Origin of the sequence: Photorhabdus hainanensis (assembly GCF_018448965.1) — a bacterium.
In the GTDB taxonomy this organism is placed as follows: Bacteria; Pseudomonadota; Gammaproteobacteria; order Enterobacterales; family Enterobacteriaceae; genus Photorhabdus; species Photorhabdus akhurstii.
This window is the reverse complement of sequence record NZ_RCWD01000006.1, coordinates 57,672-173,014: the sequence shown is the minus strand read 5'-3', so window position 1 is coordinate 173,014 and position 115,343 is coordinate 57,672. Positions and strand designations below refer to the sequence as shown.

General features: G+C 42.4%; 80 protein-coding genes (2 of these 80 cut by a window edge). 31 read left to right on the top strand and 49 right to left on the bottom strand.

Annotated elements, in window-relative coordinates; translation table 11 throughout:
- The 16 genes from EAE92_RS05790 to EAE92_RS05715 all read right to left on the bottom strand — a co-directional run.
- Positions 1-406, bottom strand: partial view of a YopT-type cysteine protease domain-containing protein gene (locus EAE92_RS05790; protein ID WP_214067378.1) — the 5' portion only. Its footprint begins 566 nt before the window's first position; 406 of the gene's 972 nt are visible here — the first part of the coding sequence; its start codon is at positions 404-406; its stop codon lies off the left edge, out of view.
- A gap of 185 nt (positions 407-591) precedes the next feature.
- Positions 592-2,226, bottom strand: coding sequence for a membrane-targeted effector domain-containing toxin (locus EAE92_RS05785; RefSeq protein WP_214067377.1), 1,635 nt, complete (start codon positions 2,224-2,226; stop codon positions 592-594).
- A gap of 172 nt (positions 2,227-2,398) precedes the next feature.
- Entirely contained in the window at positions 2,399-3,310 is a 912-nt protein-coding gene (locus EAE92_RS05780; protein ID WP_214067376.1) for a Pvc16 family protein, read from the bottom strand.
- A 23-nt stretch (positions 3,311-3,333) separates the two neighbouring features.
- Positions 3,334-5,415, bottom strand: coding sequence for an ATP-binding protein (locus EAE92_RS05775; RefSeq protein ID WP_214067375.1), 2,082 nt, complete (start codon positions 5,413-5,415; stop codon positions 3,334-3,336).
- 9 nt (positions 5,416-5,424) lie between these two features.
- Positions 5,425-6,855: a contractile injection system tape measure protein gene (locus EAE92_RS05770; protein WP_214067374.1), complete on the bottom strand. Its 1,431-nt coding sequence runs from the start codon at positions 6,853-6,855 to the stop codon at positions 5,425-5,427.
- Between the two features lie 162 nt (positions 6,856-7,017).
- Complete coding sequence (locus EAE92_RS05765) at positions 7,018-10,053, bottom strand: hypothetical protein (RefSeq protein WP_214067373.1); 3,036 nt, start codon at positions 10,051-10,053, stop codon at positions 7,018-7,020.
- A 29-nt stretch (positions 10,054-10,082) separates the two neighbouring features.
- Positions 10,083-14,102 (bottom strand): hypothetical protein, encoded by a 4,020-nt coding sequence (locus tag EAE92_RS05760; RefSeq protein WP_214067372.1) that lies wholly within the window; start codon positions 14,100-14,102, stop codon positions 10,083-10,085.
- Positions 14,103-14,187: 85 nt separating this feature from the next.
- Positions 14,188-14,604 carry a hypothetical protein gene (locus tag EAE92_RS05755; protein ID WP_214067371.1) on the bottom strand — a complete coding sequence of 139 codons (417 nt, stop codon included), beginning with the start codon at positions 14,602-14,604 and terminating at the stop codon, positions 14,188-14,190.
- Positions 14,601-15,023, bottom strand: a complete 423-nt coding sequence (locus tag EAE92_RS05750; RefSeq protein ID WP_214067370.1) for a GPW/gp25 family protein — start codon at positions 15,021-15,023, stop codon at positions 14,601-14,603. The genes EAE92_RS05755 and EAE92_RS05750 overlap by 4 nt, the downstream gene beginning before the upstream one ends.
- Before the next feature lie 12 nt (positions 15,024-15,035).
- On the bottom strand, positions 15,036-16,637 hold the full coding sequence (locus tag EAE92_RS05745) for a phage baseplate assembly protein V (protein WP_214067369.1): 1,602 nt from the start codon (positions 16,635-16,637) through the stop codon (positions 15,036-15,038).
- Positions 16,634-17,317, bottom strand: coding sequence for a CIS tube protein (locus tag EAE92_RS05740; protein ID WP_105397324.1), 684 nt, complete (start codon positions 17,315-17,317; stop codon positions 16,634-16,636). The genes EAE92_RS05745 and EAE92_RS05740 overlap by 4 nt, the downstream gene beginning before the upstream one ends.
- Positions 17,304-17,483 carry a DUF5908 family protein gene (locus tag EAE92_RS05735; RefSeq protein WP_214067368.1) on the bottom strand — a complete coding sequence of 60 codons (180 nt, stop codon included), beginning with the start codon at positions 17,481-17,483 and terminating at the stop codon, positions 17,304-17,306. Before EAE92_RS05735 ends, EAE92_RS05740 begins: the two co-directional genes overlap by 14 nt.
- On the bottom strand, positions 17,480-17,938 hold the full coding sequence (locus EAE92_RS05730; protein ID WP_214067367.1) for a phage tail protein: 459 nt from the start codon (positions 17,936-17,938) through the stop codon (positions 17,480-17,482). Before EAE92_RS05730 ends, EAE92_RS05735 begins: the two co-directional genes overlap by 4 nt.
- Positions 17,939-17,956: 18 nt before the next feature.
- Entirely contained in the window at positions 17,957-19,129 is a 1,173-nt protein-coding gene (locus EAE92_RS05725) for a phage tail sheath family protein (protein ID WP_214067366.1), read from the bottom strand.
- 54 nt (positions 19,130-19,183) lie between these two features.
- Positions 19,184-20,473: a phage tail sheath family protein gene (locus tag EAE92_RS05720; RefSeq protein ID WP_214067365.1), complete on the bottom strand. Its 1,290-nt coding sequence runs from the start codon at positions 20,471-20,473 to the stop codon at positions 19,184-19,186.
- A gap of 254 nt (positions 20,474-20,727) precedes the next feature.
- The gene (locus EAE92_RS05715) at positions 20,728-21,177 is read right to left on the bottom strand and encodes a phage tail protein (RefSeq protein ID WP_036776181.1); all 450 of its coding nucleotides are present in this window, start codon (positions 21,175-21,177) and stop codon (positions 20,728-20,730) included.
- Between the two features lie 638 nt (positions 21,178-21,815).
- On the opposite strand from EAE92_RS05715, the gene EAE92_RS05710 reads away from it, so the two are divergent.
- Positions 21,816-23,801: an alkyl/aryl-sulfatase gene (locus EAE92_RS05710; RefSeq protein ID WP_214067364.1), complete on the top strand. Its 1,986-nt coding sequence runs from the start codon at positions 21,816-21,818 to the stop codon at positions 23,799-23,801.
- 95 nt (positions 23,802-23,896) lie between these two features.
- Here EAE92_RS05710 and EAE92_RS05705 read toward each other — a convergent pair whose 3' ends face one another.
- The 9 genes from EAE92_RS05705 to EAE92_RS05665 form a co-directional block, all read right to left on the bottom strand.
- Entirely contained in the window at positions 23,897-25,840 is a 1,944-nt protein-coding gene (locus EAE92_RS05705; protein WP_214067363.1) for an exoribonuclease II, read from the bottom strand.
- A gap of 139 nt (positions 25,841-25,979) precedes the next feature.
- Positions 25,980-26,618, bottom strand: coding sequence for an endonuclease III (gene nth / locus EAE92_RS05700; protein ID WP_036776177.1), 639 nt, complete (start codon positions 26,616-26,618; stop codon positions 25,980-25,982).
- Between the two features lies 1 nt (position 26,619).
- The gene (locus tag EAE92_RS05695) at positions 26,620-27,318 is read right to left on the bottom strand and encodes an electron transport complex subunit E (protein ID WP_214067362.1); all 699 of its coding nucleotides are present in this window, start codon (positions 27,316-27,318) and stop codon (positions 26,620-26,622) included.
- A complete protein-coding gene (rsxG, locus tag EAE92_RS05690; RefSeq protein WP_214067361.1) occupies positions 27,315-27,944 on the bottom strand; it encodes an electron transport complex subunit RsxG in 630 nt (209 codons plus the stop codon). The genes EAE92_RS05695 and rsxG overlap by 4 nt, the downstream gene beginning before the upstream one ends.
- 9 nt (positions 27,945-27,953) lie before the next feature.
- Positions 27,954-29,033 (bottom strand): electron transport complex subunit RsxD, encoded by a 1,080-nt coding sequence (gene rsxD, locus EAE92_RS05685; RefSeq protein WP_214067360.1) that lies wholly within the window; start codon positions 29,031-29,033, stop codon positions 27,954-27,956.
- Positions 29,034-29,045: 12 nt separating this feature from the next.
- On the bottom strand, positions 29,046-31,493 hold the full coding sequence (rsxC, locus tag EAE92_RS05680) for an electron transport complex subunit RsxC (protein WP_214067359.1): 2,448 nt from the start codon (positions 31,491-31,493) through the stop codon (positions 29,046-29,048).
- Complete coding sequence (gene rsxB / locus EAE92_RS05675) at positions 31,486-32,118, bottom strand: electron transport complex subunit RsxB (protein ID WP_214067358.1); 633 nt, start codon at positions 32,116-32,118, stop codon at positions 31,486-31,488. Before rsxB ends, rsxC begins: the two co-directional genes overlap by 8 nt.
- Positions 32,118-32,699, bottom strand: coding sequence for an electron transport complex subunit RsxA (gene rsxA / locus EAE92_RS05670; protein ID WP_011146612.1), 582 nt, complete (start codon positions 32,697-32,699; stop codon positions 32,118-32,120). The genes rsxB and rsxA overlap by 1 nt, the downstream gene beginning before the upstream one ends.
- 122 nt (positions 32,700-32,821) lie before the next feature.
- Positions 32,822-33,262 (bottom strand): DUF2569 domain-containing protein, encoded by a 441-nt coding sequence (locus tag EAE92_RS05665; protein ID WP_214039125.1) that lies wholly within the window; start codon positions 33,260-33,262, stop codon positions 32,822-32,824.
- A 197-nt stretch (positions 33,263-33,459) separates the two neighbouring features.
- On the opposite strand from EAE92_RS05665, the gene EAE92_RS05660 reads away from it, so the two are divergent.
- A complete protein-coding gene (locus EAE92_RS05660; RefSeq protein WP_214067357.1) occupies positions 33,460-34,497 on the top strand; it encodes an oxidoreductase in 1,038 nt (345 codons plus the stop codon).
- A gap of 84 nt (positions 34,498-34,581) precedes the next feature.
- Entirely contained in the window at positions 34,582-35,553 is a 972-nt protein-coding gene (locus EAE92_RS05655) for a bile acid:sodium symporter family protein (RefSeq protein WP_214067356.1), read from the top strand.
- Between the two features lie 204 nt (positions 35,554-35,757).
- Here EAE92_RS05655 and mazF read toward each other — a convergent pair whose 3' ends face one another.
- Positions 35,758-36,090 carry an endoribonuclease MazF gene (gene mazF / locus EAE92_RS05650; protein ID WP_040148713.1) on the bottom strand — a complete coding sequence of 111 codons (333 nt, stop codon included), beginning with the start codon at positions 36,088-36,090 and terminating at the stop codon, positions 35,758-35,760.
- A complete protein-coding gene (locus tag EAE92_RS05645; protein ID WP_214067355.1) occupies positions 36,090-36,335 on the bottom strand; it encodes an AbrB/MazE/SpoVT family DNA-binding domain-containing protein in 246 nt (81 codons plus the stop codon). Before EAE92_RS05645 ends, mazF begins: the two co-directional genes overlap by 1 nt.
- Before the next feature lie 482 nt (positions 36,336-36,817).
- Here EAE92_RS05645 and EAE92_RS05640 point away from each other — a divergent pair, with 482 nt between their 5' ends.
- Together EAE92_RS05640 and EAE92_RS24445 are read left to right on the top strand one after the other, a co-directional pair.
- Positions 36,818-37,675 carry a glycosyltransferase family 2 protein gene (locus tag EAE92_RS05640; protein ID WP_214067354.1) on the top strand — a complete coding sequence of 286 codons (858 nt, stop codon included), beginning with the start codon at positions 36,818-36,820 and terminating at the stop codon, positions 37,673-37,675.
- 1 nt (position 37,676) lies between these two features.
- Positions 37,677-38,198 (top strand): type II toxin-antitoxin system Phd/YefM family antitoxin, encoded by a 522-nt coding sequence (locus tag EAE92_RS24445; RefSeq protein WP_246545027.1) that lies wholly within the window; start codon positions 37,677-37,679, stop codon positions 38,196-38,198.
- Positions 38,199-38,439: 241 nt separating this feature from the next.
- On the opposite strand, the gene EAE92_RS05625 is transcribed toward EAE92_RS24445, so the two are convergent.
- The 4 genes from EAE92_RS05625 to manA all read right to left on the bottom strand — a co-directional run bounded on the left by EAE92_RS05625 (position 38,440) and on the right by manA (position 42,832).
- Positions 38,440-38,676, bottom strand: coding sequence for a hypothetical protein (locus EAE92_RS05625; protein WP_040148716.1), 237 nt, complete (start codon positions 38,674-38,676; stop codon positions 38,440-38,442).
- Positions 38,677-38,893: 217 nt separating this feature from the next.
- Positions 38,894-39,895, bottom strand: coding sequence for an adenosine deaminase (add, locus tag EAE92_RS05620; protein WP_214067353.1), 1,002 nt, complete (start codon positions 39,893-39,895; stop codon positions 38,894-38,896).
- A gap of 77 nt (positions 39,896-39,972) precedes the next feature.
- On the bottom strand, positions 39,973-41,520 hold the full coding sequence (locus tag EAE92_RS05615; protein ID WP_214067352.1) for a YdgA family protein: 1,548 nt from the start codon (positions 41,518-41,520) through the stop codon (positions 39,973-39,975).
- 139 nt (positions 41,521-41,659) lie between these two features.
- A complete protein-coding gene (manA, locus tag EAE92_RS05610) occupies positions 41,660-42,832 on the bottom strand; it encodes a mannose-6-phosphate isomerase (protein ID WP_214067351.1) in 1,173 nt (390 codons plus the stop codon).
- A gap of 179 nt (positions 42,833-43,011) precedes the next feature.
- On the opposite strand from manA, the gene fumC reads away from it, so the two are divergent.
- The 3 genes from fumC (at position 43,012) to pemK-mt (ending at position 45,220) form a co-directional block, all read left to right on the top strand.
- Entirely contained in the window at positions 43,012-44,406 is a 1,395-nt protein-coding gene (fumC, locus tag EAE92_RS05605; RefSeq protein ID WP_036805900.1) for a class II fumarate hydratase, read from the top strand.
- 222 nt (positions 44,407-44,628) lie between these two features.
- Positions 44,629-44,886, top strand: a complete 258-nt coding sequence (pemI, locus tag EAE92_RS05600; protein ID WP_036805903.1) for a type II toxin-antitoxin system antitoxin PemI — start codon at positions 44,629-44,631, stop codon at positions 44,884-44,886.
- 1 nt (position 44,887) lies between these two features.
- Entirely contained in the window at positions 44,888-45,220 is a 333-nt protein-coding gene (pemK-mt, locus tag EAE92_RS05595; RefSeq protein ID WP_246545025.1) for a type II toxin-antitoxin system toxin endoribonuclease PemK-mt, read from the top strand.
- Positions 45,221-45,332: 112 nt separating this feature from the next.
- Here the strand turns inward: pemK-mt and tus are convergent, their stop codons facing one another.
- A complete protein-coding gene (gene tus, locus EAE92_RS05590) occupies positions 45,333-46,259 on the bottom strand; it encodes a DNA replication terminus site-binding protein (protein WP_214067349.1) in 927 nt (308 codons plus the stop codon).
- Between the two features lie 659 nt (positions 46,260-46,918).
- Here tus and EAE92_RS05585 point away from each other — a divergent pair.
- Positions 46,919-47,371, top strand: a complete 453-nt coding sequence (locus tag EAE92_RS05585; RefSeq protein WP_228999136.1) for a hypothetical protein — start codon at positions 46,919-46,921, stop codon at positions 47,369-47,371.
- 229 nt (positions 47,372-47,600) lie between these two features.
- Here EAE92_RS05585 and EAE92_RS05580 read toward each other — a convergent pair whose 3' ends face one another.
- Positions 47,601-48,200: a lytic polysaccharide monooxygenase gene (locus EAE92_RS05580; RefSeq protein WP_040148722.1), complete on the bottom strand. Its 600-nt coding sequence runs from the start codon at positions 48,198-48,200 to the stop codon at positions 47,601-47,603.
- A 394-nt stretch (positions 48,201-48,594) separates the two neighbouring features.
- On the opposite strand from EAE92_RS05580, the gene EAE92_RS05575 reads away from it, so the two are divergent.
- Positions 48,595-49,707 (top strand): class II histone deacetylase, encoded by a 1,113-nt coding sequence (locus tag EAE92_RS05575; RefSeq protein WP_036805917.1) that lies wholly within the window; start codon positions 48,595-48,597, stop codon positions 49,705-49,707.
- A gap of 103 nt (positions 49,708-49,810) precedes the next feature.
- Here the strand turns inward: EAE92_RS05575 and EAE92_RS05570 are convergent, their stop codons facing one another.
- Positions 49,811-51,418, bottom strand: coding sequence for an ABC transporter substrate-binding protein (locus EAE92_RS05570; RefSeq protein ID WP_214067348.1), 1,608 nt, complete (start codon positions 51,416-51,418; stop codon positions 49,811-49,813).
- A gap of 445 nt (positions 51,419-51,863) precedes the next feature.
- On the opposite strand from EAE92_RS05570, the gene EAE92_RS05565 reads away from it, so the two are divergent.
- Entirely contained in the window at positions 51,864-54,266 is a 2,403-nt protein-coding gene (locus EAE92_RS05565) for a DMSO/selenate family reductase complex A subunit (protein ID WP_214067347.1), read from the top strand.
- 126 nt (positions 54,267-54,392) lie between these two features.
- Here the strand turns inward: EAE92_RS05565 and EAE92_RS05560 are convergent, their stop codons facing one another.
- Positions 54,393-54,575: a hypothetical protein gene (locus EAE92_RS05560; protein WP_214067346.1), complete on the bottom strand. Its 183-nt coding sequence runs from the start codon at positions 54,573-54,575 to the stop codon at positions 54,393-54,395.
- Positions 54,576-54,939: 364 nt separating this feature from the next.
- On the opposite strand from EAE92_RS05560, the gene EAE92_RS05555 reads away from it, so the two are divergent.
- The 7 genes from EAE92_RS05555 (at position 54,940) to EAE92_RS05525 (ending at position 63,397) form a co-directional block, all read left to right on the top strand.
- Positions 54,940-56,370, top strand: coding sequence for a gamma-aminobutyraldehyde dehydrogenase (locus tag EAE92_RS05555; RefSeq protein WP_214067345.1), 1,431 nt, complete (start codon positions 54,940-54,942; stop codon positions 56,368-56,370).
- Between the two features lie 15 nt (positions 56,371-56,385).
- On the top strand, positions 56,386-57,159 hold the full coding sequence (locus tag EAE92_RS05550) for a nuclear transport factor 2 family protein (protein ID WP_214067344.1): 774 nt from the start codon (positions 56,386-56,388) through the stop codon (positions 57,157-57,159).
- Between the two features lie 274 nt (positions 57,160-57,433).
- The gene (locus EAE92_RS05545; RefSeq protein ID WP_214067343.1) at positions 57,434-58,711 is read left to right on the top strand and encodes a 4-aminobutyrate--2-oxoglutarate transaminase; all 1,278 of its coding nucleotides are present in this window, start codon (positions 57,434-57,436) and stop codon (positions 58,709-58,711) included.
- A 33-nt stretch (positions 58,712-58,744) separates the two neighbouring features.
- Complete coding sequence (locus EAE92_RS05540; RefSeq protein ID WP_214067342.1) at positions 58,745-59,113, top strand: DUF805 domain-containing protein; 369 nt, start codon at positions 58,745-58,747, stop codon at positions 59,111-59,113.
- Positions 59,114-59,170: 57 nt separating this feature from the next.
- A complete protein-coding gene (locus tag EAE92_RS05535) occupies positions 59,171-60,709 on the top strand; it encodes an NAD(P)/FAD-dependent oxidoreductase (RefSeq protein ID WP_214067341.1) in 1,539 nt (512 codons plus the stop codon).
- A 600-nt stretch (positions 60,710-61,309) separates the two neighbouring features.
- Positions 61,310-62,806, top strand: coding sequence for a PhoPQ-activated pathogenicity-related family protein (locus tag EAE92_RS05530; protein ID WP_214067340.1), 1,497 nt, complete (start codon positions 61,310-61,312; stop codon positions 62,804-62,806).
- Between the two features lie 270 nt (positions 62,807-63,076).
- Positions 63,077-63,397, top strand: a complete 321-nt coding sequence (locus EAE92_RS05525) for an SDR family NAD(P)-dependent oxidoreductase (protein WP_246545024.1) — start codon at positions 63,077-63,079, stop codon at positions 63,395-63,397.
- Positions 63,398-63,525: 128 nt separating this feature from the next.
- Here EAE92_RS05525 and EAE92_RS05520 read toward each other — a convergent pair whose 3' ends face one another.
- Positions 63,526-64,209, bottom strand: a complete 684-nt coding sequence (locus tag EAE92_RS05520) for a hypothetical protein (protein WP_214067339.1) — start codon at positions 64,207-64,209, stop codon at positions 63,526-63,528.
- A 394-nt stretch (positions 64,210-64,603) separates the two neighbouring features.
- Between EAE92_RS05520 and EAE92_RS05515 the strand changes: the two genes are divergently transcribed.
- From EAE92_RS05515 to EAE92_RS05495, 5 genes are all read left to right on the top strand, one after another.
- Complete coding sequence (locus EAE92_RS05515) at positions 64,604-65,620, top strand: NAD(P)H-quinone oxidoreductase (RefSeq protein ID WP_214067338.1); 1,017 nt, start codon at positions 64,604-64,606, stop codon at positions 65,618-65,620.
- Positions 65,621-66,073: 453 nt separating this feature from the next.
- Entirely contained in the window at positions 66,074-67,993 is a 1,920-nt protein-coding gene (locus tag EAE92_RS05510) for a pyridoxal phosphate-dependent decarboxylase family protein (protein ID WP_214067337.1), read from the top strand.
- 45 nt (positions 67,994-68,038) lie between these two features.
- Positions 68,039-69,247 carry a tyrosine transporter TyrP gene (gene tyrP, locus EAE92_RS05505; protein ID WP_214067336.1) on the top strand — a complete coding sequence of 403 codons (1,209 nt, stop codon included), beginning with the start codon at positions 68,039-68,041 and terminating at the stop codon, positions 69,245-69,247.
- A 91-nt stretch (positions 69,248-69,338) separates the two neighbouring features.
- The gene (locus EAE92_RS05500; protein ID WP_110087183.1) at positions 69,339-69,773 is read left to right on the top strand and encodes a DUF29 domain-containing protein; all 435 of its coding nucleotides are present in this window, start codon (positions 69,339-69,341) and stop codon (positions 69,771-69,773) included.
- 54 nt (positions 69,774-69,827) lie between these two features.
- Positions 69,828-70,268 (top strand): OsmC family protein, encoded by a 441-nt coding sequence (locus EAE92_RS05495; RefSeq protein ID WP_214067335.1) that lies wholly within the window; start codon positions 69,828-69,830, stop codon positions 70,266-70,268.
- Between the two features lie 155 nt (positions 70,269-70,423).
- Here the strand turns inward: EAE92_RS05495 and EAE92_RS05490 are convergent, their stop codons facing one another.
- Positions 70,424-70,738, bottom strand: a complete 315-nt coding sequence (locus EAE92_RS05490) for a hypothetical protein (RefSeq protein ID WP_105399739.1) — start codon at positions 70,736-70,738, stop codon at positions 70,424-70,426.
- Positions 70,739-71,352: 614 nt separating this feature from the next.
- Here EAE92_RS05490 and EAE92_RS05485 point away from each other — a divergent pair.
- A complete protein-coding gene (locus EAE92_RS05485) occupies positions 71,353-73,116 on the top strand; it encodes an acyl-CoA dehydrogenase family protein (RefSeq protein ID WP_214067334.1) in 1,764 nt (587 codons plus the stop codon).
- A gap of 99 nt (positions 73,117-73,215) precedes the next feature.
- Here EAE92_RS05485 and EAE92_RS05480 read toward each other — a convergent pair whose 3' ends face one another.
- From EAE92_RS05480 to EAE92_RS05465, 4 genes are read right to left on the bottom strand one after another with little or no spacing between them, the layout of a single operon-like run.
- A complete protein-coding gene (locus EAE92_RS05480; protein ID WP_214067333.1) occupies positions 73,216-74,004 on the bottom strand; it encodes an SDR family NAD(P)-dependent oxidoreductase in 789 nt (262 codons plus the stop codon).
- 1 nt (position 74,005) lies between these two features.
- Positions 74,006-75,331 carry a cytochrome P450 gene (locus EAE92_RS05475; protein ID WP_214067332.1) on the bottom strand — a complete coding sequence of 442 codons (1,326 nt, stop codon included), beginning with the start codon at positions 75,329-75,331 and terminating at the stop codon, positions 74,006-74,008.
- Positions 75,332-75,356: 25 nt separating this feature from the next.
- Positions 75,357-77,276, bottom strand: a complete 1,920-nt coding sequence (locus EAE92_RS05470) for a carbamoyltransferase C-terminal domain-containing protein (RefSeq protein ID WP_214067331.1) — start codon at positions 77,274-77,276, stop codon at positions 75,357-75,359.
- A gap of 28 nt (positions 77,277-77,304) precedes the next feature.
- Entirely contained in the window at positions 77,305-80,568 is a 3,264-nt protein-coding gene (locus EAE92_RS05465; protein ID WP_214067330.1) for an aminotransferase class I/II-fold pyridoxal phosphate-dependent enzyme, read from the bottom strand.
- Positions 80,569-81,551: 983 nt separating this feature from the next.
- Here EAE92_RS05465 and EAE92_RS05460 point away from each other — a divergent pair.
- Positions 81,552-82,496, top strand: coding sequence for a phosphatidylinositol-specific phospholipase C (locus EAE92_RS05460; RefSeq protein ID WP_214067329.1), 945 nt, complete (start codon positions 81,552-81,554; stop codon positions 82,494-82,496).
- Between the two features lie 138 nt (positions 82,497-82,634).
- Here the strand turns inward: EAE92_RS05460 and EAE92_RS24440 are convergent, their stop codons facing one another.
- Positions 82,635-84,218 (bottom strand): hypothetical protein, encoded by a 1,584-nt coding sequence (locus tag EAE92_RS24440; protein ID WP_246545023.1) that lies wholly within the window; start codon positions 84,216-84,218, stop codon positions 82,635-82,637.
- A gap of 793 nt (positions 84,219-85,011) precedes the next feature.
- Between EAE92_RS24440 and EAE92_RS05445 the strand changes: the two genes are divergently transcribed.
- The 5 genes from EAE92_RS05445 (at position 85,012) to EAE92_RS05425 (ending at position 89,547) form a co-directional block, all read left to right on the top strand.
- Positions 85,012-85,965 (top strand): hypothetical protein, encoded by a 954-nt coding sequence (locus EAE92_RS05445; RefSeq protein WP_214067328.1) that lies wholly within the window; start codon positions 85,012-85,014, stop codon positions 85,963-85,965.
- 346 nt (positions 85,966-86,311) lie between these two features.
- A complete protein-coding gene (locus tag EAE92_RS05440; protein WP_214067327.1) occupies positions 86,312-87,217 on the top strand; it encodes an Rpn family recombination-promoting nuclease/putative transposase in 906 nt (301 codons plus the stop codon).
- Between the two features lie 364 nt (positions 87,218-87,581).
- Positions 87,582-87,830, top strand: coding sequence for a hypothetical protein (locus tag EAE92_RS05435; protein ID WP_040152488.1), 249 nt, complete (start codon positions 87,582-87,584; stop codon positions 87,828-87,830).
- Between the two features lie 6 nt (positions 87,831-87,836).
- Positions 87,837-88,493 carry an SGNH/GDSL hydrolase family protein gene (locus tag EAE92_RS05430; RefSeq protein WP_214067326.1) on the top strand — a complete coding sequence of 219 codons (657 nt, stop codon included), beginning with the start codon at positions 87,837-87,839 and terminating at the stop codon, positions 88,491-88,493.
- 10 nt (positions 88,494-88,503) lie between these two features.
- Positions 88,504-89,547, top strand: a complete 1,044-nt coding sequence (locus tag EAE92_RS05425) for an acyltransferase (RefSeq protein ID WP_214067325.1) — start codon at positions 88,504-88,506, stop codon at positions 89,545-89,547.
- Positions 89,548-89,724: 177 nt separating this feature from the next.
- On the opposite strand, the gene EAE92_RS05420 is transcribed toward EAE92_RS05425, so the two are convergent.
- The gene (locus EAE92_RS05420; RefSeq protein WP_214067324.1) at positions 89,725-90,732 is read right to left on the bottom strand and encodes a Txp40, insecticidal toxin (previously name A24tox); all 1,008 of its coding nucleotides are present in this window, start codon (positions 90,730-90,732) and stop codon (positions 89,725-89,727) included.
- A gap of 523 nt (positions 90,733-91,255) precedes the next feature.
- Positions 91,256-92,422: a cupin domain-containing protein gene (locus EAE92_RS05415; protein WP_214067323.1), complete on the bottom strand. Its 1,167-nt coding sequence runs from the start codon at positions 92,420-92,422 to the stop codon at positions 91,256-91,258.
- 360 nt (positions 92,423-92,782) lie between these two features.
- On the opposite strand from EAE92_RS05415, the gene EAE92_RS05410 reads away from it, so the two are divergent.
- Positions 92,783-93,346 (top strand): hypothetical protein, encoded by a 564-nt coding sequence (locus EAE92_RS05410; protein ID WP_214067322.1) that lies wholly within the window; start codon positions 92,783-92,785, stop codon positions 93,344-93,346.
- Between the two features lie 182 nt (positions 93,347-93,528).
- Here EAE92_RS05410 and EAE92_RS05405 read toward each other — a convergent pair whose 3' ends face one another.
- The 5 genes in view from EAE92_RS05405 to EAE92_RS05385 are tightly spaced (each overlapping or abutting the next) and all read right to left on the bottom strand, a layout consistent with a single transcriptional unit that may run on beyond the window.
- Positions 93,529-96,462 carry a salicylate synthase gene (locus EAE92_RS05405; protein WP_214067321.1) on the bottom strand — a complete coding sequence of 978 codons (2,934 nt, stop codon included), beginning with the start codon at positions 96,460-96,462 and terminating at the stop codon, positions 93,529-93,531.
- Complete coding sequence (locus tag EAE92_RS05400) at positions 96,462-97,259, bottom strand: thioesterase II family protein (RefSeq protein WP_246545022.1); 798 nt, start codon at positions 97,257-97,259, stop codon at positions 96,462-96,464. Before EAE92_RS05400 ends, EAE92_RS05405 begins: the two co-directional genes overlap by 1 nt.
- A complete protein-coding gene (locus EAE92_RS05395; RefSeq protein WP_214067320.1) occupies positions 97,259-98,356 on the bottom strand; it encodes a Gfo/Idh/MocA family oxidoreductase in 1,098 nt (365 codons plus the stop codon). Before EAE92_RS05395 ends, EAE92_RS05400 begins: the two co-directional genes overlap by 1 nt.
- On the bottom strand, positions 98,353-110,073 hold the full coding sequence (locus tag EAE92_RS05390; protein WP_214067319.1) for a non-ribosomal peptide synthetase/type I polyketide synthase: 11,721 nt from the start codon (positions 110,071-110,073) through the stop codon (positions 98,353-98,355). The genes EAE92_RS05395 and EAE92_RS05390 overlap by 4 nt, the downstream gene beginning before the upstream one ends.
- On the bottom strand, positions 110,073-115,343 hold the 3' portion of the coding sequence (locus EAE92_RS05385; protein ID WP_214067318.1) for a non-ribosomal peptide synthetase. The gene runs 861 nt beyond the window's last position; only the last 5,271 of its 6,132 coding nucleotides appear in the window; its start codon lies off the right edge, out of view — the gene reads right to left on this strand; it ends in the stop codon at positions 110,073-110,075. Before EAE92_RS05385 ends, EAE92_RS05390 begins: the two co-directional genes overlap by 1 nt.

Genomic DNA, 115,343 nt, shown 5'->3' with positions numbered 1-115,343 from the left:
TGTCTTTGTGTTTCATGATTTGGTCTAGGAAAGTACCTTTGGTTTGGGCAAATTTGAAGGTGACTTGACCACCGTGTTTACTCGCCGAATTTCGGACTTTGCCTAATCTGGTTCTGACCCCGAAATGCATGAGCCTGTCCATTATCATGCTAGGGGAGAATCGACTTTCTTGGTTTTTCTTGCCATCGGTGGTTAGTTCACGATCGAGCATAGAATGGCCTGGCAGATTGCGTTGTAAAGTGGCCGAGAAACGTTCCTGTAACCCAGATCTTTTTCTGTTAGTGTATTGAGAATTAAGTTCCAATGGAGTTGTGGTATTTATATCCTCCTTATCATGTCCGATAGAATCCCTTAGTTGAATTGGGCATTTTTGGAGTTTTTCTTTTTCACTGTATTCGTGTTCCATATATATTACCTCTAAGTTAATCTTCTGCTAATAATTTGAATCTATAATTATTAAAATCCTGTTTTATTATATTTGGAGTCATTGGAATAAATGTTTATGTCTTTAAATTATAATTGGAAAATTAATTTTAATTTCCCAATTGCTGAGTATTAGCTCTGATTTTTCAAAGATGTATCTTTTAAGGCTTAATAAGATGTTAATTGAATACGGGGTACTTCAACTACATCATCATAACGTTTGCGTTGGTTGATATTGTCGGCCTGAGCTGTAAAACGATTATTTTCATCTACCTTGAGAGCTGGCAAACCAAGACGATGAGTAATGCCTGGTAAAAAGTGATCAATACCTTCATGAGATTGCAGATGAGCATTACCATAAATGGCAACGAACTTCTCTCCCGCAGGCAATTGTCGTAAACGTTCAACCGCCACGTTATTAGCCGCACCGGCACGATACATCAGGCCATGTTGTGTTCCTTCCACGGTAGGGCGAGTTGTGCTGCTGTTATCTAGTGCAATGATTTTCATCTGCTTGCTTCTGGCTTGTTCAAACAAATTCGCAGATAAATGTTTGGTCTTAAGCATTGCGGCCAGTTCAGCAGACATCGGCTCATTCCCATTTGCCAGGAATTTATCTATCAACGGTTGAGCTAAATCTGAACGTAGGTGTTCCAGGCCAATAACCGTCACGCCATGCGCTTTTAATATATCCATTTGCTCTTCGACAAAACGTAATCCGTTCAGATCTGAGCCATGACTTTCACCGATCAGTAGCCCTTGACGATCTTTAAGTAAAAGAGACAACTGGCTGTTCAGATCCACATTGTTATTCAGTTGATGATTAAATTGCGTCAGCGCATCTGAGGCAAATTGCTTATCCCAAGCAGCCACATCAGTGTTATGAGAGCTGTGATATATTGCTTCTATTTGTGCCAATCTGCCTTGTTCCAGTTGTGCCAGATAGGCAGGATTAGCAAATCGGTGGAGCAAAATTTCCTCTTGCGATTTAGTAGAACCCGGTTCAGCTTGTTTGGCTGCTTCCTTAAGGAAATAGACCGCCATTTGCACGCTTTCAACTCCAGTCATATCTAGTAGCTCATTATAGCTGTAACCAAGATGGGCCTGTTTATTCTGTTCATCAAGCCGGGTATGAGTCAGCAATCCCTTGTTCTGGGCGGTGTCCAACCACTTTTTAAAGTCATCAAATTGAGCGCCTAGCTCCACGTGAAACTTAGGTTCAAAAGGTAGATCATTGGGAGTTTTTCCTTGATAGCCTGTTTTAGCAGCAAGATAGGGATCTTCTTTTACCCAGCGCACCATCAGATCGGTCAGTCCAGGTGTATTGCCTTTGGCCTCATCGCGGGCAATCTGGTAGATATGCGATGCCATTTCAGGGCGGGTTTCCGCCATTTCCAACAACGAGTGGCGTATTTTCTGCAAAGTACCGGTGAACATCAGATCCCCAAACTGCGTTTGTGTCCTTCTCAGGGCAGTATTACGTTTAGAATCAGGATGTTCCTCTAGGTAACGGATAATGCGTCGATACAATTCGAAACCTGTCGTCAATTGCTCATTCCCACTTAGATTATGAAGATGCTCAAGTCCATTCAGAATTCCTTGATAGGAGGGACCAATCCGTTTGGCAAAAACCGCAGCTTCTTTACGTAAATTATTGCTGGTGATGAGATTGTGGAGTAATGGATTATTCTGATTACTTTGAGACAATTCTAGTGCCTGTTCAGATGATTGCTCTTTATTATTGTCTAATGGTATCGACGGTTTTCTTTTTCTTTCAATGGCTTTATCGTATTCATATACCATATTATCACCTGTTAATTTTCGGGAAGAGGTATGTTGGAAATAAATACTATATAGATTGACTATTGTCATTTTATTTTTCAAAAATAAAGTTAAGTATATTTTAATATATAAGTAAGGTGATTTTATAAGAAATTTTAATTGGTGTTGCGGTGGATTTTTATGTAAATATAAATTAGAGATTTTTAATGGCTATTAGTTTATCAGATTTATCTTCTGAAGTAATAATACCAATATTATTTATCCTAACAACAGCACTATGACTATTTTTCCATGTCGAGAGAATACCTTTTATTCTAGGTAAATAATCCAAACGGGTAATACCAGAAATTTCAAGAATTACGTTTTGATTATTCTGATTTTCATTATTTTCCTTAGCAGGTTTGGTTGTCAGATTCACTTTCGAAAGGGCAAGGTGAACATCTTCTGTGCCGCCTAAATCGTCACACAATTTTCTAAATAAAGCTTGGTTTATTTGAGAATTATCCAGATTTGGTTTTTGTTCCATAGAAGCGGAAATCTGGCTAACGGGTTTTATGACGTCTTTAATATCTTGAAGCTTTACCGGTGCGGTAATTGAATATAATAAAGAAAGACGAGGACGATTGCCGAGCGCTTGCCAAAAATTACCCAGGCTATTTAGATTTTCTTGTGGTGGAATGACTCTGGTATATGCGCCAGGAATTTTAGGTAATTGGCGGTTATTAACCAGTGCATTTAAAATAGCTGTCATGACGCGTGCAGATTGATTATTGGGTTGACTATCGGGGTTAGAACCATCACTTGATGGTTGGCTTGAATGCCAGTAAGTAATTAAATAGTTGTAATTAATATTTACCCATCCAGCTAATAATGAGCTGGTGTTAGGGTTATAACTCCTTGGTTCCGCAGAACGTAATTGTAGGTCTTCATGTATATCATAAAGAAACACACTAACGGTAGGTTTAGCCGGAATTGAATTAATTTCCGGTAGATCAAAACGAATATCGATTATTTGGTTAGAGGTTTTTAAATGTTGGGATAGGATTTCATGCAATGCAGAATTAACTTCAACAATCGCATTGTCAGGATCAATTATATTTGTCATATCGACTCCAATCTTATTAAACGTTAAAAAAATAACCGGCCAGTTTTATTCAATTCGAGAATAACTGCCCGTTCTATATGTTTGTTATCAATCTTTTCACTATTATCATCTACTGCTAATATTGATGCTAATAAAGCAATATTCCGAATATTAGCACCCGTCAGATCTGCTTGTTTAGACAGATGGTCAAAATTAAGTTCGTCTGATAAATGTAGTTGTTCAGGCCAAATTGCTTGCCACATTTGTTTACGTAATATTTCATCGGGATAAGTAAAATGGGTAATAAAGGTAAAGCGGCGGTTAAAAGCGCTATCTAAATGGCTGCGATTATTGGTGGCTAAAATCACTAATCCCGGATAATTTTCCAGTCGTTGTAATAAATATGAAACTTCAATATTGGCATGTCTGTCTTGGGCATCTTTAGTCTCACTCCGTTTGCCAAATAGGGCATCGGCTTCGTCGAAAAACAGCACGCCAGAATCGGCTTCGGCCAAATCGAAAATTCGAGAGATATTTTTTTCCGTTTCACCGATATATTTATTCACCACGCTAGAGAGATCGACTTTAATCAGATCAACGCCAAGGTGCCCGGCAATCACTTCTGCGGCCATCGTTTTTCCGGTCCCTGATTCACCATAAAATAGGGCGCTAATACCGGTACCATAACCTATTTTCTCTTGAAAACCCGCGTTTAATATTTGGTTTCGGTAATTAATAGCGGTAATAATTTCTTTCAGTTGTTGAGTTAATCCCTCTGAAACCACCAAGTCATTAAAATTGCGTTTGGGGATTATTCGTTGGGCTAATTTACCGAAATTTTGTTGGGCGCGGAAATTTAATGCCTTACGCAAATCGATCTCCTTCAATTGGTCTTCTGGTTGCCGGATTATTTGATATTGAACGGCTTCTTTAATAATTAAAGGTAACGTTTCGGGAGTAAATGAAAAACGCTGACATAACTGAGTAAGATTAATTCCTTGATCGGCATTATCTGGCAGATTTTCTTTTAGCATTGATTTTTTCTCTGCCGGCGTTGCTATAGGCATCTCAATTTGTACCATTGGCAGATGTTGAATCCATACAAATGAATCTCCCGGTTCTACCAGACAAACTACTCGTAATTTGGCTTGCTTTAGCAGGGTGGACAATTCGCTTTGGTATATTTTCTTTTCCTCTGCAAATAAAGAAAAATTGCGGATTAATAAGCAGGCATTGTGTAGCCGGGCTTCCCGTATTGCGTCTGTTAACAGGCCGGGTTTAGTGTTGATATTCTCTTCGTCCGGTAGATGGGCTAAATCGAGAATTAAGGTACTGATGTCATGAAGCGCCATAATATTATTGACTGCTAATTCTCTGGCGCTCTCTTGTTTCCCTTTGAGAATCACCAGTGGGCGTATTTCATCTATTTCATTTAACAATATCTTTTTAAGTGAATGATAAAGGGTTTGCGGATACCAAGTCTGTGAGGTAGAAGAATGCCAATAAGCACAGGTTATCAGGGCAGGTAAAATAACCCGTTGGCCGGATAAAAAATGCCAGACGCTACTGTGTGTTAAAAATTGCGTTTGCAGCCAAATGGGTTCCTCATGGTTATTAAGCTGTAACAGGTGGTGATTGATTAATGGTGTCTGAGGCAGAAAGCTATTTTGCAGTAATTGCCAATCACTTTGGCGTTGACTAAATAATTCAATTGCTAAAGCAAAACTTGGCCACTGTTTTTTACTGTTACCGTGCAGAAAAGCAAATAGAGCATGATAACGACTGTCAAAATGGGGTAATAAACCTAATAGTAAGATATCGCGTTCAAATTCAGTCAATTCAAAACGCTCAATCAACAATGATAATGTACCGGTAATAGCTTTATTTTCTATTTCCTCATGACTAATAATATCACGCTGTTTTAACCAATGAGGCATGCCTAATGGTTTTACCAAACGTTGCTCTATTTCATCTTCGGTCAGTAAAAAACTTTCCGGTAATGAATCGTACCAATTTCCCTTTTGATAATAGTAGCGTTGTAATAGCAGATCAATACGCTCCAGATGAGGATAAATCCAATGCAATTCTGCTGCCATAAAGTGGTTATTTGTCAGAGGTAAGTTCATATAAACCTTTTAAATAGTTTGCCAGTTGATTAGTAAAGGATGATCCAGCCAGGGTAGTTTGGCGATATTTAATGGCCAGGACCAGTCAGATAATAGTGCATCAAACGGTTGATGTTGTACCGTGATATTGATTTTTTGTTCATCTATTCGTAATTCACCTGGTCGTTGTAAAAACAATTGGCGAACATCATTGTGACTTAATTTTTTCCAGGCAGGAAGTTGGCTGATAACTGTGTCCAACCATTGATCTATTATTAACTGCTTCTCTGGTTCAATGGATATTGATTCGATATTTTCGTCAGTCATTAGCCCACATAAAATAGAGTTTAACCCTTTACGTTCTATCGGTGCTTTTTCGGTTCCCCAAATGAGATAATCAAGGAGATCAACCGCGTTGAATTGGGCTTGACGATGGATAAACTTCTGCTTTTCAAGTAGACCAAGTTGATTGAATAGAGCAGGTAATATCGGCCATAAAACTAATATTCCAGCATTATTTATCTGACGCGGAGGAGAATGTTCAGGTGATAAAACTGGTTCAGAATCCACGGATGATTTTTTACCAGATTTATTTTTATCCCCGTGTTTGGGAATAAAATATTCTGACAGATATTGGTATTCTTCAACCGATAGATATTTTTTACAATATTGGGAAACAGGTGCTTTTTGCCAGAGTTGTTTCAACCAATTATTTAATGGAAAATTATAGGTTGCAGTCTGGCGAAATAACGCGATAATAGATGCTATATTAATCGCTCCATTATTAAATTCAGCCGTGATACGTGAGATAATTTTCGCGTCGGGTTCAGGTATTTCTTGTGTATTATGTTGTTGTATATATTTCAGAGCATTCAGTATTAATTGCCAGGAGGAAACTGGTTCCTCCTGATGTTGTGGTGTGATTGTGTTCTCCGATAATTTGCGATTAATGGCAGTTAATAAAGCGGGTTCTCTGATGGCCAGAATGTTTTTCAGACTATGCTCAGATAAACAGCTTTTTGCTAATAATAACGTCCAATTATTTTGTATCTGGGGTAATTGGTTGATTAATTGTTTAATGTTTACATCAGTAATTTCACTATTCTTCGCTCCTGCTATTGGGTTTGATATGGAATTTTGTTGCTGTAAGTAATGAATAAATTTATCAATATCAGTATGATTATTTACCTGATATTGGTTTAATACTTGATTAAATTTATCATTAAGTAGAATAAAAAACAGTGAATTAAAATCATCTAATCTTATTTCTCCAAGATTCAGAGTGAGTACCTCAAAATAGATATTTTGATTAATAATATATTGGTTAAAATAGGAATTTATTAATTTATTTATACTGGATTGATTAAGTAGGGAGCCATGTAAGACTTTTTTAGCTACCTGTGCATTATTAGCTTCAATAGTAATGATTATCCTATTTAACAGATTTATCTCTGAAACCATATTAATATTCTCTTTGCAAATAACAGATATAGAGAAAGCTAAGAGTAAAATATTTCATAGAATCGCAATAATAATTTCCACAGGATATTAATACACTAAAATAACTTGTGAATATTTGGATTCATAGATATTTTTGTAATATTAGATATCATAAAATAATCCTTATGAAATCATTATTTCTTCACTGTATTCTTCTACTGAAGCAGAAGGTTTCTTTCCTAGTGTTAATGTTTCTAGAATTCTATATGCGTGATCACCTAAAGGAGCGCCATTATTTTGCCAAAGTTTATAAGTGCTGGCAAATTTTTCGAATTCTTCCGATGATAGCCAATGAATAACGAGTGAGATATGAGCGGGCAGTTCAGCTAAAATTTCAGTTTTCACCCAAGATTCTAATTTGTAAAAATCAGTAGTACCGCTCTTAATGCGTTCTCGATTCAGTACTATGCTGACTACAAATGAAAATTGGTCAGATTGGATATATCTTTCTCCGGAGAAGTACCAATAAGAGTGCGATGCGTTGCTTTCCGATGGAAAATTATTTATTTGATCTATGTTTTTTTCAACTAATATTCGTTTTTCTATACGATCAAATTCTTTTACCTGTGTTTTAAGCTCATAATCCGGGTCAAATTTTAGTATTATTTCATCATCCGCTTGGAACATATCAAAAGGAAAACTATCGTAAGGAGAGTCATCGGATTGTTTTCTGATGGTAATCCAGCGTTCATTTTCATTTGAGGTTGTATCGATAGAAATCAATTTATATGTACGTTCCTCTCCGTATCCGTAATCATATTTTGTGTAGGACAAGCAGTGGTGTGATATATATTCTCTTGATGGAAATTCGTTTTTTGAATTTACATCTTTTCTAAGTAATATCCGGTTATTAGCACTATCAAGTTGCACAATTTGGGTTGTAAGTTCATAATCGGACTTGGTTCTTATTGTGATTTCATCATTCTTTTCGATCATGGCAGGGAAGGGGTTTTGGTCATTAAGGGTAATCCATCGTTTATTTTCGGTTTCTTCTTGATTCTCTTCACTGCCATAAACGAGTTGATAATCCATATCTTCTATCCACACGGAACTATTGCGCCAGTGCAGACTATTAAGCTGCTTAAATGCGTTTTGTAATTTGTCCAGATTGTTTTTTAGATCATTATTGTTATTGGTGTTAATGGTGAATGTATCTCCTGTCACTTCAGTGATCATTAGGTTCAGAAATTTGAATACATTGTAGTCTTCTCTAAATTCCAGATTAATAACTTGACCTTGTATTAAATGGCCTGCTGTATCAGTTTGTGTAATCATGACTTGATCATTTTTAATTTCTAGATTATCAGGTGTTTGGTCATTATTGAATTTCTCATTAGGTTTTATTGGTAAGAGTTGACGATGTTCAATTAAATAAAAAGGGAGTTTATCCAGTTCTGGTGTTTCTTTGAAGCATTCCCCTCCCAGACCTAGCCGTGCGGCAATGCGTTTTTGCAGCGCTGATACTTTATCAATGCGAATATTGTTGCGTTGATAGGCTAAGCCAGGTTGTTGAGAAAGATATTCGCGCTGAGTAGATAGAAAATCTTCCTGAGAGTTTGAGTCTTGTGATAGAAGAGGGGTTGCACATTGCGCTCCAAAATATTGCAATAGATAGTCTAACATCACCAATTCTTTAGTATAGTTTTTATCATTATTATTGATTTTGGCTTCATTATTCATTTGATTAATTAAATGAGATTTTATATTTTGATGAATATTTTGAGCCACAGTATTTTCTTTAAAAGGCCATTGAGTACCACGTACAGTATTCCCCCGTTGTTTAAAAGCCAATAGTTTTGGTAACAAGGCGAGATCCGCGCAGTGATTAGCCAAAGTTTGTTCAAAAGGCAACATGAACTGATGTAATTGTACTTGCTGTTGGGTATTAATTTGTAATCCATAGCAAGGAGGTAATTTATTGTTTACCGGATAGTAATCCAGAACCTTACGATATTTACCCCAATCCAGTAATTCAGGTTGTGTCTCAATCAGAGGCTCTGCAATGAGTTTTTCCTCTACATCTTGTTTGGAAACAACAATTTTAACGCCACCTTTGGCTGTAATGGTGAGTGGGCTATTTGATGAGGTAATTGACTGTAAGGGATCGTTGCCCCATAGTCTGGGATAGAATCCCTGATCGATTGTCCAAGACCAATTATCATTTGGTAGTTTAGAAATTCTTTCGTTATGCTTATCTAACGTGAATCGGGTAACTTTTTTGATTCCTTTGATTCTCAGTAGTTGGTTAACTAAGGGACTTAGATTTAGTTCTTTAGGTTTGGTGTAATCTTCGTTTGAAGGTAATTGGGGAATCCAGCCATGACGTAAATAGGGCCCATTAAAAATTTCTTCACTACTGTAACCCATTTCTCTCATAGCTTGGGTGGTATAACGTCGTGGTTTTTCAACTACCATTTGTTCTGCCGCCGTATAAACTTTAGTGAATATATCAGTGATATCTTTAACGTCATCATCAAGTTGAATATCAATCTTCAATGGTAGATCGATGGGTTCCAGCCAAATAATTTTACTGACTGACTCTCCCAAATTGCGATTGTCCCTCAGAAAATCTTCTAACTTTTTCTGAGCTTGAATTTTATTATCTTGAATTTTTTCGGTTTCCCGACTAGGGAGTAAATAAAGCCAATAGTTTCCCCTCAGTGTTAATTTTAACTGTGTTGAATTGCTATATCGGTCTTTAATAATGAAACTGTATTGCCGTCCTTTTCTGTCATACCAGTATGTATAGCGTTGATTTTCAGGTTCACGAATAAGTTGCACGTCATCAAAGAAAAAATAACCGTCACTTTTGTTGTTGCTATGCAAATCCAATAAAGCCCGACGATAATCTTCTTCGGTGATAGGGCCACAGGTCAATATTTGTTGAGGGCCAAACTCTTTAGGGAAAATACCATCGCCTGATGTCCGTTCTTCTTGTCTAGGAGTAAGAAGATCTTTCAATGGTAATGAGTGGCGGTAAGCTAAATCCGATGCACCGTAACAACAGGCTTCTAATAAGGTGATGCCCGGATCGTTTTCACCCATATCATTCCAGTATTGACCAGATTGTTGTTCAATAACGGTTTTTGCCTGAGTAAGTAAGGTATCAAAGGCAATATCGTCTTTAATAATGGGAAATAGTCTATCTCGATTATTCATTTGTTAACTCCTTCGTTTAGGGGGGATTATTACCAGACTAAAATCAATACTTCATCATCGTCGGCTTCTATACTTTTACCTACAGCATCTGTGGATAGACTGTCTTTTTGTAAAGTTAAGTTAGTGACCCGTTCAACATAGGGTGATTGTTGAATCGTGGCTAATAACTGGTAATAGTCAATGCGATTACCTGGTGTTACGCCAATAGCAATATTTTCTCCCCACGGCATATATTTCCGGCGCAATTCTTGTTGTAATTGATGACTGCCATAATCGGGATTAACTCCTGAAGCAAATACCAATTCATAGCTAATCGGGACATCAACGTATGTGGGATTATTAATTTCAATGGTTGTCCAGGGGCTACTTAATTGATCTAACCATTCGACCATTTCAGTTAATCGAGCTTGGTTCAATTCTGGACGAAGTGAATCATCATTATCTTTGTAACGATTATCAGGGATGACGATTAATTGGCGCTTTTCTGGTGCTGGTATTTTGGTTAATTCATTGGTAGAAGGGTATTTGACATCAAATATACTGACAAAACGCTCTTTTAGTAAGGTGACAATATCGCTCCAATTTAATGCTCGATTACGATGGGACAGCCGGGCGGGAACCCGTTTCAAAAAGGTTTGCTCGTCTTCTTTCGGACGACCATTCCAAGATGCCCAAGATTGAACTACTTCACTGATTGCAACGGATGAATTCACCGGCTGTTTAATATTGTTGGCGGTTAATCCGCTGATAAGGTGATCTTGCTCGATAGTTTCTGTGTTAATTAACGTGGCTGTTGTGGCGTTATACAACAATCCTTTAATTCTTGGATAATGATCAGGAAGAGCTATTTTTATCTGCTTTTTCTCCTGTTCTATCTGCGCTTTTAACCAGTATCTCCCCTGCGGCATTTGAGATGCTTGATTTGAAGCGTCCTGTGGTAATGGTACGCTTTGGCCTTCTGATTCAAATAGGTTGTGTGTTTGGCCGAATGATTTCCAGGTATTTCCTTGACTCAGATAAAACCAAGACAAAGATAGATCTTTCAGGCCCTTTAGCTGCCAATATAGAGAAAAAGTTTGTCCTGGTGATATATCGGTAAAACCTAAATAGAATGTATCGTGAGTTAATGGTGTTATATCTTTTCCGGCTTCGCCCTTGCCAAAAGGTGTGAGAGGATAAATGGAGAATTGTCGACGGAAAGCTGTCGCACTGAATTCCACCTGTAATTCACTGAGTTGTGGGGTGTAGGGTTGTTTTTTACCTGTAGGACTTTGCTGGTATTGAGCGTGCATAAAGTCTTGCTCAGCGAGTTTTATTTTTATACTAATTGTCTTATGGTTGTTTGAATAGAAATAATACTTGTCAGGTAAAGTAAAAGTCAGGCTTTTTCCTTGTGGTGCATTTTCGCCATCAAATAATGACAGAGTTTCATCAAGTTTTTTCTCTCCTCTGTAGGGAGTGACAAGATAGCCTTCCACTTTAAATACATTGTTATTGGTAGGTTTATTAGCATATCCTTTATACCACGATGAAAAGTTCTCTGTAGGTAAATTGACCCATTGAGGAGTAATAGTGAATGTTGTGTTTGATGCATATTCAGAGTTAATCCATTCGGGGAGAACTACCTTCGGACTAAAACTGGAGTCCAGTGATGGCGATTGGCCTAAAGGGAAACGAGAGATTTCTGCTTTTGAATTGCCGGAAGCAGAGAGCACGATGTTACTGTTAATACATATCTTATAAATCCAGGGTAAAGTGAAATCCTGAGTAGTTGTCAGCTTTAATAATGGCGTATCGAACGTCATATTATCCAGAGCATTAGGGGGGCTGATAGGATCATTGTTATCATCGTCTGGTAATTGCAACTTAATACTATTAATGTCACTGAGATATTCGACTGACAGTGTTAACCAGTGATTCCCTGAACTTATTTTAGCAGCTATATTCTCAGAATTACCTTCCCATTTACTTTCCAAAATTAATGTAATGTTGAGCCCTTTTTTTAGGAATGTGAATAAAGGCCAAGTAATTAGGTAGCCGGATAGAACCGGGATATCATGAGATGTTGGATTAAAAATTTGAATACCATTTGCTGGTAATTTCATGTTATTTGAAAGGCGAAGAGGTGTTGTAGACTTCCAGCCATCGTTATCTTTCCGATGCCAATATAGGTCGGTCAGTATTGCTTGATTCGTCTGTAAAATTTGTGCTTTCACCCAGTATCGTCCCTTTGGCATTTGAGAAGCTTGGTTTGAAGCATCATGTGGTAATAAGGTACTCCAGGTCCCTCGAACAAATAGGTTGCTGGTTTGGTCGTGTACCAAATTATCTAATGGACTCCAGGTATTTTCTTGATTCAGATAAAACCAGGATAAAGGTAGCTTTTTAATACCTTCTAGCTGCCAGAACAGAGATAAAGTTTGTCCTGGTAATACATCGGTAAAGCCTAAATAAAATGTGTCACTGATTAATGATGGCGTTTTTGCGTTTACTTTGCCCCAGCCAAAAGGGGTGAGAGGATAAACAGAATATTGTCCAGTTTTGACTTCTGCGCTGAATTCAATTTTCAATGAACTGATCTGGGGAGTATAGGGTTGATTTTTATCCGTAGGATTTTGCCAATACTGAGAATGCATAAAATCCTGTTCAGCTAATTCTACACGAATAAAAGCCGGCCAGTCGTTTGGAGATTGACTGTCTGCAATAGGATAATTCATTGCTGGTAAAGGAAGACTCAGGCTTTTTTCTTGTGGTTTATCTGTTCCATCAAATAATAGTTGAGTCTCAGTTTCTTTTAGTTTGTTTTTTCCCTGAGGCGTGACTAAATATCCCTGTACTTTAAATGCACTATTATCGGGTTGAGAGTTATATCCTTTATACCAGGTTTTAAAATTCTCTTCGGGCAATCCCACCCATTGAGGAGTAATCGTCACTGTTGCATTTTCAGTGTTATACCATTCAGGAGCAATCAAATTAAAACCGGAACCTAGTGACGGTGATTGTCCAAAGGGAAAACTAGTCGTACCTACGTTTTCAACACCTCTATCAGAGGAATAACGTACATTACTGTTGCCGTTAGTGCTAATTTCAATACCCATAATCTTGGGTAACATAGCTCCTTGAGTGGTGCCTAGTTTTAATACGGGGACATTAAACTCCATATTATCTAAGGAATCAGGGGGGCTGATGGGTTCATCGTTAGCTGATAAGCTTAAGATGAGTTTAAGATTGGTCTCTGCTTTTTTTACTAGCAGTGAAAGCCAATGTTTTCCAGAACTGATCTGAGCAGTAATGTTGTTAGGATTACCCATCCACTCATTTGCTAGAGTTACCTCAATATTACGCGCTCCTTTCGACATAGCAAATAAAGAAGAGGTAATCAGATAACCAGATAAGATTGGGGCATCGTTGGGGGTTGGGCTAAAAAGCTTAATACCGTTTTCAGGCAATTTAATATTATCTGAGTGGTTTAGTAGTATTGCCGATTTCCAGCCATCGTTATCTTTCCGATACCAACGCAGGTCGGTTAATTTTCCTTGGTTCGCCAGTAGATCAGTATCTGACGCATATTGTAATGGGTTTCCAGCGCTATCCTGCCCGGCATCAAACAGGGTTCCTTTAGGGATAAGATATTCTGCCTTATCTGTATTTAAGGTAATGCCTAAAGCAACGTTATCCGCTTGTGCATTTCTCGGTTTCAATCCTAATAATTCCCGATAATAAAGATCACGATGTCGTACCGGGAAGGTATTAAATAAAACTTTGGTTGTTTCTAAGAGTTTTAAAAAAGCCAACACAAAAGCTTGATGTGCCGGTAAATGTCCATCTGCTTTATTAACTTTTTGGTAAATATCTGCTAATTTCTCAGGATTATTTTTCTGAATAAAATAGAAGCTATCCCAGAATTTTTCTTTCTCTTGACCGAAAGGTATTTTCTTAGAATATTCTTGTAGCCAGTTTAAAATATCCAGCGTACTTCTTTCATCAAGTTTAAATTCTGTCTCTGGTACGATAGCGGCGAGTTTATTCTTTAATTCGGTGAGTCCCATATTATACCACCTGTTATTTGAATATATTTTTGATATATTTTTACAGAATAATATCGTTATTTAATAATGAATTTTGAAGCGTTATTTATCCGGCGTTAACGAAATATTGACCAGCAATAAAACGGCCTTTTCCCAGACTGGGGGTTGTTATATCCGGTACGCCTGACGGATTAATCGCCGGTTGTGTCGGGGTAAAACGGGCGGTAAATTGCTGCCCGACAATAATTATCGTGGCAGGGCTGCGGCAAAAGTTGACTTGCTGGCTGGTATCCAATTGGGCAATGGTGACTATACCCATGCCGAGTGTTGGGTGGCTGGGGGTAATATATTGCGCCTGGAGCTGTACCTTTTTTTCATCACCCACAATGGCAATCTTTTTACCTTGAATTTGGGCGTGCCCGCTGCCTCTGATAGTTGCCGGTCCCAAAATGGTGACTTGCCGGTTGCCGAATAAGGGTTCGAATAACAGACTATCTCCATCGATGATCAATTGCTTACTCATAGGCTTACCTTTGCCCGACCTTCGTTGACTTCAAGAATACCTTCAAGCTGTTGACTAATTTCACTGCCTCTTAGGGCATAGGTCACTTGAATATGTAAGGTATTCGATGAATCTGTTTTCTGAGTTACCTGAATATCGGTGATTTCAGCACGAGGTTCATAGCGTAAGACTCGCTCTTCAATGCGGGTTTGAATCTCCGATAACAATTCATCACTGATATTTTCAAACATATAATCATTCAGACCGCAGCCATAATCTTCACGCATAATCCGTTCACCGGGTTCAGTTAGAAAAAGGATTTTTATACTTTGGCGAACATTTTCGGCGCCTTCGGCCATTGCTACGCCAGTCTCAAGAGAAAACTGTGGTGGAAATTTCCAGCCGCGACCATAAATATCGGCTAATATTGAGTTTGTCATTTCAATACCTCATTATTGTGTTAAATTAATTTTCGAGCCTTTAATATCCACCCCGGATTTTCCTGTAGCTGACAGAGATTTTTCCGCTTGTATGTTAATTTCCTGCGCCTGAGTGATGAGATTTTTAGATGAATTGAGCGTAATATCTTTATCCTGTTGCAGAGAGACTTTATTTTCTCCGCTATTAAGTGCCACGGTGTTTTCTTTATTATCGAAGATTAATGCCTGTTGTTTATCTCCTCGTTTGATCACTAAGGTTTTCACCGGATTTTTTTCACTGGGTTCTACCGGCGATTTATTTTTAGGATTATGCATGGAGCCTAATATCACCGGGAAACGGGGATCACATTCAAAGAAGCCGATAATCACTTCGTCCCCCGGTTCTGGATAAAAGCAGAACCCACTTTCATGACTGGCATAAGGTTTACCTAAACGTGCAAAGAGTACACCTTGGGTTAGGTTTAATGCTGGTATTCTGACGGGAATACGGCCTAGCGATTGGCTGTCTTGCTGATATTTTTCCACGATACCGATGTGTAACTCTTTTACCTGTGGCACCGGAGGGTCTACATCCGGCAACATGCCTAAGGTTAATCGGGTGCGCCAGCCTTGCCGCTGGTTAATTATCTGATTTACTCCAGTGATAATTCCTTGACCATCCATTCCCTGACCAAAGCCGTTTAACGCCAAAACATTCCCCGGTTGGTAATGATGATTACCTTCGATTTCAAAGCTACCGGATATATTATGACTGCGTAGATTATCCATAATGCCTTGAGCAAGATGTTTGGCTTGTTCATTATCCAATGGATAGCTGTAAGCCCATTGCCACTCTTTATCAGCTAGCGCGGCGATACTGTCCACGGCCAGCTTGTTACTGCCAAGCTTGCTGTTTTGGGTATTGATTGCCTGAGAAAGCTTTTGTTGAGTCACATCCCAGGCACGTATACTCACGGTTTTGGGGTTGTGTTGGTTATTCCACTGGAGATCCGCTTCAAATAGCACAATGTTTTGATCGCTGGCATGCCGATGAAGGGTATGCACAGTTGATTTATTCAGCGCTTTAGGTGTTATCAAGGTAACTGATTCATTACCGGGCAATAACCAGGTGTTAGTCGCAGTCAATCGGCTTTTTAGGAATGCCCAGTCATTGCAACGGAATTGCACCATTTGTTCATGAACGGTTTTAAGTTGCGGCGCCTGTTTGATCGTCGTTTGGATACCATTCTGATTAAAGAGTTTTTTGATAATCGCCTCATCACTCTGTTTATTAAATAGCTGCGAGTGAAAGCTATGGGTTAATTTTTGCAGGTGATGTTTTGCTGTCAGGGTAATGATGCTGTCTTGACCTTTAAGCCCCAGTGTTTGCCGCACGATAACGCCCTTAAATAACACGGTTTTTTGCATCTGTACGATAACTTCATGATTCGGGCGACAGCTTGTCAATTCAGCCTGCGTCTTGGCGTCAAAAATATGGCTGGCATCACCGGCTATGCCTAGAGTGATGTTGGCCGAAGGGATGCCGTTGATGTGATGGTGGGTTGTCAGGCTGATTACGGTAAATTGGTTGAGTGTCTTACCACCTATCTTGATGATTACTGTGGGTATTTTCATGTATCCCTCCGTGCTTGTAAGGTTTGCCCGGGGGTAAAGTCATCAAGATTATCCAGATCGTTCTGCCAGGCCAGAGAGAGATAATCGATACCGCCTGCCAGAGAAGCGCCGGCGCCTAAAGCAATCAAGGGTAAGGAGAGCATGTCTGTGACGCTAACCGCAGTGACCGGCGGCGATTTTAATTGCTGCTCGGTGTCCTGAATCACTAAGCTTTCATCTGCCACTAAAGATAAGGTCGCACTGGCCCGTAAAGGGGTGGCGTCCCGGTCAAACAGGGTGTAGTTGATGGCAAGGCCACTGGCCCGGCAGGCAAAATAACCTTTATTTTCCCAGCGCATTTTTCCCCATTTGATTTTAAGGAAGTGGGGTACTTTGGTGCTGGCATCAACCGCACACAGTGATTTTAGGGTCGCAAGCTGAGTTTCTATTGGCGTGCTATTGCCGGGCATCGATGCATCAAATAGCAGGACTAAGGATAATCCGGCAGGTTGGGATAATACATAGCGGCTGCTTTGGCTGGCACGATTGACACTTTCATCCTGTTGGTAGCGGGTTTGGTAATCAAGTTGGATCGTATCGGGGTTGTACATGGCTTGTAAGCTACCCACGGAAATTTTGCCTTCCCGATCTTTGAAGGCTGTTAAGGTGAGTCTGGATAAACCGCGTTCAATTAAACTCATAATCGCCTCCTGTTTCACGTAATGCCTCTAATACTTCCCGTTTCACTATCTCAACCAAACGGGCGTTATCCAGCTTTTCTTGGGCTAATGTTCGTGAGCCAAGTTGATCGCTCGTCGGATCGGTGACTTTCGCCTGAATAATCAGTTCCTTAATTTCTACAGTCATGCTTTTACTCCTAACCAGCGCATATCCTGATAACGTAGTTCTAGTGAGCTCACCAGCACGGTGTTGCTATTAGCATCAAAGTCGCTGGTGGACCAACGAACCGGTAGCGCGTTACTGACCGTCCAGCTTGCTACAGGTAACGTGTTTTCGTTCAGCAGCATGACGACGACATCGGTATATACCGCTTTCTCACCGCGCAGCACGCGATCAAATATTAAGGTGAGTGGGGTGATGGTCATGACGCCACGCTCCAATACCAGTCTGCCATGTTGGATCTTTTCGGTTAGCCAGACATTTCTGGCGTTTTCCCCACCTTGGCTGTGTTGAGTGGTTTGTAGTTCTCGGCTCAGGCCCGATATGCGCTGAAAGGCGATATCAAGTGGACTGGGAATGTTGTTAAACAGAAAACTGGCGATAAAACGGTGTGATACTGACGGGGTGTATAAGTTGTACATGTTTTTCCCCTGTTGAGATTAGCTAGATACAGTATTGTTACGGATATCAAATGTCAGACTCAGCTCAATAAATTCCGCCGGAATTAACAGGGCCAGCCTGATTTTCATGATCATCTTTCCGGCCAGGATATCGGCTTCACTCATTGATTCATTAACACCCAGTAACACCTCAAATGCTTGATCTTCCTGAGTGCCGCGCAATCCACCTTTTAACCATAACTGACGTAACCAGTTGTGGGCCTGACCTTTAAATTTCATCCAAGTGATGGCGTTATTGGGTTCAAAGACGAAGGCTCGGCCAAGTTGGGTCATGTGGGTTTCGATATAGGAAACCAGTCGGCGAATTTGGATATAACGCCAAGGGGAACCCGGCGTGTTGTCCAGTGTGCGGCATCCCCAGATTTTAATGCCTTTGCCGGGGAAACTGCGAACCAGATTCAACGAAGTGCCTTCTTGATTAAGGTTAAGGAGGGCGCCTGCTTCAATGTAAGAGCGTACTGGGCTGATCACCTTGGTTAAAGCGACATTGGCAGGGGCTGTCCATACGCCTTTTCGGTTGTCATTGCGTTGTATAACAGCGGCGACCGCAGCGGTAGGTGAAAGTACGATATGTTTATCTTTCTCCTGGTAGGCGCTTATCAGCCTTGGCCAGTATACGGCGCCCCATTGTCGATCACTGGAAGAAAAATCAGCCAGACAATTAGCAGCTAATGTTGGATCGTCAGGAGCATCCAGTAATCCCATGATGCCGCGTCGGCTTTTGCAAAGTTCAAGTATTGATTGCCAATATTGTAGCCAAAGGTCTTTTGGGGTGTTGGTATCACTAAAACGAGCAATATCAGGTACAACAATGAGTGTGATTTTGCTTTCTGCCGAAATCGCTTGTTTCACCCAGTCCTGTTTTAGGATGGTGTGAAAATCGGTTAGCGATTTATCATGACCCAATGACAGTGCATAGGCTTGCTGTCCACCGTTTTCAAAGAAGTGGCGCACTGAATAATAGGTTAATCCTGATTTACCAAAATGTTGGGTAAAGTCAGTCAGGCTGTTTAGTTTAATGGTGGTTTTATTACTTGAGCTTGTTTCGGTATAACCAATAAAAACGGGGACACCGATAAATTCATTGTTTGGTGGCTGGGATATCCGGCTTTCCGTTATCGTGACGCCCGGTTGTTTTGTCTCTGTTGTCATTATCATCTCCTCAATGACTGAATGGACGCGGTGTTAAACCGCGCCTCAGTACGGTTACTGTGCTACATGTTGCGAGAATTGAAGGATAATAAATTCAGCCGGACGAACCGCCGCCATACCGACTTTGACGATCATTTTGCCTTGTTTGATATCGTCATCGGTCATGGTGATATCTTTACCAATCTGGACAAAGTAGGCTTCTTGCGGTTTATTTCCCGCGAGTGCTCCTTGTTGCCAAAGTTGATAGAGGTAGTTGTCAATGGCTGTTTGTACCCGCTTCCAAGTTGGCTGGCTGTTAGGTTCAAAAACGGCAAATCGCATTGCCCGCTTGATGTCTCGTTCCGCCGCATTAAATAAACGTCGTACCGGGATGTAACGCCAGTTGTTCGTTTGGTCTAATGTACGTGCTCCCCAAATCAACGTGCCTTTGCCGGTAAAGTGACGGATAGCGTTAATACCGGCTTCATTCATGGTACCTTGCTTATCATTTGTGATCGGCTCAGATGGTTTGGCATTATTCAATGCCACATTAGCGGGTGCTTTCCAGACACCACGACTGGCATCGGTTGCCGCATAGGCACCCGCAACGGCGGCACTAGGGGGTAAGGTAATTTTAGTGGCTTTCAATATGTCGTCGACGGCTTTTTTAGCTTTATCATACTCCGCTGTTGATTTTGATTTCAGTTCTGCCAGCTTAGTCAAGCTTTCATAACCACTCAGAGCAATATCAGCATCCGCCGGACTGCTATAAGTAAAAGAGGTCTCTAAATTAGGGTAATAGACAGCGGTTTTATCCTTTTGGGTATCTGGCTTATTTGTTCCATCTTCGCTATCAGCAATTAGGAAGTAACCTACTTTATCCTTTAATAGAGAATTTACGGCGTTATAAACGTTCTGTTTTAACGTTGTATTCGTTTCAGGACAGACCAGTAAGGTAATCTCCTGTTGTTTTTCAATCAGGTCTGGCAGCGTTGCTAATTCTTCTCCTTCTTCCACCGGCAACAGATAACAGACTCCACCACCATTATTAAAATAGTGTTGTACAGCAAAGGCACTGAGAGGAATGGTTGTGGCTGTGACAGTGGCGGCATAGGTATAGGTTTTTGGGGAATTCTCACTGTTACTTGTAGCCATCACTGATATGGTCGGTGAAAGTGAAAACTGAGAAGTAAAATCCAACCAACTGGTAATTCTAATACAGCTCCCTTTTGCTGGCTGACTGCCGTTTTTTTTAAAAAATTTACCAATAAAAACAGGAATAGCAGTTGGGCTGGTATTAACCGATAGAGATAGCGAGGCGTCTTCTTCAATATAAACGCCGGGATAAGTTGTTAATGTTGGCATATATTGCCTCCAATTATTGGGCGATATTTTATACCCGTCATCTTTCAAGTTGCTTCTTTGTTGGCTGCACTCACTCACCCCGGTCACATAGTTATCTATGCTCCCGGGGATTCGCTCCCTTGCCGCCGCGATGCATCTTGAAATCTATAGGGTATATGTGAACTGTAGGATGGTGAATTTAGTTGGACGGGTGGCCGTTATGCCAATTTTGAGCATCATTTTGTCCCGTCTGATATATCAGTCATCGTGATACTTTAAGCAGCCTGAATGGTTACTCGGTCTGCGGTAAGTTTTATTTCTTGAACGGCGATATCATTGCTGGTGGCATCAAAAGAGGGGGAAGTTAATGAAGTTGGGAATGCATTTGCTACGCTCCAGCTCATTAAAATTTCGGTACCGGCTTCATTGGTCAGGCTAATTGAAACGTCTTTTTTCTCAACTTGATTAAGCTGAATGGAATTAAGCCAGTCAAAAAGTTTGGTATCGCCAGGGAATACCCCTTTACGCAGCGTAATATTGATCAGTTGACGCTGGCCCGGCATTTTATAGTAATTACCGGTGCCATCTTTGTACTCGATGACATCATAAGTAATATCTAGTCCCGAAACGCTGTTGAAAGGGATTTGTTCATCACCAACGGAGACGACAAATCGATAAGTTGGTATTGGATAGTCAACAGCAATTTGTTCTGTCGTTATGGTCATAGTTATTTCCTTTATTTTTCATGTGTATTACATGTTAAGCGCGATTATCGCTTTGTTTTGATTAGCACTGAACTATAGACAATAGCTACCGCACTAACCTGGTTTTTCTTGGTTACTCTTTATATAGAAACGTTACTCGGTAAATTTGAGATCACATGGATGATCACGTTGGATTATAGTCAATCAATGTTAATTTCAAATATCAATTATTAATGTTTAAAATTATCAATCAATGGAATTATTTCCATATAAATTATTTTATAATCACATGGTTATATTTTTCTATAAAAGGATGAATAAATGGTGTGTTATAAAATTTGATATATAGAAGATGCTAAGTTTCGGCAAAGCGATTTATTAACAAAAGGTTACGTATAATTCTTTTTTCAGGTTTAATATGTCAGATTATTTGATTTTAATAATGAAGAAGGGAGATTGATGTTGTTATTTATAGTTTTCCTATAATAACAACTATTTTTTGTTGTGGTACTAATAGCGATGACCTGGATTTGTTTCCTTTACTTATTTTCATATTCCTATCTATTATTAACAGGCTATGATTCATATCGTTTGGATTTTATGGATAAAGTTATTTTTGGTTTTAAACCTGATTAATCTGTCTAAAGGAATATTATCTTATGAATTACAAATGTTTATTAACCATTTCAACCGCAGTATCGTTTGCCATTCTTAGTCCTTCATCATTTAGTCACGATAAACTTTCCCTTCCTGCTACGGAAATTACTAAACAAATTAATGCCGAAATGGCATCAACTTTGCCATTCAATGATAAATCTGATTTTGATGATGCGAAACGAGGTCTTATCGCCAGGCCGGATTCTCTGATTATTCGTGATGATAAAGGTAAAGTTATATTAGATCTCGATAGTTACCGTAAATTTATTACTGATAAAACACCTGTGCCAGATACCGTTAATCCCAGCTTGTGGCGTAATGCGCAACTGAATATGGAATATGGACTCTATAAAGTGAGCGATCATATTTATCAGGTACGCGGTTATGACCTGGCTAATATTACTTTTATTGCAGGAAATACCGGGTGGATTGTTTTAGATCCGGCGACATCCACGGAATCGGCAAAGGCAGCCTACGATCTGGTCAGTAAACACTTGGGTAAAAGGCCGGTAGTGAGTGTGATTTACAGCCATTCTCACGTTGATCATTACGGTGGTGTGCGCGGTATTGTCAACGAGGATGATGTTAAAGTCGGAAAAGTGCAAGTTATTGCGCCAGAAGGTTTTATGGAACAGGCTGCTAGCGAGAAGGTGATCGCCGGTAATGCTATGAGCCGTCGGGCTGTTTATATGTTTGGTACTGTATTGCCGCGTACTCCCCAAGGGCATGTGGGGTCGGGTTTGAGTTTGGCGTCGGTGGCTGGAACGGTAACGTTGATCCCGCCAACGCGTACTATCAAATTCACGGGTGAAAAAATGACGGTTGATGGTGTGGATATGGTATTTCAGGTAACACCTGGCACGGAAGCTCCCGCTGAGATGAATACCTGGTTTCCGCAGTGGAAAGCGATGTGGATGGCGGAAAATACGACGAATACCATGCATAATATTTTGTCGTTGCGGGGTGTCCAAGTACGCGATGCTTTAGCTTGGTCGAAATATATTGATCAAGTCATTGAATTATATGGGGATCAGGTAGAGGTAAAATTTCAGAGCCACCAATGGCCGATGTGGGGTAAAGAGCGTGTGGTGGATTATTTCAAAAAACAACGTGATTTATACAAATATATTCACGACCAAACAGTGAATCTGATGAATAAAGGTTACACGGGTGAAGAAATTTCTGAGATGCTCAGATTGCCATCAGAGCTTGCACACTATTTTCCCAACCGTGGCTATCATGGCGCACTAAGTCATAATGTTCGTGCGGTTTATCAGTTCTATATGGGGTGGTACAGTGGAAATCCTTCTGATTTGAATAATCTGCCGCCGAAACCTGCTGCGATTAAATATGTGGAATATATGGGAGGGGAAGATGCGTTGATCAAACGTGCGCAGGCTGATTTTGATAAAGGAGAATACCGTTGGGTAGCGCAAGTGCTTAAGCATGTTGTTTTTGCTAACCCAGATAGTATGGCAGGGAAGGCATTGCTGGCTAAAACCTATGAGCAATTAGGTTATCAATCTGAATCAAATTCCTGGCGTTCGAGTTATTTGCAAGGCGCATCGGAACTGCGTCACGGCGTACCGAAATCTGGCGGTTTGAGTACTAGCAGCCCGGATACGATTCGTGCCATATCACCGGAGATGTTATTTGATTATCTGGCAGTGCGGTTGAATGGACCTAAAGCTGCCGGTAAGAAATTGGTGATGAACATTAATCTTACCGATCTCAATAAACGCTATACACTGACCGTGGAAAATGGGGTACTGAATTATACGGATAAGCAGGTGACACAGGCCGATGTTACATTGACGTTAGCCAAAGCTATTCTGGATAAAATTCACTTGGGTAAAGAAGAATTTGATAATGAGGTGAAAAAAAGGAATGTGAAAATTAAGGGAGAACGCGCTAAGTTTAATGAGTTCCTTGGTATGCTGGATAATTTTCCATTCTGGTTCAATATAGCGACACCCCGCGCAGAATAAAATGTGATGTAATTCTTCCCTTTGATTGTGGATTTTTAATAACAAACTACAGCTTAATCGCTGTAGTTTGATTCAGAGAGTTTTTATGAGAGAAATCAGGCGGCAGGGCGTGCGACAATATTACGCGTTTCCATTCTGACTTCTTCAATACGAACGTCAATAATGTCGTTTAATTGGTAAGCGGTTTCACCTTTGATAATCACTGTGCCGGTCTCTTGGCTACATTGCAGTTCATCACGCACCGCATGCAGGAATGGCGCCGGTATAAAGGCTACGGCGCCGTTATCGACCAAGCGAACACGTAAGCCGCCACGGGTAATATCAATGATTTCCGCAGTAAAGCGTTGCTCTGTTCCGGCATGGGAGTGCAGGAAACGTGCATATAGCCAATCTCCTACATCACGTTCGGCCATACGATTCAATCTGCGACGTTCGGCCAGTTGCAAACAGGTTTCTTCTGAAGGTTGTTCCACATCCGTTTTTTGAATAATCGCTTTCAGTAAGCGATGGTTAATCATATCGCTGTATTTACGGATCGGTGATGTCCAGGTGGCGTAAGCCTCAAAACCGAGACCAAAATGAGGACCGGGTTCAGGTTTAATTTCTGCGAAAGTCTGGAAACGACGAATGCGACTATCAAGGAATTGTGTTGGTTGTTTATCCAATTCACGGCGTAATTTGCAGAAGCCGTTTAAGGTCAACAACTCTTCTGTATTGGCATCGATGCCATTTTCTTGCAATAATTCAACCACTTGTTCAATTTGCAGCGGCTCAAAACCCATATGGACATTGTAAATACCAAAACCTAATTTATCGCGCAGGATTTTTGCGGCGCACAGGTTAGAAGTGATCATCGCTTCTTCAACAATACGGTTGGCTGTACGGCGTTGTTCTACCACGATATCCAGTACATAACCATTATCATCGAGAATGAAGCGGTAGTCAGGGCGATCTTTGAAAATAAGCGCGTTTTGGTGGCGCCATTGGTTACGGCGATCACTCATTTCTTTCAGGAGAGTGATTTGAGTTCCAATTGCCTCAGAAGAAGGTTTCCAGGTTCCTGTTTCTTCCAGCCAGTCGGAAACTTCGTCGTAAACCAGTTTAGCTTTTGATTCAACCCAGGTAGAGAAAAACGCAATATCATCACCCAGCTGACCATCTTCCAGAATGGAAACCTGACAAACCAATGCTGGACGGCGGGCGTTAGGGCGCAGAGAGCATAAATTTTCTGACAGGTCGCGCGGCAGCATAGGAATGTTAAAACCCGGCAGGTAGTTAGTGAAAGCACGTTGATGGGCGATTTGATCCAGTTCGCTGTTAGCCGCGATATAAGCGGTTGGATCAGCGATGGCGATACTGAGTTTCAGGCTGCCATCATCTTGCTTAGCGATATGCAAAGCATCGTCCATGTCTTCCGTGGTTGCACTGTCGATAGTGACAAAATCCAGCGACGTTAAGTCAATGCGCTCAAGATCGCCATCGTTCATTTGGCAATCGGCAGTCATGGTGGGAGCATCACGTTCCAGATTATGGCGAGTTAGTGTTACCCACCAAGGGGCGTAGTGATCGCTACTCTCAGTAATATAGCCGGTAATTTCCGCATGAAACCCACGGCTGCCTTTCAGTGGATGATGGCGCATTTCAGCGACGGCCCAATCACCATGCTGAAATGGATGTGTGACCTGATTGGCCGGTCGGCAAGGGATAGCATCTTTTAACAGTGGGTGATCAGGAACGATCCATAAACGGTTATCGTTTTCTTTTTTCTGGATGCGGCCAACGAAGCGATTTAGAAATGGTTCGACCAATGTTTCTGGTTCGGCGATCTCTCTTTCTTTATCAGTATGAATAGCGGCGGTTACTCGATCGCCATGCATAACTTTTTTCATGTGTGGGGGGGGAATGAAATAGCTTTTTTGCCCATCGACTTCTAAGAATCCGAATCCTTTTTCGGTACCTTTGACCAAACCTTCTACTCGAAGTGTTTGGGAATGAAGTTGCTGTTTTAGCTGTGCAAGCAGCGGGTTGTTTTGAAACATAATATCCGCGGAGAAAGTTAGAGGGTTATTATCAGATAGTTTTTGGAATAACAGTTTTACGCGAATTGGCGGTGTCGAGCAAGCAACATCTGCAAAATAGCGCAAGACAGTATGGAAATTGCAATGAAAATTACAATAGTTACTCAGGGTAAATTTTTTCTTTAAATTCACATAGATCTTCAATAATACAGGAGCCACAACGAGGTTTACGAGCTATGCAGGTATAACGACCATGTAAAATAAGCCAATGATGACAATCAACTTTAAATTCGGCCGGAACGACTTGCAGTAATTTATTTTCGACTTCATCGACATTTTTACCGGGCGCGAATTGAGTACGGTTACAAACGCGAAAAATATGGGTATCGACCGCGATAGTCGGCCAACCGAAAGCAGTGTTTAACACCACATTGGCCGTTTTGCGGCCAACACCCGGCAATGCTTCCAATGCGGCGCGATCTTCGGGAACTTCGCCAGCATGTTTTTCTAACAATATTCGGCAGGTTTTAATTGTGTTTTCTGCTTTGGTGTTATAGAGACCGATTGTTTTTATATACTCTTTCAACCCATCGACACCCAGATTCAGAATTGCCTGAGGGGTATTCGCCACGGGATAGAGTTTTGCTGTGGCTTTATTAACACTCACATCTGTCGCTTGCGCTGAAAGCAATACTGAAATAAGTAACTCAAATGGCGTTGTGAAAACTAATTCAGTTGTTGGCTTTGGGTTGTTATCCCGTAAGCGCGTTAAAATTTCGATACGTTTCTGTTTGTTCATATCAAATAGAACTCTCCGATTCTTGCGACATTGTTATTGTACTGCGTTTTTCTTTTATTGCTCTGGTTTTCATTTTTTCGTCAATAAGATATTTCGCTGCCAGCATTAACCCCAAACCGATAAAAGCGCCAGGAGGTAAGATCGCTAACAGGAAAGGGGAATCCATATGAACGATTTCTATTCGTAATACCTTAGCCCAATTACCCAAAAGTAAATCAGCGCCATCAAATAGGGTTCCATTGCCGAGAATTTCTCTAATAGCACCGAGAACAAACAGTGCGCAAGTTGCTCCTAATCCCATAGCTAAGCCATCAATAGCTGAAGGTACGATCGGATTTTTCGCGGCATAAGCTTCAGCACGACCAATAACAATGCAGTTAGTCACAATCAGCGGAATGAAAATCCCTAGTGATTCATACAGGCCAAAAGCATAAGCGTTAATCAACATTTGGACGGTACTAACAACCGAAGCGATGATCATAACATAAATTGGAATACGGATCTCGTTGGGTACCCAACGGCGCAAGCTGGAAACCGCAATGTTGGTACAGACTAGAACCAGTGTCGTTGCCAGCCCTAAACCAAGCGCGTTGGTTGCAGTGGAAGAGACGGCTAACAGTGGGCACAATCCTAGCAGTTGTACTAAAGCGGAGTTATTTTTCCATAGCCCTTGGATAAATAAATTTTTGGTTTCACTCATGATTTTTCTCCACAGGATTCTAGAGAAGAGAGATGTTCAGGTATGGTCTGTAAATAAAGCGCGGTCCGCTTGACTGAGTTTACCACGGCGCGTGGGGTAATAGTGGCGCCGGTAAACTGATCAAACTCACCGCCATCTTTTTTTACCGCCCAGCGCCGGTCATGATTGGATGTGATGATTTTCCCTGAGAAGACATTAATCCAGTCTGAAATTCGGGTTTCAATTTTATCCCCTAGTCCTGGGGTTTCATGATGTTCTGTAACTCGTACACCAAGCACTTTTCCTGAGAAGTCTGCTCCAACCAGTAATTGAATAGCGCCGGAATAACCATCCGGTGCGGTACTTTCTAGCGCGGCGGCTACAGGTTGACCATTTTTACGCGCCAGATAGAGACGATGAGGCAAATTATTGCCTAGAGCATCAGCATTGACTAGATAGCATTCGTTTTGTATGTCGTTGTCGTACAGAGCCGGTGGAATAACCTGATCAAGCAGCGACTTGTGCTGTAGCGCGGCCTGTTCCGCGATAGTGCTTTTGGTAAGTGAATTCACGATAGCTGTCAGCCCGGTGGTAATTGCGGCAAAAATGGCTAACGTGATGCCGTGACGTCGCATGGTTTCTAACATAACGGCTCCTTATTTATGCCCGTAAACGCGGGGTTGGGTGTAATGGTCAATAAGCGGCACGGTGATATTCGCCAGTAAGACCGCAAACGCTATCGCATCAGGATAACCACCATAAACACGGATAACCCAAACTAACAGGCCAATCATGGCGCCAAAAACCAAACGGCCTTTGGGGGTCGTGGAAGCGCTGACGGGGTCGGTTGCAATAAAGAATGCGCCTAGCATGGTTGCGCCAGAAAACAGTTGTAATAATGGCGGCGAATAACGAGATGGATCAATCAGCCAGCTTGTGAGCGCGCATAAGCCTAATACCAGGATAAATGCCACAGGAATTTGCCAGGTTATCACTTTTCTGTTCAGTAGAATCAGCCCACCAACAAGATAAGCGATGTTGACCCATTGCCAGCCAATACCCGCCAAAGATCCTTGTAATATAGGTTGGCGAAGAACGTCATCAATATTGTGGGTCAATAAACCGGTTTTGAAGCTATCCAGCGGTGTGGCCTGGCTAATCCCATCGAAACCTTGTTGCAACTGCTGTAATGTTGTTCCATCGGGGGTATGGCCGGTGAAGATCACCATCAGGCAGTCTAGCGGTGTGATTTGTGTTGCCAGTAAATCCATAGGAGGCAACCAACTGGTCATTTGCACTGGGAATGATATTAGCAGTACGACATAACCGACCATTGCCGGATTGAATGGGTTTTGACCAAGACCGCCATAGAGGTGTTTGGCAATAATCACCGCAAAGACAGTTCCTAATACAATCAGCCACCAAGGAGCCAGCGGAGGAAGGCTGATCCCTAAAAGTAAGCCGGTCAGTAACGCAGAATTATCCTGCAAACGGGGCATAATTGCCTGTTTACGCAAAGATAGGGCAAATGATTCCGCAAGCAGAGCGGTAATTACCGCAAGCAGGATCTGGAACAAGGTACCGTAACTAAAGAAGTAAGTTTGTACCGCGATACCGGGTATCGCGGCCAGCACAACCCACAGCATAATACGGCTGGTATTTTGCTGGTTGTGTGTAAAAGGCGAACTTGCGACTTTTAGTTTTTTATTGTCAGCTTGAACGGGTCTGAATTTCATTTATAACAATCACTATTCTATTGAAACTTTCTGTTGTTCCTGAGTGCCTTTTTTGGCTTTAACCCTGGCGATAGCGGCAGCGATTGCCGCTTTGCGTGGATCGGTTTCTTCCGCTGGCGGTATCTCTGCCTGATTTTCAGTGAATTGCTGAGTTTGAGCTTTCTTGGCTTTAACACGAGCAATCGCGGCCGCGACGGCAGCCTTCCGCGGATCAGTTTCTTCCGCTGGCGGTGTTTCTGCCTGATTTTCAGTGAATTGCTGAGTCTGAGTTTTCTTGGCTTTGACACGAGCAATCGCGGCCGCGACGGCAGCCTTCCGCGGATCATTTTCTTCCGCTGGCGGTATCTCTGCCTGATTTTCAGTGAATTGCTGAGTTTGAGCTTTCTTGGCTTTAACACGAGCAATCGCGGCCGCGACGGCAGCCTTCCGCGGATCAGTTTCTTCCGCTGGCGGTGTTTCTGCCTGATTTTCAGTGAATTGCTGAGTCTGAGTTTTCTTGGCTTTAACACGAGCAATCGCGGCCGCGACGGCGGCTTTGCGTGGATCACTGTCTTCCGTCACCTGTGTTTCTGCCTGAATTTCAGTTGATTGCTGAGTTTGAGCCTTCTTGGCCTTGACGCGGGCAATAGCGGCCGCGACCGCCTCTTTACGAGGATCTTGTTTTTCTCTAGCGGTGGTTTCTGGTTCTTTCGTTTCCAGTGATGGCGCTACTTCCTGATTTTGAGCTGTTTTCTTTGCTTTAGCTCTGGCAATCGCTGCTGCTAATGCGGCTTTACGTGGATCTTCCGCACTTGTTGGTTCAGATGGAGCAATATTAATATTTTCAGCCGCCTGTTTTTCCGCCTGACGAGCGCGAAGCTGCTCTTTTCTTGCCTGACGAGCCGCTATTGCTGCGGAATTATCAGGTACTTGTCCCGGTTCTATAGCAACAACTTTACCTGCGTCAGCCTGTTTTTCCTTCACCCGGGAAAGTGCATCTTGCACAGCACTTTTATCTTTATTATCAATTTGAACGGCCGATTTTTTGTGTCGTTCTTCACGGGCCAATTTTTCTCGTTCCATACGGGCCTGTTTAGCTTCGAAACGAATTTTGGCTTCCGTTGAACGTCGGTTTTCCTGATCCAAGGCTCGAATTTCGGCTTTCTCCTGGCGATAATATTGCACCAGAGGAATATTGCTTGGACAGACATAAGCACAGGCGCCGCATTCAATACAGTCGAACAGATTGTGATCTCTGGCCTTTTCATGCTCTTGCCCGCGACTGAACCAATAGAGTTGTTGCGGCAATAAACGGGCAGGACAGGCTTCCACGCATAATCCACAACGAATACAAGCCTCTTCCGCTGTATTTGAATCCATTTCCTGATGAGATGGCGCCAGAATACAGTTACTGATCTTAACGATGGGCACGTTGAGGTCGGGCAGCGTGAATCCCATTAAGGGGCCGCCCATAATGACCATTTGTTCTGATTGTGGTTCAAACCCAGCTAACTGGAGAAGAAATTGTACTGGAGTGCCGAGCCGCGCCCAGAAGTTGCCCGGTGAGGTGACTGCTTCTCCAGTAAGCGTAACGACTCGCTCAATCAAAGGTTCTCCATCAATGATGGCACGCTTGATTGCAACCACTGTGCCTACGTTCTGCATCAGCACGCCGATAGCGGAGGAACGGCCGCCGGATGGAACTTCTTTACCTGTCAGGATTTTGGTCAGTTGTTTAGCGCCGCCGGAAGGATATTTGGTCGGGATAACCCGGACGATAATCGATTTATCGCCTTTTAGCGCGGTTTTAAGTTCTTTTATTGCTTCTGGCTTATTATCTTCGATACCAATCAGGATCTGCTCCGGTTTAAGCAGATGTTCCAGAATACGAATGCCCTCAATAAGTTCGTCGGCATGTTCCTGCATCAGGCGATCATCCGCGGTAATATAAGGTTCGCATTCTGCCGCGTTAATGATCAACGTCTTAAGGCCATGCCGGCCACTTTGCAGTTTGGCTGCGGTCGGAAAGCCGGCTCCGCCTAAACCTGCGATACCTGCCTGATGGATTCGGTTCAGGATCGTCTCTGTATCCAATGATTGATAATCAGGTGCCTGAATGCGTGTACACCATTGATCGGCGCCATCAGGGCGCAAACGAACACATAACTCTTTCAACCCGGATGGGTGCGCGGTTATACACGGTTCAATGGCAATGATGGTGCCGGAAGTCGATGCATGAACCGGTACTGTACGACCAGTGCCAAATGTTAAAGGTTGGCCTTTAAGCACCTTATCACCCGTTTTAACCAGCAACTCGCCCTCCGTACCCAAATGTTGTTGCAATGGGATGATTAACTCTTCCGGCAGTGGCGCGATGCGTAAAGGAGCTTGGCTGGATTGCAGCTTCATTTCAGGTGGATGAATACCACCGGCAAAATCCCAGATTTTGTTTTTATTGAGTAAATTTAATAAGTTAAACATGATGTTCAGCCTCAATATTTTTAACTGGGATACTGTTGATGGAAACGGAGTGCGATGGCTGAACAGTAATATTTTTAATGGGAATGGTTTTTAAATCCCATTTCCAATTAGCAGTGGTTGTGGCTACCGGGATCATCGTAATGCAGTCTGTTGGGCAAGGCGCAACGCACAGATCACAACCGGTACAGAGATCTTCAACGATGGTATGCATGGCACGAGTAGCGCCGACAATAGCGTCTACGGGACAGGCTTGAATACATTTGGTGCAGCCGATGCAATTCTCTTCATCGATAAAGGCGACTTTGCGGGCTGGATTTTGTACGCTTGCATCACCATCTAATGGTTGTGGATCGACACCGAGCAGCTCTGAAATTTTCAGCATGGCTTGTTCACCACCGGGAGCGCATTTGTTAATCATCTCACCATTATTCGCTATGGCTTCAGCATACGGGCGACAACCAGGATAACCACATTGCCCACACTGGCTTTGCGGCAGAATATCATCAATGTTTTCAACAATAGGGTCCTCTTCCACCTGAAAACGGCGGGCGGCAAACCCCAGGATTAACCCAAAAATTAACCCTAGCGCACTGAGTGCGCCAATAGCAATCCATAATGATGTCATCAGAACTTCACCAAACCACTAAAGCCCATAAAAGCCAAGGACATTAAACCCGCAGTGATAAGACCAATAGATGACCCCTTGAAAGGGGCGGGGACATCAGCAACAGCCAGACGTTCACGAATAGCGGCAAACAGTACCATAACAAGAGAGAAACCGGCGGCGGCACCGAAACCATAGATAGCGGATTGTAAAAAATCGTGTGATTGATTGATATTCAGCAGCGCCACACCAAGTACAGCACAGTTAGTCGTAATCAACGGCAGGAAAATACCCAATAACCGGTATAACGTCGGGCTGGTTTTGCGTACAACAAGCTCGGTGAATTGCACCACCACCGCAATAACCAGAATAAAACTCAGGGTACGCAAATAGATTAAATCCAGTGGTAACAAAATAAAGGTATTCACCAACCACGAACATACAGAGGCCAGTGTCATAACGAATGTTGTCGCAAATCCCATCCCGATGGCGGTTTCCAGCTTTTTAGAGACACCCATAAAAGGGCATAAGCCAAGAAATTTCACCAAGACGAAATTGTTAACCAATACGGTTCCAACAAATAAAAGAAAATAGTCAGTCATTGCTGTGCCTGAAAATGGGTTTGTTTACTTTTTATTAAGTTGACTTTTATTAAATTATAAGTATGCCCTCGTCTTACCAGGGGCAATCTATTGTTAATGATAACAACCAAAGAAAGTTGAGGTTATCGATCTTGTGTGAAAGTCATTTTGACTCGATGAGAGCGTTTAATGTAGGGGACGAAAATAGCGGTTGCCAATAGTGGCCATGCTAATGCGCGTAAAGCCATTTGATCAGGAATAGGGGAGAAAGCGAAAGTTTTCAATGCAATTAATACGGTAACAATAAGCCAAATAATAAAAATTTGCGGGAATCTTTTCGATCGAATGAAAAGCAGTTTCAATACCCATAGGGTGTAACACCACATTACCGCAGTAATGGCGACAGAAAAAAACCACATTAAAGTAAAGTGATTATTCCCGGCGCTCAATGCGCTGTTTTGACTAAAAAATGCCACAATATATAAGGCGAGCATTATACTGGCGCTGAAAAAAGTCATAATCAGATAAGCTGCCGGAGCCAGAATCCAACCATTAATTCGGTGGTAATCATTGGTTTGATACATAAATCATTCCACTTGAAGCTATACGAAAAAAGAATAATAGGCGATTCTGATGACTTAGGAAATAGATGGTAGGAATAGATTGGTTGAAAGATCTTCAAGAGTAAATTCAGAGATAGTTTGCGCAACGGTCATCACCGATGATATTTTTTACGGATGCTGAAATTGCTGCATGTTATTAATGAGTTTGAGGGGCTGTTATGCGTGAGCTGTTAAAGGCTGGATTGGTGGGGTATGGTTATGCGAGTAAAACGTTCCATGCACCGTTAATTGCCGGCACTGCTGGTGTTAAATTGGCCGCCATTTCCAGTAGTGATGCTGAAAAAGTGAAATCAGATTGGTCAAATATTCCGGTGGTATCCTGCCCTGAGGATCTTTTTAATGATCCCGACATTGATTTAATCGTTATTCCGACACCTAATGATACGCATTATCCTCTGGCACAGAAGGCATTGGCGGCGGGTAAGCATGTTGTGGTGGATAAACCATTCACCGTCACCGTTGAACAGGCTGAATCTTTAAAAGAGCAGGCAGAAAAGGCGGGTTTATTACTTTCTGTATTTCATAACCGCCGTTGGGATTCCGGTTTTCTGACGATAAAATCGTTAATTAAAGAAAATCGTTTGGGCAAATTAAAATATTTCGCATCCCATTTTGATCGTTATCGTCCGGTTATACGTCAAAGATGGCGTGAAGCGGCAGGGCAAGGAAGTGGTATTTGGTATGATTTAGGACCTCACTTACTCGATCAGGCGGTTCAACTATTTGGTAAACCGCAATCTATTACCGCTGATTTGGGGATGATTCGCCCACAAGCGGCAGCAGTGGATTATTTCCACGTGTTGTTGAATTATTCGGATATTAAAGTGGTTCTTCATGCAACAACCGTGGCGGCGGCTGAATCTGCTGTTTATACGTTGCATGGTATGGAAGGCAGTTATGTGAAATATGGTCTTGATCCTCAGGAAGAACGGTTGAAAGCAGGGGAAAGACCGCCGCATGCCGATTGGGGATATGATATTCGCGACGGTGTTATGACACTGTTAAGTGGAGAGGAGTTAGTGACTGAACATGTACCGACTTTGCCTGGTAATTATTCTGCTTATTATGCTGCTATCCGTGATGCGATTACGCTAGGTAAACCTAATCCAGTCACGGCAAGTGAAGCAATTCAAATCATGAAATTAATTGAAGCTGGTATTCAATCGGCAGAACAACAACGTACAGTGGCAATTTAAACTTACTACCTTGTTGTGACTTTTTAATTTACTACTTAGCCTGGTTTGCCGGGCTAATTATTTGCAAAGCAAGGAAAATGATAAATGACTTGGTGGCAAAGATTAAAAATAGATCCTTTTTTGATGGTATTAGTGACGGTAGTTGTTATTGCAACATTTTTTCCTTGCGAAGGTGAAATAAAAGTAGGATTTCAACGGTTAACCACAGCGGCTATTGCTCTGTTGTTCTTTATGCATGGCGCTAAATTATCTCGTCAAGCTATTATTGCCGGCATGGGACATTGGCGGCTTCATTTAGTTGTTTTTTTCAGTACTTTTGTCTTATTCCCAATTATCGGATTAGGACTGAATTTACTAGTACCCGAAGTCATGACACCAACGATTTATTGGGGATTCCTTTATCTTTGCGCGTTACCGGCTACAGTTCAGTCAGCTATTGCTTTTACTTCGGTTGCTGGTGGTAATGTTGCCGCGGCTATTTGCAGTGCTTCGGCATCCAGTATTTTGGGTGTGTTTTTGTCGCCAATATTAGTCGGACTGATGATCCATACGCAGGGAGAAGGCAGCCCCGATACATTGGCAGCAATAAAATCTATCGTCCTTCAATTGATGGTTCCCTTTATTATTGGGCATCTGTCACGGCCATTAATTGCACGTTGGGTGGAGAAACATAAAAAACTAGTAAATATAACTGACCGGTCATCAATTCTTTTGGTGGTTTATGTGGCTTTTAGTGAGGCGGTTGTAGAGGGCATATGGCATAAAATTGATGGTTATTCGCTACTGATGATTGGGATTATTTGCTGCATTATGCTGGCGATTGTGCTGATTATTAATACTTATACCGCTCGTTGGTTGGGCTTTAATAAAGAAGACGAAATTACGATTGTTTTTTGTGGTTCGAAAAAGAGTCTGGCTAATGGCGTGCCAATGGCGAATGTGCTATTTCCGGCGGCGACGGTGGGTGTAATGTTGCTGCCGTTGATGATTTTTCATCAAATTCAGTTGATGGTGTGTGCCGTATTGGCGCAACGTTATGCCAAGAGGTTAAAATAGAAATAGTTATAAATCTATGATAGGAAATTGTTGTAAATATATATTAATGATATTTACAACAATGTAATATTTGACTACGAAATTTAAATCGTAAGTTTCTATTTGAATTTTATATTTCCCCAATGAATGCAATTTTATATTTCAAATATTTTTCTTCCGAGATCTAAGACTAAGGAGTTTGGAGTCTGGTCATGTAAAACCTCGTTATCCGATAAGCGCTTTTGCTTTAGCTCTTATATCTTCCAGTTCTGAAGAATTAACATTGCCTTTTTTTGTCACTTTTCTGGCTCGCCAATCAACGCATGTTACCTGATCAGCTAAGGCGACACTATCGCGGCTTCCTGATAGTTCAACTTCAAAAGGATAATCTTTTGCCTTCGTTGTGCAAGGAACACAGAGTAGTAACCCCACTTTATTGTTATATGCAAATGGACTCAGTACTACTGCGGGGCGATGGCCTCCCTGTTCGTGTCCAGTCACAGGATCAAAGTCAATCCAGATAATATCGCCAGCATCAGGCACAAAACGAGAAACCATCAGATCAATTCCTTACCCACGGGAGAACCAAAATCTATTTTTTCATGAATATTTTCCGGTGTAATTCCTGCTAATAGCGCATCTAGAGAATACTCTTTCGCCCTGACTGGAATAATGATAATTCGACCATCTTCGACAGTAATATCAACAGCATCATCGACATTAAGTGAGGCGGCTTGCATGATAGCTACCGGAAGACGTACAGAAGGGCTGTTACCCCATTTTTTCACTACTACTCGTGCCATTTTTAAATCCTCAAAGTATCAACAATGAAGATACTCTATCAGTTTTAATTTTAAGTATCAACTTTGTCGATACTCTACTTGTGTGTTGTTATAATGCAAATGAAAACTGTTTTTGAAGCGGGAGTTTAGGAACCGGAAATAACGACGAAAGGGCTTGTTCACCAAAAGTTCTGCTTAAAATTTCGATAAGACGAATGTCGATATCGCGATTTTGACGGGCAGAATGGATACCATCAATAATCGCTTGGTGCTATGATAGATATGCTGTGCATCGTCCTGATATCTTTTTGGAAGAAAAGTATTAGAACGATATTGAAGGCTTTATAATCTCAATGAATTCATATTTAATGAGTTTATTGAAGAATTCCTAAACAGATTAAATAATTGCTTATCTCTACAGGGAAACTACATTCTATCAGATATGAATAATTTTAAAGCCTCTTTTCTTGAAATAAAAAGTAAGATCAAGGAGTAAAGAATTTATGACTCTAAGTATAATCATTCCTTCTTATAACAAAAAAGAAAGTCTAATGTCTTTGCTCTCTTTACTAAACAAGCAAAGTTCGGATTTTAATGACTTCGAAGTAATAGTTGTAGATGATGGTTCTAGCGATGAGACTTGTCTCGCTGTTACTAAACGAGTTTACAACTATAAACTCAAGTATATATATGTACCTGACGAAGGTTTCCGTGTAGCCCGAGCGAGAAATATTGGAGTTAAAAATGCAAAAGGGGAGCTACTGGCGTTTGTTGATGCTGACGTACTTTTGCCAAGTGATTTCGTTAAGAATGTGATTAAGTTCCATAGCTCTAACCCACAATCAGTTTCGATTGGAAATGTATACGGTCTGTACTCTGAAAATAAATGGGATCTAAAAGTTGACCTAGATGATGTAGACAGCACAATTAAAAGGATGAAAGAACTGGGTGTTGGCAAAGATATTCGCCAAAGCTCATACGCGAGATTCAACTATAAATTATGTTCCATGCCTGCACCTTGGGTTTTTTTATGGGGAACAATATTTAGTGTAGAAAAAGAACTCTTTGAAAAAGTGGGCTGTTTTGATGAACATTTTAAATCATGGGGTGGTGAAGATATTGATCTTGGTTTCCGGCTTCACAAAGCTAATTCTCAATTTCATTTGTTTGAGGGGATAGAAGGTATACATCTGTCCCATCCAGAGGATGATGATGCAAATTATAAGACCAACTTAGAAAATAAAAAGTATATTTCTGAGAAGTATAATAATGAAATGACAGATTGGCTTATAAAAGAAGAAAATATATTTAAATTAAATGATTTAATAATTTCACAAAATACTAACGAAAAGGATTTTTAATATGATTAACGTTGCTATTGCAGGTGTTGGAAATTGCTGTTCTTCTTTCTATCAAGGGATTTATTTTCACTCAGATAGCGATCCGATAATTAATAATCTAGGCATTTCAATCAAAGATATTAATGTGAAAGCTGCATATGATGTTGATTGTAGGAAAGTTGGTTTACCAATATCAAAAGCAATTTTAGTAAGTTATAAGCAAATCATTAGCCTAACCAAATTGACTAGACCAACAAAAATGGCTATGTTTAAAGTATGTACAAAAAGAGGTCATTTTATGGAAAAAGTTAACATCTACGACGATAAAATTAACTTGTCCAAAATTATCCAGGAAGTCATTCGCACTGGTGAGTCCGTAGTGATCGCCAAGAATGGTCATGCATTGGTTAAAGTCATCGCATACAGAAAAGATAAACCTAAGCGCAAGCTCGGTTTCCTCAAAGGCAAAGGTAGCGTCCCCACCAATTTTGACGATATGAACAGCACTGAAGTTATTAATATGTTTGAAGGAAAATATTCTTAATGGATTTGCTGTTAGATACCAATATTCTGCTATTCATGGCATATGAATCGGAAAAATTGAATTGAGGTTGGTTTGATTGAAATCCCCATAAAGGTACAAGCTCAATTGAAAAAATATTACGTAGCCATTGCAGCAATATTAATAGTCGTATTTATATCGAAGTGACGTTTAGCACCGCATTCGCCACATTTCCATTGGGGCATGGATAACATTAATTTCTCACTAATATGACCGCAGAAAATTACTCCAAATAAAAAATTTCCCTATATTTTAGTAATGCAGTAATTGGTGCAATTAAAAAAAACAACGCTAATCCAGCACATAAGATTTTAATTTTTACTGTTTTAGCCGTTTTAACTGTCGTGAATACAAAAAATAAGCCTAACGGAACAGAGATATACCAGAAATGACCGAAATACAATACGTAAATCATAAACAGCCAAATTATTACTGCTGTTGCTTCATCTAATACGGACATATTCCAGAACTCCTAACGTGTTTTGATAGATAAATCATAAGGTCAAAACCACCAAAAAATCCACTAAAATCAACTAGAACCTATCATGTAGCTATTACCGCGTTTATATTGCGGTGACGTCCATATTCAGCACTATACGAACTACATATTTGTACATTATATTTCAAGTAATAACCATAATCAGGAATGGGCGATTCCATTCCTGAGCTATTTATATTTAACGACTTGCTGCTTTTATGCGTAATGCCTGTTTTTCTGCATCACTGATAAAAGCGGTTTCCAGCCCATTTATCTGAGCTTGGCGAATTTGCGCGATAGATAAACCTGCGGCAGGTGCGGCAACTTCATATTCATGGCGGATGTCTATACCTTCAACGGCCGGATCATCGGTATTAATGGAAGCAAGAATACCTTTTTCCAGAAATTGTTTCAGTGGATGATCCAATAAAGAACTAACGGTGCTGGTTTGAAGGTTTGAAGTTAAACAGGCTTCAATACCAATACGGTTTTCAACCAAATAATCCATTAATCCGGGATCGGTAATGGCTTTTACCCCATGACCAATACGAGTCGCGCCTAATTCACGAATGGCTTGCCAAATACTTTCAGCGCCGGCGGCTTCACCGGCATGGATAGTTATGTTCCAGCCAGCATCACGGGCTTTGATAAAATGAGATTGAAAAAGATGTCCGGGAAAACCTAACTCGTCACCCGCCAGATCCAGCGCAGTAATATGTTGGCGATGGGTTAGCAGGGCAGCTAATTCCTGAGTACAAGCTTGTTCACCAAAAGTTCTGCTTAAAATTCCGATAAGACGAATGTCGATATCGTGATTTTGACGGGCAGAATGGATACCATCAATAATTGCCTCAACGACCCCTTCAACCGGCAATTTGTGATTCATCGCCATGTAATAAGGGGAAAAACGTAACTCAGCATAATCAAGCCCAGAATTGATAGCATCTTCAACGTTCTCAATAGCAACACGACGACAAGCGTCCAAATCAGCCAGTACCGCCACTCCCCAATCAAGTTTTTGCAAAAAGCTTACCAAGCTCGGTTCATTGTTAATAATTTGTACGTGAGGGCGTAGTGATTCCAGATCATTTGCTGGAAGCTGAATATTATGCTGGGTGGCAAGATCTAAAATAGTCTCCGGCCGGATATTTCCATCAAGGTGGCGGTGTAAATCTGTCAGTGGGAGTTTTATGTCAATCACATTCCGGTCCTTTTTTATATAAAAATGCCAGTCACATGCGTTGACTGGCAATTTAACAAAACGTCTATGAACGCGTTTTATTGCGCAGGTTGAGTACCTTCTGTTTTCTCTTTTCCACTGTCGTGGTTGTCGCCTTCTGGCATTGTTTGCTCTGGTGCTTCATCATCAGAAGAGTCGTCGGATAAATAGTATTCAGACAGGAACTGATGTAAAGGCATTTTCTTACCGTTCATTTCTACATTACCGTCAGCATAGCTAAACTTAATGCTGATAGCATCTTTATCAACTGTGGTAAGTTTAAACAGTTGTCCTAATTGTTCAAACTGATTTATCTGTTGTTCAGCATTCTGTTCAGCTTTTGCTTTATCCATGCCATTCATGATCATTGACTGAGTGGAAAACTCAATCATCATAGGTCTTGGTAATGTGACATTCAGAGACATGTTCTGAATTAAAGTGCGAATAGCTTCTTCTGTTTTCATTGAATACAAGCTACTTTTATCTTTCGGTAAGTTCTTTAAACTCACGTGGTAATTAATGGTGCTTTCACCTTTGGCATTTTTCCAGGTTAATGGTTCGATACCAAATTGTGGATTGTTTTTCAGCAAAATAGGCAGGTTAGACAATACCGCGTCAATAATGGCGGTATCTGCCGCATCGGAAGAGAGATCGCCAGAAGAGAGTGATTTGGCGGCTGCATCATTGTAGGCTTGAGTAAACTGACGAACGGCTTCACCATCCAGACGATCCGCAGTAATTACAAACTTACCAGAACCAAAATCAATATTTCTCATCTTGAGACCATCTAAACTGTAAGTGATTTTCCCTTTTAGATTAGTTTCATCTTCACCAATATTTGAATCTATTTTGACACCGGAAAGCATCATATCTTCATTGCCGATACCTTTTAGGCTGATTTCCTGAATTTCAATGCTTTGATCGCCAACATAGATATCAAATTTGCCTTTTTTATTGGACAGGTTTAAATCAATACCTTTGACAAGGAAATTTTCGTCATTTTTATTGATGGCTAACTGGTCACTCTTGATTGCCAGTGATATCTCTTTCAGATCACGACTGAGATCGGAAGTCAGTTTGGCGCCGGAAAAATTGAACTTAGCACCATTTTTTTCAAATTCGACAGGGATGATATCAACATCAGAAATAACAGAACCACGATAACTGACACGTGAATCAGAAGTAAGCAGCGATTTTCCTTTAGTGATTTCAAACAGTGGTTTTAAAGCTCCATTATTCTCCAGTTCGGAATGAACAGAAGCCAGACTGGGAATTAAGGTTAATTTTTTCACTTGTGCCAGTGGGAAAGGGCCGTGATCAATCACAGACTTAATTGAAATCTCTTCACCTGGTTTCATTTCTGCGTTTTCAACGCCATCTTTAGCTTTTAAAACGAGACGAACGTCAGAACTGAACACGCCACGGTGGAAATCTTTACTCTGTAACATCAGACCTGTTTCAGGGAAAGCTTTTTTCATTTCAGCATTAGCGCGGGAAATCGATTGATCTATACGTTGTTCAATCTGCTTGCCTGTATACCATGAAGCCCCAGTCCAAGCTGCTCCTAAAGCAACAATAATGCCTACGGCCACTAACGATTTTTTCATAATGGAAATCCATCCTTTTAGCACATACTTTGTAGTAAGTAATATGTGCCCTCTAGTATAAAAACGGCCGTTAGCATCACTTGGAATTTAAGCAGTGCTTAACGGCCTGTGAATAAGTTTCAGGCCCAGATTGGCATTATTAATTAAAAACCTGGGCGGTAAAACCATCACCCTGAATAATCACAGCCTTTTCGGCAGCAGATATAAATACTGACTCACCTGGGAAAATTCTTAATTGGTGTTCTCCAGATTGTATAACTGTTTGACCTTCAACACAAAAAACAATCGATGCTGAATTGTTATCCAGCGTAATTGGCTGCTTTGATAGAGAATAAATAGAAAATGCAAAATCATCTACTGGAACAGGGAAGTTTTTCGCTGTTTTTTCCTGTTCCGGTAGCGTAAATAAGGTGTCTGTTGGTTTTGATGCGAAATCAAGGTTTGCCATTAACTCAGGAATATCCATATATTTATTGGTCAAACCCGCTCGCAGGACGTTATCTGAATTTGCCATAACTTCAAGAGCAACCCCTTCCAGATAAGCGTGAGGCGTGCGAGCGCATAAAAACATGGCTTGACCTGGTTCAAGCTCAATGACATTAAGTAAAAGTGGAATAAACAGGCCATTGTCATCGGGATAAAACGCCGTCATTTTCTTGATAGAATCCCAAGGTTCACCGAGCCGACTATTTAGCGCTGATTTTAATACGCCAAGAGCTAACTGCTTTTGTTTACCGCTCATATTAAGCAATTGGGAAAATAAGCAGGCAAGATTATGTTCATTTGGTGTTTGAATAAAGAACGGAATCTTGGGATGGGCCGCAGTAACAAATTCCAGTAATTGCGCGATTTCGTTTAATGGACGGAATCCATTCATTGCCCGGAAAGGGGTAAGGGCATAAACCAATTCGGGTTTATGGTTATCATCTTTGTAATTTCTTTCGGGTGAATTCAATGGAATACCGGCGATATTCTCTTTGGCAAAACCCTCTTCTGCGGATTTTTTATCAGGATGAACCTGAATTGAGAGAGGTTGAGCCGCGCACAATACCTTAAATAGGAAAGGCAAACGGTGAAATCTATCTGAAACTTTTTTTCCCAGATATTTTTCCGGATCACTGGCTATTAATTCATTTAAGGCAATGGGTTTTCCGCTTTCAGGATTGGTTACAAATGAACTGCTTTTAGGATGGGCGCCCATCCATAATTCAGCCATTGGCAGATTATCTGGATTTTCAACACCATAAATATCGGTCAGGGCGGTTTTACTTCCCCATGAATAGTGCTGGATCTGATTTATCATCTTCAACATGGCCGTTACTCTCTTTTTAAAAAAATCAATCTATTTCCTTTCTACCACAATACGATAAATACGACTTGGTTGGCATAATCAGGAACTAATATGTGGCATGATAACAGAATGTTAATCAGTTTATCTGCAAAGACTGATTATGCATATTCGATTATTCTGTGTGTTAAGGAGAGATAGTAATGGCAGCCACTCGCATTGAAAAAGACTCAATGGGGCCTATCGAAGTACCTGCTGACCAATTGTGGGGAGCGCAAACTCAGCGCTCACTTGAGCATTTCCGCATTTCGCAGGAGAAAATGCCGGTTGCATTAATTCATGCTCTGGCATTGACCAAACAGGCTGCGGCCAGTGTCAATATGGATTTGGGCCTTCTGCCGCAAGAACGTGGCGAAGCAATTATTGCTGCTGCGAAAGAGGTGCTGGAAGGTAAACATCCGACAGAATTTCCGCTTGCTATCTGGCAGACCGGTTCTGGAACACAAAGTAACATGAACATGAACGAAGTGTTGGCGAACCGTGGTAGCGAGATCCTTGGCGGGGTGAGGGGTAACGAACGCCTTATCCATCCTAACGATGATGTAAATAAAAGTCAGAGTTCTAATGACGTTTTCCCAACAGCAATGCATGTTGCCGCTGTTATCGCGTTGCGTGAACACCTTATCCCTGAGCTGAAAATATTACAAAAAACATTAGCTGATAAAGCTGAAGCTTATAAGGATATCGTTAAGATTGGTCGTACCCACCTGCAAGATGCGACGCCACTGACTCTTGGTCAGGAAATTTCTGGCTGGGTAGCAATGTTAGCGCATAACCTGAAACACATTGAAGACAGTATTCCCCATGTTTGTGAACTGGCGCTAGGGGGAACTGCGGTTGGCACCGGTTTAAATACTCATCCTGAATATGCTGTTCGTGTTGCGAAGAAATTGGCTGAACTGACCAGCCATCCGTTTGTTACTGCGCCAAATAAATTTGAAGCGCTGGCGACTTGTGATGCTCTGGTTCATTCTCATGGCGCATTAAAAGGTCTGGCTGCATCCATGATGAAGATTGCAAACGATGTTCGTTGGCTGGCTTCCGGTCCTCGCTGTGGCATCGGTGAAATTTCAATTCCTGAAAATGAACCAGGTAGCTCAATCATGCCAGGTAAAGTTAACCCAACTCAGTGTGAAGCGGTGACTATGCTTTGTGCTCAGGTTATGGGTAATGATGTTGCTATTAATATTGGTGGTGCATCGGGCAACTTTGAGCTAAACGTGTTCCGTCCAATGGTGATTAATAACTTTTTGCAATCTGTTCGCTTGTTGGCTGATGGTATGCGTAGCTTCAATGAACATTGTGCAGTTGGTATTGAACCTAATCGCGATCGCATTACTCAATTGCTGAATGAATCTCTGATGCTGGTAACGGCGTTGAATACACATATCGGTTATGACAAAGCCGCTGAAATTGCCAAGAAAGCCCATAAAGAAGGGCTGACATTGAAACAGTCGGCGATGAAACTGGGTTATCTGACAGAAGCCGAGTTTGATGAGTGGGTTCGTCCAGAAGATATGGTTGGCAGTTTGAAATAATTGTTGTTTAGCCATAAAAAACTGACCGGAGACGAGTGCTCCGGTTTTTTATTTAAACGGGAATACGTGGGATTAGGTTTATGGTTTCCACCGCTACTGGCAGTGGGTCTGCTACGCTTCTGGGATAAAAAGTTATATATTTATTTAACTTTTTAGTGTTGCCGCCTGGTTTATTTCCCTGTTGGATGTTATATTTATATATAACTTTTATGGAGGTGAAATATGCATACCACTCGTCTGAAGAGAGTCGGCGGCTCCGTTATGCTGACCGTTCCGCCGGCGCTGCTGAACGCACTGTCTCTGGGAGCAGATAATGAAGTCGGCATGGTCATTGATAATGGCCGGCTGATAGTGGAGCCGCACAAGCGCCCACAATATTCGCTTGCTGAACTGCTGGCACAGTGCGATCCGGATGCCGAAATCAGTGCAGAAGATCGTGAATGGCTGGACGCGCCAGCTGCAGGCCGGGAGGCAATCTGATATGGAGAGAGGGGAAATCTGGCTTGTCTCACTCGACCCTACCGCAGGCCATGAGCAGCAGGGAACGCGGCCGGTGCTGATTGTCACGCCAGCGGCCCTTAACCGCGTGACCCGCCTGCCTGTAGTGGTACCCGTTACCAGCGGTGGTAATTTTGCCCGTACCGCTGGCTTTGCAGTATCACTGGACGGTGCCGGTACACGTACAACCGGCGTTGTGCGCTGCGATCAGCCGCGCACAATTGACATGGGCGCACGGGGCGGAAAGCGGCTTGAGCGTGTGCCTGCAAAAATCATGGATGACGTTCTGGCCCGACTGACCGTAATTCTTAGTTGAATCAATAACGTGAATATGTTGCTTGGTGTAAAAACTTGCATAAGCACCTCCTCGGTCTTTGTCACTATTATAATAGACAATTGACTATGCTTGGTCAAATAAGCAACATGCACTAAATCTCACGATATAAATGTAGCCTTGGAATAATCAATTCCAAGGGTTTGGCTTTGGGTTTATAGCGATGCACTATGGCACTGGCATCGTAGTGAGTAAGTCTACCTATCTTTGGTTGGTTATCTCCATAGTTAACATAAAATGCAATGATCGGCAGGGGACAAGCATATTGCACTTGTTTTTGTTGTTCCGCATACCAGACTCGTGCAATAGGTTGTACTTTTACGGGACGTTTGATTTTTAACACCACATCATCAGGCAATTTTTTTATATCGATAATTTCTTTGGCGACTAATGCTGCCCATTGTTCACGAGAATAGGGAGAAACAGCACGCCCAGAGTTATAACTCTTTTCTAAACGTTGCAGAATTTGATCTTTTGTAACTTTATTGATGATATTTTTATTTGCCCAACCAAAACGAACTGAATCAGGATTGAGAAGGGGAGTGATGGCTCTGTAAGCGTTTAAAGTTATCAAACCATGTAACTGACTGTGAACAAACTCAAACCGTTGTTCTTTATCCACCCCTGATTGCACAGTTACGATATGTTCAAGTTCTGCTTTCAACTTATTAATTTCTTCAATCAAAAGTAAAGCAGAGCGATATTGTGGTTGATTTACAGAAAAACATAATACACCGGGAAGACGAACGGCAGCTTTACTACTGATATTTTGATTGTTGTGATAGATAAATAGCTTCTGGTAATGACTTAATCCTAGATTTAGAGCGTCATTACCAGTCATTTCATTAACAATGATTTCTGTTACAGGGTCATGTTCACTTCCTTTCTCTACTTCTGGCAAAACGAACACGTGAGCGGCTAAAAGGGAATAGTTATGTAGTTGTTCGTACAGTTGTTTTAACTTGCTCTCTTGTTGTTGGAAACAACGATTCAAATCTTCAATTGATAAGTATTTATTCATTTCAATAACAAAATTAGTTACAACATACATTTATTATAAAACAGAAAAGGTGCAAACATCAAACTCACCAGTAGCATTCAAAAGCAAAGCATGAAATTCACATATGTCGGATGCGCGTTCAACCGCCTGGAACGTTACAGTGAACAAGATTGTTTAGTGGAAATGTCCATTTCAGCAGCTGCACAACAATGCCCGAAGTTGGGGAAATAGAGACAGGTTTTAGTGAATTAGTTAGCCATAACTGGAGGTGTCGCAATACTACCAACAAGGATAAATTTCATCGCTGTATTAAATCTGATTGAATCCCAAGTCCATATTGTGAATTAGATACCAAAGTACGGTTACAAAAAATAAAAAGCGCCGTTCTTTCTATGAAGGAGAGTTTTTACTGTCACTTTTGCGCGATACGCCACACAAATTCCTTGAATATTAAAATAAACAATAAAAGTTATAATATCTTTGTATAGAAATTCATGATTGGATTGTCGATGTCATTTATTATGATGTTTTATAGATATTTATATATCAAGATGCTGATGTTTATTATTAATATTACGCTTCATTAAAAATGACACAATAATTAAAATATCTATCTAAATGAATGTGAATACAATGAATACCACATAAACTAACGAAGAATGACTACGGGAATAATGATTATGGGAATACTCACAGGCAACGATATTCCTATCCCAGGAAAATCCTATATTATTCATCCGTATCCAGCGGGTGATTACGCAACTGCTGTAACGGTGGCTAGTATATTTCATGCAGTGCCGGGGAGCGTTTCATTGGCAATATGGGAGAGCAATACACTACACCAAAAATTTGAGTGCGTCTGGCATGGGGGCTACCTTGGCTTTATTTGCCGGGCATCCCCTGTAAGTGATCAAGGGGCTTACCTTGGCTACGACGCTCACGAGACACTTATCTGTAAAGCTCAGTACCAGCAAAAATGGGAAGATATGGTTGTGATTAAGCGTCCGTCTGGAGGATTCGAGTGGTGTATGAGGAAGGATGACCATCTTGCATTTGTTGGAGTTCAGGGCCACATACAGCTAAAGATATTTAAAGACTTTACCGGGACATGGGGCTTCACCGAGTGGCTCTGACCTCAAAATCCAGCAGTTAAACGTGGGTTCTTTGATGAGTATTGTTTTTGGTATAGTACGCGAATAATGACTATTTTTATCGATTATTTCTATTGACCAAACATAATGTTAATTTTGTTTTCATAAACATCTTTGTTTACATCGAAATTAACTTAGTTCAATGGATGGAAAAAGAAACCCGATAAACAGGAACAGCATGATGCTGTTCCTGATAATAGTTGTTTTATAATCAAGCAGGGCTAATTGTTGTATCAATCACTTGGTAAAATGCATTGAGGGTATCTGAAATTGTCCAAACACCCAATATAATGTGATAACCTTGATAACCATCTGGTAAAGTACATTTATTAATAACTCTGCTGCCCGGCATTTTTTCCTGATAATCCTCAAAACAGAAAGGTGTGCTATTAAATTGCTCTCTGGTTAAAGGTTTATTGGGATCCCAATCAGGTTTGGTAATAAAATATTCCCAACTTGAGGTTTTGTGTTGAATCATAATTTCCCACTGGAACTCAATATCACCGGCAGTAATAGGGATTTTTTTCCAACGATCTTCGGTTTGAATATCCAATTCGCCAAAATGACCAATGCCAGCGCTAGCGATATGGCCATCTTCTGGACCCGCTTGTGGAAATCCTTTCTTCGCTTCAAGAGATTGAGGCTCATACTTGACCAATCCACAATCCGTATTTTGTTCATTTCCCTGTGCAGAACAAAGGAATGCACGACTTCCTGGGCTGTCAATATAACCATGAGCCCATGCGCCATTAAATAAAGCAGTAATTATCGTCGTGGCTAAAGTCATCACTTTCACTTTATGTTTATACATAATAGTGTCCTCCACTTTACAGGATAATTTATCTATGACAAATAAAGCCCCAGGACTTAACTATCAATTCTAGATAAATATAATATGATTATCCATTTCATAAATTGATTAATAATCTAATTATATTAAGTTATTGAAATTTTGTTTGAAATATGCCTGTTATTATTTTTTGTAATATAAAAGGATATGATTTTCTTAATTTATTTCACATAGTTCATACAATAGTCAATTAATGCGTTTCAGGTAACGTCAGCTATCTCAAAAACACTTATTTATGGTTATGGTGATGTATCTTCGTCAGTCTATTCTTATGCAGATAATTCAAATAAAGAAATTATCGATAAAGGTAATGAAAACCGATTCGTGAGTTAATTTAATGTAGAAGGAAATGATAATGAAGCGAAATACAGGGTTTTTCTTTGATGAATATTGTTTTTGGCATACCACCGGCATGTATATAACGACTCTGCCTGTCGGTGGTTGGGTTCAGCCTTCTTCTGGAACTGCACATGCCGAATCGCCGGAAACAAAAAGGCGGTTGAAAAATTTGATAGATGTATCAGGCTTGAGCCGCTCTTTGCACCTTTCTTCGGCATCGCCTATTGATGAGCAAACACTACGAAAAATCCATCCAGAAGAGTATTTGAAGCGATTTAAGCAAGTCAGTGATAATGGTGGAGGAATGCTTGGTATAGAAGCCCCTCTGGGACCGGGAAGCTATGAAATTGCTAAGCTTTCAGCTGGCCTTGCTTGTGCTGCGGTGAAAGCCGTGCTTAGCGGTGAGCTTGATAATGCTTACAGCCTTTCTCGACCGCCAGGTCATCACTGCTTGCCTGATAAGCCAATGGGATTTTGTTTCCTAGCAAATATCCCATTGGCCATTGAACAGGCAAAAGCATGTTTTGATTTAAAACGAGTTGCGGTCATTGATTGGGATGTTCATCACGGTAATGGCACTCAGCATATTTATTGGGATCGTTCTGATGTTTTGACCATCTCGCTACATCAGGATGGTTGTTTCCCTAACGGATACAGCGGTGAAGATGATATCGGGGAAGGCGAGGGGACAGGTTATAACATGAATATCCCATTACTTGCTGGGGCCGGACATAATAGCTATATCTATGCAATGACACAGATAGTACTTCCTGCGCTTGAACGCTTTAAACCGGAACTGATTATTGTCGCCTGTGGCTATGATGCCAATGCGGTGGACCCTCTGGCAAGAATGCAGCTCCATAGTGAAAGTTTTCGGGAGATGACCCAACTAGTGCAACAGGCAGCAGATAATTTATGCGACGGAAAACTCGTTGTTGTTCATGAAGGCGGGTATGCGGAGTCCTATGTCCCATTCTGTGGATTGGCTGTACTTGAACAGATGAGCGGCATTCGTACGGAAGTCAAAGATCCAATGTTAGATTCTATACGCTTGCAGCAGCCAAGAGCTGAGTTTGAGCTATTTCAACAACAGCAGCTTGATAAACTTAAAGAAAAATTCGGTCTTTAAACTTTGTTACGTAGGTTTGCTCCACATAGTTTGGGAGCAAACCTATAAAGCTAAAATCTGTTCAAAACCGTAATATCGACTTAAATGCTACAATAATATTATATTAATGCTTAATAACATAAAGATCTTTTGTCGACACAAAACCCAACGGACTCATATAATACCCGCCAATATAAGGCTTAACTAATCTGACGCCAATATAGTAATAAACAGGAATTGCCGGTACATCTTTTGCCAGAATATCTTCTGCTTGCTGAAAATACTTCCGGTCATTTGTTGCTTTAGCTTTATTTATCAAATCATCATAAGCATGATTGCTATATAAGAATGTATTATTAGAACTATCAGTAACAAAGTTATTTAAAAACGAGGCAGGATTATCATAATCAGCAATCCGCGCATATCTCACCATCTCAAAATTACCTTGACGAATAACATCCAACATAGCTTTTCGTTCTTGGTTCTGCAAAACAATATCTACATCCAGACTTTTTTTCCACATTGACGTCGCCGCAATAGCAATCCGTTTATGCTCTTCTGATGTATTATAAAGAAGTTTAAATTTCAATGGGTTATCTTTATTATAACCCGCTTCATTTAGCAATTGCCTGGCTTTCTCAACTCTTTCTTGCTGTGTCCATAATGCATAATCAGGTTGCCCTAAATCCATTCCTCCGGTATTGGGAGGGGTATGATTATAAGCGGGTTCTTGGCCTTGCCCTAAAACTTTATTCGCTATGATCTCTTTATCTAAAGCCAGATTTAATGCCTGCCTGACCCTGACATCATTAAAAGGCGCTTTTTGATTATTAAAATCATAATAATAAACACCTAATGCTGGCGTAATATGAACCTGATTATCTAATTTGGCTTTTAAAGATTTAAATAAAACCGATGGAATATTCTTGGTGATATCAATTTCATCGGCCAGATAACGATTTATATCTGCCGTTTCTGATGCTATTGGAAGATAAGTGACTTGATTAATAACAGTATGGGCATTATCCCAATATTGTGAGTTCCTGACTCCAACCACTTTTTCATTAACAACCCATTTGGCCAACTTAAATGGCCCGCTACTGACAAATACATCGGAATGAGTCCATTTTTCGCCATATTTTTCAACCGCTTTTTGGCTTATGGGTACCATGACAGGATACGCCAACATCTGTAAAAAATAGGATACCGGTTGTTCTAGCGTCACTTCCAAAGTCAAATTATCCAAGGCTTTTACACCTAATTCATCGATTTTCTTCTTACCAGAAACAATATCTTTAGCATTGACTACATGCATGTTGCCAAGATAACTGCCATACGGAGACGCAATTTTGGGATCAACTAAACGCCGCCAGCTAAAAACCACATCATGGGCAGTAATAGGGGAGCCATCAGACCACTTTATTCCTTTTCTTAGATGAAATAACCACACTTTATTATCTTTGGTTTCCCAACTAACCGCTAAATCAGGATTGATTTTTCCATCGCTGCCCGCTCTGACTAATCCACTGAAAAAATCATGAATAATATTGAATTCAACATCATTTTCAACTTTATGAACATCAAGAGATACAGGTTCTGAACCATTATTGCGGGTGATATCTTGATTAACTGACAATAATGTACCTGCTGGAATAATTGCGGCATGGGATAATGCCAGATTGCCAAATATAATGCCTGTGAATAAGGATATATTCCTTAATGTTTTATTCATCGTTTGTTCTCCAAGGAAATTTCATTTGAGGTATCCATTTCAGGAAAATCAATCATTTGATAACTAAGGTTTTTATGCAATTTTGCAAAAAAACTTCAGAATGTTTATGACTATTTCAGATGTTTAGTTAAGATTATATGATGCTATTGAATACCCTATTTTGAATGCGAGAGGTATAACTCTCATTAAGTATTAGTATAAAATAATCAGCACTACTCCATCAATATCATGAAATTTAAGTAATAAATTTATATACACCTTGAAATATTCACTCGTGATATAAATTATTTTGAAATATTCATTTCAGTATCAATTTTTTAGCCATATTTAGCAAAACTTTTCAAGAAAATGTGATCTAAATTGTATTAATCCTTGATCGCTATCAACATTTAAACCGTTTTTTCTAAATAACATCCAGCGAATAAGATGCAATGTGGAGGCTAATATGAAATATAGAAAAATAAATCATGAAGCCAATGAACAGAATGATGACCTGACAGTCAGCCGTCGTCGTTCTATTCAAGCAAGTGCAGCGCTTATATCTATTCCTTTTGTTTCTGCCCGCCAAGCAATCGCCGAAAAGAAAACAAGCCAAGGCTTGCTACCGATTCATATTATTGATGCGGGTGAAACAAAAGTCATACCCACCTGTAGTACGTTTGATTGCGGAGGAAGATGCGATATCCGAGCTCATGTCCGAGAAGGTGTTGTCACCCGCATCACCACCAGACCTGATCATGAACTCGATGAAGCAATGCCGATCATGCAAGCTTGCATACGCGGCAGGGGCTATCGCAAATTTGTTTATCATCCTGATCGTTTAAAATATCCGATGAAACGAGTTGGCAAGCGGGGAGAGGGGAGATTTGAACGAATTTCCTGGGATGAAGCGACAACCATTATTGCGGATAAGCTAAAAAGTATTACTGAAAAATATGGCCCGGCTTGCCGCTACGTTAGCGTTAATACTGCGGTAATCGGCGGTGTATCATCAGGTGATAAAATGTTGCGTCGTTTACTCAATATTACCGGCGGACATTTACAATTCTACCATTCCGTGAGTATGGGCAATACAGCGGCAGCGACACCCTATACCTATGGCGTAGCAACTTCGGGTAGCACATTGGATACCTTGGAAGATACCCCTTTGGTGATCCTTTGGGGCCACAATCCGGCTGAAACTATTTTTGGTCACTCCAACCACTATTTCCAGAAGATGAAAAAGAACGGCACCAAATTTATTGTTGTCGATCCCCGTTATTCTGATTCTGCTTCCTCGTTGGCTGACCAATGGATTCCTTTGCTGCCAACAACTGATAACGCATTAATGGATGCAATGATGTATGTGATTGTCAGTGAAAACCTGCACGATAAAGAATTTATCAATCGTTATACGATTGGTTTTGATGAAGACAATATGCCGGATGGCGTTCCCGCCAATGAATCTCTGGTTGCTTACCTGACAGGCGCTAAAGATAGCATTGTGAAAACAGCGGAATGGGCTGAAAAAATCACTAAAGTGCCGGCGAATATCATTCGTCAGCTTGCCCGTGAATATGCCCACACTAAACCCGCAGCCCTAATTCAAGGATGGGGTCCACAACGTCACATCTGTGGTGAACGTGTTGCACGTGGTGCAACAATTTTAGCCACAATAACCGGTAATGTGGGTAAAAAAGGGGGATGGGCAGCAGGTTTCAGTGGTGTCGCTGGTAACAAATCCCTCTATGGACTCGATCTGGGTCAAAACCCAGTAAAAGAAAAAATCTCCGTGATGAACTGGGTCCAGGCAGCCGATGATGCCAGTAAAGTTACCCCGGCAGACGGTTTAGTGGGCGCTGATAAGCTGAATACCAATATTCGTATATTATTCTCGTTGGCCGGTAATTACCTTGCAAATCAAAACCCTGATATCAATCAGACAGTAAAAATATTGGCAGATGAATCTAAAATTGAATTCATTGTCTCCAGTGATCTTTATCTAACACCAAGCGCCCGATATGCCGATATTTTATTGCCGGAAACCAGTTTTATGGAACGTTGGAACATTGGCTTTCCTTGGGGCGCCGGCAGTTATTTCATTCTGTCATCAAAATTGATCGAACCTGAATTTGAACGGCGCTCTGATTATGAATGGATACGCGAAGTTGCAGCAAAACTGGGCGTTGAACAGGAATTCAGCCAAGGTCGTGACGAAAAAGCGTGGATAGCCCATATTATGGAATCTAACCGTCAGGCTATGCCAAAAGAAAATTTGCCCACTTTTGAGGAATTACAACGGACACACAAACATCTTTTCAAAATACCGCCTTATGTCGCTTTTGAAGAAAATATTCGTGACCCAGAAAATCATCCATTTCCCACACCTTCAGGAAAAATAGAGATATTTTCTAAACGTCTGTATGACATGCAACATCCTGAAATCCCTGCGTTGTCACATTATGTACCAGCATTTGAAGGGCCGGAGGATAAATTAACTGAAAAATACCCTCTGCAATTAATTACCTGGAAAGGGAAAAACCGCTCCAATTCAACCCAATATTCAAATTTAAAAGAGGTGCAAACCCAGAAGTTGTGGATTAATCCGCTGGATGCGCAGAAACGTAAAATTAAACAAGGGGATTTGGTTCGGGTATTTAACGATCGCGGAGTTTCTATGATCCCGGCGGAGGTAACTCAACGTATTATCCCCGGCGTGGTAGCAATGCCGACCGGCGCATGGTGGCAACCGGATAAAAATGGCGTTGATTGGGGCGGTTGCGTCAATGTGCTGACATCATCCCGTAAAACTCCCCTTGCACACGGAAATTCTCATCAAACATTACTGGTCGAGGTCAATAAAGCCTGATTGAATTTATAGAATATGCTCCGGTAAGCAACCGACAATTAGGCTTTTTTATTGATTCACCCTGTTGTTCAGGATGTGTAGAATCAGACCGTTTTTATATGTTCGCTACTCATGGACGCATGGGCTTTAATGGTGAATGCCTGCGTCAATTAATCTACTAAAGAAGTCGTGACTAATATCAAATTCAACATCACTTTCAACTTTATAGACATTAAGAGACACAGGCTCTGAACCATTATGACGAACAATATTCTGGTTAGTTGCCAGTTGTGTACCAAGTGGAATAATTTCCGTATGAAATAATATCAATCCTCCAAATATAATTCCCGCGAATAAAGATATATTTTTTTATTGTCTTTTTAATTGTCATTTCCCCAATAAAACTTCGTTTTTTAATATTAATATTGCAAATTGAGCAATCTCTGATATTGACTCGATTGTAAATAATCTTGCCAAGGAATAGTCCCCAAATCTTTTCTTCCAGTCAAAAAACTCCTCGATCCTGCTCACAGATCAGCATATTTTCCTGAACAGGAGAGTTGAACGTTATATCTATGTATCTAATTACTCTTTTATTTTTATTTTTTAGTTAAAAAATTAACATCCACATAACAATTGAACATATTAAGTTATAGGTTATATTTTATGTTATCCAATCCATCAGGAGGTAACTATGGCGGTACCAACGCTCAGACATTTCATTAATAGTAAATATGTTGAATCTAAAGGTTCCGAATATTTTGACCTGGTAAGCCCGGTCACTGGTGAAATCTATGCGCGTTCTCCTAACGCGACTATAGCGGATGTTGATGAAGCTTATGCATCGGCTAAAGAGGCATTCAAGATCTGGGGACGCAGTACACCGTCAGCGCGTCAGCAAGCGTTGCTGGCATTAGCCGATGCGGTGGAAAAAAACGCTGAACGCCTGATCGAAGCGCAAAGCCGCAATACAGGGCAGCTCAAGCATCTGATTGCCTCTGAGGAAGTTGCGACGTCAGTGGATCATATCCGTTTCTTCGCTGGCGCCGCCCGTTTTCTGGAGGGCAAAGCGACTGCTGAATATCTTCCTGATATGACGACCAGCATTCGGCGCGAGCCACTAGGCGTGGTGGGGCAAGTTACGCCGTGGAACTACCCGCTGATGATGGCAGTATGGAAGATAGCGCCTGCGCTGGCAGCGGGTAATACTGTGGTACTCAAACCGAGCGATACCACGCCGGAAAGTACTCTGTTGCTGGCTGAACTGGCCGCTCCGTTCTTCCCTATAGGCGCATTCAATGTGGTGTTGGGTAATGCCAGCGCGGGTGCTCTGGTCGTTTCACACAAAACGCCAGCTATGGTTTCCATCACAGGTTCCGTGCGCGCAGGTTTGCAGGTTGCCTCTTCGGCGGCGGCTAATCTCACCAGAGCGCATTTGGAGCTAGGCGGCAAAGCGCCAGTGGTTGTTTTCGCCGATGCAGATATGGATAAAGCGGTGGAAACCATCGCGACCGCGGGGTATTTCAATGCGGGTCAAGATTGTACGGCAGCCTCGCGTGTGCTGGTGCATGAATCTGTTTACGATACCTTTGTCGCCAAACTGGCGGCGGCGGCTAAAGCTACCCGCTTTGGCTATCCAGAAGATGAAGAGGCTTTGTATGGGCCGCTCAATAATGCTCGTCAGCTGGAGCAAGTCAAAGGGTTCATTGCGCGTTTGCCCGCTCATGCCTGTATCGAAACAGGAGGCCGTCAGGCCGAACGCTCGGGTTATTACTTTGAACCCACGGTAATTACCGGTCTGGAACAGCACGACGAAGCAATTCAGACTGAGATTTTCGGCCCGGTTATCACGGTGCAGAAATTCCGCGATGAACAGGATGCCATAGAGAAAGCTAACGACGTGAAATACGGACTGGCATCCAGTGTCTGGACCCGCGATCATGGCCGCGCGGTGCGCCTATCACGTGAACTCGATTTCGGTACCGTCTGGATTAACACCCATATTCCGCTTACGGCAGAAGCGCCGCACGGCGGCTTCAAAAGCTCTGGGTATGGTAAAGATCTGTCGGCTTATGGCTTCGATGAATATACGCGTATCAAACATGTGATGAGTTCCAACGACTGACACAGGACATCCGTAATGATTCAGAATAGATCTCCGCGCGACTTGGTGTCGCGTGCGCACCACGAGCTGTTTACTGACCGTGATGTAGGGGCGCTTGAGCGTTATTTTGCGCCGCATTTCATCGAACATTCGCCGTTGGTCAAAGATGGTATTGCCGGATTGCGTGAGCTGGTCTGGGCACATCCTGAACTGCGCCACGAAACGTATCGTGTACTGCAAGATGGTGATCTGGTCGCCATCCACGGTCGTTTTACGGGATTAGACGACTGGCCGTTGGTCGGTTTCAATCTGTATCGGGTTGCCGACGGCTTAATCGTAGAGCACTGGGACGGCCTGGTGCCGCAGGCGGCACCCAACGTCAGTGGTCGGACTCAGTTAGACGGCCCGACTGAAGCAGGCGATGGCCATGACCGAGAGAAGAATCGTGAGCTGGTAGTCAACTTTTTTACACATACCCTGATCGAAGGTCACTACGAAGAGTTTGGAAACTACACTAATGGTGAATTGTTTCGCCAGCACAGCCCCGATATCCCTGATGGTACGGCGGCAGTCATCTCGTTTCTTAAACAACTCAGAAATGAGGGGCAGGGGCTGCATTACACTAAAATTCACCGTACGGTAGCCGATGGGCAGTTTGTTCTGACCCATTCAGAGGGGAGTATCGCCGGAGCGCGTCACAGCTACTTCGAGCTATGGCGCATTGAGGACGGCAAAGTGGCTGAACTTTGGGATGCTATCACCCCGGTACCGGAGGATGCGAAAGCGCTGCATCGCCACGGTATTTTTTAGCGTTGATCGATACCCGGCGCGAAGCTTGCGGTCGCGCCGCAACCGGATGCCCATACACAGGCAGATATACGCTCATCGACGGTCCCTCTGTGGATTATGTCGGCAACGGAACCTACACGATTACAATAGCCCGCTTCATCATCGTTGGATGCGGCGGCGGATATGCTAGCTTTGACGCTGGATCAGTTACTTCTACCAGCTCTGGGCGCTATATCGCATCGCGCGTCTGTCTGTTGAAGCTCGCTTATTTCAGATTGCTGAGGAGTTTTCATTTATGACTGGATCTATATTAGCCAAAAGACACAGCGAGGCTATTGCAAAAGGCGTGAGCGTGGCCACACAAGTTTATGTGGAGCGTGCGGAAAATGCTGAAATTTGGGACGTTCAGGGACAACGTTACATCGATTTTGCCGCCGGTATCGCCGTGGTGAACACCGGCCACCGCCATCCGCGCGTCATCGCGGCCGCCAAAGAACAAATGGAACAGTTTACCCACACTTGTCATCAGGTAGCGCCCTACGAAAATTATGTGGCGCTGGCCGAACGTCTGAACCGCCTGGCGCCCGGTAATTTTGCGAAGAAAACCGTCTTTGTCACTACCGGGGCCGAGGCGGTGGAAAATGCCGTGAAGATCGCACGTGCCGCTACCGGTCGCAGCGGCGTGGTCGCTTTCAGCGGCGCTTTCCACGGCCGTACCTTCCTCGGTATGTCATTAACCGGCAAAGTTGCACCGTACAAAATGGGGTTCGGCCCGTTGGTTAGCGACGTTTACCGTATTCCGTTTCCGATCGGGCTGCATGGCATTAGTGTGGAACAAACGCTGAATGCGCTGGAAAATCTCTTTAAAACCGACATTGAGCCAACACGCGTCGCTGCCATCATCATCGAACCGGTACAGGGCGAAGGCGGTTTCTATCCGGCGCCTCCCGAACTGCTTAAAGCTCTGCGTGAGATTGCCGATTACCACGGCATTGTACTTATCGCCGATGAGATCCAGACCGGTTTCGCGCGTACGGGCAAACTGTTTGCTATGGAGCATCATGAGGTGGTTGCCGATCTGACCACTATGGCGAAAAGTCTGGCGGGCGGTTTGCCGCTGGCAGCTGTAACGGGACGTGCCGAGTTGATGGACGCTGTAGTGCCTGGTGGTCTGGGGGGAACTTATGGCGGCAACCCGGTGGCGATTGCGGCCGCCCATGCGGTGCTGGATGTGATCGAAGAAGAAAAGTTGAATGCGCGAGCGACGCAGTTGGGAGACCAGCTGAAACAGCGTCTGCATGAACTGCGACCACGTGTCCCGCAGATCGCCGATGTACGTGGGCTAGGGCTGATGATTGCGGTGGAATTTAACCATGCGGACAGTCAGGAACCCAATGCCAGCTTTACCAACGCGGTACGTCAGAAAGCGCTGGAGCGTGGTCTGATCCTGCTGACATGCGGTGTACACGGCAACGTGATCCGTTTCCTTCCGCCACTGACCATACAAAATAACGTTTTTAATGAAGCGCTCAACATTCTGGAGTCTGTACTGCTCGATCTGGCTGAACAGTAGATAGAATCTGCTGCATCACAAGAGGGGATAACAATGCACTGGTATTTAAATGTATTAAAGAACTATGCATGCTTCAAGGGGCGAGCCAGGCGTAAGGAGTTCTGGTATTTTGTTCTGTTCCAGATCTTGGCTGTATTTATTATCTCTTTCCTTGAGCGCTACTTTGCCGTTGCCAATCCTGAGGTTTATATGGGCTGGTTCAGCGCTGTCTATCTGCTGCTCACGCTTTTGCCCACGCTAGCAGTGAATGCCCGCCGCCTGCACGACATCAACTGTAGCGCTTGGTGGTTACTGCTGCATCTCATACCGTTTATCGGCACTGTTATCCTGCTGATTCTCGCCGGTCTGAAAGGGAACTCGGGCAGCAATAAATACAGCTCGGATAGCCGGACTCACTCATAGAGAAACTCTCCAGACCAGGCCAGCGGGTGATTTCAAAATCATGACAGGAGTGTTGAAATGACAATGAATAGAAGAGACTTTATCTCTACCGTCGCGACGCTCGCGGGGGCGGGAGTGCTTTCATCCGTACTTCCCAACTTATCCCTGCTCGCCCGGACCTTAACTACGGCCGATGATCTGGCCGTCAATATTGATAAGCTACGACCAACACTGTTGGAGGATGCGCAGCATAGAGTCAGCCGGTTGGGGCTGGATTCGCGTATCTGGAGCTGGCATAAAGATGCTGCTGACGCCATGCCAGCCAACTATTATGAAGCTTCTTTGGCTGACTGTCCGGCTTTTGGAAGTCTGCCTGGAGACCAGAACTGCGAGGTTGTGGTTATCGGCGGTGGGTTGCTGGGCGCTTCCACGGCATTACATCTTGCTGAAGCGGGAGTGGACGTGATTCTGGTTGAAAAGGATAACATTGGTTCAGGAGCTTCTGGCCGCAACGGGGGACAGATAACCCCTGGGCTCGCACGCTGGGAAGCTAAAACCATACTGGAAAAACTTTCATTCGATGAGGCTAAACGCTTATGGCGTTTTGCATCTGTTGAAGCGATGAATCTCGTGGATGAACTCCGTGAGCGTTATAGTTTCGAATGTGACCGCAAATATGGTCATATCACTGTTGCGGTGCACGCAGGCCACATGGGGCCGCTGGTGGCTAATGCCGATGCCCGGCGCCAGTTGGGAGATACGGCGATGAGGGTTATCGGACCGCACGAACTACAGGAAAAATATGTGCGTTCGGACATCTACCACGGAGCGAATATCGACAGTATCGGTGGGCAGGTCCAACCTCTGGCGCTATTGCGTGGCTTGGTTTATGGTTTCGCCAGACTGGGTGGGCGAATCTATGACAGCACGAAAGTGAAGGGCATCAGGCAGGATACTGGCGGCACAGTCGTAGAAACTGAGCGGGGGATTATCAGGGCAAGTAAAGCCGTGGTGTTGGGTGTGCATGCCTCCACGGGGGAGTTTATCTCCGGCCTTTCCACCACGATGCCTTTTTTCTCCTACGTGGCGGTAACTCCTCCGTTGCCAGTGGATGTCAAAGAGCTGATCCCGTCAGATTTGCCAGTCTACGATACACAGTTACAGGTCGACTACTATCGTGCGGTACGCAACAACCGCCTGCTGTTCGGTGGACAGGGTACTGGCAATTCCTGGTCGCCGCGTGATGTGAACAATTATCTGCTTAAGCGTATCAGAACCGTGTTCCCGCAGTTGGAAAAAGCCGAACTAGAATATTCTTGGGGCGGGATCAGCGATCTGACCCTGAACGGCGCCACCGATGCCCGCAAGAGCGACGACAGAGTACCCGTGTATATGGTACATGGCTGGAATGGTCATGGAGTAGCGCAAACGGTGCGCATTGGTAAAGCTATCAGCGACGATCTTACCGGACGCAACGACGACTTTACCATGCTTACCCGCATTGACCACGCGAGTATCCCGCTGGGTTCCTATCTCTCTCCGGTAGCTATTCCGTTGGCTAAGGGTATTCTGGGTGTGATCAGCACGCTTAATCCGGCAGATATGGTTTCGTTTTGAACATTCAGGGTCTGACCCCTATTACAGAGAGAATATATACCCGTCATCTTTCAAGTTGCCTCTTTGTTGGCTGCACTCGCTCACCCCGGTCACATAGTTACCTATGCTCCCGGGGATTCGCTCCCTTGCCGTCGCGATGCATCTTGAAATCCATAGGGTATAAACCATTTATGGTGCCTTTAAACTCTCAAGGAAGAGGGAAACCCAACCGTTAAAATTTAATATTCGGATACCATAATAAACGAGCATGACCTTTTTTTACCGGGATACTGGCTGGAGGTCATTAAGTAAAAGTCAGCTTGAATTCACCATTGATCGTGATTAGTACACGCCATATCAATATGTTATTAAAAAGAATAATCAATATCTTGCAGAGATAAAAGATAGCAGACCATTTGATGGCATCGCCAATTTAAATGAAAATGGCTTAGTGTAAAAGTTTTCCATCACTTTATTTTAGATGATTTGGTTGAAATTGAAGTCAGGTTTGCTGGAGAGAAATACATTATTTACAATATTAAGGTTTATGATTTTAAATTATCATATTGGTAAAGTTGTCCAACTATATTATTCAATTATCTATATATTAAGGATGAATTAATGTCTGGTTTCTTCAAAAAAATAATTATTACCCTGTGGTTATTAGCGTCTATTAATAGTTATGCCCAATCTAATACAAAACAATCACTATGCTCTAATGAGGCTGATATCAATTTCGCCAATGTACTTCCCTGCTATCGAGAGGAATTAGCAGTCCAGCCCCTTAAATATTCGCTTTTAAGTAAAGAAAAATTACCTCAGATTGAACTACGTCACTATCAATTAACATCACAATTCTGGTCTCCAGGAAACGTTATTCTACCTGCAAAATGGCAACACAATGTTGATATATTTATTCCTGATCATCCGCTTTCACCACGTGCACTTGTCGTTGTGAATAATGGAACTAACTATAATAGTGGATCTGAGGCGCCAATTTTGCCGACAGATTTCAGCGTGACAACCTTGGCGACTATTGCGCGGGCAACAAATACGATAATTATCTCGATCAGTAATATTCCTAATCAATATCTCATGTACCGGGACGATGGAACACCCCGAAAAGAAGATGATAGCATTGCTCACAGTTGGACATTATTCATGAACGAGCCAAAGCAGCTGTCGTTGATACCTTTGCATATTCCTATGGCGACTTCTGTTTCTCAAGCAATGACTTTGGCACAGCGGGAATTAACACCGTGGAATATTAATAACTTTATTGTTTCTGGCGCCTCGAAACGAGGCTGGACAACCTGGTTATCGGCAATAGCAGATACACGGGTTGATGCAATTGTGCCTTTTATTATCGACATACTTAACACACATGCAGCATTTAAACATGTATATGAATCTTACGGAAAAAACTGGCCGATTGCTTTTTATCCGTATTATCAGGAACATGTCGATGAAAAAGTCAATACGCCTGCATTTGCTAAATTAATGCAGATAGAAGATCCTCTGCAATATTTGGGATCAATTTATGAGTCTCGGCTTGCCATTCCTAAATACATCGTCAATGCCAGTGGGGATGATTATTTCGCGCCTGATAATGCAAGACTCTATTATGATATTCTGCCTGGAGACAAATCTTTACGAGTAGCTCCCAATTCTGATCATCGTGGTATTCTGAACTTTACTGAACAGTCATTAATTACATTTATTAATCGGTTACAGCAATCTATTCCTTTGCCAAAGCTTAATACAACTCTGCATGTACAGCATAATTCGCAAATATTAACCGTCAACTTTTCAGAAAAACCTGAAAAAGTGATACGTTGGACTGCTGCCAATCCAATATCACGAGATTTTCGTTATGCATGTGGTATCCGATATAAAGCATCACCACTCGATATTAATACACTGCAACAAGTTGAAATTTCGTTAGGTTCTCCAAACATGGGATGGGAAGCGACTTATATTGAAGCAACTTTCAGTGATGGATATGTGGCGACAACGCGAGTTTACATTACCCCTGATGACAAATATCCAGTAGTCGCGCCTTTATCAAGTGGGTCAACATGCCAAACATTGCCAGGTCGCGGGCTAGGCTCGAAATAAGATAATAATGATAAAGTCTGAATAAACTATTTATGAAATAAACTATTTGCGAAACATTGGACCTCCGGTATTTTCTGACGGTAACCGGAGGTCTGAATATGTCAAACATTTAGGAAAAATGGGACATAATTCATAAAATCAACATTACCTCACCGATATACCTTATATAAGCACTTCTGGAGTAATTCTTTATAGGTATTCTGTGTTTCACTGGATCAATAAATATCTCAAATAGCGCCTGTGATAGCGCGATACAATAAGGAACATCAAATGGACCGTATGCTAGAAGGTAAGGTTGTCATTGTCACTGGCGGCGCAAGCGGCATCGGAGCCGGTATTGCTTTAGCCGCGGCGCGTCATGGCGCAGCAACCGTAATTATTGGCGACATCACGGATCAACCCCGAGAGGGTGGTGCGCCGGTGCTCCAGCGTCTTCATTCGCTTGGTACAAAAGCCATATTCCACCGATGTGATGTCACTTCGCGGAGCGAGATGGATACATTAGTCGACGTCGCGACACCGTTCGGCGGTGTTGATTTGATGGCTTGCAATGCCGGAATTGCATTAGATCGGATCTCGCATCGTTTGTAACCGGCGTATCACTGCTAGTGGATGGCGGACAAACGGTAGTACTGTGAGAACAAGCACTTTTTGGCAGTTGATATATTTCGAAGGAGAGTAGGGTTAAATGGCTGTTTTCAATTACATACTGGAATTCTTTACATAGAATCTACAGAACCGAATATTTTCGCCAGCCTTACCAATTGAGCGATGTCATCATTGGAGGCGCCATTTCTGAGGATATCCAGAACCGTCGAGTATTCAGCCAGATCGATGCCAAAATTAAGTGCTTTGATTTTACGGATGAAAAAATTACACTTTTTCACGCCACTGACTGGGCCTAAATTAGCCAATATTTCTGGAACACCTTTTAAGTACCCTTTATTGCTCGTTTTTTTATTTATCGAAAACTGGAATACAGGATATAAATTCTCTACTCCCCAATTTAATACAATGAGTTTATGATTTTCACCATATTTATTTACTGTCGGGCGGGTTACTCCTAATATATCAGCAACCTTACTGGACTTATAAACGCCACCGTATTCCCCAAGATGGGCCAGAAAAGCGTTTCTCGTTTCGATAAATTCCTCGTGTTCTTTCTTTTCCGGTGTGATATTCGACACTATTTCAATATAGTTGGCTCGTCCTTTGACTTCTGTCCAAAATTCATCATCAGACAGGGTTAACAATAGGGAAATACTCTCTGAATCTTTGTTTTTAAGCACATTAATAAAATGATCAGCAAGATTGATGATGCGTGCTTTGACCAATTCAGACGGATCAAATCCGCTTTTCGGTTTTACTGTCGGGTCATTGGGTTGTTTTGCTGTTGTTCCCATAGCTACCTCAACTATTTTGTCATTTCAAAGAATCAGCATACATGAAATGGTAGTATGTGGAAGTTCTGTCACCAGTTTCTTTTTGCATGTACTAAGAATTGATTAATAACAGATAGGTATATTAGAATCAACGCAGTGAAAACTGTTATGTTCACTGGAAATGAAGACCACAAGGTCGGTGATACCGTCTTGTTACTCAATTTTCATCCTGCCGCTTTTTGGCGCCTATGGTCTTAGTCATTCGTGAAGGAATTTCAGCCAAACGCCTTAGTACATAACAGAGATTCTTGCATTATTCCTCAGCACTCTTTCCACAAATCAGAATAAATAATATTATCATCTAAACTTAGACTAAATTCATAAAAAGGATCGTCAAAAGAAATAAGAGGTATATATGCATAGCCAAATTAATTCATTGCCCCAATATATGTTAGCGATCAGTATCATTAAGCCCGGAGGCCCGGAGAAATTGCATCTGGTTCAGGTTCCGTTACCACGGCCAGGAAAAGGCTACTTATTAGTAAAAGTGGCTGCGGCGGGTGTTAATCGGCCTGATATATTTCAGAGAATGGGGTCCTATCCACCACCACCGGATGCATCGCCATTGCCGGGTTTGGAGATTGCAGGAGAGGTGGTTGCCAAAGGTGAAGGTTGTGAACGCTGGAATCTTGGCGATAAAGTTTGCGCTCTTGTTGCCGGCGGCGGTTATGCCGAATATTGCCTGGTACATGACTCCGTTGCCTTACCCATCTATGGTTTGGATTTTGTTCAGGCAGCCGCATTGCCAGAAAACTTTTTTACCGTCTGGGCTAATGTTTTTCAGACTGGCAAGTTGAAACAAGGAGAAAATTTGCTGATTCACGGTGGTACTTCTGGGATAGGCAGCGTCACTATTATGTTAGCAAAAGCCTTTGGCGCCAGAGTCATTGCTACCGTCGGCTCTGATGAGAAAGCTAAAGTCGCACACAGTTTAGGCGCTGACTTTGTTATTAATTACCGTAAAGAAGATTTCGTTGATCGGGTATTGAAAATCACGGGTAATCATGGCGTTGATATGGTTGTTGACTTAATCGGCGGTGATTATGTCAATAAAAACTATAAGGTTGCTGCTAAATTCGGGAGAATTATTCAGATTGGCATGATGAAAGGAAGCCCTGAAAATCTTAATCTGATGCCCTTAATGCTAAAACGTCTGACTCACACGGGTTCTACATTACGTTCTCGCAGTGTAGAGGAAAAAGCAGAGATAGCTCGGGAATTGGAAAAACATGTCTGGCCATTATTGAAATCAGGAAAAGTCAGCCCATTAATTTGTAAAGTTTTTGATCTAAAAGATGCTGCTGATGCACATCGAATGATGGAAGCCGGTGATGTTATCGGCAAGGTTATGTTGGTAAATGTATCATCTTAATAGTACTTTTGCTTAAATCAGGGCTATTTTAATTTGTAGCCCTGTATTCTATCTGCTAACCACTTCACGTTAAAAAATCCTTATAATTAATAAGGTTAACAACAAATAATCCCCTATCTTCCTCTGTTTTTTGATTTGTTTTTATTCGTTCTTTGTCCTCGCGCACAAAATCAGAATTTATATTCAATGTCATTGTTAATATTTTAACAAATATAGTCTATATCTATTAACAAATGATCGTTTATAGATATGTTAATGATCAATCTATTCCACCTGATAGATTTTTCTGAATATCTATAATTATGAGGTATTACCAGCTATTGGTAAGTTAGGTGGCATATAATTTTCTGTCTGACCATCAGAGAATGATAGTGATTTCATTAATAAGTAAAGAATTTCAGAATCTCTCTGTTGTTGACAGCCGTTTTTGTTAGTTGAAAGGGTAATATAATTATGACCAAGCAGTTTACTTCGCACTTAAACATTGATGCGTTGTTTTTAGGCCCTAAATCAGAAAATACGGTTTTTTTTAGAGAAATGATGGAATATGCCGTAAGTGAGCACATGCACTGGCGCTCTGATTTTCACCCAGAAGATCCCGCCTTAGTCACCTCGGTTGATCGTTATGCACCTGATTATAGGGAAACGCTTTATAGGACAGAGGGTATTCTAAACCAGTTATCCGCTAAGCTGAAAAACACCTCTATTCCCTGGTTTTCTCCTCGCTATATGGGGCATATGAATGCCGACACCCTGATGGTTTCCAATCTCGCTTATGTCATGGCGATGATGTACAACCCGAACAATTGCGCCCACGAGTCATCACCGACAACAACGGAGCTAGAAATTGAAGCGGGGCTGGATCTATGCCGGATGTTTGGTTACGACCCTCGCCGAGCCTGGGGACATATTACATCAGGAGGAACCGTCGCCAATTATGAAGGGTTATGGGTTGCGCGTAATTTAAAAACCATGCCTCTTGCCATTGCACAACATCCACAATCCGGCGATCTGGTCGCAAATAAATCAGAACAACAACTGTTGAATATGTCGCCATCAGATATTCTGGATTTGACGGATGAATTAAAAAAACGTGGCATTTTCGAAGAAGTTCGTGAACTTTCTTGCCGTGGCGCCGGGATAAAGCAGGGGATGTTTGGCAAAGTCCTGGTTCCACAGTCGAAACATTATTCATGGATGAAAGCAATGGATGTTCTGGGAATCGGTCAACAGCATATCGTGCCATTGCCGGTCGATGCGAATTATCGTACCGATGTTGAAAAAATGCGTGAAATTACATTCGGTCTGATAGAGCAGGGGGAGCCTATTCTGGCTATGGTAACTGTAGTTGGAACGACGGAAGTGGGAGCCATTGACCGAGTTGATGAAGTTATTGCGTTGCGCAAAGAGTGTGAGGAGCGTTATGGCGTCTCATTTTATGTGCATATTGATGCTGCTTATGCAGGTTATGCCAGCGCAATGTTCCTTAACGAACAGGGAGAGTTTATGGAATATGATGAACTTATCCGTCGTTATCGTGAATTGGCGATTATTCCCGAAGATATTATTTGGCCTAAACCTGAAATTTACCAAAGCTTCCGGGCCATGTGTCAGGCTGATTCAATCACCGTAGATCCTCACAAAGTTGGATTTATTCAATATGCCGCCGGTGCGGTATGTATGAAAGATAAGCGTATTGTTGACTTAATTTCCTACCGGGCGGCTTATGTTTTCGAAGATGTTGATACTCAACCAGAGCAAGCCATTGACCGGCATGTCGTACTCGGCGCCTCGATTATGGAGGGATCTAAAGCCGGAGCTATCGCCGCTGCCATTTGGGCCGCGCACCGATTGGTTCCACTTAATATCAGTGGTTACGGAAAAGTGATTGCCGCCGGTATTGTGACGGCTAATTGGATGATTAAAAAACTTTTAACTACAGAACCATTGGTTGTTGGCAAACGCCGGTTTGAAATTCATACCATGCCGAATCCTGATTTCCATATGGTCAATTTCACTTTTAAAGAGCAAGGAAATAATGATTTAAGTCACCACAACCGTCTTAATAAACGGATGTACGAGCTTTGTTCATATACTTCTGGACGTAGTTATACCAATGATTTTTTGACTTCTTCCACCTCCCTTGGTTATGGAGAGTATGGTGATACGCCTTGGTATTACGTTGAAAGTTGCGGTTTTGACCAAGAAGAATGGCAGAAAGTCCACAGTTTATATGTCCTACGTGCTGCTGTGATGACTCATTGTTTACGTAATGCTGACGATTTTGACGAGTATTGGGAAAGGCTCCAGAAAATTTTTATTCACAAACTGACTCAGATTGTTGATGAAGAAGAAAAAAAGAAAGTGGCCTGATTTTCTATTATTAAATATTTGTTGTTAATTCGAAGGGAAAAAAACGTGAAAAACCGTACTTTTGGCAGTACTTTTATTATCGCCGGAACCACCATCGGTGCTGGTATGTTAGCCATGCCATTAGCCACCGCCGGTGTAGGATTTGGTGTAAGTTTGATTATGTTGGTTGGCTTGTGGGTTTTGATGAGTTACACCGCATTATTACTGGTTGAAGCTTATCAATATGAGTCTCCTGATACGGGATTAGGGACACTTGCTCAACGTTATCTTGGCAGCGGCGGCAAAATATTAACGGGTTTCAGCATGATGTTTCTGATGTATGCGTTAACATCAGCCTATATTAGTGGTGCCGGGGAATTACTGACAGTCAGCCTCAATAAATGGCTTAATTTGTCCCTTCCTGCTTCCGTGGGCGTTATTCTGTTTACGGTAATTGCCGGAGGAATCGTTTGCATTGGCACCAGTTCAGTAGATATGGTTAACCGAGTTATTTTCAGTGCAAAAATTATTTTCCTGGTATTGATGTTGGGGCTGATGATGCCGCATGTTCAGCATGTTAACCTACTGACACTACCATTAGAACAAGGGTTAATATTATCTTCAATTCCGGTGATATTCACATCGTTTGGTTTTCACGGCAGTGTTCCCAGTATTGTGAAATATATGAACGGCGATGTACGTCGGCTCCGTTGGGTGTTTATTATCGGCAGTGCAATTCCGTTAATTACTTATATTTTCTGGCAATTGGCGACATTAGGGAGTATCAATTCCAACACGTTTGTCGATATCTTAGCTGAAAACGCCGGGTTGAATGGCTTATTACACAGCATTCGTGAAGTTGTTGCTTCACCGAAAACTGAACTCGCAGTACAAATGTTTGCTAATCTAGCGCTCGCAACCTCATTCCTCGGTGTCGCACTTGGCCTGTTTGATTTTCTAGGTGATCTATTTAAACGCAAAGATAATGTAACCGGGCGTATACAAACTGGTTTGCTGACTTTCGTTCCACCATTGATTTTCGCGCTATTTTACCCAAAAGGTTTTGTGATGGCGTTGGGATATGCCGCGGTCGCGCTGTCAATTTTAGCGTTATTATTACCTAGCCTCCTGGCATATAAATCCCGTCAACAAAATGAACGTCGATATCGGGTACCTGGTGGTAAACCCGTACTATTGCTGGTATTTGCCTGCGGTGTTGCAGTAATAGCAATCCAAATTGGCATCGTAAGTGGAATGTTGCCGGCAGTAGGCTGAATACTGAGTTATCGAAGATAAGTTCTTTTTTGACCTAAAGCGTATTCTCTGACAGACTGCTAGCATAATAGACCTATTAGCGGAGGCAATTATGAATCATACCCGTTACGAAACTGATGTGGTCGCTTGGGCAAATGAACAGGCAGCGTTATTACGTGCCGGTAAATTCTCTGAGATTGATATAACCAATATTGCTGAGGAGATCGAAGACGTGGGCAAGAGCGAACAGCGTGAGTTGGCTAGCCGCATGGCAGTATTAATTGCTCACTTATTAAAATGGAAATACCAACCAAGCCATAGAGGAGCAAGTTGGGAAAGAACAATTAAAGCGCAAAGAAAAGAGATTCTTTATGGTTTAAAAGAATCTCCTAGTTTAAAGACAAAGTTAGATGATCCAGACTGGGTTGATGTTGTCTGGTCTAAAGCCGTCGCCTCAGCAATGAACGAAACCGGATTAGATGCGTTTCCCGATGTATGCATTTGGGGTATGTCCCAGATACTGTCCTCTGAGTTTTATCCTGATTAGCAAAATTCTGTTTGCCCCGGTGAAAAACTAATATTAATTTTAAGGAGTTGGATCATGGCGAAAGAACTATTTACTACCTCAGTAAAATCTGTAGCTGGATTGAAAGTTGAATGTACATCAAGAGATTTCTCCTTTTATTTAGATGAACCACGTAATTTAGGCGGCACCGATCAGGGGATGAATCCAGTTGAAGCTCTACTTTGTTCTCTCGGGGCTTGTAAATGTATCGTAGCAAAGGCTTTTGCTAAACTACACAAAATTAACTTAATTGATATTCACGTTGATCTAGAAGGTGAACTTGATACTGATGGTTTCACTGGTAGAAATAAACAAGCGAAATTAGGTTTCTCTAAAATAGTGACAAAATTTCATATTAAAGCTGATAATAGTGAAGAAGAAATTCATGCTTTTGTCGACTTTATTAATAGAACCTGCCCGGTTCACGACACCATTGAGAATGCACCAAGTTTTGTCACTGAAATATATTGTGAATAAATGGATGTTACACTGAGATAATTTCACAAAGAAAATGTTGTTTAAATTAATTTAAAAAATCCTCTACGATGCAGTAGAGGATTTTATTATAGAGTTAGGTAAATCAATGTTTATCTATCTTTTTTTTCCATTAATAATGGCATAAGAAACAATTACTATTGTTTAATAACGTAAACTGTAGTTATATTACAACTCGCATTTTCTATACCAACTTTAATATTTAAACCCTGTGCATAAGCTTGACTTAATAGCCTATTAACGTTTTCAGCGCTTGATCCTGACCAAATATAACCAGGTCTCCCACAGTTACCAGCTAAATTTCCGCTAAATGTATAAAAATAATGTGCAGGATTATCCCAATCAGCTTTAATTTCTGCGACTTTAACAATGCCACTATTGGTTTCCGCTGAGAATGCAGGGGCGCTAATCATACCAATTAAAATAAATAACATAGATATCAATTTTTTCATAATTTACTCCTGATTAATAATATAAATAAGGTCTGACGTTTTGCAGTGTAAATTATGAAAATAATCTTTGCACCAAATTCATATTAATATAATAAGTGACTCTCCTGATAAATAATGCCAAAAGTTTTTCCATTGAAATAAATAATTAATAAAAACAACATGGTGGTTTTTATCAAAAAAAGTAAAAATTCTTATCGTCAAATTCAGTATTATGTTGCAGATTAATTTTCTTTCTCTGATAATTGATAAGTTATTTCTTTATCAAGCTGATTACCACCATCTGGTACTATAATCATCAAACACTAAGATTCATAACCAATTCACTAACTGGTTATATTAAAACAACAAAAATCTAACCTTATAGCAAACTGTTCATTTTAACGATGAAGATAAAATGATTAATCGCCTATTTTAAAGAGATAACGAAGATAAATTATTTATTTGATAAACATGTTTTAATATGGTTTTCTCTACTGGGCTATAAGAAGGAAAATTTTTAACAGGTCACTTTTATATAATAAAATTTTTTAAATTAGAGGTATATATTTCTGATGTATCCCATGACACTATTAAATAGCTAATATACATATTATTCTAGGAAAGGCTTCATCTATATGAATAAATCATTGTGCAATTCGGAATCAAAATTAAGGTCTTATTTAGGTATAGGAAACAGGGTAATATCTGATAACCTTTTAGTCATACTTAAAAGCACTTGTGATAATCACCCGTCGTCAATAAAAAAATTCATAGGGCTGCTTAAATATATTCAAAATAATAATATTCCTACAAAATCATTTAATGAATTAGTTGCTCTTCATGAACTTGTAGCCCCACATGACTGCGCTGTAGTTTCTATGCTATCAATTCATTTTAATTTAGCTATAGGCACTATCGCTAACTTAGGAGCACAAACTCCATATGTGGAAGATCTTTACCGAAAACTTTGCTCAGGTCGTGCCATTGGAGTATATCTGGCAACTGAGCTGGCTCACGGAAATAATCTCATCGCGATCGAAACACAAGCTAATTATCTCCCGGAAAAAGGCGTATTCATATTGAATTCACCTAGACAAAATGCATATAAATTTATGCCTAATACTACAACTTGTGAACTACCCAAAGTGGCTGTAATTTTAGCTCAGTTAAATGTATCAGGAAGGAAATATGGTATTTTCCCATTTATTCTCTCTCTGTCCGTAAATGGCAAATTAACTCCTGGAGTTAAAATTACTCCACTTGGCGATAAGCCAGGATTTTATTTAGATAACGCAATAACTTCATTTAATAATGTCGAAGTCCCTTTTGAAGGACTCCTTGCTGGCAATATGATAACCCTGACTAGGGAGGGTAAAATATCATTGCATACTAAAGAATTAACAGAAAGGTTTTCGTTAATTACAAATAGAATACATTCAGGGAAATTATGCATGGCAGTGATCTCAGTTACAGGAGCCAAATCAGCTCTTCATATAACGAGTACATATGGAAATAAACGACAAACATTCGGCTATTCAGGTACTATGCCAATAATTAATTATTCCCATTTCAAAGAGGGTGTTGCCTGGGATACTTTGAGCACAATCACTCACGCGTTATATTTAAAAGAGTTAACAAGAAAAGTCTCAATTATATTATCAGAATCAGTTAAAAACTTTAAGTTTCCGGATGAGTTACTTATTGAAATCATTACTACTAAGTCCTTGTGCACATGGCGTACACAAGAAATATTAATTAATTGCCGTGAACGCTGTGGCGCACAGGGCTTATTTACTGTTAACAAAATATCCAATTATTTGATATCTAATTTTGGTGCGATTACTTCGGAAGGAGATAATCTTGTATTATCACTAAAAGCCGGAAGGATGATCATTCTCAATAAGATCAAAGAAATAAACAAAGCATCTTTCCAGCATAACCTATTTTCCATCTTAAATGATTATATGAAATTTTTATATAAAAAACTAAATGGATTAATGACGAGTAACAATAAAAAAATAAACTTAGATATGCTTAATAAGTATAGTGGGGATTTTCTAGAACTAAGCCAAACATATGCCGTTTTATCCGTGGTAACGACAACTATTGATACATACCACAACAATAAGGATGATGATTTTTATATGATAATTGAAGGTTATCTTCTCGACTGGACTCATCGTACCATGAGCAACCTCCTGAGAAGTGAAGTAATCAATTTACAGGAATCTCAAAAAATAGGTGAGAGACGCATTGAGTATATACGTAAGCATGCAGACAAAATAAATGATTATATTTCCAGTTTTGGCGTAGATAAAATTGGAGTCGAGACGCCAATATCAAGTGATGATTATATCTCCTGGTATGCAGATAATCACCATCAGTTAAAAAACAACTAATCATAAAACAGCTCGAAATGAGAGGCACTGTTGTGAATATATAGAAAAATTCGGTGACCAATTAAAAGGTCACCGCTAATGAAATGGCGATTACCTATACTATTTTCCTTTTAATGCAACAATATACTGTAATAATCGTGGAAAAAATCGATTAAGATATACACCAATGACTTCTCTATTACCTCCGGGGTATATCTCTCTTTTTTCTCTAATGATTGCCTTAACAATTTTTCTGGCGCATAAATCGACTGGAATACCGTGTTCCAGTTCACTATCAATACGTTGATAAGGCTCCCCATTTCCAGTGAGGGATCTCATAGTAATATCAGTATTAATAAAACCGGGGCAAACAAGCGTAACATTAATATTGTCTTTCGTATGTTCAGCACGCAGAGACTCAAAAAAACCATGTAATGCATTCTTCGATGCTGCATAGCCAGAGCGATTTGGAGTACCAAATTTACCGGCCACACTGGAGAGAACGACAAAATGTCCGCTCTTTTTCTCAATCATCGAAGGAAGTACATTTAATGCTATGTTAACAATAGATAAGAAATTTAAATTCATCAATTTGTCATAAACAAAGAGCTGTGTGTCTGTGATTAAAGAGCGTTGACTGACGCCAGCAGTAAAAATGATACAGTCAATATTCCCCATCAGTTGAAGCACTCTATGCACCGCTTCTTTCGCTTCATCATGATTTGTAATGTCGAAAGGGATAACATTTTCCTCCGGAAGATTAATTTCCGTCGCCAATTTTTTCAGCAAATCTTCTTTTCGGCTAGAAATGACCAAGTTTGTCGTATAAGAGTCAAGCTCCTTAACTAAAGCATTCCCAATCCCCATAGATGCGCCAATTACCCAGATGTTTTTTCCTGCCAAATTCATTTTATACCCTCTGATTATCAGACAGACACCGCCAAACACCATTAACACCCTTCACAGGTCTGATAGTGATACCTGCTTTTAGTTCCGGATATCCCTGATAACTCGTTTCGAAAAATCCTCTTTTACAAAACTCACCGATAATAATCGGTAAAACCATGCGAGCATAATTCATACCCAGACATATCCTGGGACCGGCGCCAAAAGGAATAAAAGTACGGTTAAGCTTATGGCTGTATAGTTCGCCTAACCAACGCATAGGGATAAAGTCGTCAGCTTTTTCCCAGTAGTCTGGATGTCTCTGCAAACAATAAGGGGAAACAACCACCATTTTTCCTGCGGCGATCTTATATTCACCTATAGTGACATTTTCTTTAGCCGTCCGGGAAAAAGACCATACCGGAGGCAGAAGACGCATGCTTTCGTTAATAACCGCATTGGTATATTTTAATTCAAAAATATCGTTGGTTTTTTCCAATACAGCTTGTGTATATTCATCTTTAATAATTTTATGCCAGCGTTTATAGCGGGAAATGAAATAAAACGTCCAAGTGGCTGCGGATGCAATCGTTTCGTAAGACGTTAAAAAAAAGGTAAGTAATTGATTCTTTATCTCATCATGATCAGTTTCATTTTCCAAGATCATGTTTAACAGACAGTCTTTCCCGCTATGATTGTCATGATTTTTAATCATTTCAACAATTTGCCTGTCAAGTACGGATTTTTCCTTCCTGAATTTTAATGCAGAAAACGTAGGGATGTTAGGCGGCAGTTTAATAATCGCCTCAAGACGTTTAATGACATAATCAGAAGCATTTTCAAGCGCTATTGAAACGCTGTGTCTGTTGATATCACTACTACTTTGTCCAAAGAGCGTTTTCAAGGCAATATTCATAGAAAGATCAAGCATATCTTTGAATATGTCACGTCGATGACCATCTAAAACAGTATTATGAGAAAAATTCGTGACGATATCTTTTATCGGAGCGATCAACGTGTTTAAACTAGATATAGTAAAAGCATGCCTGGCATTATCGCGTTGTTTTTTCCATACCTCGCCTTCTGTAGTGACCATTCCCTGGCCAAGCAATAACTCCAATTCGCGATAACTGGGACTTTTAACAAAAAAATCCATCTTTTTTGCCAATATTTCTGCCACCCAGTCTGGGTTGTTAATAAAAATTATACTTTCCGGCCCCATTCTCATTGTGCAAATATCCCCATTCTCTCTTGCTGCATTAATGAATAGTGATAAAGCATCCGATTTATAATCCAGTATTGAGCCAAGTAAAGGCAAACCTTTTACTTCCTTAATTTCTTTATAGTTCACTCTTTTGCACTCCTTTTATATTTTATCAAAAGTTGCCGACAATAAGAAAAGGCTTACGGATACCCGCTTTTTCAGCTTTCCTGCACTGATAATCGAAGTCGTGATATACATGTTGCATCCGCTGAACTGTAGAATAACCATGAATGTTGAAAGAGGTGTTGATTAACGCTACATAGCCAGTTTCATTTTCAACTTTCTGTAGCATTTCGACATCAACATCTGACTTGACCACAAGCGGCCTGCCAGTGGTTCTACCATCATGCATTTTATGCATCACTCCCTCATATTTTTCTTCCGGTATATTATCGTTATAACTTAACGCAATAACCATGCCATGAAGTGAACCTGTTACTCTGTTTACTTCTTTAATGTTAAAGAGAACCGGCAAATTCTCTGATCTTAATACAGGGGCCATTGGCATATGGTCATCCCGGCCATTAAGAAGGTTAATTTCTTGCTTCAATTCACCAGTCGGTAAACACAGCGTAGAGTTTGACATAAGTGCTCTGGGACCTAATTCCCCCCAGTTTTTTACTGTATTGACAATATATCCCTTACTCACATAGTGAGCTGTATTTTCAATAAAATCAGCTTGATTATCTGTATAAATGATATTCTTTGCATACTTACCGTTGTACGGCAAAGATAAATCACGTTTTAGCAATAATAGATTTACGCTTCTATTAGATAATGTATTATCAAGAATAACAGCGCCTGTCAGTGCATGCACAATATCACCAGCAAGGGGAGAGCAGCAGATATCTCCCTTTATGCTGTTCAGTAAAACATTATTGAGTTTGACATTGAAATGAACGCCACCACCAACAATCAGGTTTTCAACTTTTTCACTAGCGATAAGTTTTACCAAGTAAGTTTCTAAAAATTTGTTAGCAATATAGGAAGAAATAACACGGACCTCATATTGACTTAATCCATTTAAGTACCTCAGCAACCACAACGGCATTCTCACATGCTTCACGGCCATTTCCTGCATATATTTAACAGAAAAGCCATGTGAAAAATGCTGATGCTCACTTTTTTCTAAAAGAATTTCTGACGGAGACTTTTTTATCCCCAATAGGGTAACAGGCTTACGAGAACCGCTCCATTCAAGCTGGATTTTATCCCGTTCGTGGTAATACGCCTTCTTTTTAGAAAAGTTTTCATCATTAACGCCAGGTAGGAAAGATTTGATATCACTTCTAATGGCTGACATCAAACCACATTTCTTATTTGACAGAAAACCATCAGATAACTTTATTATAATTCGGTTGAGTTTATTAAGTTTATTATCGTCTAACAGGCGTATTATTTCCGTTTCGTAACCAAGTGATTTATATTCGTCTTTTAACGGAGAAAAACCTGTATCGGCGTTGCATACTACTCGGGCAAATAGTATTCCGCATGAAAGATCTGCCGCGGAAATTCTTTTTACCCGCTGTAGTGTCTTTATGCAATCTGCCAATGCTTTGTTTTTATCGATTATTACGGTGTAGAGAGATGTCGATTCATAATCGTCTCCCGTACCATCAGTAATCAATATATGATACTTTTTAGGTAACTTATTTTCTTTATGATGTTCCCAGGCTTCAATGATGCCATTTATCGCATGGGTAGCATGATGGTTTATTTTCAACTCATACAGATTTACTCTTTTTATGAATTGCTCAAATATTTCTCTATCGTTGCCACATAACGCTTTTATAGTATGGTTATAATCAACCTCGCCAAGAAAATTAATGACATTCAATTCATCAATGTCATATTTCATTAATTTCAATATTGTGTGGATGGGGACATATTCTCCACCTTTTGAGCGACTCTCTTTTTCATCTTCAATGGCAAACATATCATCGGCATTATTCCATATGACCGCTGAAGCATTATGCCCTAAAAAGAGACATGCGTTCTTATAATGCTCTCTTTTTTTCATCATCGTGCTCATTGTTGGTTTCCATTATATTGAAAGTTAATTAAATGTACTCTTTTATGATATTAAGAACTTTATTGATGTCCTCAACCGTGTGTCCATAATTAATGAAAAAACGTAAACGAGCTTTATTCTCAGGTACAGCTGGATGCAAGATAGGTTGCACATTGATTAAATTCTCCCTCAACTTTTGATAAATATAGATACATTTATTCTCGTCGCCTATCATAAGAGGGATAACTGGGGTATCTTTACTGAACCCTGTATCTAAGCCAAGCGCATTCGCTGTATTAACGAAATATTTTGATAATTCCTGTACTTCATGAACTCTGTATTTTTCCTTTTGTATCACTTTAATGGCGGCAAGCGCCGATGCGGCAACGGCCGGCGGCATGCCTGTGGTATAAACAAAACCCGGCGTTGTATATCGTAGATAAGTTATAAAGGATCGCTTGCCGGCGATATAACCACCACAGCTTGCAAAACTTTTACTAATTCCACCCATGCAAATATCTATTTCAGACGGTATGACATCGCAATGTTCACAAACACCTCGTCCACTTTCTCCTACAACCCCAATGGAAAGACATTCATCTACCATCAACAATGCTTTATATTTTTTCTTTATTTCAACAAATTTCTTCAAATCAGGAATATCGCCATCCATGCTATAAGCACCTTCTATAAAGAGCATGACTTTTCTGTAATGTTTCCTTTTCTTATTAAGAATTTCATCGGCCATTTGCCAATTATTATGCGCAAATGGCAACATGTCCGCTTGAGACAATTTTCCGCCCTGGAGAAGGCTGTCATGGCTATATTCATCGTATAAAATGAGGTCACCACGCTGCATTAAATGGCCAATAACGGTCACGTTGCAAAAATTGCTGCTTATAAAAGTAATAGCGTCCTCATGACCGGTAAACTTCGCTATCTCTGCTTCCAGATTAACATGAACAGGGCGTTGACCCGCCACAATCCTTGCCGCAGAAGGGCTAGTGCCATATTGATTGATGGCTTCTATGGAGGCTGATTTAACCTCAGGATGTTGAGCCAAGCCAAGATAATTATGGTTAGAAAAATTGAGGTAGTTTTCCTCATTCATTACTGTATGAGAACCATTCACTCCTTCATGGGTTGTAAAGAAGGGGAGACTGGCACCTTTCATTGATTCGAGACGAGCCTCAATTTCTTTTACGCCTTTCAAATGTACAGGATTAAAGAACTCTTCGGGTATAGCGTTAATATCTTCAAATGCCTGATGATCACCTTCATTTTCTAGCTGACTCGTAATTTGCGTGCGCAACTCAGGCGATAGTTGGTTGTATCCGCTGATAAAATTATAAATGGCTTCCAATTCATTTAAAAAAGACCCTAGATATTCATGGCGCTCGAAGATATCTGAAGGTAATTGGTGAGAGGTCAAATCTGAAAAATCGGCAAGCAAAGTAGCTTTCTGGAGTGAATCAATCCCAAGGTTATAGAGATGAATTTCTCCAGCCGTCATATCAGGCAGCGCTTCTCCTGTTTCTCGAATCAACCAGTTGTCAAACCAGTTTATGACGAAGGATCTATTCGTATCCTGACGGTTATTTTGCTGATCACGACTTGCAGACTGGGCATTCCATTCATCGATTACAGTTAACTTGCCAGAGAGAAGCAATTCCTGCATGGCTTTGCGACGTACTTTACCACTTGATGTCTTAAGTATTCCGCCAGGCCGGATAAGAATAACTTTACTAACAGAAACTTCATGGTTATTAGTAATATTAACTCTTATTTTCTTCATTATTTCTTTGACATCGATTTTCTTAATGTCGCTTCTTTTTACTTCTTGTATGACGATAACCCCTTTTTCATCCGCAAAGGCGACACATCCCCCTGAAATAAGCGCAGCGTCAGACATCTGTGACGTATTTTCTATATCCTGGGGATAGTGATTTTTTCCTCTGATAATAATGACGTCTTTGATCCTGCCACTAATGTATAGCTCTCCATCAAATAAAAATCCCAGATCGCCTGTTCGCAAATAAGGGCCTTTATTATCTGATGTATACTGACTGAACGCGCCGCTGGTAGCATTCTCATTATTCCAGTAACCGTAAGTTACGGAAGGTCCCTGCAACCAAATTTCGCCAACTTTACCTTCAGGCAATACATCTGCCGTATCAGTTTTGCAGATAATAATCTCTTGATTTTCGTATGGTTTGCCATGACTGACCAATGTGGTGTTGCCATTCACGTTATTGGCTTTAATAACGTTTCCTTCACTCAATGCTTTCGAATTAAAATTCTCTACTTTCATTCCGAGGTTATTAGTTACGGGTCCCGAAACATACAGGGTACTCTCTGCCAACCCATAACAGGGATAAAGAGCGTCCTTGTTAAAACCGTAAGAACTAAAACGTTCGGAAAAACGTTGAAGGATATCCGCTCTGACTGGTTCTGCTCCACTAAACGCATTCTTCCAATTTGAAAGATCAATAGACTCCAAATCCTTATCACTTATTCTTTCAACACTTTGCTCATATATAAAGTTAGGTCCGCCGGAAATGGTCGCTTTATATTTTGAAATGGCTTTTAACCACAGCGCTGGTTGCTGAATCACTGAGGTAGGCGGCATCAGTACAACCGGAACGCCGCTATAGAAAGGCTGGAGTATACCGCCTAATAAGCCCATATCATGGTAGGGTGGAAGCCAAATGACGCCACAGCCCTCTTCTGAGCATGCAAACCTATTTTTTATTGCCTCCAGATTATTGATTAAATTTTCATAGCTAACCATGACACCTTTAGGCTCACCGGTTGAACCTGAGGTATATTGAAGAAATGCCAGATTTGATCCACCCCGGTAAGATGCATCTTCTGGGGCCTCTATCAATTCATTTGCTGATATTACCTTTACTTCATTAAAGCCGCTCTCTTTTGCAAATACTTCTTTTATTTTCTCACCCTGTTTTGAGGTCGTGATAACTAATCGGGCACCACTATCTATTATGATTTTCAGAATAGTATCCCAACCTCTTCCTTCAGGCCGGGCGCTATTCACTGGTACAGCGACCACACTTGAGTATAAGCACGCGGCCATTGTCTGAACAAAGAGCAGGCCGGAAGGCAACATAATTATTACTCGATCGCCAGGCTGACAGTATTGCTGTAAATAATAAGCAATGTTTTTTTGACCCTGGTGTAAATTCTTCCAGCTCAATTGTTCTTCTTCTCTTTCGCCGTCAGAAAGGAATCTGAAAATTAACTCACGAGCATTTTCCGCTGCTCTTTTTTCAATCATTTGACAAATGGTGTTCATTGATTAACCCTGTAGTGAAACCCGCGTTGATGATTCAATGCTCTTTAATTTAGAATAACACTTAAGAATATGTAAAGTGTTGTACATATTTAAGCGCTCAAATGGTTTGAGGACCAATGGAACGAAAACGATACGCTAAAATCGTCAGAACACTTTACATTAACGGCTTGACTGAATGGTCATAGCCCTGTCCAGACAGCGTAAGTGCTACGCCTTATAATAGAAGAGGAGATTTCGGTAATAGATATTCCTATTTTAAATATATAAATAACAGTTATATTACCGCGATAACACAGTTGGTTACGATGTATACCTTATGGATTTCAAGATGCATCGCGGCGGCAAGGGAGTAAATCCCCGGGAGCATAGTAATAACTATGTGACCGGGGTGAGCGAGTACAACCAACAAAGAGGCAACTTGAAAGATGATGGGTATATAATGCATTTATTGAGTTACTGGCTTATACAATGATTAAGATAATTGAAATCAAAATTCAGTAAGGAGGAAATGATTTTTTGCTCACGATTTTAATGCCAGTAATGTCTATTCATTTTATTACGATTAGCTTCATAATATATAAAAATGAAAAAATATTTTCATTAATCTAATTCGACAACTATTTTCAGGCGTTTTTTTAATTAAAATATCTAAATTGTAGATTTTCTATGTTTAAAAATACTCATTTCATTATGTATATAATCACTATACTTTCTCAATAATTATCTTCTTTAATTGCCTATTGTTGGCGCACTTCTAATTTCTTCAAAATAGTAGCTATACCCAATGGATTTCAAGATGGATCGTGACGGTAAGGGAGCAAATATCCGGGGCATAGATAACTATGTGACCGGGGTGAGTGAATGCAGCCACCAAAGAAGCAATTTGAAAGATAACAGGTATATACTTAAGAATAATAATGTCACTCCATTTCACACATTAAATATCTCTTAAATAACTTAAATTAATATGGTGAGAAATAAATATGAATAACAACGGTAATAATATCGATGAAAAATCAAAAATTGATCATCAAACCGAGCGCTCACTGTCAATATGGACTCCTAATGCTTGGATGGGACATTTGCATGATGATAATCGACTTTTGAGCCATATCACTATTCCGGGAACACATGAAAGTTGCGCCCACAGGAACATATCGGGACTTGTTCAATGCCAGAGTTTGTCAATATCGGACCAATTGCAGCTAGGAATTCGCTATTTGGATATCCGATGCCATGCAAAAACCAATGATAGGGGATTTATCATTGATGGCTATGAGGACAGATGGATTTTTGACATGCATCACGGGATCATCAATGAATACATCGTATTCGATAAGGTAGTCAATGACTGCCGGAATTTTCTTAAAGCTAATCCATCAGAAACGATTTTGATGAGTATCAAACAAGAGCAATCAAAGGAACCCGACGAACTATTCAACGCTATTTTCAAGCACTACAAGGACAAATACTTTCCGCTCTTTCATGACGATCGCCAAATTCCAAAGCTTGGTGATGTCAGAGGAAAGATTGTTATCATTTCAAGGAATAAAGGGTTGTCTGGGATCGCCTGGACATCAATGGATATTGAAGATCACTATGATAATCCTGGGAAGAAAGAAAAATATCATCTTGTTGTTAATCATCTCGAAAAGGCATTGGAAGATAGCGGGGATACTCTATATCTGACTAACACGAGTGCATACAGCGGCCCTGATTTCACTCTCGATTATGCTTTTTATATGTACAAAAACCTTAAGGATTGGCTTATTCATACCTACCAACCTGAACACCCGGGCCACGATAAACCAACTCTCGGAATCGTAGCAATGGACTTTGTTGGCCGATGGAATAACGGCGATGTGGTTTCCCTACTTTATGAAGGCTGCAATTCCGACAAAATGTCTGATCGTCTAGGTTCCAACTAGGTTCGCAGTGCTTTTAAAAGTGATAGTAGATAGCAATGTAGGAGTAAAGCTGCGAATTCAGTTCAAAAAGGTCAAATGTCGTACTTTGCAGCTTCGCTCCTATTGGACTAGGTTGTAGTCACGGAGCTAGTAATTGCCTCAGTCGTTCTTGCCCACCTGCTCCTTAAGCTCTTTGGAACGGTTCTGGAAATTCTTGATAGAGACCAGATACTGGTTAGTGCCAATGTAAAGATCACCATTTCTGTTGAAGTAAATGCCGCCGTACTCATGACAATAGTTCGTACCTCTACCGAGGGGAATCTGCCAGATCACCCGGCCGTTGAAGGAGTCGATGGCGCTAATGTAGTACATTCCTCCCTTTGACGCTGAGATATCATCGGACCAGCTACAGGTATGCGCAAAGATGATACCGCTGCCGCGACAGAGCATGTTCATCGCGTAAAAGTGAACGTCTGGAATAGACCATCTCTTTTCATCGGGTTGTTCAGTATTCTCAGGATTGATGCGGATCATCTCCATGCCGGGACCATTCGGAACTAGCTGCGAGAATGGCCACGTCGGATAGTGACCGAAATTATTTTCGACCACAAAGGTATCACCAACGCCGATCAACGAAGCTTCGTCGGCGCTCCTCATTTCCAAAAAGCAAGGGGTCTCGGAGATAATACTGCCATCCGAGCGGTTACAAACCAACACGTTCAGACGTGGATCGGCATTGTCGGTGATTCCCACCAGTTCAGTCCCGTCCTCCATTTTGGTAAGCGTCGGCGTAGTTCCCGAACCGATATTCGTCTGACCCGGCTTCCGGTATCCGGCATTCTTGTAAGGCGTCTTCCAGCGAATGGTGATCTCATTCCCCTCCAGACCGAACGCCCAGAGATACCCTTTCGTACACAAGCCCTTGCTGTCGATACCATTGGTGACGATGTAAGCCCCATTCTCATCAACAGAGAATGTATTGTTGTTCCACTGTTTTTCCAGCTTCTTCGCGCCAATCAGTGTTGTGCTGCCATCATTCGGATCAATTTGCACAACTGCTATCCATGCAGGAGAGCTAAGTGTACTCTCCGGGTAGTTCTGGTAGTTATAATCACCGGCAATCAGGCACCAGTAGAGATTCGGACGTTCCTCATCCCAAACAGGCAGCGACGAGTAAAGGGAATTGCCCTCCGCTGAACCAGTGACCACTTCGATGATATCGGCGCTCTGCCAGTTCGATGTGAGCGCATAAATCTCGCCCTCTCTTGGCTGCACATCCGCTGTCGGATAACTGACAATCTGGTTGTCCTGTACGACTATCGTGTTGTCGTTGTTGTCCAAATAAAAGTAGCCGCCGCCGAAGGTACTATTGCCGGAAAGTGTACCCGCCTGTGTGGCTGAAATAATGTTGCAGTTCTCGTCAAATACCACCACCCAGAACTGAGATGCGGAGTAGTCCAACGAGACGCCCACCATTTGATTCTGGCTATTACACACCATGTTCGGTGTGTATCCGAAAGGGTTGTACTGCTCGATAAGCAGAAGATTGTCATTAACAGGACCGTTGAGCGACACGGACTCAGAACACCAGCTGTCTTGGTGCGGACTCCCGAAGTCGTTCGGAGCCATCCACGGGTGTTGCGGAATATCGGCATCGGCAAAACGGTTCAGCGCACTCTTCGCAGCGGGGACATGGTGTAGTTCTTCTTTTCGCATAGGGACAACATGATCGAATGGATTCATAGTTAGACCTGTATTTTTATATTAGATTATAAATTCCCAATTCCGATATTCAGTATTGGAATGTTCAGGTTTTAGATTAGACACTCATAATGATGTATAAAGACTAGAAGTTCGTTATGGAATGTCAAGAATCGTTGGATGGTATTAGAAAAATATATTTTTATTTCCATTATAAAGTTATTAAACGCATGATTAATTATAATTATTTTTGATTAGATGAATTTAATCGGGTATGTTCTGTTTTTTTCAAAAATAATTATCCCATTTAATAATCCACTTGGTAAAGAGTAATCACATTGTATGTTGAAATAATGACACAAGGAAAAGATTACATAAATAAACTCCTATCTTTAAATAATTACAACTCTTTTTTTAGTAATTTTATAGAGAGAATTATATTCAAAAAATAGAAATATTAAAAACATTAATTTCACCTAAGGTACATATAGAAAAATTGATAACAATCAGACTCCAAATAAAAGGGAATAATCGTTAATTGAAGGAATTATCAATTCTTACAAGTCTGGTTACTATGGCAAATAAAAATATTAGGTAGTCAACAGTGACATTAATTGCGAGATAATTATTTCCGTGTTTATCAACTGATTACTTAGCCATTATTTTTATGTTGTTTATATACTGTTTAAGATATTCATCTCTGTTCGTTGTCTGATGACTAATACAATAGTTAGGATTCATCCCCCTACAAACAAAATTGTAGGCGGCGTAGAAGTTTTTGCGATACTTTTATCTTCGTCATTACATCCGGCACCAACAAGAAAGGAGAATTATAATGGATAAACCAAAGGAGAATAATATGAAAATTAATGTGGCATCTATAAGACAAGCGACATTTCTCTCTGAGTTTTCTCTTGATAGAGAAAGCGGACAGAGCATACAAGATTACTTGGCGAAAGAAATAGAACGTAGAATTGACTTGGTGAGAGAAAATATTCTTCTTGCATCAGAAAATAAAGAAAAAAACACCCCATTGTTTTTTTCTTTACCTGAATTTTTTTGGAACATAAAATGGAATACGCTCAAAAACAAAGATGAATTATATCAACTAACTGATTACATGATGCATTATTTATCAGATGCACAGGAAAGTTTGATGAATTCCTTGCCCGAAAGCGAAGTGGGTAAAATCGTTCTGTTGGCAGGAACGGTGGCAGTCTTGGTAGAAACTAGCAATGACGGGGTATTTGAACCTTTAAATTACTGTTTAATAAGTAATAACTTTAAAAAGAAAAACGATGGTCGATTTGAAAGGTCAATGTGGCCAAAGCGTACAACTTCACATATTGATTTCGGTCTTAGAGATAAAGTGACTAATAATGGGTTTATATTTACCTTTACAGATGGATTAACTGTCGAAATTCTAAACAAGACTCAGCATGTTGGTGAGCATGATAATAACATGAACTATGGTTTTTCCATTGATAACAATATAATTGACGACTGCCCGTTTAGTATTAACTTATGCCTTGATTATGGGAGAGTTAAGCCAGGTGAACGCAATGATGAGCTTATTGAATCATCATCGAAAATTGATTTCCTGTTGGCTTGCGGTATGTCTCTAAGTCCAAATTACAAATATCCGCCCAGCGTACGATTTGCTGTAAGGAATGACGGCATGAGAAGTGGAAAGGTTGAGTGCTTCTCAATCAAAGATAGACATTTATTTCAACAAGTTCCACAAAAAGAATTAAATACCCGTCTATCGATGGTGGAGCTGACTCTTTAAATAGATAATATAACTGCTCTTCCCTTACTACGAGTGGGAGAAGAGTACATGTCAGGTATGATTAACCGTTGCTGCCCCAATCTTAGGTGGGCAGCATATTGCCATCACATCAAATTTATTTGAAATCTTTTCGGCCCAAGGCTTTACATCCGCCCACGACCTCATGGATTCCTACAGACTGGTCGCCAAGCGCTTCTGAGAGCGTTTTCCAGCCAGTTTCGATCCACTCAAGGAAAATGGATAATCACCGAAATAATATGTTGTACATTGGTTGCGGGTCTTCTAGAGATATTATAACTTTGACAATGCGTGGCGATGACTAACTGATAAGACAGAGAAACGGATTGTGGCAAAGAAAGAAAAACAACGGCCTCACCATGACGCATTATTTAAACATTTTTTAACGCGGCCCGAAACGGCCAGGGAATTTCTATCCCTTTATCTGCCCGAAGAGATCCAGTCGTTGTGTGATTTAGCCACATTGAAACTGGAACCCGGCAGTTTTGTGGACCGGCATTTACGTCAACTGCACAGTGATGTGCTCTACTCGGTTGAAACGGCGCGGGGACAGGGCTATATCTATTGCCTGATTGAGCATCAGTCCACCCCTGACCCGTTGATGGCCTGGCGGCTGATGTATTATGACATGTTAGCAATGGCGGCCCACCTGAAAAAAGGCCATACTGAACTCCCTTTGGTCGCGCCGCTGCTGTTTTATCATGGTGAGGTTCAACCGTATCCTTACTCAAACCGGTGGCTGGATTGTTTTACACTTCCCGAACAGGCTGCCCGCTTATACCGTCAGGCGTTTCCGTTGGTGGACGTCAGTGCGCTCAGCGATGAAGAGATCCTGACGCATAAAGGGGTTGCCCTGATGGAGCTGGTGCAAAAACACATCCGCTGCCGGGACATGCTGGAATGGGTCCCCCAATTGGTGGAACTCTTGAATAGAGGGTATAATACAACCGAGCAGCGCAATGTGGTGTTACGCTATATTTTACTGAATGGGCATACGCTGGATCTCTCCCAATTTGTCCATCAACTGATTGAACAATCTCCGGAGCATGAAACGATGTTGATGACTATTGCAGAACAGCTTGAACAAAAAGGGCTTGAGCGGGGTATTGAGCTAGGCCGAGAGAAAGGTAAAGTGGAAACGGCTCGCGCCTTATTACGACATGGCGTGAGTTTGGACATTATTGTCACCAGTACCGGACTGAGCCGGGATAAAATTGAAGCGTTAAAGCATTAAATTAATCTTCTCTTTCACAGTAAAATGCCGATACTCAAGATCGGCATTTTTGTTATTAAACTCAGATGGTCAGTAATTCAATATTATGTTTCAGATCCATTTTTTTCTTTAGCTAATCTATCCACCACTTCTTTAGCAAACTAATTGTCACTATCGGCATTTTTTAGCACCTGATAGATAACTTGTTTATGATAACCAATCCGTATTTCTGTTATGAATGTGTACGACTAAAGGGTCGTAAAAGAGGTTGATATCGTATTATTTATATGAGACAACTTTATCTGAGATCCAACCGCAGTGACGAAATTCATTTTCACTATTCGGTCAGCGATTCTCATACGGACATAATTTGCATGAGATCAGGATGATGACTCGTCATACAGACCAAGCTGCCAATAAAAGTAAAAGGCTCACTGTCTCAACGGATGCGAAGCAATTCTCTCTGAATACGCTTCCTGATTTTGATAAATGCCTACAGTTGGAATTTTTGTCGCTGCCAATAAGTGAATTGGATCTTGGCGCAGAATTGTTTGAATATTCTCTATGGTCTGAGAAATTCCGGCAGCAATTCTCACAACGGCCTCTTGCTGAATTTTTATTTTTAGAAGGATGAAAGTGAATGTCTTATATTCAATCGCATTTGAAGGAAGGGTGTTGGTTTACCCTCGGTGACAGTATAACTGAAAGAGGGTGGTATCAACCAATAGTGACTAAAAATTTAGGTCTAAAAGAATGGAAAAACTACGGAATAGGGGGAACATGCATAGCCCAAAAAGATAAAAATGATAATTCAGCCATTTGTTTAAGATATGAAAAAATGGGAAGCAATCCAGATATTATTACAATATGGGGCGGGGTAAATGATTTTGGATTTGACTTTGGTTCCTATGGAGGGGTGGAAATAGGTGATTATAAAGACAAAACCCCATTGACATTTATTGGAGGTATGAAGTTATTAATGACCGGAGTTACCAAAAAATACCCATTAGCAAGAATAGGGTTTATTATAACAACGCCAATATCAGAACAAAGAGGTATGAACAGTAAAAACGCCAAAGGATACTATTTATCTGACTATTGCAACGTTTGTCGGGAAATTTGCGAAAAAAACTCCATCCCATATCTGGATTTGTTAAAACAATCTGGATTCAATGAAGGAAATATCGATATTATGACCAGCAATAGTTTGGGCACAGTGTCCGATGGTTTACATCCATCTAAAATAGGTATGACCAGGCTTGCCCCTAAAATTTCAAACTTCATTTTATCTATTTAAGAGACAAAGAATGAGAATATTAACCATAGATTTATTAAAGATCGTTTCTATATTTTTCGTTGTAATTTCTCACGTTACTTTATTTTTCTTGTTGCGCGATGATAATGACGTGGTTTTGTATTTTTTTAGGCAAATCGGTCAGTTGGGGGTCTCGTTGTTTTTTATGTGCAGTGGCTATTTCTTACTAAACAACAAGCATGAAAAGCAGGTGGATTACATCATTAATAAAGCCAAAGGGATATTAGCTGTATTGTTGTTTTGGCTTATCTTTTATTATCTGTACGATACATATTTTATCAGTAAATTTACAACAGTGCCTACTACTAGTTTTTTGAATTATATTAATGTTAGTAGAACCACATCAGATGCTACCCATTTATGGTTTATATTTGCAATTGTCTCTCTATATATATTAACACCACTAATGCGTAACGCATTTAACGAAACAAATGCAAAGGGGATTATGAAAATACTTGTCATAATGCTTATAATTTCTAATCTTACATTGCTGAATGCGCTAACAGATTACAAATTCTCTTTTTCACTAATACCATTCAATATTTTGATTCCGTTCCAAGCTGAGGGTTTGATTAGTTTCTTGATAGGTGGATATCTAGGGCTAACGAAACCTCAAATAAAGACTTTTTCCTTTAAGCACATAATGCTGCTGGTATTTTTTATTATATCATTGATATCTTTATCAATCATTTCATCCAGGACAGGAATGGTCTTCTTTTATGGGAAGTTTTATAATATATTCCTTCAGGTTTCTTCGGTGTGCCTGTTTTTATTCTTGGTTAATTTGAACATTAACGAAATATCATCATTAACAGATAACATTAGCAAGAATATATTAGGGATATATCTTGTTCACAATATTTTTGTTATTGAAATACATAACGAATTTGTCCATAATTTATTTTTGGAAAAATTTAATTACATAAATACATATGTTTACATAATAGCTTATTCTTTGCTGGCTTTTATCCTGTCATATATATTATGCGTTTTGTTGCGTAAATCAAAAATAACATCAAAAATTATAACTATCTAACGCTATGGACGGGGAGAGCCAATATCTTTTTGGCAGTAAAGTGTATTGGCTAAAGGAAGGCGTTTTACAATTATCACAGACCACACAGTGGTTTGAAAAGTAAAACGCCTTATGAGACTCCTGTTGAAAAAATGAGAGCTTAAAAATGCTCTATCAATCGAAGCCAGAGATCACACATCATATATTTTTATAATGAGTTCCAACACTATGAATCGTGATTGTATTTTCAGTATTATTTTGAGTGAAGGTTACTCTGTCTTTTTGACTTAGCCTTACACTAAATAAATTATTTGGCAATTTTTCCAAGTTACTGCCGCTTGCTGTGCCAATACTTTTTGCTGCTGTAAGTGGATCGTTACCCTTTTGCACCTCTTTTACAAATGAACTATACTTTTGTTTTGCAGCGCCGTCCATATTAGCAAATCCATTCCTGGCTCTGTTCTTTTTAAGTTCTTGGAAACTAACTCTCCATTTAGGTGGTTCAGTTGGACCGGCCAAATAACCGATTCTGCCATCAGGTAACTTCTGAGGTGGTCTAAAGAAAGGTTTAGAAAGCTTTTTTCTCTCAATATAATTCTCTAATGATTTAGATTCTAACCCATTGTAAAAGTTTTTTGAAAAAATCCTCCTTCCCAGTGAAGTTACAGCAGATAAGATAAATAAGAAATCAATTAATTTAAAAAATCTTGCGGCATTTGATTGTTGATTTTCCTCCAGTGGAATTTCCTGTGCCGCAAAAAAATAGAGTGCCAATAATTTATCGTCATCTAAATAATCACTCAATGGTTTATTTTCAAGACCAGGAATATTCCAGATGTTTTGAGGATATTCACCTTCAAAATCCAGTTCATTCTTGTAAAAACCATCTGCCATATCTTTAGAAATTTGATCGCCATTTTCACCTAATAATGCAGATGAAAGATTAGACATATATTCTTGATAAATTCCCTCGGCAGTCTCTTTATTTTTATAATAGTCACCAGGAAGTTGAGACACATCATGAATACCACTTACAGCTAAAGCGTATGCTAATATTATTTTCTTAGCCCGATATTCAATTCCATGTGATGCTGTATACCCCTCATCTGTTTGCTTAAAGTTTAGTACACGTATTATCTCTCCTGCTATTTGCTTTTCAACGGGTTGATATCCACTTCTATCATCAGGTGTTAATTTTATATCCATTATATTTCTCCATTATGTTAGTGTTTATTGAGCTATGAATCTTCTGGCAGAGAACGCCTAAATTTATCGCGACTAATATAAATTTCAGTTTTAAATATAGGGTTTTCTCTGGCTTTCTAATCGTTAATTTCAATATAAAACTACTTTACATGAGAATTATTAGCAAGCTTTTATCTTGCCATTTTTTGTTGATTTTTTTCCAATTAAATCATTACGTTAAGATTAGTTAAACAAATAATAAAATGAGCGAAAGAAAAAAGAGAAGGCACCAAAGCCAAAAGAACTTGGAGAATAGGATAACTTGATGTTAACAGAACGTTTTTAAATGGTCTCAGCAGGTTATATAAATGTAAAGCAGTCATTAAACATGACAGAAAATAAGGAATTTATTCTTTTAATCCCTGTCTGACCTAATTACCGATAAAAAGGTGTTATCCGATGTTAAATAAAGCCCCGTGTAAACGAGGCTATTTCTGATATACAAAGTTATACAGGTTCCTTCAATACACCACTGTGTAATATCTCAAGTCCTACGGCGTGATATAACTAGCTTATCCTTAGGACGATTCACCCAATCGGAAGGTTTATTGTTGAAATTATCCGCAAGCAGATAAGACGGAGTTTTAGCTAACCAATCAGAGAGTGAAATATCTTGATAAACACCGTTATCTAGTACAATCAGCACTTGAAGATCATCATCGCCAATATTTTCGATATAGTGACCAAATCCCAGTGGCACGTAACCAACGTCGGTTGGCCCATATTTTGCGGTTTGTGCGTGTCCGTGGGAACTAAATACAGTCATACGTCCTTTACCTGAAATGTAGTATTGCCACTCGTTGGCATTAGGGTGCCAATGTAGTTCACGTATTGCGCCAGGTTTGATGGTCTCTATAAGGCCGGTGATCGTTGTAGAAATAGGAAATTCCTTCGATGATGCTCGATAAACACTCCCTGCGTCGTTCTCGAAGAAGGGTTTGCTCTTCAAGAGTTCATAACGGTGGGTGAGTGGGGCATCGTTCAATCCGCCATCGTCAGCAGGTAGGGGAAGTTTGGGCGGAATAGCGCCCCCAACGATGTAAGCTTCACCCTGTTTAATTTTAGAAAAAACGGATGCCGGCATGTTGACACTTTTCTCAAGCACCTCTTTCGGCATATGGGTTATCCAATCAGTGATGCTGAAAGTGCCAAATTCTGAAAAATGCCCATTATCAAAAGCCAGAATAAAATGTGCGCCATCCCCAAGCGCCTGAATAGAATGACCATGACCTTTGGGAAAATACCATACATCGCCGGGGCCAAAATCAGCTACTTCACTTTTGCCCTCCGGATCGATAATGGTAATACGTGCATGACCTTCAAGCATATATGCCCATTCAGCGGCAACAGCATGCCAATGAAGTTCACGTACGCCACCCGGCTCAAGTAACATATCAACACCGGCAATCCCTTCAGATATCGGGAATTGTTCTACCGTGGCTTCCCGCGCCCATCCATTTTCCAATATCCGTTTTTTGCTATCAGTGAATTTATATTTATACAAACTTTTGGCATTTATTGGCGGTCTATCCTTGCCAGCAGTGACTGTATCGTGCTGTTCATCAGCAACAGCGGCTTTAATCATACCGCCCATGCTAGCGGCGGCTGCGCCAATTGCGGACGCCTTCAAGATATCACGACGAGAGAACATATTTATTGCCTCCAAGTAAAATGGGTACCAGCAGGAATAGTTGCAAGCTGATATCTATTTGTTTGGTTTTTTTAAGTTAATGGTTGTCACGGAAGGAAAAATTAGAAGTGACTGATTAAGCATAGTAGAAAATGAGTCGCCTAGGAGTTAGCTTAGAAATCGGGTAGAGTCGAGATGTAGCGCGGCAACTTAAATCCGGTAACAAAGGTTGACACCAAAATCATTTTGGGGAACGCCTGATAGCCCTCAAGACCACGCGAAAGACATAATCTCATTAGTCGATAAATGCAAATAATATCAAGGCCGTCAAACTGCGGCCTTTTTATCGAAGTCTCACATCTCAATCATAGGAAAGTAGATATGAGAAAATACAGTTTTAGCATTGTGGTAGGCGGAAAAAAAATCACTATTGACGATGATTTGTTTGATATATCAGATGCTTTGTATGAGGCAGGATGCAGCGATGCCCACCCTGCTGCATACAATGGTACATTGTACGTTAATTTTACCCGCAACAGCGAAAATTACGCAAAAGCCGTCATGTCTGCAATAGCTGACATTGAATCGGTTTCGGGTTTAATGTGTCTATCTGTAGATATTGGTGATGTAGTTAGCTTAAGTGATGCGGCTGAACTGGCAGGAACCACCAAAGCAGCTTTATCTCGATACAGTAAAGGTAGCCGTGGAGCAGGTGATTTCCCTACGCCTCTTCTGCGCGTGGATAGCAGTCGCCCGTTATGGTCCTGGACGGATATTGCTGAATGGCTCGCAAAAAACAAGATCATCGACAATGAGTTGGTAGAACAAGCCCGTATTACCGGTTCCATTAACACAGCTCTATCCATCCGAAACACTAATTCAATGGATGTCATAGTTCAATTTATGAACGCATTAAACAATAACTTAAAGGCAATAACTGCATAGTTAATAACATGCCTTTAAAACGATGAGTCTCACTATTATTGGCCATCTTAATGATGGCTCAGACCGCTGACAAACCTCGTTGAAAATAACGAGGCTTGTTCCTTAGAAACCTGAGTTCTAGAGAAAACCAGAAACAATTCTGGTTTTCCCGGGGCTTGGAAGAAAAAGTGTTATGACTTCATTTACTCTTTTTTGCCGGCGTAACGGCGAACGTATTTCATAATGCAGTCAAGTTTTTCACAGGTTTCCTGCCATTCTCTTTCTGGTTTGGAATCTCTGACCAATCCTGCGCCAGCCTGGAGCCAACAGCGCCCTTGATGCTGATAGAGAGAACGCAATACCAGCGCCGCGTCCAGTTTACCTGAGCTATCTAATAACATGACACAACCGCTATAAAGTCGGCGTGGTTCACCTTCGTAACGTGAAATTGCTTGTAAAGAAGGTTTTTTGGGTATCCCCGAAGCGGTTACTGCCGGGAATAGGGCGATAAATGCATCCCAACGATTTTTATCTGTTTGTAGTAATCCTTTTACCCGTGATGCTAAATGTTGTACCGAACCCCGTTTACGAATCGCCATAAACTCTGATACACAAAGTGTGTCAGCCTGACAAATCGGCGCCAGCTCTTCTAATGCCAATTTGGCCGAAACAGCATGCTCGGAGATCTCTTTCGGGTCAGAAAGCAAATCTGCTCTCAACCGTTGATCCTGATCTTTATCATGTGTCAAGGCTCTAGTTCCAGCCAATGGTTGTGTGCTGACCCAACCTGAACCATCTGCTTCAACCACGGTTTCCGGGCTGAAACCATAAACAGAGAAATCTTCATCCCGTAAGAAGAAGGAGCGGGCAGGTGTGTTAGCCTGACGGCCTAACCAGTAACTGTGCGGCATATCAATGCCTGAGCCAAGTTCAACCCGACGTGACAGGATCACTTTCTGATAGTGGCTCGCGGCAATATCCTTAACCGCATTGGCGACGTTATCCTGATAATGTTTCGCCGCGTCTGGCTTATTAATGATTTCCATATCTTCTGTACATGAGAAAACCGGTGTGCCTAATTGATCAGCCTGGCGAACTTTCTCACTCAATATGGCGAGTTGACCTTCTTCGAGCGTTCGTATCAGAACCTGTCCTTGAGTTATGCGTAATTCATGCTGTGGAATAGTGATTTTTATTAACGCTTCGTTTTGTTGTTCTAATGGCAGCCCATACGTCATATGGGAGAATTCAAATAAAGTTCTTCCGTAAGCCCGCCAATCCTGAATGGGGAGAGCATTAAGCGCCTGTTCAAGTTTCTGGCTCAATGTGCTGATATCGTATGGATGACGATTACCTTGTGAATCAATCAGTTGTCCTGATGCATCCGCACTGATGGTCGCTGCGCAGCCTATCCCCAACGACCATTCACCTTTCACTTCATAGAGCATATAAGGTTGTGCCTCATTGTCTGAAAGCAAATGCGTAATCAAATCTAGCGGAGTACTGGTAATAACAACCGTTTGTTCATGATATTGCCGCATTGGACAGCCATGTTCCGCTTGTGCCATCTGTACCAAACGGCGTTTATCAATTTTTCCCACTGTAGTTAACGGCCAATAGGCGACAAACAACCATTGGTCAGGAATTTTATGACGCTGAACCCCTTTCTGTTGTAGAAACGCCTCTATCTGCGCCGGTTCCGGTTGATTGCCGTTGTTAGGTAAACAGGCACAGATTCGTTCACCCAACAGCTCATCGGGCACAGAAATGACAACGGCATCATCAATGTCAGGGTGTTGCAGCAACAAGGTTTCAACTTCCTGGGTCGAAATTTTCTCACCACTGCGGTTAACCTGTTCTTTAATTCGGCCCTCAACGATCAGATTGCCATCTGAGGTCATACGAACCAGATCGCCGGTACGATAGAACCCATCGGTGGTGAAAGCCACGGTATTATGCTGCTCTGCACGGTAATATCCCGTAATGGTGTAAGGACCTCGTGTAATAAGCTCTCCTACCTCGCCAGGTGCTACAGGTTGCAAATTGGCATCAACAATTTTGATCTCATCTTCTTCTGATAACGGACGACCTTGGGTATTAATGATGACCTCATAGGAATCATCTAATCGGGTATAACAGAGTAATCCTTCCGCTGTACCAAACACCTGCTGCAAAGGCCCAAGGCGTGCTATTACCTGTTCCGCCAGTTCTGGCGTCAACCTGCCGCCTCCCACTTGCAAACAGCGTAGGGATGAAAGATCGCTTTGTTCCCAGTCGCGGGCCTGTTCCCAAAGCCGTGCCAGAGCCGGTACTAATGCCAGATGGGTCACTTTGTGTTGTTCAATTAGCGGCATAGCTTCATCACAACTGGCGGTATCGCTCAGAAGGACACTTCCGCCTTGGGAAAGGGCGCCCAAAATACCGGGACTGCCTAACGTGAAGTTATGTGCGACAGGCAGTACAGCCAAATAAATACTTTCCGTACTTACCGCACACAGACGGGCTGAGAGCACAAAATCATAGGTATAGGCGTCGTGAGTACGGGGAATTAATTTCGGTGTACCGGTCGTTCCCCCTGAAAGCAATAAAACAGCAATATCACCATAGCTTGGACCAGGAATATTTACCGGTTCATCATCAATGGATGCCAACGCGGTAAATTCTTCCGCTTCTCCGTCAACAATAATCTGTTTCAGATCGGGGCAAGACGCCGCAATTTCTCGAGCCATTTCCCGATAGTCAAAATCATGGATGCAATCGGGAATAATGTAAGCAACCGGGCGGGCAATCTGGCAAAGGGCATGAACGTCATGTGTCCTCTGTGTCGGCATTAATAACACCGGGTGAGCGCCTAACCTAAACAGGGCAAAGCAGGTAACGACAAAGGAGATACGGTTAGGTAGTTGTACCATAACGTTATCCCCACGACGTATCCCTCGACGAAATAGTCCGCTGGCTAATCTCTCTGCGGATTGGTGCAATTCACGGTAAGTTAGTTGTTGTTCCTGATAGATCAGCGCTGTTTTATCGCCCCAGATACCAGCCCACCCGGCAAGTTGTTGGTCTAGCGTTTTGCCATTCCAAAGATAGTCTGGCGTCAGAGTAAGTGTTTTCCCTGGAATAGAAAAAGGTGCCATTATGCAAACTCCTGTACATATTGTATAAATTGTGTAATGTGACGAATAAAACTTTCAGGTTCTTGAGTAATATAAAAATGGTCGCCTACAACCTCCTTGTAGCGATATGAAGGATGTTGCTCTCCATCTGCAAGCCATTGCCGCCACTGCTGAACTTCTATCGCAGAAGCCTCTTTGTCTTCACTGCCATAAAGCAGCAATGTTGGCGTTTGCAGTTTTACAGCGTCAGTCTGAATGGGCCGGTAATAATGTTCGGTAGCAAGAAAATCGGCCCGTAGCATCGGTAAGAACAGCTCAAGCAAGCCGGGATCTTCTCGCAAAATCGGGCTACAACCGCCGATATCAATCAATTGTTCAAGAAACTCATGATCAGGCAACCCGCTCAGTTGGCGGCGAGATCGAAGATGAGGCGCATGGCACCCCGAAAGTACCAGCGCCTTGGGTGAACAGTTTTGTTGCTCAAGGCGTTGGCAAGTTTCAAAAGCAACTTGTGCTCCCATACTGTGACCGACAAGTATCAGGTTCTCTCTTTGTGCGGGGGTGAATGACGCCACCAAGTCAGAAAGTGATTGCGCCAATGGCGCGATACTGGCAGTAGCCTTTTCCGCCATGCGGCTGTCACGTCCGGGATAAATCACCAGTGAAACCGCTATATCTAAATTTTTCAGTGTGGACCAGTGGCGGAATGCACTGGTACTGCCCCCGGCAAAGGGGCAGATTAACAGCATGTATTTGGGTTTGCCGTGAGTCGTCAGACACGGACGAATCATCGGATGTGTAGGGAGTGCCCACGTCATCAACATGCTTCCTCAGTTAACATCAATTTTGCTGGCTCAATCCAAACAGGGGACGGTAAATCCTGAGTAATAGGCTCTCCCATAATGCGCAAAATTTGTTGCCATAAACCTGCTAACCGCAGTTGGTAATCGTAAGCAAAAGCAGGCGGGCAGGGAGAGCCATTCAATACAGAACTCAAGGTGTTGAGTAAAAATGCCACACCTTTAGCGCCATCACATTCAAATGCCGTCATCCAGTTTTTGGTTGCCGGACAAAGAATTTGTGATGTTGTTTGGTGCAAATAGTTACCATCCGGTTGACTGGCATTCAGATAGAGGCTTTGTTCACTATTCAGATGGTCAGGAGCATGAAGGACGGGTGTCCAAATGACCGGCCCGTAACTGGCTTCTTGCGTAAGGTAACCCGCAGACCAAATCAACGTCATTTTATGCATCACCAGATTGTGCATATCGGGATCTCTCGGGTCCAGATAAGATTGCACGTTCAACGTTACGGTTGTCCCTGCGAAGCTAAGTTCAAAGCAATGAAATGCACTGCTTCGCTGACCAACATAGACTATCTCCATCTGTTCCGGACAGTGACACGCCTGTAACAACAGATCGAGCGCGGAAAATAGCAATTGGCGACTGGTTGTCAAATAACCACTTACCGGACGCTGCTGTGATAAATGACTAATTTGCCGCGCCGCATGTAACCAACTTCTTCCAGCACGGCATTGGCTATAAAAGCTATTTACCCAAAACACTGCATTATGTTTTTTGGCGGTTAATTGATGTCTTTTGATGGCCTCTGCATCAAGGGGATGTTCCTGAATGACTGAAATTCCACGAGCCAAAAGTGTCTGAGTGAGCTGATCGCCTTTGCCGCCAATCACCTCTGCCCGAATGACTACACAGGCAATATCAATATCATCTGGTAGCTCATCCAATGAGCGGAATAGCGGCACATTAAAATCACGAGCAAGTTGCTGCGAGCGAGTACTGCCCTGAGCCAAAATGCCAGCCAGTTCCAGACCAGACTGAGGTTGTAAGAATGCATTAAGATATAATTCGCCAAATTTCGAACCGACAATCAGAACCCGCCGTGGCTTTATCATATGTTCTCCTTAACAAAATTAGTGGTTGGTGCTGAATTCAAGATATCTTTCAGACAAGTAGCCAGTGAGCCAACATGTTCGTGTTGGAACAAGGTGTAATGATCGCCCGCAAGTTGTGTCACATTGACCGGACCAAAAGCCTGCCAGCCCAGATCGCTTGAGGCGATGGTGGTTGGATTAAGATAATCCATAAAATCCGGTAATGCCTGTGCTGCCCGAATAAGCCAGAAAGGCTGTGAAGTCTGCGGTGGACAGTAGTTAAGCAACGCATTCAAGTTATGGCGCCACACGTCATAAAGTGCGGTCAGCGAGCTATCAATCTGTGCAGATTGCGGCAAGACATCGTGCAATGCATTAAGGAAAGTCTTAGTATCGGCAGCGATAACATGATCATCCAGAGTCAGACTTGGGAATTGTCCCTGCAAGTCGAGCAGGAAATGACGATGACAGAATGTTTCATCCAGCGTCAGATCAGTGCGGACATTTGGCGCAAAGCTGTCAATTAGGATGCATTGAGAAACACGTTCATCCATCGCTCGTAGTTGATGAGCCATTTCATAGGCCACCAATCCACCAAAAGACCATCCTGCCAAAGCATAAGGGCCGTGCGGCTGGAAGGCACGAATTTGACTGATATAGTCAGCCGCCAACGCTGCCACGGAAGGGGTATCTGTATTTAAATTATCCGGGGAAAACGCCAGCCCAATCAGGCGTTGGTCGCCGAAATCGGCCGCCAAATGGCGATACCCCAACAGATGTCCGCCAATAGGATGCACAATAAATAGTGCCGGTTGCTCAACACTTCCCTTGTTCAATATCACCCCCTGGCAAGAGCTTTCTGGCTGATATTCAATAAATTCGGCCAAAGAGTGTACGGTATCGTAAGTTTGTAGCAAACTGAGAGGGTATTGACGGTTAAACGTCTGATTAATTTTCACCATTAACCGCACCGCCGCCAGAGAATCACCGCCTAGCGTAAAGAAACTCTCATGCACACTAATAGCTTGTTGCTCCAATACCGCTTGCCAAAGGTCCAACACAGCTTGTGCTGTCACACTGAGAGCAACGGATGACGTTGGATTGACTTCCTGAACTTCCTCAACCAAGGCAGCTAATGCGCGTCTGTCAATTTTACCGTTGTCGGATACAGGTACCGTATCGAGAATGATAAAGCGCTGTGGACACATCCAAGCAGGCAAGGTCTGTTGCAACCAATGAGGCAGAACCGGTAAAAGTTCTGTAGATAGCGGTGCCTCATCAGATAAACGCACACCCGCGACGAGTTGCAATGCGCCTGTTGACGTAGTATGTGCAAACGCTAACGCTTGTTGTATATCCGGATGCTCGCATAAGCGGTGTTCAATCTCGCCTAACTCAATCCGGTAGCCACGAACTTTAATCTGGTGATCGTTGCGCCCCAAGAATTCAATATTACCGTCTGGCCGCCAGCGCCCTAAGTCACCGGTGCGGTACAACCGTGCACCGGTTTGAGGATGAGTAATAAAGGCTTGGGCGGTTTTTTCCAAATCAGCCCAGTAGCCTAGTGCTAACCCTTGTCCTCCAATGTAGAGTTCTCCCGTCACCCAGACCGGGCAGGGTGAAAGCGTTGCATTGAGCACATAGAAAGTCTGATTAGCCAGTGGTTTTCCATATGGAATGCTGCGCCAGTTTGGATCAACTTGAGTAATAGGATAGGCAATAGACCAGATTGATGCTTCGGTTGCACCACCCAAACTGAGAAGATTCAACGCAGGGTGAAGGGCAGATAATCTTTCCGGCAAATTGGTTGGTATCCAATCACCGCTCATCAATACCCAACGCAGGCTATCCAAAGAATGTGGATAATCTCTGGCGTACTCCTCAAGCAGTTGCACAAATGCTGGAACAGAGTTCCAAACAGTGACTGATTCTTGCTGTAACCACGTCAATAATTTGTCGGGTTGTCGGCTGTCACCGGGAGAAGGAATAACCAGTTTGGCCCCACAACTTAAAGTACCGAACAGATCATAAACTGAAAGATCGAATGTCAATTCTGAGATTGCCAGCACGCTATCATGTTCATTGAGGGCAATACGTTGGTTAATATCAAGGATGGTATTAACGGCTCCTTGGTGATCTATCATCACGCCTTTCGGTTTGCCAGTAGAGCCTGATGTGAAGATCACATAAGCTAAATCCTCAGGGCAGGCAGACAAGCGCTGCTCACCAGTATTTTTCGGCAAGCAGTTAAGTAATGTTTCATCCAGTGCGATAACCTGTACACCATCAGGCCAACTCATCTGTTGAGCAAACTTAGGTTGAGTTAATACAGTCTCAACTTCTCCTGATGCCAATAGCTGATGAATGCGCTGTTGCGGGTAGCTGGCATCAATAGGCAGATAAGCCCGTCCCGCCAATAAAATCGCTATAACCGCGACAACCTGTTCCCAACCCTTTTCCATCACTACGCCAATCAGAGACGAATGCTGATTTTCTTGCGCTAGTAAATGGTCAGCTAATGCCAGACTTTGTGACCACAAAGTGCGGTAATCGATTTGACGGTAAGCATCGACTACAGCGGTACGTTGTGGGTAGCGGCTTACCGCCTGTTCGATTAACGAACAAAGCGTATGTGGCGGAAAAACATTCTTTGTCGCATTACTGTTTTGGCACAAAATCCGATCATTTACCGGGAGCCACTCTGGAAGTGGAGCGTTCCATTGGTAATCGGCTTCAAGCAGGGCAGCGACGCTAGCCTGATAATGAGCAAACATGTTTTCTGCAACTTGTGGCTGGAACAGTTGCGGCAAAATTGCCCACTGAATGATAACGCCGCCATCTGAGCTGGAAATCAGCATACAGTCGAGATAAACATGCGGTGTTTGCGCACCGAAAAGATTCAGCGTTCCCAACCCTGACGGCCCTTGACCCGCAGTACCGGTTGTATCGTTGAACACGATCGGCATACCGGCGTTCAGATTGTGACGGTGCTGATTTTTCTCTCTGAGTACTAATTGACCATCAAATAGAGCATGTTGCAGATCAGCTAACCACTGTTTCTGTATCCGACTTACTGCGTCACTGAATCCTGTGCTGTTGCGTAAATCCACTTCCAACAATGACGTGGTGGACAAATTCCCCACCAACGTATCGCAATGTTGTGGCATAAGCAGCCGGTTGCCATGTAGAACATTGATGGTGAAATGCTCGCTGTTGCTCCATACCGCCAGAACATGAGTGAATAACGTCAACATAACCTGTGATGGGGACACTCGGTATTCTGCTGCGCGTTGTTGCAAACGCTGCCACTGTTGCGGGCTAACAAATCCCGTCAGACATTGTTGATTAAGTTCTTGTGACTGATGATCTTTTAACGGCAACTCCGGAGCATCAGGCAGATAAGGTAAGCGATTAAGCCAATATTGTCTGCTTTGTTGCCAGGCTTCCCCTGTTTTCTCATCCTCCAGTGCTTGAATATAGTCACTAATAGTCGCGGCCGGTGGTTCTGGCTGCCAATTGGGTTCCTGATATCCACGTTGCAAATCACTTAGAATTAACGTCAAACTTTTACCATCAGCGACTAACAGATCGATAGTCAAATGCAATAGATGTGCCCGGTCATCAATATGATACAGCGTAAAATCAAACAGCGGCCAATTATCGCTAGGAACGCCTTTAGTGCGCAGGGTATCGCGGGCATCAGCGAGTTTTGTTTCGCATTGAGCTGGTATCATGTCACGGCAGTCGATTACCGTCGGGGTATAGCAGGGAACTTCCGACAGGATATGATATTGCCCATCCTTCACATAGCCGCGCAATTGCGCATGATGGTTGATTACACGGTTCCAAGCCGTGGTGAAACGAGGCAGATCAAGATTATTGATAGCCAATTCAGCATAGAAATGAGCGATACCGTTACCAAATTGGAACAGTTGGCTTTCACCCAACCAATAAGCATATTGTAACGCAGTCAGTGGCAGCGTCTGTTCCGATGCTGGTTTAGTTTCCAGTGGAATAACCTGTGTAGCGGGTGTTGTTTCAACTGTCCGCAAAGTACGACAAAACTCGCTCAATTTGGGATGTTCAAACAGTTGTTGCAGATTTGCCTGTTCATAGCCCTGACGGCGCAATTGCACCACCATCCGGGTAGCAATTAAGCTGTCACCACCACTCTGGAAAAAGTCACTGTGACGCTGTATTGGCTGAGGAAGCAGTGAACACCAGAGCGCGATAACCTGCTGTTCTATATCATAGAGCTGGTCATCCGCCGTTTCCGGTTGCTCTGTTTCCGAAGTTGATGACTGTGCCACGCTCTCTTTAGCGGTCACGATTAATGGTAATTGTTCTTGCTGTTGAACATGCAATGAGTAAGGCAAAGTAGAAAATTGCGCCGCTACTTCACTAACATTGAGCCGCGCTTGCCGCTCAGCACGCGCCAGAATCAGTTGTTGATGCAGTTCTGGTCCATCTTGTCCCGGCCATTCCAATGAAATCCGATAGCCGGATTTTTCCAAGCACTTACGCCAATCCGCAAGCGCCATCAATGCACTGGCGCCGCGATCATCACTCCAGGCATTAATACCTTCAATAAATCCAACACTAGCGAGTTGCATAGCGCTTTCATGTTTCGTTGATTCAATAATCAGCAACCATCCACCGGTTTTCAGTAATCGTGACAGACGTTGTAGGGTGTTTTGCAGATGGATTGCATCATGCAACACGTTAACCGCCATAATCAGGTCGTAACCGGATTCTGGATGCAGGCTAAAATCAATACGCTGATTAATATCGAACAGAGCAAATTTCACGGTTTCGCCATAATGATTGAGCAACTGACGTGCATCATCCAAGAATAGCGGCGAAACATCGGTAAAGTGGTAGCTTTCAATCGATTGTGCATTACGCTCAAGTACCTTCGCTGAAGTTGCACCAGTTCCCGCGCCAACTTCCAGCATGGTGAAATGTTCAGATACCCGACTCAATTGCCGGATAATTTCAGCGGCAGTTTGGTTCAGGCACCGTAACGCTGGATTCTCGCTATAGAGGCTGGCCGTGGTCTGTTTATCGGCAAACAACAGTTCCAACGCATTACCTCGCCCGGCAATCAAGGCGTCATGTTGCTCGATACATGTCGCGACATAACGGCTAATGGTTTGACACCACACTGCGTCGTCCAGCTTTGCCGTAGGAGCAGGAACATGATTCAGCGGTTGCAAACAGCGGTATCCACCAGCGGTTTTTTCAATAAATCCCTGGTTGTTTAATAACATCAACCATTGGGTAAGAAGACGCTGATACTGTGGCGCAAGTTGTAAACGTTGTTCAATCTCCTCACGGGAGTGACATTGCTGAGGATAAGTGAACAGGTTTTGGCGCAGTAACGTTTGGCTCAAGCCGAGTAATGCTTGCTGTTCAATGTATTGCCAAGAGCGCTCAAACGCTTGTTGTTCGGTTAACTCAGGCAGAGGTAACAGATCGGTGTTTATCGCCTGTGGTTCTGATAACTGTAATGGCAGATTATTTTCCGCCACCAGCCATACATTATAACCTTGCGTGTCGTCCTGACGTGGTTGAATTTCTGCCAGTCGGATTTCAGGTTTAGCACGCAGATATTGCTCGGCCTGACGCAATTCAGATTGTTGCGGCCAGAAATCATAACGTGCATGACCAGAAGGTGGTGTATGAAGATCATAATGTTCTATACGGTCAGGCTGACGGCAAATTTGCACTAACAGCGCGTTATAAGCGGCAAACAGTGCTTCAATAACTCCCGACGCCAATACGTCATCCATGCAGTACCAGTTAAACAGTAGATCACCATCCACTTCCATGACCTGATGATCCAGCCAGACTTGCGGGGTTTGACTCAGCACAAAGACCGGATCGCCCAGTAACTGGGTGATGGATTGTTTGATAGCGACGCCTTCTTGCGCCATTCCTAACATGCTGGTGAAAACCACCGGCGTCAGCGGTTGTCTGTTATGGGCTTCACCATTTTGTTGGCGACCAAGTTCTCGCAACACCTCAACACCATTGACATAGTTATGGCTCAGTCGTTGCCATAACAAAGCTTGGGTTTTCTCCATGCTGGCACGCAGGGAAGTTGTCTTGCGTAAGTCAAAATCCATCAACATGACGGAGGTAAAATCACCAATCAGATCTTGAACCTCTGGATGGAAAGGTTGCCGGTTAAAGAATGTCAGATTGAGGGTAAACAACGGATGGCGGCTGTACCATTCCAAAGTATGAGCAAACAGCGTCAACAGACCGGCAGAAGGAGTCACGCCCCATTGTTGCCAGCGTTGTTTAAGCATTTGCCAATCAGATTGTGTTAATCGACCTTCATAAGTCGTGAATTGTGGCTGACTACGCTGAGGCAATTGTGGATTCAGCGGCAATCTTGGCGCCGGAGGCAACGAAGGTAATTGTTCCTGCCAGTATGACCATGATGTCAGCCACTCTTTACTTGCCCGTTGAGCCTGTTCCGCCATTACATAATCGCGGAAAGTAAATGTTTGTGGAGCCAATGGTTGCTGGTGATAAGCACGTTGCAAATCGTCCATCATGATTCGGAAACTCTGTACGTCAAACTGCAACAGATCCAGATTCATATGTAAACGACAGTGCGCATTCGGTAACAGAGAAACAGAAACCTCAAACAATGGCCACTGTTCTGCGGGGGGAACTTGGTAAGAAAGCGTATGACGACGCTGAACCAGCGCCTGCTGGCAAGCTGTTTCATCCAACATACGCAAATCATCTTGCGATAAAACATACCAAGGCGTTTCAGGCAGAATTCTTTGTTGTCCATCTTCATCCACTACCATGCGCAACATGCCATGACGCTGAATTAAAGCATTCCATGCTTTCTCAAAACGCGAAATATCAAAACTATCTTTATCAAAACCATCCAGTGCCAGATCCCATTCAAATAAGACGTGGCACGCGACACCGCCAAAATCAATGGCCTGAGTACGACCAATCCAGTAAGCATGCTGAATTGGCGTCAAAGGGAATGGAGCATGATGCTGGGAACTGTCAATGATAATCTCAGGCTGAGAAGGGGCTACCGGCTGTTCAGGTAATGCGTCGCCAATAAGCCGATTAAGCCCCGCCAAAGTCATATTCTGATAAGCCGATTCGGCAGTTAGTCTGAAACCAAATTGCTGGTGGATCGCTGCATTTAACTCCAGGAACAATAGGGAATCCAAACCAAATTGCAGTAAATCCTGTTGCGGCTCCAAACGTTCAGGCTGTTCCAACCGTAACAACGCGGCGATACGTTGACGCAACCAATGGAGCCGTTCTTCTTCATCCTGATACCGCGTGTTATCGACAATGTGCGAAGAAGTCAGCGTTGTAGTTGTAATGTCAGACTGTAAACGCCGCGAAATATCGGGATGATGTTCATCTAACCGTATTGCCAGATAGCAAGGAGACGCACTGCGCAGAGATTGATCAAAATGCCAGATACCTTCATTGACGCTGAACGGCAACATGCCATCTTGTGCCAGTTTTTCTACTAATCGCCGGTCGCGGGCCATACCAACGCCGCCCCAAACACCCCAGACCAGCGCTTTTACCATCAACGAATCCGGTGCTGTCAGCGCCAAAGATTCCAGGTAAGCATTGGCAACGGCATAAGCGCCTTGTCCTTGGGCGCCTAACATTGACGCGGCAGAAGAATGAAGCAACAGATAGTGCGCATTATGTTGCTTAAGAGCAGTTTGCAACGCCGATGCACTCAGGGCTTTTACCGATAACATCTGTGACAGACGTTGAGATTCAAGTTCTGCCAACCGGGTGTGATCAGCGATACCCGCCGCATGAATTGCTCCGGCGATACTATCCTCTTGCGCCAGCGTCCGCACTGCGTTTAACATGGCTGGCGTATCAGTAACATCAACTTTAATCCAGCGTATCTCACATTCAGTATTCAGTGATAACTCTTGAACAAAAGCGTCCCAATCCGCATGTTGACGACGGGCGAATACCGCAATTCTACGTGCGCCTTGGGCCAACAACCAACGGATGGAAATCTGGCCAACTCCGCCCATTCCCCCGGTCACGATATGCCAACCCTGATGGGGAATCGACATCGACTGTTGGGAAAGCAGTAAGGATTGGCGTTGTAAAACCGGCGTCGAGACTTGATTGTCGCGTACTCTTAGCCAACGGTTACGTTCACTCAAATAGCCAAGCGCTAATGACAAAGCCTCAGCATCGTTGATATCAGCAATATCAATCGCTTGAATACGACGATGGGGATATTCTTCAACTGCGACACGTAACAATGCCCAGACAGCGTATTGAGCTGGGTTGATATTCTCTGGTGATAAGGTGGTTTCCGGTTGAGCGCAACAGGTGACAACGGTTAGTGATGTCGCTTCATCACGTTTTAATTCGGTAATAACCTGATCGCATAATTCAAGTACATCATTGCCGGTAAGCAGTAATAAGATGTTTCCGCTTTCTGGCTGTAAATGAATACCCGCCTGACGCCAATGATTAACAATCTCGTCATTCGCTGTTGAAGAACGGAGAGTATATGCCGTTGAAGATCTTGGGATATCTACGGTGTTTATTGTACGCCAATGTAGGGCATAGTGAGTGTCAGGGCACGGTTGTGGCGCCGGAAGCCATGAGTTAGTCGCGGCTTGTGTTGCGACTAACTGGCGCGGCAAATCGCAACGAGCGCTCAACAGGGCAAACAGACGCTCGCCGGCATAAATCAAAGCCGGGAAAGCAGTGAGTAAATTTGCCTCTAATAATCTACGTTTGGCATATGGCAGAGGACGATCAGGACGATACATTTTACTCGTCGTTGGCCCAGAAATTTCCCGGTAATAACCTTGCTGAACGCAATAGGTTAATAATTGTTCCAACAAAGGACGCCAACAAGGTTGCAGTCGGCCAGCCCGGATCGTATCGATGGCACCGAAACCTTGTTCAGCATCACGCCCATGACATTGATATACCAATGCATCGGTATACAACACGCGTAGTGTTACAGCATCGGGGTTTTGCTCAATGGCAGGATCGAGAAGAGCATTCACATCAAGTCCAGCATTGATATTGGTTGTAGGCTGTACAAATTTGGTAGCAGGGAAGTGGTAATACTGTTCGTCAAATGGATAGAGCGGGGCGTGGCATTTTTCCCCAGCGAGTGGGAAAAGGTGCGGCCAGTCAAGATGCACACCGGCACAGTAAAGTTGCATAAGCGCCGTTTGCGGAGCTGTCTCTGGAGAGCTTTGACGCTGTACGCCAGCAATCCAGCTTTCCTGTGGCAGACTGATACGACGCCCGATACCGGTTAATTGCGCATCAGCCCCCATCTCCATAAATAATGCCACCCCTTGCTGGCGGGCAAATTCAACAGCCGGGTAATAGCGCACGGTCTGACGCATATGGTTACGCCAGTAGTCCGGTGAAGCCAATTGTTCAGTCGTTGCAATCTTAGCTGTCAGGGTAGAAATCAGCGGAATTTCCCCCAATGCAGGTTGCAACTGGCTACAACGCAGAGAAAATGCCTCCAGTACGCCATCAAGCATGGCTGAATGTGCTGCGCAGGCAACATTAAGACGCTGGCAGCGAATCTGCTGTTGCTCCAGACGTTGCGCCAAAGTAGCAATTTCCGTCTCTGTACCGGCCCAAACCCAGTGTTGAGGACCATTACAAGCCGCCAGATCTAATGCCAGTGAACGAACGAACGGAAGCACATCTTCTTCATTGGCAAAAACCGCCAGCATCGCCCCTCCTCGGGAACAACTTTGCATCAGTTTGCCTCTTACCGCGACTAACGGCATCACCTGTTCAGGTGTGAAAATCCCGGCAACAACGGCAGCGGCAAACTCGCCAACCGAGTGCCCCAGAACATAATCAGGCTTCAATCCAAGCGCCAGCCAATGTGCCGCCAGTGCAATTTGATGCGCCGCAATTGCCGGTTGTGCGTATTCGGTAGTGGCTAATGCGGCATCATGTTCTCCGAACATGACTGCTTTTAATGGCAGTGCCAACTCTGATGTACAGGCAGCACAGCAACGATCCAACATAGCGGAAAAAATAGGAGAGCTGGCATACATGGCTTTCCCCATTCCAGACCATTGACACCCCTGACCACTAAATTGCCAAAGTTGCTTACCTTCGCTATTGACTTGGCCACTGAAAATATTTGGTGTTGGATTTTTGTTGGCAAAAGCGGATAAATTTTCAGCGCCTTGTGGCGTTAGCGTCAATGCTAAACGCCAGGGTAATGAGAGATCACGCCCCTGTAACGCGGTCCATGTCAAATCCGCATGATGCTCTGGTGCATCATTGAGGGCAGTCGCATAACGTTGTGCCAATTGACGTAATGAAGATTCAGAAGCAGCAGAGAGTAGCAAAGGCGAGGTCTGCGCATGATAGGTGCGATGACGACGTAATTCTTCCGGCAATGATTGCACTACAACATGACAGTTGGTGCCGCCAATACCGAACGAAGAGACGCCTGCGGTTCGTAATGTTTGTGTCCAGCGCTGCCCTTGTGTTGCCAGCCTGAACGGACTTTGTTCCAACCGTAACGCCGGGTTGGGTTGCTGAACATTGATCGTCGGTGGAATATAACCATACCAAACAGACAGGACTGCTTTAATTAGGCTGGCAATACCAGCGGCCGTATCGAGATGGCCCATATTGCTTTTTACTGAGCCAAGATAACAAGGCGGCACCGCTACACTACGGTCAGAAAACACGCTACGCAACGCGTCAACTTCTATCGGATCGCCAAGCGGCGTGCCTGTACCATGTGCCTCAATCATGCCAACATCATCAATGCTGACATCAGCCAGTTGGAGAGCTTCGGTAATAACGCTGCGCTGACCGTTAACCGAAGGGGCAGTAAAGCCAACTTTCTCATTGCCATCATTATTAATTGCACTGCCACGCAGCACAGCCATGATGGGATCGCCATCGTGCAGCGCGTCACTCAAGCGTTTCAATGTGACCACGCCAACACCGTTGCCACCATAGGTACCATTTGCCTGACTATCAAAGGGGCGGCAATGTCCATCAGGCGAAAAGATCATTCCCGGCTGATACAAGTAACCACTTTCTTGAGGGAAAGAAACCGCCACACCACCAGCTAACGCCATATCACACTCACCGGCACGCAAATTTTCACAAGCCATATGCACGGCAACCAGTGAACTTGAACATGCTGTTTGTACCGTCAGTGCCGGACCTTTCAGGTTTAATTTATAAGCGGTACGTGTCGCAAGATAATCTTTATCGTTGCTGATTAACGTTTGAAGCCCTTTAACTTTACCGACATCGGTCATGGAAAATTGTGACCATGAAGGCCAAGTACTGACCCGGCTACTACCAAAAACACCGGTTTTCAGGGGTACATGACGTGGCGCATAACCGGCATGTTCAAGGGCATGCCAGGCGGTCTGGAGAAAAAGACGCTGTTGAGGATCAAGCATCTCCGCTTCCTGACGTGAATAACCAAACAGCGAGGCGTCAAATTGTTCCGCCTTCTCTAATATCGCTGCCCGATTGACAAAATTTTCATTCTCAATGACTTCAGGAGGAATACCTGCATCTAATAATGTTTGACGGGCGAGTGGCGCAGTACACTCAATCCCGTGTTGCAGGTTATGCCAGAAAGCATCACTATCTGGCGCCTGCGGAAAGCGGCAAGCAAGGCCAATCACTGCGATAGGATCGCAATTATCGTAGTGAGGCGTTAAATCAGTCATTATGCAGCTCCTTTGTGACGTTTTTCCCGTTGTTGCAGACGCTTTTGTTGTTGACGCTGACGAGGAGTGATCGACAAGCGATTTCCATCGTGAGAATCCTTCCGGCAGCGTAAACTGAGCGTCTCTGGTGTTGGATAAGCAAATAAATCAGTCACGGCAAGATGATGAAAACCCGCATGTTGTAATTTGCTATGCAATTGAATGAGTTGTAGCGAGCTGGCTCCTGCCTCAAAAAAGTTTTGTTGTACGTTAATAGGACGATTTGTTATGGATAAAAATAGATGTTGAATTTCGCCGCATATTTTTGGGTCGTATCCCTCTGAATGCAGTGATGGCGCAATGGCAACAGCAGTATTTTCAACCATCACAGATTGCTGGCGCGGCATCAGTTGTTCCAGTGCCGCATGCCAACTTTCTGGCTGTGCCGCAAGGGTGCGCAATAGCGCCATGTAACTATTGAACATGTTTTGCAACTGATGTGGTTCAAACAATTCTTCGACAGCATCCCAATTCAGGCAAAGTTCATTGTCAGATTCATAAACCTGATGATCCAACCAAATTTGTGGCGTTTGGGAAATACCCCAAACGGGTTTCATCCATGATGAATGCGAAAGGAATTGCCCTTGATGTGTCCCCAATGCACTGGTGAAAACAACCGGCATAATGGCAGCATCAGGGCCGCGGCTCTGCGCCAGTTCACGCATCACTCTGATTGCTGAAATGTGACGATGATCCAAATCTTGCCAGAGCTGTTGTTGCAATCCACGGGCGCTTGATAACCAATTTTTCTCCGGGCGCCATGCCAGTAATGACAGCGAAGTGAAATCACCCAGAATGTGATTAATATCTTCATGCCAATGCGGACGATCGAAAAGGGTAAGGTTGAGCGTTAGCTCCGGTTTAGTACTGAACGCAGAAAGAACCGCTGCATAAGCGGCAATTAATAGCGCGGAAGGGGTTATCTGATAAGGAGCGGCATGTTGTTTTAACTGGCTCCATTCATATGCGGATAACCGATCGCTATAGCGAACAAAACGTGGCGATTGAACACTTTCCGGGGCAATGCGCAGGGGCAATTGTGGTGCCAGTGGTAATGTTTTCACTTGCTCCTGCCAATATTGCAGCGAACTCTGATGTGTTGGCGCCTGTTGCTGACGTAGTACACAATCCCGGAATGTCACTTTCAATGGTGGCAATTCATGTTGCTCGTCGAGATAGAGCTGCTCTAACTCGGCCAGCAATATCTGCATGCTCAACCCGTCTAATAGCAGATTATCCAGACTGACAAATAGCCGGGAAACAATCCCATCGTCTTGCGCAAGCTGGAAATCGAACACCGGCCAGCTACTGGCATCTAATACCTGATGTGAAAGCTGTTCACGTAATGTATCTGCCTGCGTAATGTCGGTAAATTGACGTTGTTTGACAGAAAACTGCGGGACATTTTCTAATACCTGTTGCTGCCCATTGACAACCACGGTTCTGAGCATTGGATGACGCTGGATCAGACGATTTAACACCCGATTTAAACGTTGAACATCTAACTGTTCTATCCGGTATTCAATAAAGAAATGCGCACCAACACCACTTAAAGCGAAACCCGGATGGCGTCCGACCAAATAAGCCTGTTGAACTTCCGTGAGTGGGAAAGGCTGGTATTCATTTTGCTCTTTCGGCAGAGCGCACTCTGGTGATGAAATTTCAGCCAAAGGAACCAGTGTAGCCGCAAACGTAGCCAATTGTGGGTTACGGAAAAGATGGCCCAGTTCACCCTTGAAGCCTTGTTGTGTCAGTTCACCAACCAAACGTGTAGCCAGAAGACTGTCTCCGCCAAGTTGGAAAAAGTCACTGTCACGACCCAGTTGCTCTGTATTGAGCAGACATTGCCAAATGCTGGCAACGGTTTGTTCCACCGCATTCAACAAAGCCATTTCATTCTGGCGTGGCGCTGTCTCGGTTTTTGTCGCGGACTGTAGTTCTTGCGACAACGCTTTACGATCAATTTTGCCGTTAGGTGTCAGCGGCAGGCGAGGAATGATATGCAAACGCTGTGGGATCATATATCCCGGCAGATGTTGCGCCAGCACCGATTTAATCTTTTCACGATCGGGAATAGTGACGCTGTAACTTGCTTGCATCAATAACACACTAAGGTTGCCGATGGTAATTGGCGTTTCGGTCTGTAGTGGTAATAATTGTGGCAATAGCGATAACCACTGTGATGCAGAGCGTAATTGAATACCTTGAGGTGAAAGCAACTCAGTCGTAATCAGGGAGAAAGGCGATGCTTGTTGCAACTCCATTGCTAATATCAACGCGCCAGGTTGCGCAAACGGTAGCAATTCCTTGACGCAACGTGCGGGATCTTCTTCCCGATGTAAAACATTATTTAGCAGAATAATATCAGCCTGATATTGCAGCGACTCAGGCACTTGTTCAGGCCGACTTTGTTTAGACCAACCTTGTACTTTAGGCCAACATTGTACTGATGCGTGAGCATAGCCGCTTAACCGTGTTTGCGCCTGATTGACCAGTGCCTGAGAACGTTCAAAGCCGAGATAACAGAGATGCTGATCAGTAATATGCTCTGCCAACCACTGCGCACAGAGACCGCTACGAGCATCAAACTCCATCAAAGTCACGGGGCGTTGTAATCGCAGAGAGAGGGCAGTGATTACCTGTTGCAATCCGACCAACCATTGCCGGGTTTCCGGCAACACAAACAACTGTTGTTCCGGTGCGAATTGTGGATCATCAAGCAATGTTACCGCTGACTGTTGCCCGGTAAGAATACTACGTAGCATAGAATGCCAGCGTTCAGGGATATTTGCTTCATTATTAATAGAGGATGATAATCCGGCTTGATATACATGCGGTGTAGATTCAGTCAGTACTTTACATTGGCAAAGATATGCCAACATACGGCCAAACCAATCATGGTATTCCGGTTGGGGCTGATAGCGCTGCAAGCAATCTGTCAGTGATAATGGTGAAGTAAAGGTAATACCGTGACGAGATAAGTGTTCCAACAAGAACATTGCAACTTGAGGTTCACTGCTATCCGCAGTTATTGCATGCACTGCGGGGAACAGCTCGCGATAGCCAACGGGTAACTGCGGCGCACGATTTATCCGTTGGCATAAAGAATCACCTTCCAATTCAAGGAACGCCACCAGAGATTTCTCTTTTTCGCCACTGGCGAGCGCCACTCCTTTGCTGATTCCGGTTACTTGATTAAGGGCAGCGTCAATTTCCCCCAACTCAATGCGATAACCACCAATTTTTACCTGACTATCACGACGTCCCAGAAATTCAAGCCAGCCTTCAGGATGGTAACAACCCAGATCACCGGTGCGGTACCAACGTTCCCCTTGATCGACAACAAATTGCGCAGAAGTGCGTTCTTCATCATTAAAGTAGCCTAATGCGACACCTGCGCCACCAATCCAAAGCTCACCGACAACCCAATCAGGGCAATCACGGCCATCTTCACCTACCACACGATAACGCTGGTTAGCCAAGGGATAGCCATACGGAATAGAGCGCCACTGTGCTGCAACTTCTCTGACGATATATTCGTTTGACCAAACAGCCGCTTCTGTCGCACCGCCCATCGCACTCAACACACCATCAGGATTGAATGCCCGGTAACGTTCAGGCAGTGATAAACCAATCCAGTCCCCGGACAACATCACGGTACGAAGTACTTTCGGTGCATCCACTTCCATCCCTTCACAATAGGTCAGTAACATGTCGAACAGTGCCGGTACGCTGTTCCATATCGTTACGTTGTAACGAGAAATCAACATTTCCCAGGTTGATGGATCACGACGCTGTGCTTCATTAATTAATACCAACGCGCCTCCCGCCGTGAGAATACCGAAAATGTCATAAACGGAGAGGTCGAAATGTAGGGCAGAGAGTGCCAATAATCGGTCGTTACTTTGAACCTGATGACGGCGATTAATATCCAGACAGGTATTAAGTGCGCTTTGGTGGCTGATAACCACCCCTTTTGGCATACCGGTTGAACCAGAGGTATAGATGATATAAGCCGGATCAGTCACCGCTCGTTTAGCCATGTTTGCCAAAGGCGGCCATTGCTCATCCTGATGCCAGGAAACACAGTGTACATCTTGCGACCAATCATCATGCTGTTGTTCAGGAGCAATGATAACGACACGAATTCCAGCACTTTCGCAAATAGCACGACGTCGGTTTACTGGCTGATCAACCGGGACCGGTACATAAACGCCGCCGACATAAAGTATCGCCAATACCGCGACAATTTGTCCGACGCCTTTTTCCATGCTAATGGCAACCCGATCTCCCGGTATAACCGACATTTTTTGCAACACGGCAGCCAACCGGCGAGCGGCCAAACTCAATTCACCATAACTAATTTCCTTATCATTAGTCACCAAAGCAACAATATTAGGTGTACGTTCTGCCTGTAAGAACACACCTTCATGCAGAAGGGCGTTCGGCAAAGGTTCAGTTGTGTCATTGATCTGATGCCGAAGCTGGTATTGCGATTCAGGCATCAGATCCGGTAATTCTTCACTCCACTGTGCAGCGTTTTCCGTTAGGTTCTCAATGAACCCCTGATAGGCGGTAAACAAGGTACCCATTAACCCATCCGGGAAGAGCTCGTCGTTACTATCCCACTGAATATTCAGTGTATTTTCATGTTCAAATGCAACGAAATCCAACCATACCTGAGGGGTTTGCGATATTCCCCAACCTGGTTTTCCCAGAACATCACGGGTATTTTCTCCATATAAAGGTCGGCCTAAATTGCTGGTAAACACAATTGGCGCACCATGTGGATGGCTGCCGCATTTTTTAAGTTCACGCAAAACTTCTACACCAGACCAATGGCGGTGTTCGTAGGCTTCGGCAAATGTCGCCTGCGCGTCTTGAGCCAGTTGGCAGAATGGCAAATTATCAGCGGGAATATCTAACAGCAGAATATTAGTAAAGTCGGCCAGCAGGCCATCAACCGCAGCGTGCAATGGCGCTCTATCAAACAACGTCAGGTTAAACAACAGACGGGGCGCATGGTTCCAGCGACATAATAAACCGGCAAATGCGGTCGCCAATGCCATCGTTGGCGTAACACCATTTTGTTGAGCAAGTTGTTTAAAACGTTGCCAATGTTCAGGAGCCAAACGGAAACATCTGCGCTGAATGCGGACATTTTTTATTAGCGAAGGTTCCTTAGCCAGCGGAAGCTGCGGGGCGGGGGGAAGGGTATCTAACCGGTTACG

Excerpts from the sequence above, each read along its gene's own strand:
- EAE92_RS05575 (WP_036805917.1), top strand. The coding sequence starts at position 48,595 with ATGAAGCGAAATACAGGGTTTTTCTTTGATGAATATTGTTTTTGGCAT.
- pemI (WP_036805903.1), top strand. The coding sequence starts at position 44,629 with ATGCATACCACTCGTCTGAAGAGAGTCGGCGGCTCCGTTATGCTGACC.
- EAE92_RS05495 (WP_214067335.1), top strand. The coding sequence starts at position 69,828 with ATGGCGAAAGAACTATTTACTACCTCAGTAAAATCTGTAGCTGGATTG.
- EAE92_RS05625 (WP_040148716.1), bottom strand. The coding sequence starts at position 38,676 with ATGTCCGTATTAGATGAAGCAACAGCAGTAATAATTTGGCTGTTTATG.
- EAE92_RS05585 (WP_228999136.1), top strand. The coding sequence starts at position 46,919 with ATGGGAATACTCACAGGCAACGATATTCCTATCCCAGGAAAATCCTAT.
- EAE92_RS05415 (WP_214067323.1), bottom strand. The coding sequence starts at position 92,422 with ATGTTCTCTCGTCGTGATATCTTGAAGGCGTCCGCAATTGGCGCAGCC.
- EAE92_RS05640 (WP_214067354.1), top strand. The coding sequence starts at position 36,818 with ATGACTCTAAGTATAATCATTCCTTCTTATAACAAAAAAGAAAGTCTA.
- EAE92_RS05655 (WP_214067356.1), top strand. The coding sequence starts at position 34,582 with ATGACTTGGTGGCAAAGATTAAAAATAGATCCTTTTTTGATGGTATTA.
- EAE92_RS05420 (WP_214067324.1), bottom strand. The coding sequence starts at position 90,732 with ATGGATATAAAATTAACACCTGATGATAGAAGTGGATATCAACCCGTT.
- EAE92_RS05465 (WP_214067330.1), bottom strand. The coding sequence starts at position 80,568 with ATGAACACCATTTGTCAAATGATTGAAAAAAGAGCAGCGGAAAATGCT.
- EAE92_RS05460 (WP_214067329.1), top strand. The coding sequence starts at position 81,552 with ATGAATAACAACGGTAATAATATCGATGAAAAATCAAAAATTGATCAT.
- EAE92_RS05515 (WP_214067338.1), top strand. The coding sequence starts at position 64,604 with ATGCATAGCCAAATTAATTCATTGCCCCAATATATGTTAGCGATCAGT.
- EAE92_RS05615 (WP_214067352.1), bottom strand. The coding sequence starts at position 41,520 with ATGAAAAAATCGTTAGTGGCCGTAGGCATTATTGTTGCTTTAGGAGCA.
- EAE92_RS05740 (WP_105397324.1), bottom strand. The coding sequence starts at position 17,317 with ATGAGTTTAATTGAACGCGGTTTATCCAGACTCACCTTAACAGCCTTC.
- EAE92_RS05580 (WP_040148722.1), bottom strand. The coding sequence starts at position 48,200 with ATGTATAAACATAAAGTGAAAGTGATGACTTTAGCCACGACGATAATT.
- EAE92_RS05695 (WP_214067362.1), bottom strand. The coding sequence starts at position 27,318 with ATGAGTGAAACCAAAAATTTATTTATCCAAGGGCTATGGAAAAATAAC.
- pemK-mt (WP_246545025.1), top strand. The coding sequence starts at position 44,888 with ATGGAGAGAGGGGAAATCTGGCTTGTCTCACTCGACCCTACCGCAGGC.
- EAE92_RS05405 (WP_214067321.1), bottom strand. The coding sequence starts at position 96,462 with ATGGCACCTTTTTCTATTCCAGGGAAAACACTTACTCTGACGCCAGAC.
- EAE92_RS05645 (WP_214067355.1), bottom strand. The coding sequence starts at position 36,335 with ATGGCACGAGTAGTAGTGAAAAAATGGGGTAACAGCCCTTCTGTACGT.
- EAE92_RS05430 (WP_214067326.1), top strand. The coding sequence starts at position 87,837 with ATGTCTTATATTCAATCGCATTTGAAGGAAGGGTGTTGGTTTACCCTC.
- manA (WP_214067351.1), bottom strand. The coding sequence starts at position 42,832 with ATGTTGAAGATGATAAATCAGATCCAGCACTATTCATGGGGAAGTAAA.
- EAE92_RS05745 (WP_214067369.1), bottom strand. The coding sequence starts at position 16,637 with ATGAAAATACCCACAGTAATCATCAAGATAGGTGGTAAGACACTCAAC.
- EAE92_RS05535 (WP_214067341.1), top strand. The coding sequence starts at position 59,171 with ATGACAATGAATAGAAGAGACTTTATCTCTACCGTCGCGACGCTCGCG.
- EAE92_RS05775 (WP_214067375.1), bottom strand. The coding sequence starts at position 5,415 with ATGAACTTACCTCTGACAAATAACCACTTTATGGCAGCAGAATTGCAT.
- EAE92_RS24440 (WP_246545023.1), bottom strand. The coding sequence starts at position 84,218 with ATGAATCCATTCGATCATGTTGTCCCTATGCGAAAAGAAGAACTACAC.
- EAE92_RS05755 (WP_214067371.1), bottom strand. The coding sequence starts at position 14,604 with ATGAGTAAGCAATTGATCATCGATGGAGATAGTCTGTTATTCGAACCC.
- EAE92_RS05395 (WP_214067320.1), bottom strand. The coding sequence starts at position 98,356 with ATGATAAAGCCACGGCGGGTTCTGATTGTCGGTTCGAAATTTGGCGAA.
- EAE92_RS05545 (WP_214067343.1), top strand. The coding sequence starts at position 57,434 with ATGACTGGATCTATATTAGCCAAAAGACACAGCGAGGCTATTGCAAAA.
- EAE92_RS05715 (WP_036776181.1), bottom strand. The coding sequence starts at position 21,177 with ATGACCATAACGACAGAACAAATTGCTGTTGACTATCCAATACCAACT.
- EAE92_RS05770 (WP_214067374.1), bottom strand. The coding sequence starts at position 6,855 with ATGGTTTCAGAGATAAATCTGTTAAATAGGATAATCATTACTATTGAA.
- rsxA (WP_011146612.1), bottom strand. The coding sequence starts at position 32,699 with ATGACTGACTATTTTCTTTTATTTGTTGGAACCGTATTGGTTAACAAT.
- EAE92_RS05720 (WP_214067365.1), bottom strand. The coding sequence starts at position 20,473 with ATGCCAACATTAACAACTTATCCCGGCGTTTATATTGAAGAAGACGCC.
- EAE92_RS05410 (WP_214067322.1), top strand. The coding sequence starts at position 92,783 with ATGAGAAAATACAGTTTTAGCATTGTGGTAGGCGGAAAAAAAATCACT.
- EAE92_RS05445 (WP_214067328.1), top strand. The coding sequence starts at position 85,012 with ATGGATAAACCAAAGGAGAATAATATGAAAATTAATGTGGCATCTATA.
- EAE92_RS05425 (WP_214067325.1), top strand. The coding sequence starts at position 88,504 with ATGAGAATATTAACCATAGATTTATTAAAGATCGTTTCTATATTTTTC.
- fumC (WP_036805900.1), top strand. The coding sequence starts at position 43,012 with ATGGCAGCCACTCGCATTGAAAAAGACTCAATGGGGCCTATCGAAGTA.
- EAE92_RS05730 (WP_214067367.1), bottom strand. The coding sequence starts at position 17,938 with ATGTACAACTTATACACCCCGTCAGTATCACACCGTTTTATCGCCAGT.
- EAE92_RS05490 (WP_105399739.1), bottom strand. The coding sequence starts at position 70,738 with ATGAAAAAATTGATATCTATGTTATTTATTTTAATTGGTATGATTAGC.
- nth (WP_036776177.1), bottom strand. The coding sequence starts at position 26,618 with ATGAACAAACAGAAACGTATCGAAATTTTAACGCGCTTACGGGATAAC.
- EAE92_RS05540 (WP_214067342.1), top strand. The coding sequence starts at position 58,745 with ATGCACTGGTATTTAAATGTATTAAAGAACTATGCATGCTTCAAGGGG.
- rsxD (WP_214067360.1), bottom strand. The coding sequence starts at position 29,033 with ATGAAATTCAGACCCGTTCAAGCTGACAATAAAAAACTAAAAGTCGCA.
- EAE92_RS05665 (WP_214039125.1), bottom strand. The coding sequence starts at position 33,262 with ATGTATCAAACCAATGATTACCACCGAATTAATGGTTGGATTCTGGCT.
- rsxG (WP_214067361.1), bottom strand. The coding sequence starts at position 27,944 with ATGTTAGAAACCATGCGACGTCACGGCATCACGTTAGCCATTTTTGCC.
- mazF (WP_040148713.1), bottom strand. The coding sequence starts at position 36,090 with ATGGTTTCTCGTTTTGTGCCTGATGCTGGCGATATTATCTGGATTGAC.
- rsxC (WP_214067359.1), bottom strand. The coding sequence starts at position 31,493 with ATGTTTAACTTATTAAATTTACTCAATAAAAACAAAATCTGGGATTTT.
- EAE92_RS24445 (WP_246545027.1), top strand. The coding sequence starts at position 37,677 with ATGATTAACGTTGCTATTGCAGGTGTTGGAAATTGCTGTTCTTCTTTC.
- EAE92_RS05710 (WP_214067364.1), top strand. The coding sequence starts at position 21,816 with ATGAATTACAAATGTTTATTAACCATTTCAACCGCAGTATCGTTTGCC.
- EAE92_RS05485 (WP_214067334.1), top strand. The coding sequence starts at position 71,353 with ATGAATAAATCATTGTGCAATTCGGAATCAAAATTAAGGTCTTATTTA.
- EAE92_RS05780 (WP_214067376.1), bottom strand. The coding sequence starts at position 3,310 with ATGACAAATATAATTGATCCTGACAATGCGATTGTTGAAGTTAATTCT.
- EAE92_RS05435 (WP_040152488.1), top strand. The coding sequence starts at position 87,582 with ATGATGACTCGTCATACAGACCAAGCTGCCAATAAAAGTAAAAGGCTC.
- EAE92_RS05785 (WP_214067377.1), bottom strand. The coding sequence starts at position 2,226 with ATGGTATATGAATACGATAAAGCCATTGAAAGAAAAAGAAAACCGTCG.
- EAE92_RS05470 (WP_214067331.1), bottom strand. The coding sequence starts at position 77,276 with ATGAGCACGATGATGAAAAAAAGAGAGCATTATAAGAACGCATGTCTC.
- EAE92_RS05750 (WP_214067370.1), bottom strand. The coding sequence starts at position 15,023 with ATGACAAACTCAATATTAGCCGATATTTATGGTCGCGGCTGGAAATTT.
- EAE92_RS05525 (WP_246545024.1), top strand. The coding sequence starts at position 63,077 with ATGGACCGTATGCTAGAAGGTAAGGTTGTCATTGTCACTGGCGGCGCA.
- EAE92_RS05510 (WP_214067337.1), top strand. The coding sequence starts at position 66,074 with ATGACCAAGCAGTTTACTTCGCACTTAAACATTGATGCGTTGTTTTTA.
- EAE92_RS05530 (WP_214067340.1), top strand. The coding sequence starts at position 61,310 with ATGTCTGGTTTCTTCAAAAAAATAATTATTACCCTGTGGTTATTAGCG.
- EAE92_RS05705 (WP_214067363.1), bottom strand. The coding sequence starts at position 25,840 with ATGTTTCAAAACAACCCGCTGCTTGCACAGCTAAAACAGCAACTTCAT.
- EAE92_RS05390 (WP_214067319.1), bottom strand. The coding sequence starts at position 110,073 with ATGACTGATTTAACGCCTCACTACGATAATTGCGATCCTATCGCAGTG.
- EAE92_RS05735 (WP_214067368.1), bottom strand. The coding sequence starts at position 17,483 with ATGACTGTAGAAATTAAGGAACTGATTATTCAGGCGAAAGTCACCGAT.
- EAE92_RS05550 (WP_214067344.1), top strand. The coding sequence starts at position 56,386 with ATGATTCAGAATAGATCTCCGCGCGACTTGGTGTCGCGTGCGCACCAC.
- EAE92_RS05570 (WP_214067348.1), bottom strand. The coding sequence starts at position 51,418 with ATGAATAAAACATTAAGGAATATATCCTTATTCACAGGCATTATATTT.
- EAE92_RS05400 (WP_246545022.1), bottom strand. The coding sequence starts at position 97,259 with ATGACGTGGGCACTCCCTACACATCCGATGATTCGTCCGTGTCTGACG.
- tus (WP_214067349.1), bottom strand. The coding sequence starts at position 46,259 with ATGAATAAATACTTATCAATTGAAGATTTGAATCGTTGTTTCCAACAA.
- EAE92_RS05765 (WP_214067373.1), bottom strand. The coding sequence starts at position 10,053 with ATGAATAATCGAGATAGACTATTTCCCATTATTAAAGACGATATTGCC.
- EAE92_RS05480 (WP_214067333.1), bottom strand. The coding sequence starts at position 74,004 with ATGAATTTGGCAGGAAAAAACATCTGGGTAATTGGCGCATCTATGGGG.
- EAE92_RS05565 (WP_214067347.1), top strand. The coding sequence starts at position 51,864 with ATGAAATATAGAAAAATAAATCATGAAGCCAATGAACAGAATGATGAC.
- EAE92_RS05725 (WP_214067366.1), bottom strand. The coding sequence starts at position 19,129 with ATGACAACAGAGACAAAACAACCGGGCGTCACGATAACGGAAAGCCGG.
- EAE92_RS05520 (WP_214067339.1), bottom strand. The coding sequence starts at position 64,209 with ATGGGAACAACAGCAAAACAACCCAATGACCCGACAGTAAAACCGAAA.
- rsxB (WP_214067358.1), bottom strand. The coding sequence starts at position 32,118 with ATGACATCATTATGGATTGCTATTGGCGCACTCAGTGCGCTAGGGTTA.
- EAE92_RS05555 (WP_214067345.1), top strand. The coding sequence starts at position 54,940 with ATGGCGGTACCAACGCTCAGACATTTCATTAATAGTAAATATGTTGAA.
- EAE92_RS05760 (WP_214067372.1), bottom strand. The coding sequence starts at position 14,102 with ATGGGACTCACCGAATTAAAGAATAAACTCGCCGCTATCGTACCAGAG.
- EAE92_RS05660 (WP_214067357.1), top strand. The coding sequence starts at position 33,460 with ATGCGTGAGCTGTTAAAGGCTGGATTGGTGGGGTATGGTTATGCGAGT.
- EAE92_RS05500 (WP_110087183.1), top strand. The coding sequence starts at position 69,339 with ATGAATCATACCCGTTACGAAACTGATGTGGTCGCTTGGGCAAATGAA.